The organism is Ruegeria sp. AN6, from assembly GCF_056540425.1.
The window spans coordinates 109202-197872 of the sequence record NZ_JBQFWR010000008.1; the positions used below are offsets into that span (position 1 = coordinate 109202).

At 56.5% G+C, this 88671-nt stretch carries 85 protein-coding genes, 1 tRNA gene and 2 pseudogenes (1 of these 88 running past the window's edge); 46 read left to right on the forward strand and 42 right to left on the reverse strand.

Annotated elements, in window-relative coordinates:
* Positions 1 to 294, reverse strand: partial view of a LabA-like NYN domain-containing protein gene (locus tag ACR0MQ_RS13960; protein WP_010437678.1) — the 5' portion only. It extends 282 nt beyond the left edge of the window; 294 of the gene's 576 nt are visible here — the first part of the coding sequence; it begins with the start codon at positions 292 to 294; the stop codon falls past the left edge of the window.
* Positions 295 to 419: 125 nt separating this feature from the next.
* Between ACR0MQ_RS13960 and folK the strand changes: the two genes are divergently transcribed.
* The 12 genes from folK (at position 420) to ACR0MQ_RS14020 (ending at position 9545) form a co-directional block, all read left to right on the forward strand.
* Positions 420 to 1001: a 2-amino-4-hydroxy-6-hydroxymethyldihydropteridine diphosphokinase gene (gene folK / locus ACR0MQ_RS13965; protein ID WP_480608932.1), complete on the forward strand. Its 582-nt coding sequence runs from the start codon at positions 420 to 422 to the stop codon at positions 999 to 1001.
* A 94-nt stretch (positions 1002 to 1095) separates the two neighbouring features.
* Positions 1096 to 1449: a DNA-directed RNA polymerase subunit omega gene (gene rpoZ, locus ACR0MQ_RS13970; RefSeq protein ID WP_010437681.1), complete on the forward strand. Its 354-nt coding sequence runs from the start codon at positions 1096 to 1098 to the stop codon at positions 1447 to 1449.
* Positions 1450 to 1475: 26 nt separating this feature from the next.
* Complete coding sequence (locus ACR0MQ_RS13975; protein WP_170771022.1) at positions 1476 to 3608, forward strand: RelA/SpoT family protein; 2133 nt, start codon at positions 1476 to 1478, stop codon at positions 3606 to 3608.
* Between the two features lie 16 nt (positions 3609 to 3624).
* A complete protein-coding gene (locus ACR0MQ_RS13980) occupies positions 3625 to 4323 on the forward strand; it encodes a DUF2062 domain-containing protein (RefSeq protein ID WP_170771021.1) in 699 nt (232 codons plus the stop codon).
* Positions 4316 to 5062, forward strand: coding sequence for a pyridoxine 5'-phosphate synthase (locus ACR0MQ_RS13985; protein WP_170771018.1), 747 nt, complete (start codon positions 4316 to 4318; stop codon positions 5060 to 5062). Before ACR0MQ_RS13980 ends, ACR0MQ_RS13985 begins: the two co-directional genes overlap by 8 nt.
* A complete protein-coding gene (locus ACR0MQ_RS13990; RefSeq protein ID WP_170771017.1) occupies positions 5059 to 5682 on the forward strand; it encodes a LysE family translocator in 624 nt (207 codons plus the stop codon). Before ACR0MQ_RS13985 ends, ACR0MQ_RS13990 begins: the two co-directional genes overlap by 4 nt.
* A 16-nt stretch (positions 5683 to 5698) precedes the next feature.
* Complete coding sequence (locus ACR0MQ_RS13995; RefSeq protein ID WP_170771015.1) at positions 5699 to 6025, forward strand: Dabb family protein; 327 nt, start codon at positions 5699 to 5701, stop codon at positions 6023 to 6025.
* A 16-nt stretch (positions 6026 to 6041) separates the two neighbouring features.
* Complete coding sequence (locus ACR0MQ_RS14000) at positions 6042 to 7019, forward strand: NADPH:quinone reductase (protein ID WP_480608832.1); 978 nt, start codon at positions 6042 to 6044, stop codon at positions 7017 to 7019.
* 1 nt (position 7020) lies between these two features.
* Complete coding sequence (gene acpS, locus ACR0MQ_RS14005; RefSeq protein WP_170771011.1) at positions 7021 to 7440, forward strand: holo-ACP synthase; 420 nt, start codon at positions 7021 to 7023, stop codon at positions 7438 to 7440.
* Between the two features lie 59 nt (positions 7441 to 7499).
* Positions 7500 to 8339, forward strand: a complete 840-nt coding sequence (gene lepB, locus ACR0MQ_RS14010) for a signal peptidase I (protein WP_170543061.1) — start codon at positions 7500 to 7502, stop codon at positions 8337 to 8339.
* Positions 8336 to 9013 (forward strand): ribonuclease III, encoded by a 678-nt coding sequence (gene rnc / locus ACR0MQ_RS14015; protein ID WP_170771009.1) that lies wholly within the window; start codon positions 8336 to 8338, stop codon positions 9011 to 9013. The genes lepB and rnc overlap by 4 nt, the downstream gene beginning before the upstream one ends.
* 19 nt (positions 9014 to 9032) lie before the next feature.
* Positions 9033 to 9545 (forward strand): GNAT family N-acetyltransferase, encoded by a 513-nt coding sequence (locus tag ACR0MQ_RS14020; RefSeq protein ID WP_170771007.1) that lies wholly within the window; start codon positions 9033 to 9035, stop codon positions 9543 to 9545.
* A 2-nt stretch (positions 9546 to 9547) separates the two neighbouring features.
* On the opposite strand, the gene ACR0MQ_RS14025 is transcribed toward ACR0MQ_RS14020, so the two are convergent.
* Positions 9548 to 10924 (reverse strand): multicopper oxidase family protein, encoded by a 1377-nt coding sequence (locus ACR0MQ_RS14025; protein WP_170771005.1) that lies wholly within the window; start codon positions 10922 to 10924, stop codon positions 9548 to 9550.
* 158 nt (positions 10925 to 11082) lie between these two features.
* On the opposite strand from ACR0MQ_RS14025, the gene era reads away from it, so the two are divergent.
* The 3 genes from era (at position 11083) to ACR0MQ_RS14040 (ending at position 12752) form a co-directional block, all read left to right on the forward strand.
* Positions 11083 to 11991: a GTPase Era gene (gene era, locus ACR0MQ_RS14030; protein ID WP_170771002.1), complete on the forward strand. Its 909-nt coding sequence runs from the start codon at positions 11083 to 11085 to the stop codon at positions 11989 to 11991.
* The gene (locus tag ACR0MQ_RS14035) at positions 11988 to 12317 is read left to right on the forward strand and encodes a DUF1491 family protein (RefSeq protein ID WP_010437702.1); all 330 of its coding nucleotides are present in this window, start codon (positions 11988 to 11990) and stop codon (positions 12315 to 12317) included. The genes era and ACR0MQ_RS14035 overlap by 4 nt, the downstream gene beginning before the upstream one ends.
* 111 nt (positions 12318 to 12428) lie before the next feature.
* Entirely contained in the window at positions 12429 to 12752 is a 324-nt protein-coding gene (locus ACR0MQ_RS14040) for a SemiSWEET transporter (RefSeq protein ID WP_170475855.1), read from the forward strand.
* A gap of 31 nt (positions 12753 to 12783) precedes the next feature.
* Here ACR0MQ_RS14040 and ACR0MQ_RS14045 read toward each other — a convergent pair whose 3' ends face one another.
* Complete coding sequence (locus ACR0MQ_RS14045; RefSeq protein ID WP_170771000.1) at positions 12784 to 13173, reverse strand: VOC family protein; 390 nt, start codon at positions 13171 to 13173, stop codon at positions 12784 to 12786.
* 163 nt (positions 13174 to 13336) lie between these two features.
* On the opposite strand from ACR0MQ_RS14045, the gene recO reads away from it, so the two are divergent.
* Positions 13337 to 14062 (forward strand): DNA repair protein RecO, encoded by a 726-nt coding sequence (recO, locus tag ACR0MQ_RS14050; protein ID WP_170770998.1) that lies wholly within the window; start codon positions 13337 to 13339, stop codon positions 14060 to 14062.
* Here the strand turns inward: recO and ACR0MQ_RS14055 are convergent.
* From ACR0MQ_RS14055 to ACR0MQ_RS14065, 3 genes are all read right to left on the reverse strand, one after another.
* A complete protein-coding gene (locus ACR0MQ_RS14055; RefSeq protein ID WP_170770996.1) occupies positions 14046 to 14435 on the reverse strand; it encodes an META domain-containing protein in 390 nt (129 codons plus the stop codon). The genes recO and ACR0MQ_RS14055 overlap by 17 nt on opposite strands.
* 12 nt (positions 14436 to 14447) lie before the next feature.
* Positions 14448 to 14993: a hypothetical protein gene (locus ACR0MQ_RS14060; RefSeq protein WP_170770994.1), complete on the reverse strand. Its 546-nt coding sequence runs from the start codon at positions 14991 to 14993 to the stop codon at positions 14448 to 14450.
* A 216-nt stretch (positions 14994 to 15209) separates the two neighbouring features.
* Entirely contained in the window at positions 15210 to 16901 is a 1692-nt protein-coding gene (locus ACR0MQ_RS14065; RefSeq protein WP_480608839.1) for an acyl-CoA dehydrogenase family protein, read from the reverse strand.
* 144 nt (positions 16902 to 17045) lie between these two features.
* On the opposite strand from ACR0MQ_RS14065, the gene ACR0MQ_RS14070 reads away from it, so the two are divergent.
* Positions 17046 to 17810, forward strand: coding sequence for a sulfite exporter TauE/SafE family protein (locus ACR0MQ_RS14070; protein WP_010437709.1), 765 nt, complete (start codon positions 17046 to 17048; stop codon positions 17808 to 17810).
* On the opposite strand, the gene ACR0MQ_RS14075 is transcribed toward ACR0MQ_RS14070, so the two are convergent.
* The 3 genes from ACR0MQ_RS14075 to ACR0MQ_RS14085 all read right to left on the reverse strand — a co-directional run bounded on the left by ACR0MQ_RS14075 (position 17807) and on the right by ACR0MQ_RS14085 (position 20594).
* Complete coding sequence (locus ACR0MQ_RS14075; protein ID WP_010437710.1) at positions 17807 to 18349, reverse strand: hypothetical protein; 543 nt, start codon at positions 18347 to 18349, stop codon at positions 17807 to 17809. The two genes, ACR0MQ_RS14070 and ACR0MQ_RS14075, sit on opposite strands and share 4 nt — an antisense overlap.
* Before the next feature lie 32 nt (positions 18350 to 18381).
* On the reverse strand, positions 18382 to 18672 hold the full coding sequence (locus ACR0MQ_RS14080; RefSeq protein WP_010437712.1) for a hypothetical protein: 291 nt from the start codon (positions 18670 to 18672) through the stop codon (positions 18382 to 18384).
* Positions 18673 to 18995: 323 nt separating this feature from the next.
* A complete protein-coding gene (locus tag ACR0MQ_RS14085) occupies positions 18996 to 20594 on the reverse strand; it encodes a phosphoenolpyruvate carboxykinase (protein WP_010437715.1) in 1599 nt (532 codons plus the stop codon).
* 344 nt (positions 20595 to 20938) lie between these two features.
* Here ACR0MQ_RS14085 and ACR0MQ_RS14090 point away from each other — a divergent pair, with 344 nt between their 5' ends.
* From ACR0MQ_RS14090 to ACR0MQ_RS14120, 7 genes are read left to right on the forward strand one after another with little or no spacing between them, the layout of a single operon-like run.
* Entirely contained in the window at positions 20939 to 21643 is a 705-nt protein-coding gene (locus ACR0MQ_RS14090) for a response regulator (RefSeq protein WP_170475869.1), read from the forward strand.
* A gap of 34 nt (positions 21644 to 21677) precedes the next feature.
* A complete protein-coding gene (locus tag ACR0MQ_RS14095; RefSeq protein WP_480608845.1) occupies positions 21678 to 23387 on the forward strand; it encodes an ATP-binding protein in 1710 nt (569 codons plus the stop codon).
* 3 nt (positions 23388 to 23390) lie between these two features.
* Positions 23391 to 23861: an HPr kinase/phosphatase C-terminal domain-containing protein gene (locus ACR0MQ_RS14100; protein WP_170770984.1), complete on the forward strand. Its 471-nt coding sequence runs from the start codon at positions 23391 to 23393 to the stop codon at positions 23859 to 23861.
* The gene (gene rapZ, locus ACR0MQ_RS14105) at positions 23858 to 24739 is read left to right on the forward strand and encodes an RNase adapter RapZ (RefSeq protein ID WP_480608847.1); all 882 of its coding nucleotides are present in this window, start codon (positions 23858 to 23860) and stop codon (positions 24737 to 24739) included. Before ACR0MQ_RS14100 ends, rapZ begins: the two co-directional genes overlap by 4 nt.
* Positions 24736 to 25128 (forward strand): PTS sugar transporter subunit IIA, encoded by a 393-nt coding sequence (locus tag ACR0MQ_RS14110; RefSeq protein WP_010437720.1) that lies wholly within the window; start codon positions 24736 to 24738, stop codon positions 25126 to 25128. The genes rapZ and ACR0MQ_RS14110 overlap by 4 nt, the downstream gene beginning before the upstream one ends.
* A 16-nt stretch (positions 25129 to 25144) precedes the next feature.
* The gene (locus tag ACR0MQ_RS14115) at positions 25145 to 25414 is read left to right on the forward strand and encodes an HPr family phosphocarrier protein (RefSeq protein WP_170776851.1); all 270 of its coding nucleotides are present in this window, start codon (positions 25145 to 25147) and stop codon (positions 25412 to 25414) included.
* Between the two features lie 42 nt (positions 25415 to 25456).
* Complete coding sequence (locus ACR0MQ_RS14120) at positions 25457 to 26347, forward strand: lysophospholipid acyltransferase family protein (RefSeq protein ID WP_170475877.1); 891 nt, start codon at positions 25457 to 25459, stop codon at positions 26345 to 26347.
* 79 nt (positions 26348 to 26426) lie between these two features.
* Here ACR0MQ_RS14120 and ACR0MQ_RS14125 read toward each other — a convergent pair whose 3' ends face one another.
* Positions 26427 to 27302, reverse strand: a complete 876-nt coding sequence (locus ACR0MQ_RS14125; protein WP_010437724.1) for a 3-hydroxybutyryl-CoA dehydrogenase — start codon at positions 27300 to 27302, stop codon at positions 26427 to 26429.
* 163 nt (positions 27303 to 27465) lie between these two features.
* Here ACR0MQ_RS14125 and ACR0MQ_RS14130 point away from each other — a divergent pair, with 163 nt between their 5' ends.
* Complete coding sequence (locus tag ACR0MQ_RS14130; protein ID WP_480608851.1) at positions 27466 to 28284, forward strand: DUF6473 family protein; 819 nt, start codon at positions 27466 to 27468, stop codon at positions 28282 to 28284.
* A 59-nt stretch (positions 28285 to 28343) separates the two neighbouring features.
* Here ACR0MQ_RS14130 and ACR0MQ_RS14135 read toward each other — a convergent pair whose 3' ends face one another.
* From ACR0MQ_RS14135 to ACR0MQ_RS14160, 6 genes are all read right to left on the reverse strand, one after another.
* Positions 28344 to 29273 carry an FAD-binding protein gene (locus ACR0MQ_RS14135; protein WP_170770980.1) on the reverse strand — a complete coding sequence of 310 codons (930 nt, stop codon included), beginning with the start codon at positions 29271 to 29273 and terminating at the stop codon, positions 28344 to 28346.
* Positions 29273 to 30031 carry an electron transfer flavoprotein subunit beta/FixA family protein gene (locus ACR0MQ_RS14140; protein WP_010437730.1) on the reverse strand — a complete coding sequence of 253 codons (759 nt, stop codon included), beginning with the start codon at positions 30029 to 30031 and terminating at the stop codon, positions 29273 to 29275. Before ACR0MQ_RS14140 ends, ACR0MQ_RS14135 begins: the two co-directional genes overlap by 1 nt.
* 184 nt (positions 30032 to 30215) lie before the next feature.
* A complete protein-coding gene (locus ACR0MQ_RS14145) occupies positions 30216 to 30788 on the reverse strand; it encodes a cob(I)yrinic acid a,c-diamide adenosyltransferase (RefSeq protein ID WP_170703668.1) in 573 nt (190 codons plus the stop codon).
* 3 nt (positions 30789 to 30791) lie between these two features.
* Positions 30792 to 30992, reverse strand: coding sequence for a twin transmembrane helix small protein (locus ACR0MQ_RS14150; RefSeq protein ID WP_010437734.1), 201 nt, complete (start codon positions 30990 to 30992; stop codon positions 30792 to 30794).
* Between the two features lie 80 nt (positions 30993 to 31072).
* The gene (locus ACR0MQ_RS14155; protein ID WP_480608855.1) at positions 31073 to 31900 is read right to left on the reverse strand and encodes an SDR family NAD(P)-dependent oxidoreductase; all 828 of its coding nucleotides are present in this window, start codon (positions 31898 to 31900) and stop codon (positions 31073 to 31075) included.
* Between the two features lie 70 nt (positions 31901 to 31970).
* Positions 31971 to 32588, reverse strand: a complete 618-nt coding sequence (locus ACR0MQ_RS14160) for an SH3 domain-containing protein (protein WP_480608858.1) — start codon at positions 32586 to 32588, stop codon at positions 31971 to 31973.
* 201 nt (positions 32589 to 32789) lie between these two features.
* Here ACR0MQ_RS14160 and parC point away from each other — a divergent pair, with 201 nt between their 5' ends.
* The 4 genes from parC to ACR0MQ_RS14180 all read left to right on the forward strand — a co-directional run bounded on the left by parC (position 32790) and on the right by ACR0MQ_RS14180 (position 38049).
* Positions 32790 to 35138: a DNA topoisomerase IV subunit A gene (parC, locus tag ACR0MQ_RS14165; RefSeq protein WP_480608861.1), complete on the forward strand. Its 2349-nt coding sequence runs from the start codon at positions 32790 to 32792 to the stop codon at positions 35136 to 35138.
* A 98-nt stretch (positions 35139 to 35236) separates the two neighbouring features.
* Positions 35237 to 35830 carry a hypothetical protein gene (locus ACR0MQ_RS14170; RefSeq protein WP_170475890.1) on the forward strand — a complete coding sequence of 198 codons (594 nt, stop codon included), beginning with the start codon at positions 35237 to 35239 and terminating at the stop codon, positions 35828 to 35830.
* Between the two features lie 114 nt (positions 35831 to 35944).
* Positions 35945 to 37120, forward strand: a complete 1176-nt coding sequence (gene tuf / locus ACR0MQ_RS14175) for an elongation factor Tu (protein ID WP_010441214.1) — start codon at positions 35945 to 35947, stop codon at positions 37118 to 37120.
* A gap of 8 nt (positions 37121 to 37128) precedes the next feature.
* Complete coding sequence (locus ACR0MQ_RS14180; protein WP_480608863.1) at positions 37129 to 38049, forward strand: hypothetical protein; 921 nt, start codon at positions 37129 to 37131, stop codon at positions 38047 to 38049.
* A 149-nt stretch (positions 38050 to 38198) separates the two neighbouring features.
* On the opposite strand, the gene ACR0MQ_RS14185 is transcribed toward ACR0MQ_RS14180, so the two are convergent.
* Positions 38199 to 38540 (reverse strand): RidA family protein, encoded by a 342-nt coding sequence (locus ACR0MQ_RS14185; protein WP_480608866.1) that lies wholly within the window; start codon positions 38538 to 38540, stop codon positions 38199 to 38201.
* A gap of 370 nt (positions 38541 to 38910) precedes the next feature.
* Here ACR0MQ_RS14185 and ACR0MQ_RS14190 point away from each other — a divergent pair, with 370 nt between their 5' ends.
* Positions 38911 to 39117 carry a hypothetical protein gene (locus tag ACR0MQ_RS14190; RefSeq protein ID WP_010443359.1) on the forward strand — a complete coding sequence of 69 codons (207 nt, stop codon included), beginning with the start codon at positions 38911 to 38913 and terminating at the stop codon, positions 39115 to 39117.
* A gap of 66 nt (positions 39118 to 39183) precedes the next feature.
* On the opposite strand, the gene ACR0MQ_RS14195 is transcribed toward ACR0MQ_RS14190, so the two are convergent.
* Positions 39184 to 39888: a lysophospholipid acyltransferase family protein gene (locus ACR0MQ_RS14195; RefSeq protein WP_319546499.1), complete on the reverse strand. Its 705-nt coding sequence runs from the start codon at positions 39886 to 39888 to the stop codon at positions 39184 to 39186.
* Between the two features lie 132 nt (positions 39889 to 40020).
* Here ACR0MQ_RS14195 and ACR0MQ_RS14200 point away from each other — a divergent pair.
* The 9 genes from ACR0MQ_RS14200 to ACR0MQ_RS14240 all read left to right on the forward strand — a co-directional run bounded on the left by ACR0MQ_RS14200 (position 40021) and on the right by ACR0MQ_RS14240 (position 53393).
* Positions 40021 to 40096: transfer RNA gene (locus ACR0MQ_RS14200), tRNA-Trp, on the forward strand.
* A 227-nt stretch (positions 40097 to 40323) separates the two neighbouring features.
* A complete protein-coding gene (locus ACR0MQ_RS14205; protein ID WP_480608869.1) occupies positions 40324 to 43629 on the forward strand; it encodes an adenylate/guanylate cyclase domain-containing protein in 3306 nt (1101 codons plus the stop codon).
* 123 nt (positions 43630 to 43752) lie between these two features.
* Positions 43753 to 45318, forward strand: a complete 1566-nt coding sequence (locus ACR0MQ_RS14210; RefSeq protein ID WP_480608872.1) for an FAD-binding oxidoreductase — start codon at positions 43753 to 43755, stop codon at positions 45316 to 45318.
* Positions 45319 to 45357: 39 nt separating this feature from the next.
* Positions 45358 to 47031, forward strand: a complete 1674-nt coding sequence (locus ACR0MQ_RS14215; protein ID WP_480608875.1) for a hypothetical protein — start codon at positions 45358 to 45360, stop codon at positions 47029 to 47031.
* Positions 47024 to 48784: a ferritin-like domain-containing protein gene (locus ACR0MQ_RS14220; RefSeq protein WP_480608878.1), complete on the forward strand. Its 1761-nt coding sequence runs from the start codon at positions 47024 to 47026 to the stop codon at positions 48782 to 48784. Before ACR0MQ_RS14215 ends, ACR0MQ_RS14220 begins: the two co-directional genes overlap by 8 nt.
* Positions 48781 to 50091 (forward strand): radical SAM/SPASM domain-containing protein, encoded by a 1311-nt coding sequence (locus ACR0MQ_RS14225; protein WP_170775210.1) that lies wholly within the window; start codon positions 48781 to 48783, stop codon positions 50089 to 50091. The genes ACR0MQ_RS14220 and ACR0MQ_RS14225 overlap by 4 nt, the downstream gene beginning before the upstream one ends.
* A gap of 4 nt (positions 50092 to 50095) precedes the next feature.
* Entirely contained in the window at positions 50096 to 51511 is a 1416-nt protein-coding gene (qhpG, locus tag ACR0MQ_RS14230) for a flavin-dependent monooxygenase QhpG (RefSeq protein WP_480608880.1), read from the forward strand.
* Positions 51512 to 51583: 72 nt separating this feature from the next.
* Complete coding sequence (gene lptF / locus ACR0MQ_RS14235; RefSeq protein WP_480608883.1) at positions 51584 to 52717, forward strand: LPS export ABC transporter permease LptF; 1134 nt, start codon at positions 51584 to 51586, stop codon at positions 52715 to 52717.
* Positions 52718 to 52802: 85 nt separating this feature from the next.
* Positions 52803 to 53393, forward strand: a complete 591-nt coding sequence (locus ACR0MQ_RS14240; protein WP_480608885.1) for an HD domain-containing protein — start codon at positions 52803 to 52805, stop codon at positions 53391 to 53393.
* On the opposite strand, the gene speB is transcribed toward ACR0MQ_RS14240, so the two are convergent.
* From speB to ACR0MQ_RS14290, 10 genes are all read right to left on the reverse strand, one after another.
* Positions 53390 to 54232: an agmatinase gene (speB, locus tag ACR0MQ_RS14245; RefSeq protein ID WP_480608888.1), complete on the reverse strand. Its 843-nt coding sequence runs from the start codon at positions 54230 to 54232 to the stop codon at positions 53390 to 53392. The two genes, ACR0MQ_RS14240 and speB, sit on opposite strands and share 4 nt — an antisense overlap.
* Complete coding sequence (gene nspC / locus ACR0MQ_RS14250) at positions 54229 to 55398, reverse strand: carboxynorspermidine decarboxylase (protein WP_480608891.1); 1170 nt, start codon at positions 55396 to 55398, stop codon at positions 54229 to 54231. Before nspC ends, speB begins: the two co-directional genes overlap by 4 nt.
* Before the next feature lie 106 nt (positions 55399 to 55504).
* Positions 55505 to 56716: a saccharopine dehydrogenase family protein gene (locus tag ACR0MQ_RS14255; protein WP_480608894.1), complete on the reverse strand. Its 1212-nt coding sequence runs from the start codon at positions 56714 to 56716 to the stop codon at positions 55505 to 55507.
* A gap of 14 nt (positions 56717 to 56730) precedes the next feature.
* The gene (speA, locus tag ACR0MQ_RS14260; protein ID WP_170775196.1) at positions 56731 to 58620 is read right to left on the reverse strand and encodes a biosynthetic arginine decarboxylase; all 1890 of its coding nucleotides are present in this window, start codon (positions 58618 to 58620) and stop codon (positions 56731 to 56733) included.
* A 102-nt stretch (positions 58621 to 58722) separates the two neighbouring features.
* Positions 58723 to 59808: a DUF1513 domain-containing protein gene (locus ACR0MQ_RS14265; protein ID WP_480608897.1), complete on the reverse strand. Its 1086-nt coding sequence runs from the start codon at positions 59806 to 59808 to the stop codon at positions 58723 to 58725.
* Between the two features lie 3 nt (positions 59809 to 59811).
* Positions 59812 to 60822 carry an imelysin family protein gene (locus ACR0MQ_RS14270; protein ID WP_170775192.1) on the reverse strand — a complete coding sequence of 337 codons (1011 nt, stop codon included), beginning with the start codon at positions 60820 to 60822 and terminating at the stop codon, positions 59812 to 59814.
* 3 nt (positions 60823 to 60825) lie between these two features.
* A complete protein-coding gene (locus ACR0MQ_RS14275; protein WP_480608899.1) occupies positions 60826 to 62373 on the reverse strand; it encodes a di-heme oxidoreductase family protein in 1548 nt (515 codons plus the stop codon).
* Positions 62333 to 62818 (reverse strand): bacterioferritin, encoded by a 486-nt coding sequence (gene bfr, locus ACR0MQ_RS14280; protein WP_010443342.1) that lies wholly within the window; start codon positions 62816 to 62818, stop codon positions 62333 to 62335. Before bfr ends, ACR0MQ_RS14275 begins: the two co-directional genes overlap by 41 nt.
* The gene (locus ACR0MQ_RS14285; protein WP_170476823.1) at positions 62766 to 63059 is read right to left on the reverse strand and encodes a (2Fe-2S)-binding protein; all 294 of its coding nucleotides are present in this window, start codon (positions 63057 to 63059) and stop codon (positions 62766 to 62768) included. Before ACR0MQ_RS14285 ends, bfr begins: the two co-directional genes overlap by 53 nt.
* A gap of 128 nt (positions 63060 to 63187) precedes the next feature.
* Positions 63188 to 64456 (reverse strand): imelysin family protein, encoded by a 1269-nt coding sequence (locus ACR0MQ_RS14290; RefSeq protein ID WP_480608902.1) that lies wholly within the window; start codon positions 64454 to 64456, stop codon positions 63188 to 63190.
* Between the two features lie 272 nt (positions 64457 to 64728).
* Between ACR0MQ_RS14290 and ACR0MQ_RS14295 the strand changes: the two genes are divergently transcribed.
* Positions 64729 to 65223: a ZrgA family zinc uptake protein gene (locus tag ACR0MQ_RS14295; RefSeq protein WP_480608934.1), complete on the forward strand. Its 495-nt coding sequence runs from the start codon at positions 64729 to 64731 to the stop codon at positions 65221 to 65223.
* Between the two features lie 6 nt (positions 65224 to 65229).
* Here ACR0MQ_RS14295 and ACR0MQ_RS14300 read toward each other — a convergent pair whose 3' ends face one another.
* The gene (locus ACR0MQ_RS14300; RefSeq protein ID WP_170775184.1) at positions 65230 to 66540 is read right to left on the reverse strand and encodes a GH1 family beta-glucosidase; all 1311 of its coding nucleotides are present in this window, start codon (positions 66538 to 66540) and stop codon (positions 65230 to 65232) included.
* A gap of 1 nt (position 66541) precedes the next feature.
* On the reverse strand, positions 66542 to 67573 hold the full coding sequence (locus ACR0MQ_RS14305) for a substrate-binding domain-containing protein (RefSeq protein WP_170476815.1): 1032 nt from the start codon (positions 67571 to 67573) through the stop codon (positions 66542 to 66544).
* 213 nt (positions 67574 to 67786) lie between these two features.
* On the opposite strand from ACR0MQ_RS14305, the gene ACR0MQ_RS14310 reads away from it, so the two are divergent.
* The 5 genes from ACR0MQ_RS14310 to ACR0MQ_RS14330 all read left to right on the forward strand — a co-directional run bounded on the left by ACR0MQ_RS14310 (position 67787) and on the right by ACR0MQ_RS14330 (position 74127).
* Positions 67787 to 69142 (forward strand): ABC transporter substrate-binding protein, encoded by a 1356-nt coding sequence (locus ACR0MQ_RS14310; protein WP_480608904.1) that lies wholly within the window; start codon positions 67787 to 67789, stop codon positions 69140 to 69142.
* A 65-nt stretch (positions 69143 to 69207) separates the two neighbouring features.
* Positions 69208 to 70215 (forward strand): carbohydrate ABC transporter permease, encoded by a 1008-nt coding sequence (locus tag ACR0MQ_RS14315; protein ID WP_480608907.1) that lies wholly within the window; start codon positions 69208 to 69210, stop codon positions 70213 to 70215.
* Positions 70216 to 70227: 12 nt separating this feature from the next.
* Positions 70228 to 71376, forward strand: coding sequence for a carbohydrate ABC transporter permease (locus tag ACR0MQ_RS14320; RefSeq protein WP_010443334.1), 1149 nt, complete (start codon positions 70228 to 70230; stop codon positions 71374 to 71376).
* Positions 71377 to 71385: 9 nt separating this feature from the next.
* Positions 71386 to 73041: an alpha-glucosidase gene (locus ACR0MQ_RS14325; protein WP_480608909.1), complete on the forward strand. Its 1656-nt coding sequence runs from the start codon at positions 71386 to 71388 to the stop codon at positions 73039 to 73041.
* Between the two features lie 3 nt (positions 73042 to 73044).
* Positions 73045 to 74127 (forward strand): ABC transporter ATP-binding protein, encoded by a 1083-nt coding sequence (locus ACR0MQ_RS14330; protein WP_480608912.1) that lies wholly within the window; start codon positions 73045 to 73047, stop codon positions 74125 to 74127.
* Positions 74128 to 74793: 666 nt separating this feature from the next.
* Here the strand turns inward: ACR0MQ_RS14330 and ACR0MQ_RS14335 are convergent.
* The 7 genes from ACR0MQ_RS14335 to ACR0MQ_RS14365 form a co-directional block, all read right to left on the reverse strand.
* Positions 74794 to 76305, reverse strand: a complete 1512-nt coding sequence (locus tag ACR0MQ_RS14335) for a mannitol dehydrogenase family protein (protein ID WP_480608914.1) — start codon at positions 76303 to 76305, stop codon at positions 74794 to 74796.
* A complete protein-coding gene (locus ACR0MQ_RS14340; RefSeq protein ID WP_170543170.1) occupies positions 76305 to 77078 on the reverse strand; it encodes an L-iditol 2-dehydrogenase in 774 nt (257 codons plus the stop codon). Before ACR0MQ_RS14340 ends, ACR0MQ_RS14335 begins: the two co-directional genes overlap by 1 nt.
* Positions 77075 to 78079 carry an ABC transporter ATP-binding protein gene (locus ACR0MQ_RS14345; RefSeq protein WP_480608918.1) on the reverse strand — a complete coding sequence of 335 codons (1005 nt, stop codon included), beginning with the start codon at positions 78077 to 78079 and terminating at the stop codon, positions 77075 to 77077. The genes ACR0MQ_RS14340 and ACR0MQ_RS14345 overlap by 4 nt, the downstream gene beginning before the upstream one ends.
* A gap of 12 nt (positions 78080 to 78091) precedes the next feature.
* Positions 78092 to 78922 (reverse strand): carbohydrate ABC transporter permease, encoded by an 831-nt coding sequence (locus ACR0MQ_RS14350; protein WP_010443328.1) that lies wholly within the window; start codon positions 78920 to 78922, stop codon positions 78092 to 78094.
* A gap of 12 nt (positions 78923 to 78934) precedes the next feature.
* On the reverse strand, positions 78935 to 79801 hold the full coding sequence (locus ACR0MQ_RS14355; protein ID WP_010443327.1) for a carbohydrate ABC transporter permease: 867 nt from the start codon (positions 79799 to 79801) through the stop codon (positions 78935 to 78937).
* 107 nt (positions 79802 to 79908) lie between these two features.
* The gene (locus ACR0MQ_RS14360; protein ID WP_480608920.1) at positions 79909 to 81213 is read right to left on the reverse strand and encodes an ABC transporter substrate-binding protein; all 1305 of its coding nucleotides are present in this window, start codon (positions 81211 to 81213) and stop codon (positions 79909 to 79911) included.
* A 94-nt stretch (positions 81214 to 81307) separates the two neighbouring features.
* The gene (locus ACR0MQ_RS14365; RefSeq protein WP_010443325.1) at positions 81308 to 82333 is read right to left on the reverse strand and encodes a LacI family DNA-binding transcriptional regulator; all 1026 of its coding nucleotides are present in this window, start codon (positions 82331 to 82333) and stop codon (positions 81308 to 81310) included.
* A gap of 121 nt (positions 82334 to 82454) precedes the next feature.
* On the opposite strand from ACR0MQ_RS14365, the pseudogene ACR0MQ_RS14370 reads away from it, so the two are divergent.
* A pseudogene (locus tag ACR0MQ_RS14370) lies at positions 82455 to 83227 on the forward strand (FGGY family carbohydrate kinase).
* Positions 83228 to 83914: 687 nt separating this feature from the next.
* Here the strand turns inward: ACR0MQ_RS14370 and ACR0MQ_RS14375 are convergent.
* From ACR0MQ_RS14375 to ACR0MQ_RS14395, 5 genes and pseudogenes are all read right to left on the reverse strand, one after another.
* On the reverse strand, positions 83915 to 84757 hold the full coding sequence (locus tag ACR0MQ_RS14375) for a fumarylacetoacetate hydrolase family protein (RefSeq protein ID WP_170775160.1): 843 nt from the start codon (positions 84755 to 84757) through the stop codon (positions 83915 to 83917).
* A gap of 18 nt (positions 84758 to 84775) precedes the next feature.
* Positions 84776 to 85531 (reverse strand): SDR family oxidoreductase, encoded by a 756-nt coding sequence (locus ACR0MQ_RS14380; RefSeq protein WP_170775157.1) that lies wholly within the window; start codon positions 85529 to 85531, stop codon positions 84776 to 84778.
* 8 nt (positions 85532 to 85539) lie between these two features.
* A complete protein-coding gene (locus tag ACR0MQ_RS14385; RefSeq protein WP_170775156.1) occupies positions 85540 to 87042 on the reverse strand; it encodes an aldehyde dehydrogenase (NADP(+)) in 1503 nt (500 codons plus the stop codon).
* A gap of 12 nt (positions 87043 to 87054) precedes the next feature.
* A pseudogene (locus tag ACR0MQ_RS14390) lies at positions 87055 to 87555 on the reverse strand (fumarylacetoacetate hydrolase family protein); the annotation flags it as partial.
* Between the two features lie 90 nt (positions 87556 to 87645).
* Positions 87646 to 88269, reverse strand: a complete 624-nt coding sequence (locus tag ACR0MQ_RS14395) for a hypothetical protein (RefSeq protein WP_480608925.1) — start codon at positions 88267 to 88269, stop codon at positions 87646 to 87648.
* Positions 88270 to 88671: the final 402 nt, after the last annotated feature.

Consider the following 88671-nt stretch of genomic DNA (forward strand, 5'->3'; position numbering starts at 1 on the left):
GATGTCCATGTTTCCTTTGACTTTCCGACGCCCCATGCTGTCGGTGTATTCTTTGGCCGGTTTGGTGACCATGGTGAAGCCGTTGTAATGCAGCCAGTCCACCAAAGGTCTAATCGGCGAATACTCGTCATTTTCCAGTAGCGCTGTGTAGTAGAAAGCTCTAAGCAGTTTGCCTCTGCGCATGAATTCTTGGCGCAGCAACTTGTAGTCGATGTCAAACCCCAGTGCTTTGGCGGCTGCATAAAGATTCGAGCCGTCGATGAACAGCGCTAGCCGTTCGTCCTTGTAAAACATAAAATGGTCCTTCCGGTATAAGCCACCGCACCGTGAGCTCCGTGAGTGAAAATGAATTGGTCAGTGCAATGGTGCCTCCAAAATAGGCCTTTTTGCCTACATCGCAAGCATTCTCTGTTCCGAATATGGGGTTAGAAGTGGACAAATCTTTGTCAAAAGCGGTCATTGCCCTTGGTGCAAATCTCAGTCTGAGAGGTAATGGGCCCAAGGTGACACTTGAGCAATCATTGGCCGCAATGGCCGAGGCTGGCTTGGTGATTCGCGGAAAAAGTCGGTTTTTTGCCACACCCTGCTTTCCTGCGGGGGCTGGGCCAGACTACGTTAATGCGGCGGTTTCGATTGAAACGGATCAGAGCCCGCACGAGGTTCTGGCGCTGCTGCACCGTATCGAACATGATTTCGAGCGCGCCCGCGAACAGCGTTGGGGGATGCGCACGCTGGACCTTGATCTGGTCTGTTGGGACGATTTGGTGCTACCGGATGATGTGGAATATCACCGCTGGCTGACCCTTCCGCATGAAGAACAGGCCATATCCGCACCGGAACACTTGATCCTGCCGCATCCACGTCTGCAGGACCGCGCATTTGTGTTGGTGCCGATGGCAGATGTTGCCCCCGATTGGCGCCATCCAGTACTGGACAAGACAGTCTCTCAGATGGTTGCCGCACTGCCACGCGAGGACGTGGCAGAGGTTAAGCCTCTGTGATCCTCGCATTTGCGGCATTTCCTGCTTGTCAAGGCGGGGATTCGCGCTTAGATAAACCCCTTCCTGCCACGGATTCATTTACGGAGAGCGCCCCATGGCCCGCGTTACGGTCGAAGATTGTGTAGACAAGGTCCCGAACCGGTTCGAACTGGTGATGCTTGCAGCCCACCGGGCGCGCGAGATTTCCGCCGGTGGCCCGATCACTGTTGATCGCGACAACGACAAGAACCCCGTTGTCTCGCTGCGCGAAATCGCCGATGAAACTCAAAGCGCTGATGAGCTGCGCGAGCGTCTGATCGAGGCCAACCAGACCCAGATCGAGGTGGATGAGCCTGAAGAAGATCAGATGGCGCTGCTGATGGGTGCGGAATCTGACAAGCCTGCGGATGACGACATGTCCGAAGAAAAGCTCCTGCGCGCTCTGATGGAGGCTCAGGGCCAGGGGTAATTCCCAGCGACAAAGGTGCGGACCGGATGATTTCAGCAGAAGACCTGATTGCGCTGGTCCGCAATTACAACCCCAAGACAAATGCCGAGCGCATCGAACGGGCCTATGAATTTGGCCTTCAGATGCATGAAGGGCAGTTCCGCCACTCTGGCGAGCCCTATTTCTCGCACCCTGTTGCCGTTGCCGCCATCCTGACCGAACAGCGTCTGGATGATGCGACCATCATAACGGCCCTGCTGCACGACACGATCGAAGACACCAAAGCCAGCTATGGCAAGGTTTCCGAGCTGTTCGGCGATGAGGTCGCCAAGCTGGTCGATGGCGTCACCAAGCTGACCAACCTGCAGCTTTCCAGCCGCGAGACCAAGCAGGCCGAAAACTTCCGCAAACTGTTCATGGCCATGTCCAAGGACCTGAGGGTCATTCTGGTCAAGCTCGCCGACCGTCTGCACAATATGCGCACCATCAAGGCGATGCGCCCCGAAAAGCAGGTGCAAAAAGCGCGCGAGACGATGGATATCTACGCACCGCTTGCGGGTCGCATGGGGATGCAATGGATGCGCGAGGAACTGGAAGATCTCGCCTTTCGTGTCCTGAATCCCGAAGGCCGCCAGTCGATCATCCGCCGCTTCATCACCTTGCAGCGTGAAACCGGCGACGTGATCCACCGCATCACCGGCGACATGCGGCACGAGCTGGAAAAAGCCGGGATCGAGGCCGAAGTCTTTGGCCGTGCCAAGAAACCCTATTCGATCTGGCGCAAGATGCAGGAGAAAGACCAAGGCTTCTCGCGCCTGTCCGACATCTATGGGTTCCGTATCATTACCGGGTCCGAGGAAGACTGCTATCGCACCCTCGGCGCGATCCACCAGCGCTGGCGCGCGGTGCCGGGTCGGTTCAAGGACTATATCAGCCAGCCGAAATCGAACGGTTATCGCTCGATCCACACGACTGTGTCCGGGCGCGACGGTAAACGGGTCGAGGTTCAGATCCGCACCCGCCAGATGCACGACGTTGCAGAAACCGGCGTGGCAGCGCACTGGTCCTATCGCGATGGTGTCCGGTCCGAAAACCCTTTTGCCGTGGACCCGGCAAAATGGATCGCAAACCTGACGGAACAGTTCGACAGCGAGGATGATCACGAAGACTTCCTCGAAGCGGTCAAGCTCGAAATGTATTCGGACCAGGTGTTCTGTTTCACCCCTAAGGGCGACGTGGTGAAACTGCCGCGCGGGGCAACACCGATCGATTTTGCTTATGCGATCCACACCCGTATCGGCCATGCCTGTGTTGGGGCCAAGGTGGATGGAATTCGTGTGCCGCTCTGGACCCGGCTCAAGAACGGACAATCGGTGGATATCATCACCGCCGATGGCCAGAGCCCACAGGTCACATGGCTTGAGATCGCCGTCACCGGCAAGGCCCGCACCTCGATCCGCCGCGCCTTGCGAGAGGTTGACCGGGAACGCTTCATCAAGCTGGGTAAAGAATTGGCCCGCGCCGGGTTTGAAAACGTCGGCCGCAAGGCCACCGACAAGGCATTGGATACCGCTGCAAAACACCTGCGATTGAAAGACCGACACGAATTGTTGGCCCGTCTGGGCAGCGCCGAACTGACCGCCCATGAGGTAGTCGAGGCTGTATATCCCGAGCTCACCAAGGATGATGGCGACGCGATTTCGCCCCGCCGCGCTGTGATCGGGCTTGAGCCCGGCCAGAAATTCGACCGTGCGCCTTGTTGCCAGCCATTGCCGGGTGAACGCATCGTTGGCATCACATATCGCGGCAGGGGCGTTGAGGTGCACGCCATCGATTGCGACCGTCTGACCGAGTTCGAAAATGAACCCGAGCGCTGGGTCGATCTGCACTGGCATGCGGGCACGCACCCGGCTGTCTATGGAGCGACGCTTGATCTGACTATCGGTAACGATGCCGGGGTACTGGGGCGTATTTGCACATTGATAGGAGAGAAAAAGGCCAATATTTCGAACCTCGAATTCGTCGACCGCAAACCTGATTTTTACCGTCTGATGATCAACGTCGAACTGCGCGATCTTGAACAACTGCATTCGCTGATGCTTATGCTTGAGGCAGAAAGCGATGTTGCCGCAGTCGAACGGTATCGGGAAAGCAAGAAAACTGCTGTCGCGGCTGGCTGAGAAGGGGTGATCACGAGTGGTTTTCAAGCGCCGAGATCGCCGCTCGCCTGTCCAAGTCGCGTCAGAGTTTGTCTATCCGCGCGGTGGTTGGACCCGTGCCTTTCACTATGTCAAACATCGGGTGCGCCGCCTGCCTGACACCCCTGAACGCATCGCGCGTGGCATCGGGGCAGGGGTGTTTGCCTCGTTTACACCATTTTATGGTTTGCATTTTCTCGTCGCCGCTGTGCTGGCTCGATTGCTCAATGGCAACATATTGGCTGCCCTCAGCGGAACATTCTTCGGCAATCCTCTGACCTATGTGCCGATCGGGGTGGTGAGCTTGCAAACCGGACATTTCCTGTTGGGTACCCGATATCGTGAGCACGACACGCACGGGTTGATGGGGAAATTCGCCGATGCGATGGGTGATCTCAAAGACAATTGCATTGCGATGTTCACCGGCCGCGAAGCTGACTGGCATGGGCTCAGCCGCTTCTATGACGATGTATTCTTTCCTTACATGGTTGGCGGTGTCATTCCGGGCGTTGTGGCTGGTGTGGTCTGCGGTTATCTCAGCCTGCCGCTGATCCGCACATACCAGCAGCGCCGCCGCTCCCGGATCAAAGCAAAGTTTGAACAAATCAAACGTTTGGCACAGGCAGAGGCTGACGTTTCAGTGACAAACCCACTAGGCTCGTCTTCAGGGACAATGAAGGATTCGAAAGATGTCTGACAACCGTTTGCGTCTGGGCGTGAATATCGACCACGTAGCCACTGTGCGGAATGCGCGCGGCGGGGCCTATCCCGACCCACTACGCGCCGCCCGGATCGCGGAAGAGGCCGGGGCCGATGGCATCACAGCACATCTGCGAGAAGATCGCCGCCACATCTCGGATGCCGATATCGACGGGTTGATGGATATCTTGTCGGTACCGCTGAACTTCGAGATGGCCGCGACGGACGAGATGCAGAAAATCGCCCTGCGCCATAAGCCACACGCTGTCTGCATCGTTCCCGAAAAGCGCGAGGAACGCACAACCGAAGGCGGGTTAGAAGTTGCGCGCGAGGAAAACAAGCTGGCCCATTTCATTGCCCCCTTGCGCGATGCTGGTTGCCGCGTGTCGATTTTCATCGCCGCAGATCAGCGCCAGATCGACGCCGCCCATCGCATCGGGGCCGAGGTGATCGAGCTGCACACCGGCGCCTATTGCGATTTCCATGCCGAGGGCAAACCGGACGAATCCGCGCGCGAGCTCGAAGCCCTGCGCGAAATGTCCGCCTATGCCCATTCACTAGGCCTTGAGGTCCACGCAGGCCACGGCCTGACCTATGAAACCGTGCAACCCGTCGCCGCCTTACCCGAAGTGCGTGAGCTGAATATCGGCCACTTCCTGATCGGCGAGTCCATCTTCCGCGGCCTTACACCAGCGGTCCACGAAATGCGCCGCCTGATGGACGAGGCGCGGGCATGATCACCCCTGGTTTTGTGGCGATCTGGATTGCCTGGCTGATGGCTGGAGGCTCTCCGGGCCCTGCCACGATGGGCATCGCGGGTACTGCGATGAATGAGGGCCGCACCGCCGGTCTGACCTTTGCGCTGGGTATCTGTGCGGGTTCTGCTGCGTGGGGGATTGCCGCAGCTTTGGGGTTGTCTGCGATCATGCTGGCCAATGTCTGGGTGTTTGAGGTGATCCGCTATATCGGCGTCGCTTATCTGGGCTGGCTGGCGTTCAAGGCCCTGCGCCGCGCGCTGTCCTCGGATGAGGTTGCTTTGGGAAACCCGGTCACCGGCACTCTGTCCACCATCTTCGCCAAAGGGGCGGCGATCCACTTGACCAATCCAAAGGCGATCCTGAGCTGGGGCTCGATCTACGCCATCGTCGCGCCCAACGATGCGAGCCTTGCTATGCTGCTGGGCTATTTCGCCATGCTCTATGCAGGGTCGCTGCTGATCTTCATCGGCTACGCTTTCCTGTTCTCCTCTGCACGCATGGTCAACGCCTATCGCCGCGCCCGCCGTTGGTTTGATTTCGCCTTCGCGGGCTTCTTTGGCGTCGCTAGCTACAAGATCCTCACGGTGCGCTTGTCATGACCTCTGGGGTGCAAGGATGATCCGACATTGCGTGATGCTGCGCCTCAGGCCCGATCATGACGCGGTAGAGCTTGCCGCCGTGATGGAGGGGCTGAGCGCGGTCGCAGACCGCTTGCCGGGCTGCGGGGGCTTCTTTCATGGCCCTAACCGCGACTTTGAGGCGAAATCTCCAAGCTATCCCTACGGCTTCACGCTGGATTTCGCGGCTGAGGTCGACCTGCGGCGTTATGCCAGTGACGAAACTCACCAGCAACTTGGCGCACGGCTTGTCGCGCTGTGTGTGGACGGGGCCGAGGGCGTCTTGGTGTTCGATCTGGAAATGCCTGACACGGTTGACCAATAGGAGACGAGGGACTGTCATGAAAGCAATCACCTATCGCAGATTTGGTGCGGCGGCGGATGTCCTTGAGTTGGTCGAGCTGCCCACGCCTGAGCCGGGCGCAGGCGACGTTCTGGTCCGTGTCCACGCCAGCGGCATCAACCCCTCAGATGTCAAGCTGCGCAGCGGCGCGCGTCCGGGCGCGGTGATGCAATACCCGCTGGTCGTCCCCCACTCGGACGGAGCCGGCGTGATAGAGGCCGTAGGCGAAGGGGTCGATCCCGCGCGCGTCGGCGAACGTGTCTGGATCTGGAACGGCCAATGGCAACGCGCCTTGGGCACCGGGGCCGAATACATCGCGCTGCCTGCCGATCAGGCTGTGTTTCTGCCCGACACCACCAGCTTTGCCGAAGGCGCCTGTTTCGGCATCCCCGCCATGACCGCGTGGTACGCGCTGTATCGTGATGGACCGATAACCAACCAGACCGTGCTAGTGACCGGCGGAGCTGGCACGGTCGGGCGCTACGCCTGCCAGATGGCAGCGCTGGGCGGCGCGCGCGTTATCACCACCGTCAGTTCAGATGAAAAAGCGGCCCACTCCGGCGCGGCAGAGTGGGTCAACTACCGCACGCAGGATGTGGTTGAGGTGGTGATGGACATGACCAGCGGTGCAGGCGTAGACCGCATCGTCGAGGTCGATTTCGCCGCCAACCAGCCCGCTTCCCTTTCGATGATCCGCCCCGGCGGCACCATCGCCAGCTATGCCTCGGCCTCACAAATGAAGCCGGAACTGGATTTCTACGGCTTCATGTTCAAGAACGTCCGCCTGCATATGCTGATCGTCTACCAACTCGACCCCGCCGCCCGCCGTCGCGGCGAAGCGCATTTAGGCCAGTGGTTGGAGCAAGGCGCACTGTCCCACGCCGTAGTCCCCGGTGGAGATCTCAGCGAGGCCGCAAAAGCACACGCTATGGTCGAGGCCGGTCAAAAGCTCGGTACTGTGGTGCTGGAGGTTTGACATGATCCTCGGAATCGGAACCGACCTCGCCAATATCGACCGTATCCAAGGCACACTCGACCGGTTCGGCGACCGGTTCCGCAACCGCGTTTTCACTGAGACCGAGCAGCGCAAGGCCGAACGCCGCGCTGACACCGCTGGAACCTATGCCAAGCGCTGGGCCGCGAAAGAGGCGTGCTCGAAAGCCTTGGGCACCGGTCTACGCATGGGCATCGCGTGGAAGGACATGGCGGTGACCAACCTGCGCACAGGCCAACCCGTCATGCATGTCACCGGCTGGGCCGCCGAGCGCCTGAAAGAACTAACCCCCGAAGGACACGAGGCGATCATTCACGTCACCCTGACCGATGATCACCCCTGGGCGCAGGCCTTTGTGGTGATCGAGGCTCGCCCGCTTCAAGAAGCGCCCGCGCAGCCTTGACTTGCCCCCACCTGACACGCATGTAGCACCCCAACCACGCATAGACTGGAGAGAGCAGTATGGCCGAGGAAGCCAAATCCGGAAACGCCGTTTGGGAGACGATCAAAACCATCGTCTACGCCCTGCTGATCGCGGGCGTTTTCCGCACCCTGTTCTTTCAACCGTTCTGGATTCCCTCCGGTTCGATGAAGCAGACGTTGCTGATCGGAGACTTCCTCTTCGTCAACAAGATGGCTTACGGATACTCCTACGCTTCCTGCCCCAGCCTGATCATCCCCAGCGTCGGTCTGAACATCGATGCCGAAGATATCTGTGGCTGGATGCAGGGCGATGAAAACACTCGCATTTTGGGCGGTGAGCCTGAGCGGGGTGATGTCATCGTCTTCCGCCATCCCATCACTGGCCGTGACTATATCAAACGCCTGATCGGCTTACCGGGCGACCGCATCCAAATTCGTCAGGGCCAGATCATTCTGAATGATACGCCGGTGCCTCAGCAACCTGACGGCGTGTTCACCGAGATCGCCGAACCGCAGGGCCCGCAAGGTCTGCGCCCGCGCTGTGAAAACGGCCCCGTGGGTATTGGTGGTTTGTGCGAAAAGTCTCGCCTGATCGAAACCCTGCCTAACGGCGTCTCCTATGATGTGCTGAATATCGGTAGTCAGGGTTCGGACAACACGGGCATCTACATTGTGCCTGAAGGCCACTATTTCTTCATGGGCGACAACCGCGACAACTCGGCAGACAGCCGCCTGCCGCAATCCGCGGGCGGCGTGGGTTTTGTACCTTTCGAAAACCTGATCGGACGCGCCGACCGGATCATGTTCTCGTCCGCAGGTCGCTCGATGCTGTTCTTCTGGACATGGCGCGGTGATCGCTTCTTCAAGGCGGTCAATTGAAGCTATCGGCCGAGATAAAGGCGTTCCAGAAACGCTTGGGGTATGAGTTTTCCGACCCCGAACTGTTGGTGCGCGCGCTGACCCACGGCTCAGTGTCTTCTGCCACGCGCCCCGACAACCAAAGGCTGGAATTTCTGGGCGACCGGGTGCTGGGTCTCGTCATGGCCACAGCACTGCTTGAGGCGGACAGAAAAGCCTCCGAAGGCCAGCTGGCCCCCCGGTTCAATGCGCTGGTGCGCAAAGAGGCCTGTGCTGATGTGGCCCGCCAGATCGATCTGGGGGCAGTCCTGAAATTGGGCCGGTCCGAGATGCTCTCCGGGGGCCGTCGCAAACAGGCCCTTCTGGGCGACGCGATGGAGGCGGTCATAGCTGCCATCTATCGCGACGCAGGGTTCGAGGCCGCCCGAGACGTGATCCTCGCCCTCTGGGGCGACCGCATCCACAAGGTCGAGGCTGACGCGCGCGACGCCAAAACCTCGTTGCAGGAATGGGCGCAGGCCCGCGGTCAGAAGCCGCCAGCTTACGTCGAAGTCAAACGCACTGGCCCCGACCACGCCCCGATCTTCACCATCGCCGCGCGACTGCAGGACGGGACCGAGGCACAAGCTACCGCTGGCTCCAAACGGCAGGCAGAACAGGCAGCGGCAAAGGCTCTGTTGGAACATTTGTCTTGATCCTCTGCGCGGCCAGATCATGAAGATCAGACCCGCCCAGAAAGCGGATGCTGCCAGCCTCGCGGCCCTGTCGATTGAGGTCTGGGTCGGAACCTACCTAAAGCGCGGCGTGAATTCCTTCTTTGCCGAATTCGCACTGTCCGAGTTCGCGACCGCGCGGTTCGAAGCCTTGTTGCAGGACGGCCAAGACCTTTTGATGGTCTCTGAAAACGAAGAGGGGATTGACGGATACATTCAGTTGGCGGAAAATCGCATTGCACCTGTGGACGGGCTTTCCGATCTTGAGATCGTGACGTTTTATGTGCAGCCCCGCCATCATGGTAAAGGCATCGGCTCATCGCTGCTGGACATCGCGATCAACTACACCCGTGAAAAAGGGCGCCGGTCAATTTGGCTGACGACCAATTCTGAGAACACGACCGCAATCGATTTCTATCTAGCCAAAGGGTTTGAACAAGTCGGTGTCACAGATTTCCGGATCGGGGACCAAGCTTACCCGAACCATGTACTGGTATTGAACACTTCGCCTTAAGATCAAACTACCCGAATAAATCCTGTCAGCCCGGTTTTCTGATGTTCGATCACATGGCAATGAAACGCCCAATCGCCCGGATTATCCGCGACCAACGCAATCTCGACCACCTCATCTTTCAGCAGCAACATCGTGTCGGTCATCAGTGGAGGCAGTTGGCGCAGGTTCGACTTGATTGGCACAAAGACCAGCCCATGCAGATGGATCGGATGCAGGTTGGGGGATTCATTACGCAGCCGCAGAACATAGCTTTTGCCCATCTCCAAAGTTGCCAAAGGTGCCACATCCTGCGCCGCATCTCCCGGCCATGGCTTGCGGTTGATTGACCAGAAATTATAGCCCAGCGAGCCACAAAAGCCGTTATTGGGCTCTCCGCCTTCCGGCGTCCATCCGAAAACAAACTCGTGCAGCTCGGCCTTGTTCAGATCGGGCCGTGCAACGGGGTTTTTGGCCAGCGGTTTCAGCTCACGCATATCTCGGGCCACAGACGCGCCAACTGCCTGCAACCCGACCATGGACCGCAGCGGCTGACCGGGCAGCTTCGCCATCAGGTTCACGGTCTGCCCTTCATCTTCGGGCATCTTCACCGCGAAATCGACACGCTGGCCTGGGCCAAGCAGTAACGGCTCCGCAACGCTGGGCAGAGGCACGTCTATATCCACCGGATGAGCGTCCCATGCGATAATTCGGGCGTCGGCAGTATCAAGGTTCAGTTTGTAGATCCGGGTCGTATCGGTGTTGACCACGCGCAACCGAACCAGACCTCCGGCGGGGTGATCATAAACCGGCGCTTGCAACCAATTTGCAGTATTAACATTGCCAAATGTCCCCGCCCGAGCCGCTCCGCGCGGCGTATATGCGGGCAGGAACGCGCCCGCCTCATCCAGCCGGAAATCGCGCAGGTTGATCACCTGCTCGCTGTCAAACCCCGGGTCCTCGGCCTCGGCGATCACCATGACCCCAGTCAACCCGTGCGCCATTTGCTCCATCGTCATACAATGAGGATGGTACCAGTACGTGCCCGCGTCCGGGGGTATGAATTCATAGTCGAAAAGTTCACCCTCACCCATCGGCATCTGGGTCAAATAGGGCACCCCGTCCATCCCGTTGGGAATACGCAAGCCATGCCAGTGCATCGCCGTGTAGTCGGGCAGGGTATTGCGTACCGGCAACCGCATCACCTCGCCCTGATTTCCATACAGAATGGGGGGAGGTGCGTCCGGCGACAGGCTGACCATCCCGTCCGTCACCTGATCACGTAGCGCAAAACTTGCGGGTTGGATCACCAACTCTTGCGGGTTTGACGCCAACGCGAACCCACCCAGTCCCAATGCACCTGCGGCAGCCCCGCTGCCCAATAGAAACTCCCGACGTTTCACATCTCGCCTCTCTGAAAGGATGATCGCCTGGCTGGGATTGGCGTGGCGCATTGCTTTGGTGCCACCCCTGTCGCATGACCGCAATGCGACAAATGCCTCTGGCCCGTCCGCACATTCTGCTATAGGGGTGCGCACTTGCAAACAGGATCGCAGGACACATGAGCACACGCGCCGGATTTATCGCCCTGATCGGAGAGCCCAACGCAGGCAAATCCACCCTTCTGAATCGCATGGTCGGGGCCAAGGTCTCGATCGTGACGCACAAGGTGCAGACCACCCGCGCACGCATTCGCGGCGTGGCGATGGAGGGTGATGCGCAACTGGTCTTTGTCGATACGCCGGGTTTGTTCAAACCGCGCCGACGCCTGGACCGCGCCATGGTCGCCGCCGCTTGGGGCGGGGCTGCGGATGCGGATGTGGTCGTGCTGATGGTCGAGGCGCATCGCGGCATCACCGAAGGGGTCGAACGCATCCTCGAAGGTCTGGAGGAGATCGGCCAAGGCCGCACCATCGCTCTCGCGATCAACAAGATCGACAAGGTGCCCTCCGAGAAGCTGTTGGCGCTCACCAGCGATCTGAACGCGCGCTATCCCTTCGCCGAGACCTTCATGATCTCGGCCGAGAAAGGCCATGGTGTCGTCGACCTGCGCAAATGGCTTGCGTCGGAACTGCCCAAAGGTCCGTGGCTCTACCCCGAAGATCAGATCGCTGATCTGCCCCTACGCATGATCGCCGCCGAGATGACGCGCGAAAAACTGACCCTGCGCCTGCATCAGGAACTGCCCTACCAGCTGACCGTCGAGACCGAGAACTGGGAAGAGCGCAAAGACGGTTCCGCCAAGATCGATCAGGTCATCTATGTCATGCGCGATGGTCATAAAGGCATCGTGCTGGGTAAACGCGGCGAAACCATCAAGGCTGTCAGTCAGGCCGCACGGGCGGAACTAGAAGAATTCCTCGACCGAAAGATCCACCTGTTCCTACAGGTGAAGGTCCGGCCCAACTGGCTGGAAGAATCCGAGCGTTATTCGGAAATGGGTCTGGATTTCAAAGACGGTAACGGATGACCCGACTGACGGCGGAATTCTGGGTGCATGCCTATCTGGCGCGGCTGCGATTTCAGGAAATACCAGCCTTTGTCGTGGCCCATGGTGACGACACCGCCGGCGCGGTGCTGATCAAGCTGAATACGCTTGACGGGCAGGCCACCGCATTTCAGCGAAGTTTTGATCTGATGAGCGGTGAGCGTAAATGGGTGGAACTCTCTTCCGGCCCCGAGGGCGAGGTGGACAACGCCATCACCCGCCAACGCAGTTTTGACCCTGATCTCTGGGTAATCGAGGTTGAAGACCGGCAAGGCAGGCACTTATTGGGTGAAGAAGGTTTGGACTAGCGCGCCCAGCAATTGATCTTGGATGCCCGGCTCAAAGCGACTATTTTGCTCTGAAACAGGCTGAACGAACGACCCGCCTATCGGGTGCCGCAGGAATAAGAGGGGAATTGAGTGGCTGAAACACTTGCCCAGAAACTGGAAAAGTCAAATCTCGGCCATTGGATGCAGCGGTTCGAGGGCTTTATGGTCTTCATCGGAGTGGTCGGCCCCTTCGCTACGTTGCCGCAACTGATCAAGCTTTATTTTACCCATTCCGAACACGCTACCGGCCAGTCGCTGCTCTCGTGGTCGCTTTATGCGGGGCTGTCGTTTTTGTGGTTCGCTTACGGGCTGGTGGTCGGCAAGCTGCCCATCTATGTGGGCAACGGCCTTTCCATGATCTTGAACCTGATGATGGTCATCGGCATCTTAATCCATGCTGGGGTCACATTCTAGCAACCCCGCCACGCAGTGAGCGACAATGCGATCAGTCTGCTTCACTAAAATAGACGAAGCTCATTTTGTTTCCATCCGGGTCGCGGGCATAGGCACCGTAGAAGTTCGGTCCATATTGCGGGCGCTCACCCGGATCGCCCTCGTTAGTACCGCCATTGGCAATAGCGGCGGCGTGCACCTCACGTACTTCCGCTTCGCTTTGACATAGCAGGCCAACCATGTTGCCGTTTCCGACAGTTGCAACCTCTTTGTCGAAGGGCGTTGCGACCCACATGCTGCCGCCACCGCGCAGCTCATAGCAAACTGCATGTGGCATGTATTCGGCGATTACTTTCCCACCTAACTGAGGAACAACCGCGTCGTAGTACCTGCGTGCTTTGGCAACATCATTTGAGCCGATCATGACATAGTTCAGAGACATTTCTTAAATCCCAGTAATAAGAACATATGGCGAACATTAGTCTCTGAGCCCACCTCACGCAACCGGTTTTTCCTACTGATCCGACCAGACTTATTTGTACCTTGAACCTGCAACGGCCATAAGATTTCCTGCAGGCATATCTGGTGACCTAACGAGGCCGAAATTGGACTGGCGTGATCACGGCATACTTCTGACCTCTCGCCGCCATGGTGAGACGGCGACCATTATCGAGGTTTTTACCGAAACTCATGGCCGCCATGCAGGTATTGTGCGTGGGGGCACTAGCCGCAAGATCGCGCCGATCTTGCAACCGGGGGCGCAGTTGGACGTACTTTGGCGTGCGCGGCTTGAAGAACATCTGGGCACTTTTCAGGTCGAACCCCTGCGTTCCCGTGCCGCCGCTGCATTTTCAGGTCGGTTGGCACTGGCCGGACTGAACGCGGTGGTGGCGTTATTGTCCTTCTGCCTTCCTGAGCGCGAGCCACACCCCTCGATTTATAAGCAAACCGAACAGTTGATGGATTTGTTGGGACAGGATGAGGTTTGGCCACTTGCTTATCTGCGCTGGGAACTGGCGCTGCTGGAAGAGTTGGGCTTTGGCCTCGATCTGTCGGCCTGTGCGGTGACCGGCGTGAGTGAGGGGCTGATTTATGTCTCGCCCAAAACCGGTCGCGCGGTCAGTGCAGCGGGGGCAGGGGAGTGGGCCGATAAGCTGCTGCCGTTACCTCCCTGCCTGCGCGGCGAAGGCGCGGCCCCGGATGCCGAGATTGTTAATGCCCTGCGCACAACAGGGTATTTTCTGGAAAACCATCTCGCCCCGTCTTTGGGCCACACCCCTTTGCCGGACGCACGAGCGCGGCTCGTGGGGCAGTTTACTCGACGGCTTTGAATACCATCTCGTGCCCGTCCTCGTTGCGTAGGATCAGCACATCGCCGGATACTTCGGATTGTGTCATCGCCATCAGTGCAGCGAAGTAAAACCCTTCGGCCTCAAGCCCGGCACAGGCTGCGCGGGTGGCAGCCAGATCGGCGATCTCGAACCAAGGGTAGGGGGCATTCAGCTTGCCCGAATAAGTGTTGCAGGGGGCATTGCCTTCGATACGCCCCTCTTCGGGAAAGCGCAGCAATGCGCTGGCTTCGAACGGCTCTCCGTCAATTTCCTGCAGTGCCCATGTCTGATCCGCCGCGCCATAGGCGGCAACGGTTTCATCCTCGTCGCATTGAAACAAGGCCAGAGGCAGAAGCAGGGCCAGACGTAACATTGCAATATCCTATCAGTAGGGGTTCACGCCGCTGATCAATTCTTCGCGCACTTCAAGACGGGGCCGCCAGTTGTACTTGGTATCCTTGCGCACGGGCGCCCAGAACAACACCCCGCTGTTGCGCCACGGGTCGAGGATGATGCCCTCGTCCATGGGATCACCCTTGGCGCTGATCAGGGCCGAATGATGAATGATCCGAAACGCCGTCGGCGGGGAGGTAACCCAGTGCAAATCCAGCGTACGGAAACTTTCTTGTTTCAGTCGCGTGGTCATGGCTTGCGCCCAGTCATTACATAGGCCCTTCTCACGAAACCCATTTATGACCTTTGCGTTGTGGATGATCGCCGGATCGGTGACGTTCCAGTCCTTCTTCAATTGGCTGGAATAGGCATAGGATATCTCGGCGGCGCGGCGGGCTTCGCGTGGATCAACCTCGGGACCAAGCTGCTGAATGGCCTGCGCCAGTTTGTCGGCGTCATTCGAGCCCGTCGTCGTCGGGGCCGAGACGCACCCGGCAAGGGTCAGGCAGGTGGCCAAAATTGAAATGATGATCTTCACGCTCGAGTCTCCTCTGGCCGACATAGGTGCCGGTTCCGTTCACCGCCCTTTAACTGATTCCGGCCCCCGATCCGAGGGGGAAGTTTTGCCCAGACGATCACAAAGCCGGGTAGTACAACTCGGAACATTTGCGCCTTGGCGCCTGTACAACACGGAAGATAAAGAAAACCCGGCACAAGGCCGGGTTAAGTTGGGGAAACCGCATCGAACCGGGCGTCAGCCCAGCAATCGACGCGCGATGACTTGCGCCTGTATTTCTGCGGCGCCTTCAAAGATATTTAGGATGCGCGCGTCACAAAGCACGCGGCTAATTTTATATTCCAGCGCGAAGCCGTTACCGCCATGGATCTGCAATCCATTATCCGCTGCGGCCCAAGCAACCCGAGCCCCCAGCAGCTTGGCCATTCCGGCCTCTAGATCGCAGCGCTGGCCGTGGTCTTTTTCCCATGCAGAGAAATAGGTGAGCTGCCGTGCGATCATGATCTCAACCGCCATCATCGCCAGCTTGCCCGAGACGCGGGGGAAGTTTATCAGCGCCTTGCCGAACTGCTTTCTATCTTGTGCGTATTGCATGGCGATGTCCAAAGCGCTCTGCGCGACGCCGATGGCGCGGGCGGCGGTCTGGATGCGGGCGCTCTCGAAGGTCTCCATCAACTGTTTGAAACCTTTGCCTTCTTCGCCACCTAACAGGTTCTCTCCCTTCACTTCAAAGCCGTCGAAGCCCAGCTCGTATTCTTTCATGCCACGATAGCCCAGCACTTCGATCTCGCCGCCTGTCATACCGGGTGTGGGGAAGGGGTTCTCATCGGTTCCGGGGGTCTTTTCAGCCAGAAACATGGACAGACCACGGTGATCGGAGCTATCAGGGTTGGTACGCGCCAGTAGGGTCATCACATGCGTGCGGGCGGCGTGGGTGATCCATGTTTTATTGCCTGTTATCTTATAGTTGCCATCTTCACCCTTAACGGCACGCGTGCGCAGGCTGCCCAGATCCGATCCTGTGTTGGGCTCAGTGAAAACGGCGGTCGGCAGGATCTCAGCACTGGCAAGTTTCGGCAGCCAGTTAGCTTTTTGCTCATCTGTGCCGCCCGCGATGATCAGTTCAGCCGCTATCTCGGACCGCGTGCCCAATGAGCCCACGCCGATATAACCGCGCGAAAGCTCTTCCGAGACCACGCACATCGACGCTTTGGACAGGCCGAAGCCGCCGAATTCCTCGGGGATGGTCAGGCCGAACACGCCCATTTCGGCCAGTTCTTCGATGATCTCAATTGGGATCAATTCGTCTTTCAGGTGCCATTCATGGGCGTTGGGCTCGACCTTTTCCTGCGCATAACGGCGGAACTGATCACGGATCATCTCCAACTCTTCGTCCAGACCCGAAGCGCCAAACATGGTTGCACCGGATTGATCCTGCATAAGCTCAACCAGACGCGTGCGCACGGCCTGAGAATTGGCCTGCGCCATCAGGGTTTGCACTTCATGGCACTGGAAACCGGACAAGGCGTCCCAGCCAAGACCAAGGTCCTGCAAACGCACTACCTCACCCTGATTCATCGGAATGCCACCCGCGATCTGATGCAGGTATTCGCCAAAGGCGATCTGGTGCAGCAACTGCTCCATCTCGCTGAACTTACCTTCAGCTTGAAGTGCCTCGGCCCAGCGTTGCATCTGCTGCAAAGATTGCCGGTAAGTTGCCAGCCATGCCAAACCATGAGCGGCTGTCTGATTTGCTACGATCAACGCGCCCGAGATGCGGTCCTCACTGGTGACCATGGCCCGCACCGATGCACGGGCCTTGTCGAACACAGTTTCGACCGCCGGTAAGGCCGCTGCAGTCAATGTCAGAAGATTAGGTAAAACCGCTTGCTGCATCATGTTCGTCAAGTCCTGTCCATCATGGGCCATGAATCACGTCCTTTACTGGGTCGTCTGGTCATATCATGCTGCACGTGCAGCGCAACAAAAATACACAAATAGCGCATAAAAAGTTCAATTATTACCATATCACTTTTGCAATGCAGAAAAATCTCGGCCTGATATGAAGGGCAGATGGATCTGTTTTCGCTCATTTCACCGCAGGAAATGTACCTGGCGTTGATCGTCGCTTTTGTGGCGGGGTGGGTCAAAGGCATGGTGGGATTTGCTATGCCAATGGTGCTGATATCCGGGCTGAGTATGATGCTGCCCCCCGAATTTGCGTTGGCAGGCCTCATCCTGCCGACCCTTGTTACTAATGGTGTACAGGCCTTGCGGGATGGCGTGGTCGCCGCAGCGGTATCGGTTCGTAAATTCCGTGTATTTCTGGCAGTTGGGTTAATCTGCCTGCTGGCGAGTGCTCAATTGATTAATATTTTGACACCTCAGGATTACCTACTGGTGCTCGGCGTGCCGATAACCTTCTTTGCGCTGATTCAGATACTTGGGCTCAGACTTACATTGAAGGCACCCTCCGTCGGGGTCGAGGCGGTGGTCGGCGCAGTAGCAGGGGCGGTCGGAGGCATCTCTGGCGTATGGGGGCCACCAACTGTGGCCTATCTGACGGCGTTGAATACACCAAAGAAAGATCAGATGCGTGTTCAGGGTGTAATTTATGGCCTAGGGGCGGTGGCCCTGGTGGTTGCGCATTTGGGCTCAGGTGTTCTGAGGGGTGAAACGGCATTGTTCTCTGCAATGCTGGTTCTTCCGGCCCTTGTAGGCATGCGAGGAGGTCTGTTCCTTCAGGACCGGATTGATCAGACCCAGTTTCGCAAACTTACACTGTTGGTTCTGTTGATCGCCGGATTGAATTTGCTCAGGCGCGGACTGTTGGGTTAACCACGCCTTTCAGCAAAACGGAACGCGAAATAGAGACCCAACATCAAAAAGAACAAGCCTGAGATGTCGCCAATCAGAAACGCGACATATTCGGCAGCTGTACTGCCAAAGGCCGTGTTGGTCAGGATTGAAACCAAAACCGAAGTGACAATCCCAACTCCCATCACGCAGGGCCAGCAGGGATTGCGATCAGAGCGTGGAAAAAGATCCCATCCTACCGCTTTGCACGCGTAAAATACGGCGGGCACGATTGTTACAGCTATGGCAATTGCCAGCAATCTGCTGGGCAGGAAAACGTCCCACCCGCCCACCATTGCAAAGACAACAAAGACGCCGGGCAAAAGTGCAAAAATTGCCCGCCACCCCAGTAACCATGCGGCCAGAACCCGCACGCCATGCGGCAGGAACAACAGGCTGGCGTGGCTGGGGTATGCGGGAAAAAATTCGTTCTGAAGCGGCATCAGAATCTCGAATGTAACGAGTGATGCGGCAACATAGGCCAAAGAGGCAAAGAAGGTGTCAGAGGCCCATCTGTTCACGGGATTAGCCGTTTTCAGATTTCAGGCAGCAATCACCTGGGTGCATGAACCAAATACCGTCCACGATTGGCGCTTCCGCTTTGCGAAAGATAGCCCTTTTGAACTAAAGACTTGAGGGCGCGGAAAAAGGTCGGACGAGAAACGCTTTTGACCAGCGTATGCTCGATCAGGCCGAAGGTGCGCACTTCGGTATTGCTTTTCGACAACTCTTCCGCGGCATAATAGATGTCGCGCTCAACCGGGGATAACTCTTCTAGCCCCAAGGTGCGTTCCATGCTCTGCATCAGTTTGCGCAGTTCGGTGAGTTTTGAAATTTCTGTCATAACTTGCCTATTATCTACTACCGTGTCAGATCGAGGCACGTCGAAAGGCTAGGACCTTTGAAACCATCTATCCGACACCATCCCCATGTGGAAGTAATCGCCACTTTCAAGTGCGGCCCGAAGCGTGTTGAGAGTGGAATCGCCCGGGTCGCCCAACTGTCCAATTTCAATGGTCGCCGCTGCCGAAAACATAGGTACCATCTCTTCATCGGTATATTGCGATAGCGCAAATGGCGCGTTCTCGCAATGAACTTGTTTGTTAGATTGGGCTGCCGCTGCGTAATCCAAAATGAAATGGGGGCGGCTAGAGCCCCCATTTCTAATCAGCCGATTGCAACGGCTTTGATATCTTCATCAATGAAGGGCAGATATTGTTCGAAATTTTCGGCAAACATCTGCACCAGCTTTTCCGCTTGCTTGTCGAACGCTTTCTGATCGTCCCAGGTGCGACGCGGGTCCAGAAGCACTTCGGGCACTCCCGGTACCGAGACAGGCACGTCAAATCCGAAATTGGCGTCTTTGCGGAACTCGGCGTCAGTCAGTGATCCTTCAAGTGCTGCCGTCAGCAGGGCGCGGGTGGCCTTGATCGGCATCCGACTGCCAACGCCATAGGCGCCGCCGGTCCAGCCTGTGTTGACCAACCAGCAGGTTGCACCGTGCTGGGCAATCTTATCGCGCAGCAGGTTGCCATAGGCTTCGGGGCGGCGCGGCATGAAGGGCGCGCCAAAGCAGGTAGAGAAGGTCGGCTGAGGCTCGGTGACGCCGCGCTCTGTCCCGGCCACCTTGGAGGTAAAGCCAGAAAGGAAGTGGTACATTGCCTGCGCAGGGGTCAGCCGAGCGATCGGTGGCAGAACACCGAACGCATCGCAGGTCAGCATGATGATGTTTTTGGGATGTCCACCTAGGGCGTTGCTGGAGGCGTTTGAAATGTACTCCAACGGATAAGCGCAGCGCATGTTTGCGGTCAAAGAATCGTCGTTGAAATCGAGCTCTTTGGTCTCAGGATCGAAGACCATGTTTTCGATCACGGTACCGAATTTTGAGGTGGTCGCGTAGATTTCCGGCTCGGCCTCGGCGTTCAGGTTGATCGTCTTGGCATAGCAACCGCCTTCGAAGTTGAAGGTGCCTCGATCCGACCAACCGTGTTCGTCATCGCCGATCAATGTGCGCGACGGGTCGGCGGAGAGGGTGGTTTTGCCGGTGCCGGACAGGCCGAAGAACACGGCGGTGTCGACCGGGTTGCCGACCGCATGGTTGGCCGAGCAGTGCATCGGCATCACGCCTTTTTCGGGCAGCATGTAGTTCAGTAGGGTGAAGACCGACTTCTTGTTCTCGCCAGCATATTCGGTGCCGCCGATCAGGATCAGCTTGCGATCGAAGTTCATCGCAATCACCGTCTCGCTGCGGCAGTTGTGCTTGGCCGGGTCGGCCTGAAAGCTGGGGCAGTTGATGACGGTGAAATCCGCAGTGAACTCATCCAGATCCTCACGATCCGGGCGGCGCAGCAGGTGGCGGATGAACAGATTGTGCCAAGCCAGCTCAGTGACCATACGCACATTGATTGAATAGCTGGGATCAGCTCCGCCCACGAGGTCCTGCACAAAGTAATCGCGGCCTTTCATATGGGCCAGCATATCCTCGTAAAGCGCATCAAACCCTTCCGGGCTCATCGCGGCATTGTTTTCCCACCAGATGCTGTCGGCGACGCTGTCTGTCTTGACGACGTGCTTGTCCTTTGGCGAGCGGCCAGTGAACTTGCCGGTGGTGACCAGAAATGCGCCGCCATTGCCAAGGGTGCCTTCGCCGCGCTTGAGCGCTTCTTCGATCAGCGCCGGTTCCATGAAGTTGTAATAGACATTGCCCAGACCCTCGATGCCCTGATCTTCGAGGCGGAATTGCGGGTTAACCCGTCCAGATGTCATGTGTGTCTTCTCCTGTGGCGGCGCGAGGGCCTTGGGCCGGGGGCGCCATTGGGGCGGATACCGGAAAAAGCCGGCGGTCAAGCGCCTCTTATCACGGTATTTTGGGACATGAACAGGAGGGTTGGTAGGAGTTAGCGCAACCAAGTTGAGGTTTAGCGCCATCACGATTTGTCTGCTGTAAATCAAGGCAGCTATTTGGGCGCAGCAAGGCAAATTTGCCGCATACCTGCCGCAAGAATGGCATGATTCGAGGTTACGAGTTGATTCGGTTGCTCAAAACCGCCAACAATGTCTTACAAAAAAGCGTATTATTGCGCGAGTGAGCAGGAATAGGGGTGAACCCGATGTCAAAGATTGCACTTGTGGATGACGACAGAAATATCCTGACGTCAGTATCCATGACCCTCGAAGCCGAAGGGTTTGAGGTCGAAACATATAATGATGGGCAGGCAGCGCTGGATGCGTTCAATAAGAAACTTCCGGATATGGCCGTTCTGGATATCAAGATGCCGCGGATGGACGGCATGGATCTGCTGCAGAGGCTCCGGCAGAAAACCCAGATGCCGGTTATCTTCCTGACCTCTAAAGATGATGAAATCGACGAGGTTCTGGGCCTTCGGATGGGCGCAGATGATTATGTGAAGAAACCGTTCTCGCAACGCCTTCTGGTCGAGCGCATCCGGGCGCTGCTGCGTCGTCAGGAAGCGGTAGAAGGGGATGCAACCAGCGCTGCGACCGGGGACACCAAGGTAATGGAACGCGGTGAGCTGCGGATGGACCCGCTGCGCCACGCGGTAAGCTGGAAAGGCAATGATGTCTCTCTGACTGTAACCGAATTCCTGTTGCTGCAGGCACTGGCACAACGTCCGGGATTTGTAAAAAGCCGTGATCAGTTGATGGATGTCGCTTATGATGATCAGGTCTATGTGGATGACAGGACCATCGACAGCCATATCAAACGCCTGCGCAAGAAGATGCGGGCCGCTGATCCGGATTTTTCGGCGATCGAAACGCTGTATGGTATCGGATATCGTTACAACGAAGAATAGGCGCGGCCGTTTGTGAAGAAGGCGAAGGGGTCTCGTGCGCGATACTGAACAAGCCAACCAAGAACGCGACGCGGATGTCGTATTGGGGGATGACTGGGTCATTCCCCAAGATTCCGAGTCTGCGGAACTGCAAGCCAAGCGATCGCGACGAAACCTTCTTACGTTGCGCTATTCGCCTCTGGCACGCAGGATCATTACGTTCAACCTGATCGCCCTGGTCATTCTGGTGGCGGGTTTGCTGTATCTGGACGACACGCGCAAAGAGCGTGTTCAGCAGACAGCGGTCGATTTGGTTGGGGATGCACAGCTCGTCAGCAACGTATTTGAAACTCAACTTCGACAACCTTCGGGAAATGGTTCCGCAACGCTGGACGTGCGAGATACCCTTTCCGGGCTTAGCCTTCCTGAGGGTGGTGAAGTTTTTGTATATGATAATACAGGAACTCTGATTGGTTGGACACGCGGGGTGTCGCCAGTTTCAGAACTGCCAAGCCTGCTGCAACAGGAAGCTGACACAGTCTCGGGCAGCACTTTGATCAGCGATGCGCTTAATGCGGTTTGGAATGGTTTGTCCGCCATTTTTAGCAGCAGGACAAATGTTGAAGCGCCAACACTAGCGCAACGTGTGCAACAATTGATCCCGCAGGCGTTGGATGGTCGCCTGCAAGTACAGGCCGTTCAGGACGACATGGGCAAGACGGTTATTGTGGCCGTGGCGCCAATTCTTGTCGAAGACGTACCGGTTGGTGCTGTCGCCATGGCAGGCCCTGCAGGTGAGATCGATGCGCTGGCCCGAAAAGAGCAAGAGCGCATCCTTCAGATGTTTGTCGTTGCATTGCTGGTCTCAATCGGTCTGAGCCTTGTTCTGGCCTCGACCATTGCGAACCCGCTGGCAGATCTGGCCGCCGCTGCCGAGATGGGCAAGGATCGGGGCGCGGGGGTAAATCCGGGCCGTATTCGGATCCCCGATCTCAGCGCCCGACCGGATGAGATTGGTCGCCTAAGCAAAGCTTTGCGCGGGATGGTCTCCGCGCTTTACAACCGCATCGACGCAAATGAACAGTTTGCGGCAGATGTTGCGCATGAAATCAAAAACCCTCTCGCCAGTTTGCAATCTGCCGTCGGAACCATGCGCATGGTTAAACGTGATGACCAGCGCGAAAAATTGCTGAGTGTTATCGAACATGACGTGCGGCGACTGGACCGTCTTGTCAGTGATATCTCGAACGCGTCCCGGCTGGATGCGGAGCTTGTAAAAGAAGAAGAGCAGCCCTTTGATCTGCTCAATCTACTTGGCAATATCAGCCAATTTCTGGGTGAAGACGCCCGTTCTAAGGGGATCGACTACATCACTGATTTTCCGGCAGGACCCATCGCCGTCAACGGGCTCGAGGCGCGATTGGCACAGGTTTTTGTCAATCTGATCACCAACGCGATTTCCTTCTGCGAAGACAATGACGCCATTCGCGTCTGGGTCCGCCGTCGCGACAATCGTGTGCTGGTTGTCGTTGAAGATACCGGCCCGGGCATCCCTGATCAGGCTCTGACCAAGATATTCAAACGCTTTTATTCTCAACGCCCCGAGGAGCATTTCGGCAACAACTCGGGCCTTGGTTTGGCGATTTCGAAACAGATCGTCGAGGCGCATGGTGGAGTAATCTGGGCCGAAAACATTCGCCCGACCGAAGCCGATATCGCCTCGGATCCGCTGGGCGCACGGTTTGTGGTCGGGCTTCCTGTCTAGACCATGAACGCGATCCCGCTCCAGGATATCGCAGATCAAAAGACGGCTTGCATTCACGCCACTTGCGTGGCGGTGCAACGTGCTGGGGTGTTGATCATCGGTGGTTCGGGTGCAGGAAAATCTGGGCTGGCATTGCAGATGATGGCGCTGGGTGCTCAGCTGGTTGGAGATGACCGGGTCGATATGTTTGTGCAGAACGATCAGGTTATGGCAAATGCAGGCGCGCCAATCAAAGGTTTGATTGAGGCGCGTGGCATTGGATTGCTACGGGCTGCTAGCGTGGGCCCCGTCCCGTTGGCTTATATCGTGGATCTGGATCAAACAGCTTCGGCGCGTTTGCCCGAGCCTTCTGACGTTTGCGTGCTGAGGCGAACTGTTCCCTTGCTTCGGGGCGCTGGGGTACCCAATTTGGCAGCAGGACTAATTCAACTTGTGAAAATGGGGCGCGTGGCCCCGGAATGGCCGAATTCATGACAGCACAAACGCGCGTCGTATTGGTTACGGGCCCCTCTGGGGCCGGGCGTTCGACCGCGATCCACGTACTGGAAGATCTTGGATTTGAAGCGATTGATAATCTACCAATGGGTTTGCTGGTTCGTCTGGTGGACAGCTCAGAGCCGACGCGCCCAATGGCCTTGGGTATCGATACGCGCAATCGTGATTTTTCGACCATCGGGTTCATCGAACTTGCCGCCAAACTGGGCAGGATGGAAGATGTCGAACTCACGATTCTCTATCTGGATTGCAGCGACGAAGTGCTGCTGCGCCGGTTCTCGGAAACACGCCGCCGCCACCCGGTCGCTGCGGATGCCAGTCCGGAAACGGGCATCCGACAGGAAAAAGAACTGCTGGCCCCCATTCGCGAGGTTGCCGATACGCTGATCGATACCCGAACGCTGAATGTTCACCAGTTGCGCGAGGAAGTCGAGCGCTGGTTCGCCCCTAAGGGGGGGCGTCATCTGGCGGTCTCGATCGAATCCTTCTCGTACAAACGGGGTTTGCCGCGTGGTTTGGATATGGTGTTTGATTGCAGGTTTTTGGCCAATCCCTATTGGCGGCCTGAACTGCGTGATGCCGATGGGCGAAATTCGGATGTGGCAGCCTATGTTCGGTCAGATCCGAACTTTGAGGCATTCTTTGATCGGGTTGTCGAACTGTTGATCGAATTGCTTCCAGCGTTCCGTGAAGAAGGTAAGGCGCACCTCTCGATCGCCTTCGGGTGCACCGGAGGGCAACATCGCTCGGTCGCTGTGGCCGAAGCGGTTGCAAAGGCCCTTGCGGAAGGGGGCCAGCAGGTGGCAATTAGGCACCGCGAAATGGAACGACGCGCATTGAATGTGAGGCCGAAGTGATCGGGATCGTAATTGTTGCACATGGCGGTTTGGCGCGCGAATATCTTGCGGCCACACAACATGTAGTTGGAAAACAGCCCGGGTTGGTGGCTATCCCGATCGAAGCTGATCATGATCGCGAGGCAAAACAAGCTGAGATATGTCGTGCTGCTGACAAGGTCGATATGGGCGATGGCGTTGTCGTTGTGACCGACCTGTATGGCGGCAGCCCCTCGAATCTCAGCTTACGTGCGTGTGCACCGCAGGATCGGCGAATCCTTTACGGAGCTAACCTACCGATGCTCATTAAACTGGCCAAAAGTCGCCATCTGCCGCTGGCCGAAGCCGTGCGTTTAGCACTGGAAGCTGGTCGAAAATACATCAATGCGCAAAATGTGACGCTGGATTGATACCGGATACAATCATATGACGACCAAGAGTTTGAAAATACTAAATGAAAAAGGCCTACATGCCCGCGCCTCAGCCAAGCTGGTTGAGGTGGTCGAAGGCTTTGACGCACGTGCCGAGGTGTCGCGCGACGGGCTTTCTGCCTCGGGTGACAGTATCATGGGCCTTTTGATGTTGGCAGCGTCGCGCGGAACTACTATTGACGTCGAGACGTCCGGCCCGGATGCTGAGGCGTTGGCAGAAGCGTTGGAAACCCTGGTGAACGACAAGTTCGGCGAAGGGTTCTGATAGCGTAACTGCGACGATATCAAGGACGGAAAGACCAGGCAATTGGCGGAAACCACGCACGAAACAAAGACCGGCCCAGTCGCAGATCAAGACACCGACCAGGGTGAAATCTACGACCGCAGAACGCTGACCTACGCCAACTCGTTTGACGATGCCTGGACGTCCACCGCCATTCGCGCGATCGAATGGTGTACCGGCAAGCTGACCATTCTGCGTATGGTCAACAAGTTCGAAAAGCAGAACGAACATTACCGGGGCCAGAAATTCTGGGGCGGTGCGCTCAAAATTATGGGCATCAACCTCACCACCCCCGCCGAACAGATCGCCCGTATCCCAAAAGAGGGTCCGGTTGTGGTTGTCGCCAACCACCCGCACGGCATGGTTGATGGCATGATCCTTGCCGAACTCATAGGTCAGGTTCGTAGTGATTATCGTATTCTGACCCGTTCGGTTCTGACCGGTTTGGATGAGGCAGCAACCTCGTTCATGATCCCGGTGCCGTTTCCGCACGACCCCGAAGCGCAGGCCAAGATGCTTGAAATGCGCAGCAAGACGATGAAGCACCTGGCCGATGGCGGCGTGGTCGCTCTGTTCCCTTCAGGTGTTGTGATGTCATCGGATGATTGGTTCGGCCCTGCGATCGAGCGGGAGTGGAACGTCTTTACTGCCAAGATGATCCGCCGCTCGGGCGCAAAAGTGGTGCCGATCTTCTTCCCCGGCAGCAACTCGCGTTGGTACCAGATCGCCAATCGGCTTTCGCCTATACTTCGCCAAGGTCTTTTGCTGCACGAAATTGTCCGCTCCTGCAACAAGCCGCAGTCTCCGGTTATAGGCGACCCGGTTTCAGATGAAGATATGGCGCTTTTGGAACGCGACCCACGTGGTTTCATGGCTTGGCTCCGCGATCACACGCTTGCCCTGGGCAAACACTGATCCGTCTCTTCATCTGGCCATAAATATCTCGGGAGTGAATCGAGCCGCAGGCTCAAGAGAGGGCTGGCTCTCTTATGCACTATCGCGTCGGAACCGGAACTTCACCGCGGTAATCGTAGAACCCTCGTTCGGTCTTGCGCCCCAGCCAACCAGCCTCGACATATTTCGTCAGCAGCGGGCATGGACGATACTTGGTATCAGCCAGACCATCGTGCAGTACATTCATGATCGCAAGACAGGTATCTAGGCCAATGAAATCCGCCAGTTCCAGCGGCCCCATAGGGTGATTGGCGCCCAGCTTCATGGATTGGTCGATGGACTGAACGCTGCCGACGCCTTCATAAAGCGTGTAGACCGCCTCATTGATCATCGGCATCAGGATCCGATTGACGATAAAGGCCGGAAAATCTTCGGCGCTGGCTGAGGTCTTTCCCAATCGGTCCACAACAGCCTTGCAGGCGTTGAACGTTGCCTCATCCGTGGCAATACCCCGGATCAATTCGACCAATTGCATCACTGGCACCGGGTTCATGAAATGAAACCCCATGAAGCGTTCAGGCCGATCCGTACGGCTGGCCAACCGGGTGATGGAAATCGACGATGTATTCGAGGTCAGTATTGTGTGAGGCTGCAAATGAGGCAGCAGATCCTCAAAGATCGCCTGCTTCACCGTTTCCCGCTCGGTTGCAGCTTCGATCACAAGGTCGGTCTGCCCCAGATCCGGTAGGTTTAGGGTCGTGGTGATCCGCCCCAAGGCGGCTTTTACCGCCTCGTCTGATATCTTGCCGCGCGACGCTTGCCGCACCAGATTAGTTTCGATTGTCGAGATTGCACCATCTAGGGCATCCTGGCTGATATCGTTCAGAAGAACATCATACTCTGCCAGCGCCATCACATGAGCGATCCCGTTGCCCATTTGTCCAGCGCCGATCACTCCGACTGATTTTACGTCCATATTCTGATGTCCTTGTTCGCAGGATACGGGCGACATTATCGGCACTTCGGCGCGGGCGGCAAGGGGATCGGCCCGATCAAATTCGCTTCAAATGCGCGCATTAGGATTTTCGCAAGACTTGCGGCGGCAAAATGGCAACTGGGTGAAAATTTGGGTGAGTGTGATGAGCTATCAATCAATCAACGCGGATGGTTCCGTTGAAACAACGTGCACCTATGGGGCCTCGAAATTGCTCTACCGAGGTCCGCAAAGAGCTTTGGAGAGGCCTTACGTGGCGCGCTTTGGGGGCGAGGAGACATTTGGTCGTTTTGTTGAGGCGCCGTATCCCTCAATACTCGAGCACCGCCTACAGCGCCGGTGTCTCAACTTTGGTAGTCTGTTTTGTGGCCTCGATTCGTTGACACGAGATGCCGGGCTGCTCGAACTCGCGAACCGGTCAGAGCTTTGTGTTTTGCAGTTGCCTGGGTTGCTGGGCCAGACCAACCGGTTCTATCGAGTTCATCCTCGTCGTAATGATCGTTTCGTTGCACCAACGTCGGAATTGGTGGGGTTGTATCCCGAGATGGACTTCACCAATGTTCACTTTGTTCGTCATCTGTTGAGCCGTTTGAAGGCGCATACAGATGCGCGCTTTGAGATGGTTGAGCAAGAGCTGCGCAAAGCTTGGGTTGAAAGGCTCGGTACTTTTCTGCGCAAAGTTAAGCCTCCGGTTATGTTGCTCGAATTGAGAGCAGATCATCACGCGCTGGGCTCGGTATCGGATGATCCGGTTACGTTGGATACATCGAGTGTCGAAGTGTTGGTGCCTCAAAGCGCAGGCCTCATTACTCTGCATGTGCAGGTATCAGGCGCATCCGATGAGCTTGAGGATATGTTATTTGGCACTCTGCAGCAGCCAATTGCTGAACATATGATCGGCCCTGCCACACATCGCAGAATCGCAGACGCTTTGACCCGTGCGATCAGAGACTTGGGTATTTAAAGAAAAGGCCCGCCAATGGCGGGCCTCATAGAAATTTCGAAGAAAATCTTCGCCTGGTTTCAGCCGAGTTTCTCGGTCAGCTCCGGCACGGCCTGGAACAGGTCGGCAACCAGTCCGAAATCGGCGACCTGGAAGATTGGCGCCTCTTCGTCCTTGTTGATCGCAACAATGACCTTGGAGTCCTTCATGCCAGCCAGGTGCTGAATCGCACCAGAAATACCGACGGCGACGTAAAGATCGGGGGCAACAACCTTACCGGTTTGACCCACCTGCCAGTCGTTCGGCGCATAGCCCGAGTCGACTGCTGCGCGCGACGCGCCAACAGCAGCGCCCAGCTTGTCCGCTAGCGCCTCGATCAGCTTGAAATCTTCTTCCGAGCCAACACCACGGCCGCCCGAAACTACGACGCCTGCCGAGGTCAGTTCCGGACGGTCGCTTTCAGCAACCTTATCCTCAACCCATTCGGAAAGACCTGGGTTATCGCCAACCGAGATGGTCTCGACAGAAGCCGCGCCGCCTTCGTTCGCAGCATCGAAGCTGGCGGTCCGGATGGTGACAACTTTCTTGGCGTCGTTCGATTTCACGGTCTGGATAGCGTTGCCCGCGTAGATCGGGCGCTCGAAGGTCGAACCGTCAACCACACCAGACGCATCCGAGATCACCATCACGTCCAGCAGGGCGGCAACGCGCGGCATGACGTTTTTGGCGTCGGTGGTGGCAGGTGCAACGATGTGCTCATAGCCATCAGCCAGCGACACGATCAGCGCTGCGGTCGATTCCGCCAGGCGATGGCCCAGCGAGGCATCTTCGGCGACCAGAACCTTAGAGACACCATCGATCTTGGCAGCAGCTTCACCAGCGGCAGCGGCCGAGCCACCTGCGGCCAGAACGGTGATTTCGCCCAGCGACTTGGTGGCTGCGACGGTTTTGGCGGTCGCGTCAAAGCTCAGTTCGCCGTTGTTGACTTCGGCAAGCAGAAGTACAGCCATTACACAGCCCCCGCTTCTTTGAGTTTCTCAACCAGCTCGTCGACCGAGCCCACGACGATACCAGCGGCGCGCGCCGGCGGCTCGTCGGTTTTGACGATTTCAAGACGCGGCGTGACGTCGACGCCGTAGTCGGCGGCGGTTTTCTCATCCAGCGGCTTTTTCTTCGCCTTCATGATGTTCGGCAGCGACGCATAGCGCGGCTCGTTCAGACGCAGGTCAACGGTGACGATGGTTGGCATCTTGACGCTGATAGTCTGCAGACCACCATCCACTTCGCGGGTGATCTTGGCGCTGTCGCCTTCGATATCCAGCTCGGATGCGAAAGTGCCTTGCGACCAGCCCAGCAGGGCCGACAGCATTTGGCCGGTGGCGTTCATGTCGTTGTCGATCGCCTGCTTGCCCGCCAGAACGATGCCCGGCTGCTCTTCCTCGACCACTTTGGCGAGTATTTTCGCCACGGCCAGAGGCTCGATGTCGGTGTGTACGTCATCAGCTGCAACAACCAGGATCGCACGGTCTGCACCCATGGCCAGGGCGGTCCGCAGAGTTTCCTGCGACTGTTTCACACCGATTGAAACGGCAACAACTTCGTCAGCCTTGCCCGCTTCTTTCAGGCGAATTGCCTCTTCCACTGCGATTTCGTCGAAGGGGTTCATCGACATTTTTACATTGGCGAGATCAACTCCGCTCCCGTCCGCCTTAACACGAACTTTCACGTTGTAGTCGATCACGCGCTTGACAGGCACAAGTACCTTCATTTTTGCGTATGCTCCTTACAAAAACGGCAAGCCGCGCAGCGACTCCACCAATGCTCTCGCGGTTTAGATAGCGGGTCGTGATGCGCTGCAACAGAGCAAAATCGTCACGTCATGCTTTCGAGACGTCGCGTTTTGTCATTTTTTCGACAAGAAACGAATTTTTATTTCTCCATGACGCTCGCGATCAGCGGTTCGCACCCGGAACCCAGAGCACATCATTGCGTCCGCCATTATTGGCGCAGCGCGCGGCGACAAAGAACCAGTCGCTAAGACGGTTGAGATATTTCACCGCCGTTTCATTGACCGGTTCCATATTTGTCAGCTCAACCGCCAGACGTTCTGCCCGGCGCGAGACCGTCCGACAGACATGCAGATGCGCCGCCAGACGTGAACCGCCCGGCAGGATGAAGCTGCGCAGCGGCTGGAGCGTTTCGTTCATCGCGTCGATCTCTGCCTCAAGCCGATCAATCTGGGCGGGGACGATGCGGAGAGGCGGGTAGTCGGCTTCGGCATCCTTGTCCATATCGGGGCGGCAGAAATCAGCCCCCAGATCAAACAGGTCGTTCTGGATGCGGGACAGGGCGGCTTCGACCTCTCCTTCAGCCTCGGTTCGGGCGACGCCGACAAAGGAATTCAATTCGTCCACTGTGCCATAGGCCGCGACACGCCCGGAGTATTTCGCGACGCGCTCACCATTGCCCAGGGCGGTTTTGCCGTCATCGCCTGTGCGCGTGTAAATCTTGTTGAGAACAACCATGCCTTAAACTCCCTGTCCGCGCAGGTAGACGTAGAGCACGATTAGCACCACTGCAATGAACTGAAACAGGATACGCAGGCGCATCATCTTGTTGCTTTTCATGGCTGCGTCTTTGCCGGGTTTTCCAAAGTTGGCAATGCCCATTACCAGCACGGCGACCACCGCCGCCATGGCCAGAAGCAATACGACCATCAACAGGTCCATAAGATCACCATCCTTGTTTGTTTTCGCGATGAACCCTCATCTAGCGTTGATAGAGGCAAAAGCGAACGGGTAATTTCGCCTCAGATGTCCGAGAGAATGCGGTCGATGGTTCGGGTCGGCAGAATGCGTCGCAGATATCCAGCGATGTAAGTCGGCGTTGTCACATAGTAGCGAGCGCGTGGGCGTTTGGATTCGACCGCATGAGCCAGTTTGACCGTAACGGCAGAAGCAGGCAGTTCGAACCTGTCGTTTCCGGATGATTCGTAGAGGCGTTTCAGCAACGAATCCTCGTATTTCTGGCGCAGGGCAGAGTTTTTCCAATCTATGAAGCGTTCGAACACCGGGATTGAGTTCACTCGGATTTTCGAGGTCACCGGACCCGGTTCGATCAGGATGACCTTGATATCAGTATCACGAAGCTCCAACCGCAAAGTGTCGGTCAGGCCTTCTATGGCATATTTGGTGGCAACATATGCGCCACGCCATGGAAACGCGACCAATCCCAGTACCGATGAATTCTGCACGATCCGTCCATGGCCCTGTGCCCGCATTACCGGAATCACCTGTCGGGTCAACTCGTGCCAGCCAAAAACATTGGTCTCGAAAATCAGGCGAAGCCCTTCGATCGGGACATCTTCGACCGCACCGGGAAGGCCGTGCGCGCCATTATTGAACAGTGCATCCAGCGTGCCTCCGGTTGTTTCAAGCACCTGGTTCAGACCGGATGTTATGCTGTCGGTGTCGGTATAGTCGATCAGCGGGCTGTCGAAACCTTGCGCCCGCAACCGATCACAGTCGCGCTGCTGCCGACAGGATGCAAAGACACGCCAGCCACGCGCGCGCATGCCGTGCGCCGCATCCAGTCCGATGCCCGAAGAGCACCCAGTAATAAGAATGGTCTTTTGCATGTCACTTCCGAAACTGAACCTCGCCCCCTTGGTATTGCGAGCTTCAGGTCAGGACAATGACCCAGTTGCGTCAGTTTGTTGGCTTCCGAACCAGTGATGCAGAAATCCAACCCACACTTTGCCCGGGAAGCAGTCTCAACCGCAGCCATCCCGTGCCTGAATCGCTTAGGACTTCAACCCGTTGGCCAATATTGGCCTTTGCTATGATGGGGTAGATTGTACCAGGTCCGTCGCGCATGTTTACGCGTGTGCCTGATATCTCCCGAATGTCCTTTTCGGGTTCGATAATCTGAGAGGTAGGCGTGATATCGTCCTGAACCTCGGTTTCAACCTGCACCAGCCCGGCGGCACCTTCCTCAAGCGAAGCGAGCGTGAAGCTGGCACCATCTCCGTCAAATGCGGAAAACCGAGGCAATGTATTGGCCGCGACTTGTGAAAGAACAACAGTTGTATCCTCCTCGGCCAAGGGTTCAGGTTCGGCTCGCGCGGCAACAGGGCGGGTTGCGACATTGGTCACAAGTTCTTCCGCACGCGGCGTTGGCGCAGAAGTGGGTTTGGGCTCAGGGGCCGTGGCAATGGGCACAGGTTGGCCGGCCCGTGTCCCGCGCGGCTCGAAATCAGGGCCTCCACTCATGACGTAGAAGCTCCAACCGAGCATGGCGAAAGTGATAACAATAACGCGCGTCATAGCGCACCCCCTGGCAATCGTAACATCAATATAAAGGCAGCAATCTTATTATTCGAAAGCATACCATAGAACCGGGTTTGAGTCGAAAGATGGGGGAAATCCGATACTTGCCTCCCCCTGTTGCAAAAAGCGCGACTTGTCCCCAGCAAAATATGCGCCGATTGCTTTACCCGCGCGCGCTTGCGTCGTATCACATCATGTATGAACGATACGATTGACGACCCCAATATGGAGGCCCCTGACAACGGGGGCGAGGTAGCCGAGCCGCTGCGCCGCGCAATTGGTGAGCGCTATCTGACCTACGCGCTTTCAACGATCATGCACCGGGCCCTGCCGGATGCACGGGATGGATTGAAGCCGGTTCATCGGCGAATCCTCTATGCAATGCGCGAGCTGCGACTCAGCGCGACGGGTGGTTTCCGTAAGTCTGCGAAAATCTCGGGCGACGTGATGGGTAACTATCACCCACACGGGGATGCTGCGATTTACGACGCGATGGCGCGTTTGGCGCAGGATTTCAACGTCCGTTATCCGCTGGTCGACGGGCAGGGGAATTTCGGCAATATCGACGGCGATAATCCGGCGGCCTCGCGATACACCGAGGCGCGGATGACCATAGTCGCAGAGGCATTGCTTGAGGGTCTGAACGAGGACGCTGTTGATTTCCGCGACAACTATGATGGCACGCTGACCGAGCCGGTCGTGTTGCCCGCGCAGTTCCCGAACTTGCTGGCCAATGGCGCAAGCGGTATCGCGGTTGGGATGGCGACGAATATCCCGCCGCATAATATCTCGGAGTTGTGCGACGCCTGTCTGCATCTGATCAAAACACCGGATGCGCGCGACGACACGTTGTTGAATTACGTCCCCGGTCCGGATTTCCCGACCGGTGGCGTGATCGTCGAGCCACCAGAAAATATCGCGCAGGCCTATCGCACCGGGCGTGGTTCCTTCCGTCTTCGCTGCAAGTTCGAAGTCGAAGATCTGGGCCGTGGTCAGTGGCAGATCGTTGTCACCGAGATTCCCTATCAGGTTCAGAAATCCAAGCTGATCGAAAAGATCGCCGAACTGATCCAGACCAAGAAAATCCCGATCCTCGCCGATGTGCGCGACGAATCTGCTGACGATATCCGCCTGATTCTTGAGCCGCGCTCAAAAAACGTGGACCCGGAGGTGCTGATGGGCATGCTCTACCGCAACTCGGACCTTGAGGTGCGGTTCAGCCTGAACATGAACGTGCTGATCGACGGCGTGACGCCCAAGGTCTGTTCGATGAAGGAGGTGCTGCGCGCCTTCCTCGATCACCGGCAAGAGGTGCTGATCCGTCGCTCGCGTCACCGTCTTGGCAAGATCGATCATCGTCTTGAGGTCTTGGAGGGCTTTATCGTCGCCTTCCTGAACCTCGACCGTGTGATCGACATTATCCGCTACGACGACGACCCCAAAGCCGCGCTGATGCGCGAGGATTGGGGAATCGAACATGTTCGCGCGACTGATGAGTCCGACTATGTCTCGCCCAAACCGGGTGAGGGCGAGTTGTCCGAAGTTCAGGTCGACGCAATCCTCAACATGCGCTTGCGCAGCTTGCGCCGTCTGGAAGAGATGGAACTGGTCCGCGAACGCGATGAGTTGATGCTGGAACGCGCAAACCTCGAAGACCTGCTGGCCGATCCCGCCTTGCAATGGGCCAAGATCGCCGAGCAGCTCAAAGAGACCAAGAAGACCTTCGGTAAAGACTACGAAGGTGGTGCGCGCCGGTCTCAATTTGCCGAGGCTGGGCAGGTCGAGGAAGTGCCGCTTGAGGCGATGATCGACAAGGAACCGATCACGGTCGTCTGTTCGCAGATGGGCTGGATACGCGCCATGACCGGCCACATCGATCTGAAGCGCGAATTGAAATTCAAGGACGGTGACGGCCCGCGGTTCATCTTCCACGCGGAAACAACGGACCGGTTGCTGGTCTTTGCCTCTAACGGCCGTTTCTACACTGTCAGCGCTGCCAACCTGCCCGGCGGTCGCGGCATGGGAGAGCCGCTCCGTCTGATGGTCGACCTGCCGAACGAGGCGCAGATCATCGATATCCTGATCCACAATCCAGGGCGCAAACTGCTGGTGGCTTCGGATGCGGGTAACGGCTTCATGGTGCCCGAAGATGATGTGCTGGCCCAAACCCGCAACGGCAAACAGGTGCTGAACGTCAAAGGCGACGAAACTGCCATGATCTGTAAGCCGGTCGCAGGCGATCACGTCGCTGTGGTGTCTCAGAACGGCAAGTTCCTGGTGTTCCCGACGGAAGAACTGCCCGAGATGACCCGGGGCAAAGGTGTGCGCCTGCAAAAGTACAATATGGCCCGTGGGCGACAGGGGACCTTGGAACTGGATGGCGGCTTGTCCGACGTGACGACTTTCAACTGGGACGACGGCTTGAAATGGTCCATGGGTGGCGACAAGACCCGGCATGAGGCGGATATGTCCCAATGGCTGGCTAAGCGCGCAGGTGTTGGAAAAAAAGCGCCCTATGGCTTCCCGCGCGACTATAAATTTTCGTGACCAGACCAACAGTTTGGTGAATTTCTGCCGATACCGCTTGGCACAAGTGGTATCGGTGCGCTACATCCAATAAAAACAGGCCTATCGAGACGAGAGACATGTTGCGCATCCTGACACTGATCACCGGGTTGGCCCTGATGGGCGCCTGTACCCAGACACAAGTTTACGAAGAGCCCGAGTCGCTGGGTGAATTCAAAATGCGCGTTAACTATGCCTTTGCTGACAAAGCTGTGCAGGGGCCGGTTTCGCGGGATGCTACACCCGATGAATGGACTGCTGCAATTCAGAATGCAGTAGATATTCGATTGGGCCGCTACGAAGGCGCTCAGGAATACGACATTGGCATCAGCCTTGAAGGCTACATGCTTGCCCCGCCCGGTATCCCGGTGATCTACAACCCCAAGAGCACGGCTATCGTTCTGGTGAATGTGTATGACGTAAAAAACAAAGAGTTTCTGGCCAAAGGCAAGCAGTTTCAGGTTTTGGAAGACACGACCGGAGGTAGCGCCCTCAAAGGGTCCGGTCACGAACGCACAAAAGAAGAGCAAATGAGCGGGCTTTCCCTGAAGGTTGCCGACCGGGTCGAAGAGTGGCTGGCCGAAGAACATAAAGACAATGGCTGGTTTGATCGCCGCCCCGACCTTATCCAGCCGCTGGAGACCGAGGTTGTGACGCAAAATCCGGCGTCCTGAGTGGCTTTTCCATCAGGATGTGCTTGATTTTCCCCCCTGAACCAAATATCTCGCGCGCGCAGATGTAACCGCGGGACCACGGGTCCCCCAAAATTGCAAAAGGGCGCCTGAGGAATGGCAAAGGAAAAGTTTGAGCGTAATAAGCCGCACGTCAACATTGGTACGATTGGCCACGTTGACCACGGCAAGACCACGCTGACCGCAGCAATCACCAAGTATTTCGGTGACTTCAAAGCGTATGACCAGATTGACGGCGCGCCGGAAGAAAAAGCACGTGGCATCACCATCTCGACCGCGCACGTGGAATACGAAACCGACAACCGCCACTATGCGCACGTCGACTGCCCCGGCCACGCCGACTACGTCAAGAACATGATCACCGGTGCTGCCCAGATGGACGGCGCGATCCTGGTTGTGAACGCAGCTGACGGCCCGATGCCGCAGACCCGCGAGCACATCCTGCTGGGCCGCCAGGTTGGCATCCCGAAGATGGTCGTGTTCATGAACAAAGTTGACCAGGTTGACGACGAAGAGCTGCTGGAACTGGTTGAGATGGAAGTTCGCGAACTGCTGTCCAGCTATGAATACCCCGGCGACGATATTCCGATCATCGCAGGTTCGGCTCTGGCCGCGATGGAAGGCAACAACCCGGAAATCGGCGAAGAGAAGATCAAGGAACTGATGGCGGCTGTTGATGACTACATTGACACCCCTGAGCGTGAAGTTGACAAGCCGTTCCTGATGCCGGTCGAAGACGTGTTCTCGATCTCGGGCCGTGGTACCGTTGTGACCGGTCGTGTTGAGCGTGGCGTGATCAATGTTGGCGACGAGATCGAAATCGTCGGCATCCGCGACACTCAGAAAACCACCTGTACTGGTGTTGAAATGTTCCGCAAGCTGCTGGACCGCGGTGAAGCGGGCGACAACATCGGCGCCCTGCTGCGCGGTATCGACCGTGACGGCGTTGAGCGTGGCCAGGTTCTGTGTAAGCCGGGTTCGGTGACACCGCACACCAAGTTCGAAGCCGAAGCCTACATCCTGACCAAGGAAGAAGGCGGTCGTCACACCCCGTTCTTCGCGAACTACCGTCCGCAGTTCTACTTCCGGACCACTGACGTGACCGGCACCGTGACCCTGGCGGCTGGCACCGAGATGGTTATGCCTGGCGACAACGTCGGCTTCACCGTCGAGCTGATCGCCCCGATCGCGATGGAAGACGGCCTGCGTTTCGCCATCCGCGAAGGCGGCCGCACCGTCGGCGCTGGCGTCGTGTCGAAAATCATCGAGTAAGGCTGTTCATGCCTGAGAAAACCACAAAAAAAATTGCGGTTTTCTTTAATGTTGAGCCTGGACCTCTTGAGGTCCAGGCTCATTTGTTAGTCAATTCCCTCAAGCTTTTCTGCGAAGACTATCATTCGCTGCACGCACATTGCCGGTCTGATCGAATTGATGAGTTGCAGCCGGAAACGAGAACAATGTTGGCGTCAAGCAATGTTGAACTCAGAGCGCTCGAAAATCCGTTTAGCGATGGCTATCCTGCGGGAAACAAGATAGCAGGGGCTGCTCTGGAAAGAGACGCTGATTTTTCTCTGTTTCTCGATACCGACACGTTTCTGACGCAAAATACATCGTTTGCCGAGATAGCTTATCCGCAGAAAGTATCGGTCTGCCCGGAAACGCGAAATGCTTGGACAAACCGCCCCCGTGTTTGGCGTCAGGTCTATGCGTTATTTGGACTGCCCAAACCTGAAGCAAAGGTTCAGTTGCCACTAGGACAGGTTTCACATCCATTCTTCAATGCCGGGATGGTACTCTTTCCAACTGGTTCATTCGGTGACTTGTGGTTGGATACCGCACAACAGATTGATAAGATGACAGGATTGAGGGGCCGCAGACCCTGGCTCGATCAGATTTCATTGCCAGTAGCAATTGCCCGTTATAGTCAGGACGCGTTGAATTCAGTTAGTCGTATCTGGAACGACACCCCGGATCTACCTGATGAGGGAACTCGGCTGCTGCACTACCATCGCCCCAGACGCTTGCGTGTGCGGGGGAGGATGCATCTGGCGGATCTCGTCTTTCAATCCAGCGGTTCAGAATTCGAAAGCTACGGCGATCTCATTCGGTATTATTCGGCCAAAGGCGTTGTCTCTGATGCGAAAGCTCTCTCGCATGTAAATCTCTCCACACCAATTCCAAAGCCGCGACCAAATTCCTGACTAAAGAAAAAAGGTGACCGCATTCTCGGCACCGACGCTGTTTTGGAAATCATCGGGTCAAGGGTGTAGGTCGGGCTCAAGTCCGGCACATCGTCGAAACTTAGAAGGCCACCCAAGAACAAGGGCGGCCCCTTTTGATTGCAGCGAATTTAGTCGCAGGCAGCGTCCACTATGAATTCTACCTTCAGTTCTGGGCGTGCCAGTTTGGCTTCACCACAAGCGCGTGCTGGGGCGTGGCCAGTTGGAACCCAAGCGTTCCAAACCTCGTTCAAACCAACGAAATCCTTCATATCAGCCAGCCATATCGTGACGCGCAGCATTTTTTCTCGTGACGATCCCGCCTGTACGAGCAGGGCATCTATTTTGTTGAGGCAAATCTGAACCTGCTCCTGAATCGTCTCACCCTCGGCAACTTGTCCAGTCAGATAGGCCACGCCGTTGTGCTTCACGATTTTCGAGGACCGTTCGCCGGTATCAATGCGTTCAATCATGGGCATTCTCGTTGTATTAGATTTGGTATGGTTGTTCTTGGTCACAAGATGCCTTGCTTGGCAAACAGAATTCTATTGAGTGGGTTTCAGCGAAATTGAATTAGGGGTGATCGAGTTTGGCGTGAACATATGTTCTGAAGAAGGACTCTGGATCATTGAAGATACACCAAACTCCTCGAATACATTGGGGATAATGAGGAGATTCTTCATCAATTAATTTTAGGCCCACAATGCCGAGATTAAGAGAAACACGAATGGGGCTTTTCTTAATCAGACGTTCACCCCAATCAAAGACTAAAAACCCACCTGTGAAATGCAGCGAGTGACGTGGAACGCGGAAGCGGCGAACCGCTGAGATCAGGGGGAAATCATGTTTAGTTTTGAATTCATCAACTATGGAACTCAAATCCTTCACAGCAAGGATCTGGAGGATATGCGAGACGCGGTTCTAGGCGGAAATGACCACGAAGTTGATTGCAATGTCAGTGATTTTTGTCGTGAGCGAAAACGGTTCGACATCAAGCTTGCTGACGTATCAGAAAGCGCACAACGGGTCAGTGCCAGATACAAATCATGACTCGCATGTATTGAGAATATTAGGGTGCGGGCTGATCCGTTTGGGCATTTTTGCGTTGGAGAGTTATCAAGTGCCTTTGGACCAAGGCTCCCGCCCCATCATGCGGTCGGCCTCGGCAGTGATGTCGTTCATATGCTGCTCGAGGCTTAACCGCAGTGTTTCTATTTGTTCTTCGGTTGCCTTTCGCGGAACTGGGTCGGTCCACTCGCGGCACAGGAACACGCCTTCGTTGCGCCAGGGGCGGGGCATCAGCAGACGATCCCAGGTTCCTGCTTCGCGCCCGTGCCTGGCGGAATAGGTGATCCCAAAGACACGTTTGCCCGACGTGCGCGCCCACACCAGCGGTACGGTTGAAGACACCCGTTCAGGACCTCGGGGGCCATCGGCGGCGATTCCAATTGAGATGCCCTGTTTCATTTTTCCGAGCACCTCGCGGGACAAGGCGACGTGGCGTTTGCGGCTGGACATCGCAATCGTGTCCATACCAAACAACTTCTGCACACGGCCCACCATACTGCCTGCGCGGGCAGCAGAGGTGATCGAGCAGATGCGGCCCTTGTCCAAGGGAAAGAAGTAAGGTGACTGAGCCAGACGCTGGTGCCAGAGAACCACGATGACGGGTTCGCCCTGTTCGGCCAGTTGATCTAGTTCTTCGTATCCTATGCGCCGCCAGTTTGTGTTGCGATTGACCATCCTGATATAGCTGGCAATTCGCCGCGCGACCCAGTTCAGAACGGCTTCGCTGTCGGCAATTTTCTTGCGGATGCTCAAGTCTGCGCTCCTTTTACTGGCCGAATCTTGTCTTAAACAACTGCGCCTGGGGTGCAACTTTTTTGTCGGAGGTAAAAACTAAAAAAGCCTCTTGAGTCCGCTGCGCCTCTGGCATATCTGATGGCCCAGCCTAGGGGTATAGCTCAGTTGGTAGAGCGACGGTCTCCAAAACCGTAGGTCGCGGGTTCGAACCCTGCTGCCCCTGCCACTCTCTCAAATCGATGATTTCGCTGGGGCAGACGAGTGCATTTGGCGCGTACGTCAGTCTCAATTCTCTTGACGTTTAGGACAAGAAAGAAAAAGCTTGAACTAGGCTTGCGGAGAGGCCATCAGGGTTGTCCGCCTAACGTGCTAAGGTCGCTCGACTTTTGTGCTGCTGGCAATAAGCCTGACCGGGTAGGGGAGCCCGGAGCCAATCTGGGGCAAATGGGGATAATGGCAGAGATCGACGTATTTCTTGAAGGGCTCGGGCTGACCAAGTACGCCCCTGTGTTTGCTGCCAACGAGGTCTCTCTGGCTGATCTTGTACATCTCTCTGAACACGACCTGATAGATATGGGGCTACCGTTGGGTCCGAGGCGCCGACTGACGGCAGCTTTGGGTCAGGCGCGCGAGGCGAATCCGGCACCTATTCATGGCCATGGGAAGATTGTGGCCGAGCGACGGCAACTGACTGTCATGTTTGTTGACCTCGTTGGATCGACTGCCCTGTCAGAACGTCTGGACCCGGAAGATCTGGGTGAGCTGCTGCGACGGTTCAAAGAAATCTGCTCAACCTCAGTAGCTCGGTTTGGTGGCCATGTTGCAAGCTTCATGGGCGATGGGGCGATGATCTATTTCGGTTACCCTCATGCGCTTGAAGATGCAGCGTCACGGGCTGTTCATGCCGGATTGGATATTCTGGGCGAGCTGGCCCGCATCGAAGGTCAGGAAAAACTGAGCGCACGGATCGGGGTGTCGACGGGTCTTGTCGTTGTGGGCGAGATACACGGCGAAGGGCTGAAAGAACATGACGTGGTTATGGGGCGCACGCCCAATCTAGCCGCTCGATTACAGGCGTTGGCCGAGCCAAATACCCTGATCATCAGCCCTTCGACCCGGCGATTGATTGGTAATGCATTTGAGTTAGAGGATCGGGGCTCATTCGCACTGAAAGGATTTTCGGAGCAGGTCCAGGCCTGGACAGTTACAGGACAGGCTCGGATCGAGCGTAGATTTGACATTATGCCGGATGCCGGGGCCGGGAGACTTGTCGGGCGACAGGTCGAGTTTCGTAAACTAATCGAAAAGTGGCGAGAGGCCTGTCAGGGTGCCGGTCAGTCTGTGTTGGTTTCTGGTGAGGCCGGAATTGGCAAATCACGTTTGATCGAGGGGTTAAGCCAAGAGCTGGAGGATCAAGGCGCACTTCGGCTCAACTTTCAGTGCTCACCATTTCACGCCAACTCGGCGCTTTATCCGATCATTCAGCATTTGGAGCGCGCAGCGGGGTTCACGCCAACCGACAGCGACGACGAGAAGCTCGGGAAGCTCTCGTACCTCCTGCGACATCATCCGCGCGCGCATATGCGCCTGATCGCCGATTTGTTGAGTGTCGAAGCGGACGCTTCATTAGGTCCGCTTGATCTGCCGCCACAGGCGAAACTTGAACAGACACTCGATGCAGTGACCGAGCAACTAGCAGCGTTGGCCCGTGAGAAACCTGTCTTACTGTTGTTTGAGGATGCCCATTGGGTCGATCCGACCACATTGTCGCTGACCGACCGAGTGATCGAGCGCATTCGGGATTTGCCGGTTTTGATTGTTATTACCGCTCGCCCCGGATTTGATCCAGGCTGGGGGCACCATAACAATACGTTGCACTTGCCGCTGAAGCGTCTGGAAAACCGGGACATTGCCGAGATCGTGGCGGAAGTGGCAGGAGGGAATTCTATTCCAGCCGAAGTCTGCGATCTGATCGCGGCCAAAACCGATGGCATTCCGCTTTTCGTTCAGGAAGTAACGCGCGGCCTGCTGGAATCCGGACAACTAAGACTGACCGACCAGGGTTATGCCTTGCGCGGTCCACTGCCAGCGCTTTCTGTGCCGAATACGCTCAAGGATTCTCTGATGGAGCGTTTGGACCGGCTGGGAACCGCCAAAGAGGTTGCACAAACTGGTGCTGTTTTTGGTCGACAGTTTTCAATCGCGTTGCTGGCCTCGGTCTCAATTTTGTCACCAACGGTCTTGGAGGCTGGGCTTGAACAGCTTTCCTCTGCCGGTATCATTTTGCAGGCTCCGGATGAGGCAGAAGATGAGTTCATCTTCCGCCACGCATTAATACGCGACATGGCTTATGACAGCTTGCTGCGCACGGAACGGCAGGTGCTGCACGACCGGGCGGCAGGTGCGCTGCTTGAAAACCAGCCGCAGCTTGCCCAGACTCAACCCGAGCTACTGGCGCAGCACTACACGTTAGCGCACCGTGCGGATGAGGCGGTGATGCATTGGCAAAGCGCCGGGCGGCGGGCGATTGAACGTTCGGCCCAAACCGAGGCATTGACGCATCTGTCAAAAGCTCTGGATCAACTGGCAGATCTTCCCAAAAGCAAAGATCGAGATCTGCAAGAGATTGATATTCAAATCCTGCGCGCCGGAGTGCTGCGGTCAACCAGCGGTATCTCAGGGGATGCCACAGGCGAAGCGTATGGGCGGTTGCGAGACCTCTGCCATCGAGCGGATGAGACCGACAGGCTGTTTCCGGTTCTTAACGGGCTGTATGCCTTCCATCTGGTGCGGGCTGAATATCGGTTGGCGCAAGATGTATCGTCGCAAATTCTTGTTCTGGCGGCGGAAAGCGGCAGGACTGAACACCGAATGGTGGGCCATCGCGCGATGGGTGCTGTGCAGTTGCATTTGGGTAATCTGCCTAAGGCAAAAACCCATCTCGAACAGGCCTGGTCGCTATATGATTTTGATAAACACAGTCAGTTGGCCTATGTCTATGGGACTGATCATGCCGCCATTACTTCGGCGTTCCTAGGGACGTGTTATTGCCTCATGGGGCGGCACCAAGAAGCCTTGCAGATTCAACGCACGGCTTTGGGCTGGGCGAAGGAATTAAAGCACGCCCACAGTGTAGCGCAGATATTGGTCTATATGTGTAAGGTTCATTTGCTGGCACGCGACATACCCGCGTTGCAGCAGGATGTCGAAGCGTTGTCCAAAGTTGCTGAAGAACATTCGCTGCCATTCATGGCCACCATCGCGCGATTGTGGGAAAGCTGGGCCAACGCGACCGAATCCTCGGATATTGCGCATATCGATGATCTGCGCCAAGCATCAGAGGACTGGTGGGCAGTCGGGGCCGGGAACTACAAATGTTTCTTCCCCTCTCTGATTGCCGAGCTTCTTATAAACGCGGGTGATCATAAAGCGGCTAAGCAAACATTGTCGCACGCGGCGCAAATGCTGGCTGAAACCGAAGAGAAATGGGCCGAAGCTGAACAGCTGCGAATCGAAGCCAGTTTTGTAGCCGGCACCGGGGGCGACCCAGAGCCTTTGCTGTTACGGTCGATCGAAACGGCGCGACGGCAAGGGGCACACTTGTACGAACTGCGTGCAGCGGTTGCGCTGACACGTTGGCGGCTGGACCATGGAAAGCCTGCGGGCGATGCACTTAACACCGCTTTGTCTCATTTCGAATCGAACGCTTATCTGGCGGATCTGGAAGAGGCGCGAGCGTTATTGGAAACGACCACTTGACCGACAGGGGCCATTGCTGCCAGCTTGGACAGCGGCAGATATGGGATGATACCGAAAATTCATAGTTGTGGCGTGGGGATATGCGTTTCCACGCTACCAATTCATTTGGTGTGAGGAGACCCTATGAAGAAGATCAGCAAAACGCTTCTGGCCAAGGATATTGTGGCGCAAAGCCGCACTGATCTGGCGCTGCAGCAATATCACTCGATCACGCCCGAGCAGATACGCGCGTTTGAAAAGAAACTGATCGGAACGGTCACTCTGCCCACCGACCCCGACTACAACAATGACCGGCAGGTCTGGAATCCGGCCTTTCAGGACTACCCCGAGATCATCGTCTATTGCGAGACCATTCAGGATGTGCGCGCCAGCCTTGCTTTCGCGCGTGAGCACGACTTGTGGGTTGTGGCACGGTCTGGTCGCCACAGCACGGCGGGGTATTCGGTCAACAACCAGATGGTGTTGGACACCAGCAAAATGCGGTATGTCACCGTCGACCCCAATGTGCCGATGGCTTATGTCGGTCCGGGTACGCCGTTCAAGATGCTGAACTCTGAGTTGAATTCCTATCACCTGCATGTGCCGGGCGGGGCCTGTCAGGATGTCTGTGTCGCCGGCTTCATGATGGGTGGCGGTTATGGCTTTACTTCTCGCCGCTACGGGATGGCCTGCGACAATGTCCTGGGCGTAACCGTGATGTTGTGGGATGGCAGCATAGTGATCGCGGACAAAAACACGAACCCCGACCTGTTCTGGGCCATCCGGGGCGGAACAGGTAACAACTTTGGTGTGTTGTTGGAGATCCGCTACCAGCTACACCCGCTGTATATGGTCTGGGGCTGCCATATCACATGGCCGCTGGACAAAGCCGCAAAGGCGTTGGAGTTCCTTCAGGCCAATTATATGAGTACCTGCGATGATGATCGGTTCGGAGCTTATATTTTCCTTGCTTTTCAGGGCGATGAGAAAGTGCTGCTGGTGTCGGCGCTTTATGATGGGACGGCCGAAGAGGGCAACGCATTTATCCAACCGTTGCTCAGCGAAGAAATCGGCGGGCAGATGGGCTCTGACGATCAGAACTACGGCACCTATCAGGACATCAATTCGTGGCTTTATGACGACAAGTACGACATCCCCGTTGTGCCTGATCAGGCGCGCGAGGACAAACAGGCCGGATATATCAAGCGCCAGCTCAGTGCGGCTGAGTGGCAGCGCGTCGTGGACTATCTCGACAGCACGCCCAATGACTATGGCGCGGTCGCTATCGAACCTTATGGCGGTGCGATCAACCGAATGCCGCTGGGCAAAGAGGGTAATGCCTTTATTCACCGTGATGTGTCGCTGAACTTTTATGTTGATGTGTTCTGGCTGTCGGAAGAGGAAAAAGAGGTGGTGGTACCCTGGCTCGACGGCTTCATGAAGCTGATGACCGAGGAAAGTTATTTCATCGACCGGGTCTATCAGAACTACCCCCGTCGGACGCAAAAGAACTATCGCTGGCAATATTGGGGCGAGTATTTCAGCTCGTTGCTGTTCGTGAAGCGGAAATTCGATCCGGACAATTTCTTCCACTATCAGCAGAGCATTTCACCGGTGCCCGACGAGGCGCCGTCCGACATCGTCCGCGACACATCGAAACCTATCTTTGATGATCCGAAGATCACATACCAAGACTATTCGAACCCCTGAAAGAGGGGGCAGCCAAGGCCAAACGGGGGAGGGCCCAGCATGGACACGATCCGAGAGATTTTCTTTCTGCCACCCATGGCGGTTGCTCGCCTGGGACCGGGTGAAACACCGCTGGAAAGCTATGAGTGGCAGCAGGACATGGATGCCCATGGCAACAACAAGACGGTCATCCGCTCGAACATAACCCTGCGCGAAGCCGAAGATGGCAGCGTTTCGGCCTATCTTCCCGACCCCGATATGATCCGCTTTCGCGACGAAGGCGGCGCGCTGCGCCCGGTTGCTCCGTTCTTTGAACTGTGGGCGCGGATGCATGACGCCGAGACGGGCGAGGAATATGAGACGCCGTTGACGCTGGATCTGCTCGACGATCAAGGCCTGTCGCTGCAAAACGTGCGCTATTCGGTGACCGTGGGAAACACCAAGGCAGAGCGTCGGACCGGTGATGCGGCCTGCGGATTTCGCGCTCGGGTCGAGATTGCGGGGCAGGATTTCGCCCCGAAACCCCTGCTGGCTTTTAGCCCCTACACCTCGGAACAGCAGCCGATGGTCTACGAGCACAACCCGATCCCGCTGGGCTCGATCCGTGCGATCCATCCGGTGCAGGGTTATGATGAGCCGGTTGAAGGTGAGTTCATCGACCGCAGCATCCTGCGTCTGCGGTTTATGCCCCCCAAAGGCGAGGTTTATGGCCCGCCCGATGCAGCCTACGGCCCGGCGACGCTGGCGGTTCCGGGATACCAGAACGACCCGCCGAAATCGGAATATGGCCGTATCCATGAAATCGTGCCCGAACAGAACCGCATCCTGAACCCCGACACCCCTTGGTCGAAATGGATCATGATGTCCGGCACCTCGGACGATCCCGAGCCGCATGACAGCTATGATGGCGCCCGCGTCGGCAATGACCAGTCCTGGGGTGTGGCCGATGACACCAGCGATGGTGTAATTGAGGCGACGCTGGCCGTACGCGGCGAGCGTCTGACCGCGCGCGCGACGATCATGACCGGCCCGCCTGATTTTGCGCCTGATGCGCGGCCGTTCTACAGTCTTGAGGACGATCTGGCCGATCGCGATCTGTCGCTGATTTCGGTCACAGAAGACAACTACACACAGGCCAAGGACGAGGTGGTTGATATCTTCCGCCGTGCCTTCGAGACTAACAGCCTGATCAACCTCGACGATATCCGGGCGCAAGGTCTGAAGGATAATGCCAAACTGCAGGCGAAAACCGGGATGCTGGCGACGCCCGGCCTGCCGTCAACTGATGCGAAATCCATGACGGAGGAGGATGCAAGGCCGCCGGACAAGATCGACGAACTGATCCGGCCGCAGCCGATCTCAGTTTTCTCGAACTCCGTGCCCAATGACCGGCTGCCCTATACGGTGGCGACGAAGTTTGTGCATGAGCAACTGATCGACGAGGCGAATCTGCTGGATTTCCTGCGCCGTCGCCCGGATTTCGTTAAAACGCTGCTGCGCCCGCCCTATGGCATCCTGACCGAGCTTGAGGCTGACCCGAACCCCGATCAGGCCCCGAACCCGGAGTTCCGCGATCCCCGGATCATCCGCGACTCGATGCATGACGCGCGGATGCCGCCTTATATGCGTGATTCCAACTATTACCCGCTGTCGCTGTCGCGCAGGCAGTATCATCTGGTGATCTCGTTCATCGAATATCTGGTTGCACAGGAATCGGAGGCTCAGAATGTCTGATCAACCCGGCCAAATCCGAGTCAAACCCCGCAACCTGACCGCCCGCGCGGCCTATAAGGTACCGGGCAACCCTGACAACACGCGACTGGATGGATCGGTGGGCAATTGCTTTCCCGGTCTGGAAATGGATGTACGCAACCTTGATCGGCGCTTTTTCCCCGGTCTGGTGTTCAACGCCGCGCGCGTGCCGCTGAACCCCGTGCCCGAGGCGCCGAAGAATTCACAAGGCTTCCATCTGGTCTTTGTCGATTATTTCTACGACCCGATGCTGCCTGACAACAGCCCCGAAGAATGGGTGCAGACCTTGCTGGAGGCCTACAGCGGCGACGTGGGCGCAAAGCTCAGCCAAGGGCGCTGGTTCCTGTCATGGGTCGAACAAAGCGGCAAGCGCATCACTTTCAAGGAGGAAGACGGCACGCCCTATGACGGGCTGATGATCTGGCGGTTTATCCGCAGTCTGGAACATGGCGATGACAAACCGGTCAGTATTGCTCTGGAGCGGCGCAATCACGAAGGCATCGTGGATACTGAGCAGGTGGTCCTGCACGGATTTCGGCGCCAGTATAGAACCGAGGCGGGGGTCTTCAGCGAAGCCTATGACCCCGGTGAATTGACGCAGAGCCTGTGCAATCCGTGGTCCCATGACTTCCGCGATTGCGGCTGCCACTACTGGCCCTCAAACCACCCCGATGTGGTGATGGCCGAGGTAGCTCATGACGACCAGCTGCCATCGGGCCAGTCGAAGAACCCGATCGAAGCCGAAACCTATCTGGATTGGCTGCGCTCGGACAAATCTCCATCCGGCAATGTGGCGGCGCTGAATACGGTGGAACAGAACCGCCCCTATCAGATCGACCACTATCAGGTAAATCAGATGTGGAGCGAGCTGCCCATCGTCGTCGAAGGCCGCGAAACGGGCGAGGTTTATGAGGTTGATCCCGAAATGCCGGGTGTTTGTCCCTACGAGACGCCTGAGGACATGATCAATGACCTCAAGACCCGTTTGGCCGCGATGGAGATGACGCTGAGCCTGCAATATCTCTATGCCTATTTCTCGTTGGCGGATCCCGAAACGGCGGACACCCAGAAATGGCCGACGCTGAAGGACGACCTGATCTTTGCTCGGCGTTCGGTGCTGGAGGTCGCGATTGGCGAGATGACCCATATGCGCTGGGCGAACCAGTTGCTGTGGGAGCTTGAGCCAGAAGCGTATGAACCGATCCTGACGCCGTCTGAAACCCTGCCGGCTGGCAAGGGCAAGACGCAGCCCCGCGCGCTGCGTCCTTTGACGGTCGAAGCGCTCGCGGATTTCATCGAGATCGAGCGCCCCGGCGGCTTTATCGACCGCGCTTATGCGCAATGTGTTGCAACGCTGGAGCAGGAGGACTTGTTCCCCGAACGCCGCCTCTATGCGCTGGCGGTGCGGATCGACACCGACGGGGACGAGCATTTCCTGCGCTTTAGCCAGATGAAGGATGTTCTGGCCAAGTATGATACCGGCGAAGGTACTCCTGCTTACTTGCGCCCGATTAAGGTCGGGACCGAAGAGCAGGCCAAAACAGCGTTGGAACTCTACGCTAAGGTCAAGGATGGGTTGGCCAATGCCTATACGCTTGAAGCGGATGGCAAATTCGAAGAGTCTCAGACCTTTATCCAGCAGGTGCGCGATGACATGAAGCTGTTCCGGGTCGAGGGCGAAGAGCTGGCGGCCCAAGGGATCGGCATTCCCTTCTGGACGGAGGGCAAGGCGTGATCGCACCCGCCGCACAGGTGCATTTCTTCGAAACAGGGAATGGAGATCACATGCTCGCCATTGATGGCTCGCGCGTCTTCGACGTCCCCGAGGGCACGGCGGGCCGGTTTGCGGCGATGAACACCGCGGGCCAAAGTGCTTTCCTCAGGTCCATGGGGTTGGATGGTACTCCATTCATCGACGATACACTGCCACAGGACCTGCCCGTGCGCTCGCTGTCACTGGCCGTGGCGCAGAAATGCAACCTGGCCTGCACCTATTGCTATGCGGCGGGTGGCGAATTTGGCGGCCCCGCGCGGAACATGGAGTGGGAGGTCGCCAAGGCCTCGGTTGATCGGTTGGTGGCCGAAGCCGAACCTGGTGTGCGGATCAACCTCGCCTATCTGGGTGGAGAACCTCTAATCAACCGTGATCTTGTGCATCGAACCACGGACTATGCTCTAAAACAGGCGCAGGCAAACGGATTGAGCGTTGGCTTTTCGATCACCACCAATGGAACCTTACTGCGACCCGAGGATGCCGCGTTTTTTGAGGCACATGGATTTGCGGTCACCATTAGTCTGGATGGCGTGGGCAAGATTCACGACAAACTGCGCCCAAATCGAGGAGGGCGGGGCAGTTTCGACATGATCCTGAAACGGGTCGAGCCGCTTCTGGCCGCACAGCACCGGATGCAGGTCGGTGCCCGGGTGACGGTCACGCCGCAGAATATGAACCTGCCAGAGACGCTGGAGCAGTTCGTGGGGATGGGTTTCCACTCGATCGGCTTCTCGCCAATGCTGGCCTCGCCCAACGGCCAGCATGAGCTAAACAGCAACGATCTGGATGAAATGCTGGCGCAGATGATCCGCTGTGGTGAAGTGTTCGAGGCGGCAGTGATCCAAGGACGGCGGTATCCGTTTTCAAACATGGCGGCGGCGATGCAGGAAATCCATCGCGGCACCCATCGGCCCTATGCCTGCGGGGCAGGGGGCGGATATTTCGGCGTCTCCGCCGATGGCGGCCTGTTTGCCTGCCATCGCTTTGTCGAGGACGAAGCCGGAGCCATGGGCGATGTCTATGATGGCCCCGACTTGCGACGCGAAAACTGGTTGGCGGACCGTCATGTGCACACCCAGTCACCCTGCAATACGTGCTGGGCGCGGTATCTATGTGGCGGTGGGTGTCATCACGAGGTCATCCACCGCGGACGCCCAGCTTGCGACTACATTCGCGGCTGGCTGCATTATTGCCTTCAGGCCTATGTCCGCTTGTCCGAAGCGAGGCCCGATTATTTTGGCGTGCCTACGCAGGCGGCCTCTGCCTGATAGGATGGTCATCAAGACTGAAATCTGCGTAATCGGTGGCGGCCCAGCAGGCAGCGCGGCGGCGCTGAGGCTAGCTCAACTGGGTCGCCGCGTCTGCCTGATCGAAAGACAAACCTTTCCGCGCCAGCATGTCGGAGAATCTCTGCCACCATCAATCTGGCCGATCCTGAACCTTCTGGGCGTCGAAGAAACCGTGGCGCAAGCCGGGTTTCTGCGCGCAAGCGGATCGATCCTGCATTGGGCCGGAACGTTTGAGCGTCGCGGTGCTGACGGCGATTACCCCGCTCTATTAGTGGATCGAGGCCAATTTGATGCGGTACTGCTGCGGGCCGCGCGGGCGGCGGGAGTTGAGATCATTCAGCCCGCACGGGCATACCGCCCGATGCGCGATAGATCAGGCTGGGCAATACCGGTCCGCACCGATACGGAAGCATTCCAGGTTCAGGCCCGAATCCTTCTGGATGCCGCAGGCCGGCAAGCCGGGCTGGGCCGCAGGTTTCGATCAGCCTCTCAGCCTTTATTGGCGCTCTATGCTTATTGGCAGGTTCCGCCAGGCTTCGGCCCACAAGCGCGGGTCGAAGCAGGCAAGTCGCACTGGTACTGGGGTGCGCTGTTGCCGGGTGGGGTGGTCAATGCAATGGTTTTTGTTGAACCCGAGAGCTGCACAGGGCTTTCACCTGCGGACCGGCGCGATCTTTACCTGAACCTGCTGGCGCAATCGACCTTGTTATCCCCATGTCTGGAACAGCGCCGGATCGGGCCAGTCCGGAGGGTGGACGCAACCAGCCGAACCGATGTAACACCTCCGGCGCGAGATCTTCTGCGGGTCGGGGAAGCCAGTTTCTCGGTCGACGCTTTGTCATCGCAAGGGGTGCAATTGGCCATGGGTCAGGCAGTGCAGGCCGCAGCAGTGATAAACACGCTGCTGGATACGCCCGAACACAGCGAACTGGCTTTGACCTTCTACGCAGACCGCCAGTTTGAGCGTGTACAGACCCACGCCGCGCTGTCGGCGGATTTCTATGCGAGGCAGCATGCAGTCAGTCCTTCGCCGTTCTGGGCCGAGCGGGCGCATCCGTTGGACTGGCTCAAATCGCCTCGAACCGACCCTAACCCAGAAATGTTGCGCAACGATCTGTCCCTGACCCTGTCTTCGAAAGCAAAGCTGGTTACGTCTGGGGTTCAGGTCGCCGCGCATATTGAGCCGGGACTTGTTTTGAAGCACCCAAATCTGCACCGCCCTGTCGCAAATCTCGAGGGGGCTTCGCTTGGCCTCCTGTTGCAGCGCTTATATTGGCCACAAAACGCGAGTAAGATCGTTGCATGTTGGTCAGATACACTCGATGCCGAACGAGCGGCTCGCATTCTGGACTGGCTTTGGCACCACCGCATACTGATCCCGGCAACTGATCGGGCTTAATCACGGTTCCCTCTGCCATCCGAATGGCATAAGCTTCGCCGCAACGCCAACCGCCAAGCAACAAGAGGTCGCATGTCGCGTTTTGATGGGTATTTCCTGCGGCAATTGCTGGTGCTGTTCGGCTTTTTCACACTGGTCCTTGTCGGTGTCTTCTGGATCACACGTTCGGTCAGTCTGTTTGACCGCGTGATCAGCGGCGGCCAGTCTGCAATGGTGTTTCTGGAATTCACCGCGCTAACCCTACCGACACTGATCCGGACGGTTATGCCGATGGCGGTGTTTGCTGCCGCTGTTTACGCGACCAACCGCTTGAGCCGGGAAAGTGAGATGACGGTGATGCTGGCGACCGGATCGAGCCCTTGGCGTCTGGCGCGCGCGGTTTTGATGTTCGGGCTGAGCGCTGGGTTGATAATGGCGGTCATCAGTGTGTTTCTTCGACCTGCATCGGTTGATCAGCTGGAAAAAAGACAGGATGAAGTCGCTGGTGATGTGACCGCTCAGCTACTGAATGAAGGCGAATTCCTGCACCCGGCAGACGGTGTAACCGTCTATATTGGCAGTATCGATCTGGACGGTACGCTGCGCGAGGTCTTTGTTTCGGACCGGCGAGAAACGATAAATCCCGTCAGCTATTCCAGCACCACAGCTTATCTGGTAAACCAGACCTCAGGCATTCATCTGGTTATGCTAGACGGGATTGCGCTGCGATTTGATGAGGCTGGCAACACGTTGTCATCAACGTTGTTCGAAGATGCATCCTACGACATTTCAGAGCTGACACTGAACTCGGAAATGGGCCACCGGAGCCTTGAGGCGATACCTACGATCGAGCTGATCTGGGATCGGGAAGCTGTTGCCGTGAAAGATTACCACAGCGTCGGTCATCTGGTTGATGAACTGCATCAGCGATTCTCATGGATCGCCATTTGTATTGCGGTTGCCTTGGTCGGCTATTCGGCGCTCATGCTCGGCAGTTTTTCGCGTTTTGGCTTGTGGCCCCAGATACTCGGAGCCTTCACGATTCTCGTATTGTTGGAAGGCGTAAGGGGGTTTGTTTCACCTATAGTGATCGGAGATCCACGTTTGTGGATTTTGCTTTACCTTCCGGCGATACTAGGCGTCGCATTGTCAGGCTTGTTCCTGACTATTGCCGGACGCCCCTTGTTCCGTAAGTCATCCGGCAACGGCGCCATTTCCTCTGTATGATACTTGGCGTTTGCCGCGTCGAATTCTTTTGCGTTGTTGATCGGTCTGTCTAATCTAGGCGCGAAAGCAGCCACAGGAGCGCGCGATGCTGGACAAAACCCACAAACCCACCTGGACCAGTTTTGAAGAGGCAACGAAGGCCGATTGGGATGCGGTCATGGAGTATGAAGAGGCCTATAACGCGGCTCTGCCAGATCGTATTCTCGATGCCATCCGATCGCTAGACGAAGACTGGACGCCTTATCCGGTGAATCGTTACCAACACAGCCTGCAAGCCGCGACACGCGCTTATGAGGATGGTGCCGATGAAGAGTTGGTTGTAGCAGCTTTGATCCATGACACGGGTGATATCCTGTCGCCTTATAATCACGGTGAGTTATCAGCTGCGATGATGAAGCCATATGTAAGCGAGAGAACCCATTGGATCCTCAAGCACCACTGTGTGTTCCAGGGATATTATTATAATCACCATCTCGGTGGTGACCGGAATGCGCGCGACAAGTATCGCGACAGCCCGTATTGGGAGGACTGCCGATATTTCTGCCACGAATACGATCAGAAAGCGTTTGACCCTGATTATCCGACAAAGCCGCTGGAGTTCTTTGAACCCATGCTACGCCGCGTCTTAAACAAGGGTGAAGGGCATTTGGAGTTGAACGAAACGTCTGAGGGTTAACAGGCGGCCATCAGTCGATAGACGATCTGAGCGGCGGTAAAGTCCCAGGCGGCATTGCCGTCTGGGGCCAACTCGACCACATCAAAACCCACACATTTCCGGCCCTTTAGGGCATGTTCCACCAGGCGCAGCGCCTGATAGTATCCCAGCCCTCCAGGTACGGGCGTGCCAGTCGCAGGCATTTGTGATGGATCCAGCCCGTCCACGTCAAAGCTGACATAAATCAGTTCGGGAAAATCCTCGGGCAGGTCGACCGAATGGATATTACCAGTCACCAATTCTTCGGCGTCCACATGGAAAATGCGGTTCTTCAGACGGCTCCGTGCTTCTTCGGTCGAGAATGCACGAACGCCGAATTGCGCCAGCCGGATGCCTTCTTCGGCCAAAAGGTGCATGACCGAGGCGTGGGAGTGCTTTTCCCCCAGATAGGCATTGCGCAGATCGGCATGGGCGTCGACCTGGACGATGCCGATGGGTTTGTTGAGCGCACGGGTGATACCCATCACTGCACCAAAACTGAGCGAATGTTCTCCGCCCAAGGTCACGGGCACTTTGCCCGCTCGGATGGCAGCTTCAGTGCGTTGGGCGAGGCGTTCCATGATTTCAGGCAGGGCGGCGTCGCAATCGATGGGTTTTTCGGTGAAAATGCCTTCTACGCAAGGTTCTGCGTGGCCGGTGATGCGCTCTAACTCGTTACTGGCCTCAATGATCGCCTCAGGCCCTTTTGCGGTGCCGGATCCGTAAGAGACCGTGCGCTCCAGAGGAACCGGGATCACGCGGAAGCGGGCGTCCTCGGTTCGCTCGGATGTGGTCAGTTCACTATCAAGAAAAATGCTCATGAAAGGCGGTCCTTAAAGTCGTCAAAGCCGAACTGTTTGATGATTTTCAGTTCGTCTGTTTCGCTGTTCCATAAGGCGATGGTGGGCAGGGGAACACCGTTGAAGGTGTTGGTCTTGACCATCGAGTAATGCGCCTGATCGAGGAAAGCAAAGCGCTGGCCGATCTCCAGAGGCTTGTCCCATGTGTAATCGCCAATCACATCGCCGGCCAGACAGGACGGACCGCCCAGACGGTAGGTATGGCCTGACGCGGCTTCGTCCATCAGGGCTGGGCGATACGGGGCTTCGATCACGTCGGGCATGTGGCAGGTGGCCGAAATATCGGTGATTGCGAGGTTCATGCCATTTGTTGGTAGGTCTAGGATTTCTCCGATCAGAATGCCCGCGTCCAACGCCACCGCCTCCCCGGGTTCAAGATAGACGTCGACGTTGTGTTTTGGGCGGATGGCTTTGATGAAGGCCACCAGCCCGTCGCGGTCATAGTCATCGCGGGTGATATGATGGCCGCCGCCGAAGTTCAGCCACTTGAGCTGGTCCGTGAAGGGGGCGAGTTTGGGTTCCACATCGTCCCAAGTTCGTTGCAGCGGCTCGAACCCCTCTTCGCAGAGTGTGTGCATGTGCAACCCATCGACGCCGGTCAGGGCGTCTGCGGTCAATTGGCTGACAGGCGTGCCGAGACGTGAGCAAGGCGCGCAGGGGTCGTATTTGGGAATCTCACCCTCGGAGTGCTCGGGGTTGATACGCAGGCCAACCTGTACGCCTGCTGCCTGGGCTTTGAAGAGGAAGCGATCCTTCTGAGCCGGAGAGTTAAAGATGATATGGTCGGACAGAGTGAGAATTTCATCTATGTCTGCGTCTTTGTACCCGGCGCAGAAGGTCGCGACCTCGCCGCCATATTCTTCACGACCCAAACGCGCCTCATAGATACCGCTCGCGCAGGTGCCGCCGAGGTATTTACGGACCAATGGGGAGAGCGAGAACATTGAAAACGCCTTGAGCGCGCTCAGGACATGCGCGCCTGAGCGGTTGCCGAGCTCGGAGAGGATGGTCAGGTTCCGTTCGACGGCTATTTCGTCGACCACAAAGCACGGCGAGGGAACCCGGCTGAGATCGAAGTTGCGGAAGGCTCCGGCGTCGCCGGCCTGCGTGGTCATCATGTCGGACATAACCGGCGTCTCCGTTGGGTAGACAGGCCGGGGGCTCTGCCCCCGTACCCCTGGGATATTTTTGGCCAGATGAAGCAGGACGGTCGCTCAGACCGATCCTGAGGGATCAGAACTCGACTGGGCCGTCGAGCTCGTGGACCTGCCACGGCAGGCCGTGTTCGTTCAGCATGTCCATGAAGTTGTCCGGGTCGAGCTGTTCCATGTTCCAGACGCCGGGCTGCACCCAGTTGCCTTTCAGCACTTGTGCGGCACCGATCATCGCGGGTACGCCGGTGGTGTAGCTGACGGCTTGGCTGCCGACCTCGGCATAGCATTCCTCGTGGTCGCAGATGTTGTAGATGTAATAGGTTTTCTCACCCGATCCGTCTTTGGCCTGGCCCGTGGCGATGTCACCGATGCAGGCTTTGCCTTTGGTTTCTGCACCCAGGTCACCGGGATCAGGCAGCAGAGTTTTCAGGAATTGGATCGGGATGATTTCCTTGCCGTCATGCATCACCGGATCAATGCGGGTCATGCCAACATTCTCCAGCACTTTGGCGTGGGTAATGTAGGCATCGCCGAAGGTCATCCAGAAGCGGGCGCGTTCGATTTCGGGGAAGTGGGTCGAGAGTGATTCCAGTTCCTCGTGATACATCAGGTACATGTTCTTGGGGCCGATGGCAGGAAAGTCGAACTCGACCTTATGGGTCATGGCGGGGGAATGTTTCCATTCGCCGTTCTCCCAGTGACGTACTTCGGCCAGCACTTCGCGCAGGTTGATTTCGGGGTTGAAGTTAGTGGCGAATTCCTGATCGTTCGAGCCGCCATTAGCGTCCAGCACATCGATCTGACGAATGGTGTCCAGCTTATGTTTCTTCAGCCAAGTGGCGAATACGCTGGTCACGCCCGGATCGAAGCCAGAGCCGAGGATCGCTGTCAGACCGGCCTCTTTGAACCGCTCCTGATAGGCCCATTGCCAGTGGTATTCGAACTTGGCCTCGTCCTCTGGCTCATAGTTCGCGGTGTCGAGATAGTGGATCCCGGCCTCAAGGCAGGCGTCCATTAGCACCAGATCCTGATAGGGCAGGGCGAGGTTCACAAGGATTTCTGCGCCGGTTTCCTTGATCAGCTTGACCGTGTCTTCGATCTTGTAAGCGTCCAGTTCGGCGGTCTTGATATCGACGCCCACACGCTCTTTCACCGCCTTTGCGATGGCGTCGCATTTCGATTTTGTGCGGCTGGCCAAGGTGATTTCGGTAAAAATGTCCGAATTCATCGCCATCTTGTGCACTGCAGCGTGAGATACGCCGCCCGCGCCGACAACCAGTGTTTTGCCCATGGTCTGTCTCCTTTTTATTCGTAATAGGTGTAGCCGTTGATCGAGTCGCGATAGGCGCTCATCAGGGTTTTGCGGTCCTTGGCTTTCAGAGTACCGGTCGAGATCGCCTCGTCCACCATTTTGCGGAAGGCGGCGACGCAATCCTGTGGGTCGAATTCCACGTAAGACAGGACTTGGCTGATCGTGTCGCCCTCTTGTTCGTGCAGCAGATCAAAGCCTCCGTCAGCACGCAGGTCGATGGTGACGACGTTGGTATCGCCGAATAAGTTGTGCAGATCGCCCAAGGTTTCCTGATAAGCGCCAACGAAGAATACACCCATGAAGTACTCATCATCTTCGGGCAGGGAATGCACCGGCAGACTGGGTGAGACACCGTCGGCCAGAATGAACCGGTCGATCTTGCCGTCGCTGTCGCAGGTGATGTCTGACAGAACGGCGCGGCGGTCAGGCGTTTGGTTCAGGCCTTGTAGTGGGACGATGGGGTGAAGTTGATCGATGGCCCAAACGTCAGGAAGGGATTGGAACAGTGAGAAGTTGCAGTGGTAGATATCGGCCACTTTCTCTAATTGGTCGTCCACATCCGACTCCAGATCATCATTTGCAGCCAGAGACTTGAGGCGTGCCATAAGCGACAGGTAGATCCGTTCAGCACGGGCCATCTGGCGCAGGTCGACATAACCTCGCCGGAAGAGCGCGCGCAGCTCGTTGCGGTAGAAGGTGGCGTCGTTCCAGCATTCCTGCAGCCGATCGCTGCTTAGATAGCCATGAACTGCAGCGAGATCCGAGACCATATGATGATCATCAGCTTCGACTTCGGGACCGGTCGGGGCGTCGTAAAGCGTACTCTCCAGAACATTAAAGACCAGCATCGAAGATGTGGCCACGACTGCCCGCCCGCTTTCAGTGATAAGCGTAGGATGATCGATTTCAGCTTCGTCCATGGCATAGGCCACAGTTTCGACCACGTTTGCGCAGTATTCTTCAACCGTGTAATTGATTGAATTTTCTGCGGCTTTCTTTTCGCCGGTATAGTCCACACCCATACCGCCGCCCAGGTCCAAATGAGTGAGCGGTACGCCTTCGCGCGTGAGTTCGGTATAGTAGCGGCACGCCTCGCCTACAGCGCGGCGCACGTCGTTGACGTCCTGTACCTGTGAGCCCAGATGTGAGTGCTGCAGCTTCAGGCAATGCAGCAGGCCGGCGTCGCGCAGCTTGTCCACTGTGGCAACCAATTGGTCGGTGTTCATCCCAAAGGCTGATCGGTCGCCCGAACTTTCTTCCCATTTACCGCTGATCTGATTGGTCAGCTTGACCCGTACGCCGATCAAGGGCTCGATGCCAAGCTCGTTATAGACCTGGATAACCGTGTCAGCCTCTTTTGGGCTTTCCAGAACTATGACCGTATTGAAACCGATCTTGCGGCTGAGGATCGCAAGCTGGATGAACTCGGCGTCCTTGACGCCATTGCAGACAATTAACGCTTCAGAGGCCAAGCGGTGGGCCAGCGCGACGACCAGTTCGGGTTTGGAACCGGCCTCAAGCCCATAGTTGTATTTCTTGCCGAACTCGACGATACGATCGACGACCTGAGCCTGCTGGTTCACCTTGATCGGGAAAACGCCGCGATATTGGCCTTTGTAGTCCACGCGCTTGATTGCGTCGCGGAAACTTTCATTCAAATGCGCGATCTCATGTTCCAGATAAGACGCCACACGTAGCACCATCGGCGCCTTGATACCCCGATCATCCAAATCACTGAGGATACCCGGCAGGCTAATCGCAGTGGCATCGGGAGCCATCGGATTACGTAGACCGATCTCGCCCTGATCTGTCACCTCAATGAGGCCTTTGCCCCATTTCTCAACCCCGTAGATGGAATGCGGTGCGATGGGCGGTTGTTTCAATCAGGTTTATCCTTGGAATCAGGGTGCAGGTTTCGCGCCTGCCAATACGGTAGCGGTTCGATTCGTCCAAGCATAAACTGCGAATCGGATTCTCGCTGCGTATTAATCGGTTGTTTGGATTGGGATCAAATGGTTGTCCCATTGGCAATCCTGCCGAGACGAGATTTTGGCGTGCGCGGCATTCAGAGACCCAAAGGCACCGGTACCGGTGGTGAATACCAAATCTTCTGCGCCAGCGCCTAATCCGCAGACGTCCTCAAGCGCGTAGGCATTCATAAAAGCACCACTCGTCACATCGAAGCGATGTAGCGCGTTGCCTCTGGGGCAGGTAATTGCAACTGAATGTCCATCGCTGGAGAACGCGATGCTGCCAGCATACCCCTGCAACTCGCTTTGCTGCCTTTCAGGGGCGGAAAGCAGGCGAGGGTTTTCGCTAAGTTTGTGCAAGCCCAACAAGGGTGGGTGCTTGGTCTGATTGCCCTGCCATTGCATCGCGAAACCCACAAGACCATCGCCACGCACAGCAAGATGACGGATTGAGTTTTTGTGCTGCGCGCCGGTTAGCTCCACTTTTGCCAATACCGAACCCGATAGGTCGACATAGGCGAGATTGGGCAACATTGTAGGCAAGTTAAGCTTCGTTCGGCCGGTATCGGGGTGGGTTTCGATACCGCCATTGGCGATAACTAGCATGTCACTGCCGGGCATCAGCCTTATGTCGTGGGGACCAACGCCGCCAGAGGCGAACTCTCCGAGCCGAGCAAAGCTGTTGGCGTCCCAAACGCCTATGACACCTTCTGCGGCTTCATATTTATTCTCGGTCGTGAAGAACCGCGTGCCATCGGACGAGAATGTGCCGTGCCCGTAGAAGTGGCGGCCCTTAGGGGCCTTCACCCATTTGATGACTTTGCCGCTTTTGCAATCGATCACAATGGCGAACGTGCCCGGACGGCGTGCGAAGGCGACGGCTTGCGCCTTGGACGGATGAGCAGCCGCAGCATGGCCTCGTGATGGCAGAGGGATCGAGAACAAGATGGCGCCTGCGTTGTCCAGCCCGGAAAGCCGATAGCTGCCATCGGGGAATAGCCCGGCGGCAAGACAAACAGGCGCGCCCACTGATGACCAGCCGGATGCGGGCGTCAGGCTGGCAGCGGCGAGACCTGCAAGGAAATTGCGCCGGTTGGTCAAAGCTCAGTCTCCGTCCAGTGAGTTGAACCCAGCACTGATGCCGAGCGTTGGACCAAGCTCGGTTGAGGCGATCTCGCGAATCTTGTGGATCGATTGTTGCAATGCTTCGACCCGGATGCGGCCCTGCGGTGTGTCGACCTTGGCAAAGGCGGGGTCATCCAGCGATTGAGCCCGATCAATTGCCTGTGCAAAGGCTGTATCAAGATCAGCTGCGATTTCGGGGTGGTCAAAGGACAGGCGGGCGGCCAGATCGCGTAGCGCGATCAATGATAGCTCCACATGGCGCAATGATCGCATTGACCGGCGCGCTTCGGCGCGGTTTGGACGAGGACGTTCGAATGTGCCCAAGGGGCGACCGAGCCGTGTATCAGCGGTGAATTCGAGGCCTGTTGTCAGCGCCCGGTACAGTTCCTGCATCGCCTCATCGCCCGTGCGATAGGGGCTGTCGTCACCCGGCTGGGTTAGATTTGGTGCGAAACTCTGCCAATCGGCGTTCATTCCATCTGCATTCCGATCAATGTCGGTGGCGATAGCGCGGATGAGCGCGCAGCGATAGGCGACGTTGCCTTGTTCGGCCATGGTTGGATCGTACAGCATTCGTTCAAGCGCCAGAAAACCGCGGCCGGCAATCGACGTTTCGGCATATGCGGCGGGCGACTCGACAGCTGTGTCTTCGTCTTTGATGTGCCGGGAAAGGGTTTTTGGTGTGAAACCTTTGGTGTCGGGCCAGAAGGCCATGGCAAAGGCCCGATCATCCGTCTCGGTTGGACCGAACCGCAAATGACTGGCTGAGATCCAGCTATCGAATGCTGCAGAATAGGCTGCACGCAGGGTATCCGATTGTGGCTCACAATCGGCCTGCACGGTGGTGGCCAAGGTGTCAGTCGCATCCGCCAATTGCGCAAAGCGCGGCAGGATATGTGTTTCAGTCACATCCATCAAAATCGGCGCGCGATCCTGCGCATAAGCGCCGAATGGGATCAATAAAGCGGTGAATAGGGTAAGGCTTCGCATCAACTATAGGCTCTCTAGAAATTGGATCAGCGCATCACGGTCAGACTTGGGCATTGATACAACCGTGTCGCGGGCGGTTTGGGCCTCTCCGCCATGCCATAAGACAGCCTCGAGCAGAGAGCGTGCCCGACCGTCGTGCAGGAATTGGGTGTGGCCCGAGACACGTTCTGTCAATCCAATCCCCCACAGCGGCGGAGTACGCCATTCACGGCCCGTGGCGCGGGCCTCGGGGCGGTTATCGGCCAGTCCTTCGCCCATGTCGTGCAGCAGCAGGTCAGTGTAGGGCCAGATCAATTGAAAACTGTGTTCGGGTCGATCGGGCATTCGATGGGTGACATAAGCAGGTGTGTGACAGGAGGCACAGCCAGATGTGTGGAACACTTCTTTGCCGCGCAATACCTGTGGATCATCAGTCTCACGCCGGGCGGGGACACCCAAATTGCGGCTGTAAAAAGCGACGAGATCCATGCCGATTTGGTCAATCTCAAACCCGCGCACATCAGTGTCACCGTGCGGGGCATCTATGCAGTTGGTCTGCAGCTCGGTGCAATCGCCGAAGGGGGCGGGGTAAAGCGGGCTAGAAATGCCGATATCACCCGCAAAGGCCGCCGATGATTGCTCCATCACGGTAGGCATTCCGGCTTTGTGGCCAAAGCGGCCCATCATCGGTTCGCCAAATTCTAACGACCACACGATGTTCGGTCGTCCCGATATCCCATCGCCATCTTCATCATCAGGATCGGCCCGTGCCAACAGGTCCTCAACCGGGATGGATTCGAGCAATCCCAAGCCGATCATCTGCGGCGCAACTCGGGGGCTGAGCATGGCGTCGGGATGCAATGGGCCATACCCCAAGTCGGCCGCATGGTAGGTCGGGCGGCGAAGCGAAGCAATTTCACCTTCGGACAGCTCGATTGGGACTTCTTCGTATGTGATGCTCAACCGATATTCTGCCGGATGGCCGGCCAGTGCGAAATCCTGCATCTGCCCGCCATAATTCGGGTCGGGCAAGGTGGCGATATAGTCCTCAATCTCGGCAGGAGCATCCTCTGGGTTGCCGGGGATTGAGACCCGTAGAAACATCGAGACGGCGTTGTCATCCGGTCCATTAGGTGTATGGCCGCGCCCATCCTTGATGTGGCACCGCTGGCACGAGCGGGCGTTATAAAGCGGGCCCAACCCATCTGAAGCCAGTGTTGAGGAGGGCGATGAGACCCAGATCTTCTTGAACAATCCATTGCCTACTTTGAAATCCAGTTCCTGTTCGAAACTGATGTTGGCGGAGGGCTGAGAAAACGCATCGGCATCGGTACGAACGCGTACAGTCGCCGCGCCAGCGGATAATTCTTCGAACCGCTGGGGTGCACTGAACTTTTCGGGTGAGGCTGTCACCGCAGCAATCCGCGCACGCTCTTCGTCTGTTCTGGGAATGAAGTTTAGATGTGGGTCCCGTAGCTCGGTCGCGAGGGAGGGGGTGGCCGACAGTGCGGCCACCGATGCCAGGGCGAGCCTACTCGCCCTCGTCCATGGTTGATGCGTTGAGTTGCGCATAGTTGGCTTCGCCAATCCTTTCATAGAGGTCGAGCTGCGTTTCGAGAAAGTCGATATGGTCCTCTTCATCGGACATCAATTTCTCAAACAGAGACATCGACACGTAGTCGCCGGCATCCCGGCAATACTCGCGCGCTTCCTTATAAAGAGCTCTTGCATCAATTTCGGCTGCCAGATCGCATTCAAGAGTTTCCTTGGGTGTCTGGCCGATCCGCAAGGGATCAAGTTTTTGCAGGTTGGGGTGACCTTCGAGAAAAATAATGCGTTCGATCAGTTTATCCGCGTGCTCCATCTCTTCGATGGATTCTTCGCGGCTTTTCTTGGCCATATGGCCAAGGCCCCAATCTTCCTGAAGCCTATAGTGCAACCAGTATTGGCTAACAGCCGTTAGTTCATGCCGCAGTGATTTGTTGAGATATTCGATAACCTTGGGATCGCCTTTCATGTGACTTCTCCTGTGATGCTCCGGACCGCAATGTTCGAAGCTGCATGGGGACTTCCAGATTATCGTCAGAACGCATTGTGTCTAGGAAAAGAGGCATGCATCCGCCGCAATCCGCTGATTTACCAAGGGCATGATAGATCTTGCCAGGGGTGATTATGGTCTGCGGGTCTGCGGTGCGCATCCAGCTGATCGCCGCGCGGATGTCGTGGTCTGAGATATTGGTACAGTGGCATACAATCATGGCGACTCAGCCTGATTTCGTTATTCTTAGTGAAATAGTAGGTTTTTTGTTTTGCGTCCAGTGTCAAGACGCCACACCCCTTTCGTAGAAAAGGCCGAGCGCAATTCCATCGCGCCCGGCCATAGCGTTTAGTGGAATACCGCGTCGGGATTGTCCAGACTGTCCGAACCTTCGAACTCGATCTGGTCAAGTTCCAGTAGGGTCACGATACGTTCGATGGTTTTGGTTTGGTCGATCAGTCCATTCACGCCACCCATGATCAGAGCTTCACCACCTTCGTTGCCGCGCTCCAGCATCTGGTCATAAGCAAATCCAGCCTCGGCGGTCGACTTGATGTTGCCCAAAGCTTTCATGGTGCTCGCGAGCTTGGCTTTCATCTCAGCATCCAACGACGGATCGGTTGCGACAACCAGATCGGACAACGATGCACCCGATACCGGAGTGCCATCGATACGGGTGTAGCTTCCCAGATACACGTTCTGGATGCCCAGACCATCGTAATAGTGGCTGTTATGGGTGTTGTCGGCAAAGCAATCATGCTCTTCTTCGGGATCGTTCAGCATGAGGCCCAAGCGCATGCGTTCACCCGCCTGTTCACCATAGGATAGTGAGCCCATGCCGGTTAGGATCGCGCTGACACCAGCAGTCTCGTCCGCAGCAAGAGCTGCGCGCGCTTCGCCACCTTCGGCCCACTGGGCGGTTATCCATTCCAGATCGCTGATCAGCAGATCGGTTGCGGCGCTCAGATACTGGGCCCGACGATCGCAATTACCGCCAGTGCAGCCGTCACCGTCTACATAGTCGGTATAAGGACGATTTCCTGCGCCAGCGCCATGGCCATTCAGGTCCTGACCCCACAGCAGGAATTCGATGGCGTGATAGCCGGTGGCGACGTTGGCCTCGATCCCGTCAGCCTCGTGCAACGTATCCGACAAAAGAGCAGGGGTGATTTCGCTTGCGTCGATGGTTTCACCAGACAATTCAAAGCTGGGGTTGGCGATGACGTTCAGCACGGCGAACTCGTTCTCATCGCTCGGGCCTCCGTACGACGCGTCCACATAGTCGATCAGGCCTTCGTCCAATGGCCAAGCATTCACTTTGCCTTCCCAGTCGTCGACGATAGCGTTGCCAAAGCGATAAACCTCGGTCTGCTGATAAGGCACACGCGCGGCGCCCCATGCAGCGCGTGCTGCGGTCAGCGTTGCGTCCGACGGATCGGCAAGCAGCGCATTAACGGCAGTCTGCAGCGTCTTTGCCGCAATCAGGCTGTCGTCATAATTTGCTTCCGCGATGTTGGCATAGGTGCTCAGAATATCTGCTTTAGACGGGGCGTCGGCGACAGCTGCACTTGCGATGCTCAACGTAAGGGCGCTGGTCGCAGTGAATAATTTGGTCATTTGGAATTCATTCCTTCTCAACGGGTTCGGTTCCCGCACAGTAACGGGGTGGACGCGGAAATATCTGAGTTAATTAGTCAACAAAGTCAACCTGACTTTTATTGTCGGATATAAAGTCTGAATTTGCCTCCCCATATCTGGTGGGGTTGAAATGCATGTAAGCCAATTGCGCAGGAGGGTAATTAGACTAAAATATCATGAGATTTGTTTGTTTAATGGTGTTTGAGATGAAATGCGCGGCAGTACTGTTAATGCTCTTGCCAACCATACCAATGGCTCAAAAGTTGGCTGCGGTCGAAGCGCATACCCACGGTGTTGGGCGAGTGGCAATATCAATGGATAGTAATGAGTTCACCGTGATTCTTGCGGCCCCGGGCATGGATGTTGTGGGCTTTGAGCACTCAGCAGAAAACGACGAAGAACGGGTAGAAGTTGCGGCCGCGATCTCGGATCTCTCAGAACCGTTGAGGTTGTTCAATTTGCCATCAGAAGCTGGATGCGAAACCGCCTCTGCGAATGTGGCCCTTGTTGGGGTTGGTTTTGGGCAAGTGGATGACAAAACCGAAAATCACACCAGGGAACACGCCGAATTTCAAGCGGACTATGTGTTGGAATGCGAGGAAATAGATTTGGTGACGTCGATCCGGTTCACCTATTTTGAATTATTTCCCGACGCTCAGAAACTGGACGTCAGTTTGATTTCGGTCGAAGGCGCCTTCAGCTATACAGTGTATCGCGATCAGCCGGTGCTGACCCTGCAGGCCTAGTGTGCGTTAGTTTTGCGTCAACGCGTTTTTCAAGGCAAAATATGATGCTTTGGGTGTTCTCTCCAACGTTTTGAAATCTACATCGACCAGTCCGAAGCGTTTTTCATACCCCAGCGCCCATTCGTAATTGTCCAGCAACGACCAGACAAAATATCCTTTGATCGGCACACCGTGATCCAAAGCCCGACGTACTTCAGCCAGATGTTGATCCAGATATTCAATTCGGTCTTCATCCTGTTGGCGCTCAGCGCTCGCCATACCGTTTTCAGTGACATATATCGATAGATCGCCCGTGTAATCGCGTGCGGTTCGGATCAGAAATCGCGAAAGCGCCGCAGGATCAATTTCCCACCCCATCTGTGTTTTGGGCAGCGGGCCTGGAACCTCTTTTAAAGCGGGCCAGGCCGAGTCAGAGTGTGTAATTAGCTTGCGCGTATAGAAATTCAGCCCACACCAATCGACCGGACTGCCGATGGTCTCAAAATCGTCCTGCCAACCTTTGGGTAGGTGCGGTGCTAAACCCTCCAGAACATTCTCGGGGTAGGATTTGTTAAAGACCCCGCTCAAGAAGAACCGGTTGTAGATCCCGTCATATAGGGCCGCCGCAGAATGTGCTTCGGTGCTATCATCGGCAGGCTCCGACCATTCCAGATTGAACACCGCACCCAGATTGGACATGCCCAATCCACGCATAACCTCGATTGCGCGACCATGGGCAAGCAAGACATGATGCATGGCACGGGCGGTGGCGCGGATATCGCGCAGGCCGGGGGCATGTTGGCCCTCGAAATGACTGAGCCAGCTTACACACCACGGCTCGTTGATCGATGCCACGCTGAACATGCGATCGCCGATACGGCCCATGATGATTTCTGTAAAATCAGCGAACCAATTTGCGATATCTCGGTTTCGCCAGCCGCCTAAGTCAGCAAGCGGCGAGGGGAGTTCCCAGTGATACAGCGTTGCGCAGGGTTTGATGCCACGTTCAAGTAGGGCGTCAACTAAACGATCATAGAAATCAAGGCCTTGTTGATTGAATGGCCCGCGTCCCTCGGGCAAGATTCGAGCCCAGCTGGTCGAGAAACGATAGCAGTCGAACCCAGCGTCCTGGATCAGATCCAAATCCTGTTCATATCGATTGTAGTGGTCGCAGGCCAAATCGCCGTTTTCAGCGTTTACGACGTTTCCCGGAGTGGCCGCGAAACTGTCCCAATGGGTCTTTCCTGCGCCACCCTGAGCATGACCCTCAATCTGGTAGGCCGACGTTGCAACGCCAAACTGAAAATCGACCGGAAAATCCGAGCGTTTGTGTTTCATTTCACATCCTTTGTGGTGCTGGACCGGTTGAGCTGCCAACAACAAGCTCGGCCTCTAACAGGCGCGTTTTGGGTGGGTCGTTGGGGGCGTTGATCCGTCCAATCAGCATTTCAGCAGCCAACTCTCCGGCATGTCTGACCGAGGACCGTGTGGCGGTGAATATCGGTACATCTATGCCGTTGCGCATGTAGGACAGTTCGTCATCGTGCGCGATGACTGAAATATCTCGCCCCATTTTCAGGCCGCGATTTTCCAGGGCCCTCCGGACACCAACGGCTGAGATGATTGACGAGGCCAGAATGGCCGTCGGCGGATCGTCCAGATCCAGCATGTCGCAGGCGGTTTGATGCCCGTAAATTTCTGTCATCTCGGCGCTGCGCAACAGCTCCGGCGCAATCTCAATTCCTGAGTGTTTTAACGCTGAGACGTATCCATTCCGACGGCGCTGAGCAAAGTCCATCTCTTCAAGACCGTTGATCAGTGCAATGCGCCGGTGGCCGAGATCGATTAAAAATTGTGTCGCCCTCTCGAATGAGCGCTGATTGTTCACGTCGATCCAGTCGTAAGGAACGTCGGCACCCGTAGAACGACCATGTACAATGAACGGCACTCCCATTTGCGACAGGACGGATATCCGCGGCTCGTTGACTTTGGGGCCTTGAAGCACGACGCCGTCCACGACCCCTCGGTTGAACAGGCTTCGATAGGAGTCTTCGACTGAGGTGTCAGGCGCGTGCGTGAACATCATATCATAGTTATTCTGTGCGTAAGTGCGCGCAGCACCTGCAACAAAATCACCAAATATCGGATTGACCATCTCGTGCTGAGAAGAGAACGGGATCACGTGCCCAATTACCATGGATCGCCCTGTCGCCAGTCCTTTGGCGCGGCTATTTGGGCGGTATCCGTGTTTAGTAGCGGCAGCCTGAACCCGGATACGCGTTTCCTCATTCACTTCGGGATAACCGTTCAGCGCTCGGCTGACGGTTGTCTGTGAAAGACCAAGAATCTCTGAGAGTTTCTTTAGGTTCATAGCATTCAAAGCGCTTTCAAGTTGCGGTCCTATTGTTTTGTTTGGAATTTCAGGTTCCGTCAACCCGTTTTGATATTTGAGCCTAATAACTCAATATTACGGCAACTATTTGCGAGATGTTGACAGACTCGGAATGTTAGCGGATAAAGTGATCTATCCAAAGCGCTTTGAAAACGAATCTTGTTTGCGCCGTAAAGTCTGGGAGGAAAATTCATGAAACGCTCGCTTTATGCAGGTGCGGCAGTGACCGCTCTGCTGGCAGGGACCGCGTGTGCCGAAGACTTGGCCTTCACACCTGGTGAAGGGCCGTTCAACTGGGATAGCTATAAAGCCTGGGCTGAAAGTGCGCCTGATCTGAGCGGTCAGACCGTCACTATCGCTGGTCCTTGGTTGACACCGGAAGATGGTTATTTCAACAACATGACTGCCTATTTCGAGGCGGCGACCGGCGCGGATGTGATCTACACTGGCTCTGACAGTTTCGAGCAGCAGATCGTTATCGATGCCGAAGCGGGTTCCGCCCCGAACATCGCCGTATTCCCTCAGCCCGGACTGGCGGCGATCATGGCCTCCAAAGGACAACTAACGCCTTTGGGTGAAGACATGGCCAGTTGGGTTGGCGACAACTATGCGGCCGGAAATTCATGGGTTGACCTGGGCACCTATAAAGATGCCGATGGCAATGACCAGATGTACGGCTTCTTCTACAACGTGAACGTCAAGTCTCTGGTTTGGTACAACCCGGAGAACTTCGAGGATGCCGGGTACGAAGTACCAACGACCATGGAGGAACTGAAAGCACTGACCGAACAGATCGTCGCTGACGGTGAGACACCTTGGTGCATTGGTCTAGGATCGGGTGCCGCCACGGGCTGGCCAGCGACTGACTGGGTGGAAGACATGATGCTGCGCACGCAGCCACCTGAAGTTTATGACCAGTGGGTGACAAATGAGATACCGTTTGATGATCCACGCGTGATCGCCGCAATCGAAGAATTTGGCTGGTTTGCACGCGATGACGCGAAGGTTTCTGGTGGGGCAGGGGCCGTGGCCTCGACTGACTTCCGCGACAGCCCCAAAGGCATGTTCTCATCGCCGCCGCAATGCTACATGCACCGTCAGGCCTCGTTCGTTCCGGCCTTTTTCCCCGAAGATGTTGAGTTCGGTCTCGATGCAGACTTCTTCTACATGCCGTCTTTCGCCGACAAAGACTTGGGTAACCCGGTTCTAGGCGGTGGTACGCTGATGGCCGTCAGTGATCCCTCGGATGCGACTAGCGCGTTCATGGAGTTCCTGAAGCAGCCAATCGCGCATGAGGTGATGATGGCGCAAACCGGTTTCCTGACCCCGCATAAAGGCGTGAACACCGAAGCCTACAAGGACGATACTCTGCGTGGTCTGGGTGACATTCTGTTGGGTGCGACGACCTTCCGCTTTGATGGATCTGACCTGATGCCGGGCGCCGTGGGTGCGGGTACATTCTGGACCGGGATGGTCGACTACACCGGAGGTAAATCTGCCGAAGATGTCACCAGCGAAATCCAGTCGTCCTGGGACGCACTCAAGTAAACCACTGAACCTTTGGGCAACCTATCATTCAGGTTGCCCGGAACCCTAGCAAGGGAGAGGACGCCATGAATCCGGCAATTCAGGGCCTGCTAACAATCGTAATCGGTGTGTCGGGATGCGTGGGCTATTTCTATCTGTCCAACCAGTTCTTGGATAAGGTCCTGTTTCCTGCGCGTGGTCCTAATGCGGGGCGTAATATCAACCGCGCGAACATGATCCGGCCCTGGTTGTTCCTGCTTCCCGCGATCCTCGCGCTTGGGGTCTATCTTGCCTATCCGGTGTTCGAAACACTGCGCCTTTCGCTGACCGATCGCGTAGCCGGTGGCGGATACGAATGGGCGGGTTTCGATAACTACTCCCAAATGCTCGCCGAGCCCAAATTCTGGGAGGCAATGCGCAACAACATGCTTTGGCTGATTGTTGTGCCTGCGATGTCCACTGGCTTTGGCCTGTTAGTCGCGCAGCTCACGGATCGCATTCGTTGGGGCAATGTCGCTAAGTCGCTGATCTTTATGCCGATGGCGATTTCCTTCGTGGGTGCCTCGGTGATCTGGAAATTGGTCTATGACGCGCGCCCACCCGATCAGGATCAGATCGGCGTTCTGAACGCGATCTATATCTTCTTTGGTGGAACCGAGACGCATACTTGGCTGACGCTTCCATTCTGGAACAATTTTTTCCTGATGATTGTGCTGGTCTGGATTCAAACCGGCTTTGCCATGGTCATCTTGTCTGCTGCCTTGCGCGGTATCCCGGAAGAGACCATTGAGGCCGCCATTTTGGACGGGGCCAACCCGTTTCAGATTTTCTTTAAGATCAAAGTGCCACAGATCAAGACCACGATCATGGTGGTTTGGACCACCATTACAATCGTTGTGCTCAAGGTCTTTGACATCGTCTTTGCCATGACCAATGGCCAGTGGGAGACGCAGGTTCTGGCCAATTACATGTACGACAAGATGTTCCGCGCCAATGACTGGGGCGTGGGGTCGGCATCCGCCATGGTGATCATGTTGCTGGTGACACCGATCCTGATCTGGAACGTGCGCAATGCGCGCAAAGAAATGCAGTAGGAGGTTGGGGATATGAGCGATATTGCAGGAACCCGCCCAGCCCTTAGATGGGTTGTACACGCCTCGGTTGTATTGCTGGTCGTACTTTGGGTATTCCCTACGCTGGGTTTGTTGATTTCGTCTTTCAGAACAGGGGATCAAATTGCCAGTAGCGGTTGGTGGCGGGCACTGTTCCCGTCTGAACAAAACCTGACTCTGCGTGCTGCTGCACCTGAAACGCAAGTTTTGCAGGATGGTCTCTATGTGATCGAAGGCAATATCTTCGATGGTGAACGGGCCTCGGACATTTCGCGATGGGGTGTGAATTCGCGCGCGATTGATGCCTTTGCTCCGGGTGAAAAAGCCGAGCTGCGTCGCGGCGGGACGATCACGGTTCAGGCCAATGGCGACTATCGCATGGAAAACACCGAAGAATTTTCGGGTAAGCGCGGCCCCCGGGTCTTTGTGACCACAACTCTGCCACCAGAATTCACCTTCGAGAACTATGCCCATGTTCTGTTCAACGCAAATAGTTCAGACAGTATGGGCAAGGCCTTCTTTAATACTCTGACGGTGACGATCCCGGCGACGATCATCCCGATCCTTGTTGCGGCTTTTGCGGCCTATGCGCTGGCCTGGATGGATTTCCCTGGGCGGGCACTTCTGATCGCTGCAGTGGTTGGACTCTTGGTGGTGCCATTGCAACTGGCGTTGATCCCGTTGCTGAAGCTGCATCTCAATATCGGCATAGGCAAAGGATATCTGGGTGTCTGGATGGCCCATACCGGGTTCGGGATGCCGCTGGCGATCTATCTGTTGCGGAACTACATGGCCGGGCTGCCGCGTGATCTGATCGAGAACGCGCGGGTCGATGGTGCGACTGAGTTTCAGATATTCACCAAGCTGATCCTGCCGCTTAGCTTCCCGGCACTGGCATCCTTTGCGATCTTCCAGTTCCTGTGGACATGGAACGATCTTCTGGTCGCCAAAGTGTTCCTGATCGATGCCAGCGGCCAGACAACGGTGATGACCAACCGCATCGTCGAGCTCTTGGGTACACGGGGTGGTAACTGGGAAATCTTGGCCACGGCGGCGTTTGTCTCAATCGCGGTGCCGTTGGCTGTCTTCTTTGCAATGCAGAAATATCTGGTTCGCGGCTTGCTGGCCGGTTCCGTAAAATAAGGGCGTGTGATGAACGTGCAGACCAACGTGACAGCATTTGAAGCAACCAAAGCGGCGTCAGACTGGTGGCGGGGCGGGGTGATCTATCAGATCTATCCGCGCAGCTTTCAGGACAGCAATGGCGACGGGATCGGAGACCTCAAGGGCATCACACAGCGGCTTGGCTATATCGCCTCACTGGGGGTTGATGCGATCTGGATATCGCCGTTCTTCAAATCTCCGATGAAGGATTTCGGTTATGACGTCAGCGACTACCGCGATGTCGATCCGATGTTCGGCACCATGGCGGATTTCAAAGAACTTTTGGATCAGGCTCATGCGCATGGTCTGAAGGTGATGATCGACCTCGTGCTTTCGCATACGTCGGATCAGCATCCATGGTTCAGTGAAAGCCGCGCCAGCCGCGAGAACCCGAAATCCGATTGGTATGTCTGGGCTGATCCCAAACCGGACGGGACACCTCCGAATAACTGGCTTTCGATCTTTGGCGGCTCGGCCTGGCAGTGGGATGCGCGGCGTCTGCAGTATTATCTGCACAACTTCCTCACGTCACAGCCCGATCTGAATTTCCATTGCAAAGATGTTCAGGATGCCCTGCTGGATGTCGCCCGGTTCTGGTTGGATTTGGGAGTTGATGGGTTTCGTCTGGACACGATCAACTTCTATTTCCACGATGCCCAGCTGCGCGACAATCCCGGCCTGCCGATGGATCAACGCAACGCGTCAATTGCCCCGATGGTGAACCCGTATAACCATCAGGACCACCTCTATTCCAAAAGCCAGCCCGAGAATATCGCCTTCCTAGAACGGCTGCGCGCCCTGACTGACGAATATGAAGGCCGCGCCTGTCTGGGTGAGGTCGGTGACGCACAGCGCGGGTTGGAGATCATGGGGGAATACACCAGTGGTGATAAGCGGATGCACATGTGCTATGCCTTCGAATTCCTTGAAAAGCGGGCTTTGACGGCAGCTTACGCAAAGCAGGTTTTTGACCAGCTTGAGGACAAGGCGGGTGATGCATGGCCCTGTTGGGCCTTCTCGAACCACGACGTGCAACGCCATGCTTCGCGTTGGGGTTTGGACGATGCAGCTGTCCGGCAGCACGCTGTTCTCATGATGTGCCTGCGTGGCTCGGCCTGCCTGTATCAGGGAGAGGAACTGGGTCTTCCCGAGGCGGATGTTGCGTTCGAGGATTTGCAAGACCCTTATGGCATCGAATTCTGGCCTGAATTCAAAGGCCGTGACGGATGTCGCACACCAATGGTCTGGGCCGCGCAGGACGAACAATCCGGGTTCAGCGCGGGTCGCCCCTGGTTGCCGGTCAGTGCCACTCAAGCTGAGCGGGCGGTGGACCGGTTGGAACAAGACCCGGCGTCGATGCTGCACCACTACCGCCATGCGATTGCTTTGCGCCATTCGCACTCGGCACTGATGTCCGGCAAGCAGACAGGGATGTCACAAATCGGTTCGGTCTTGACCTTCACCCGCGAGGATGAAGCAGAGCAGGTTTTCTGCGCCTTCAATCTGGGTGACGATCCGGTGGACGTGACACTGCCAGAAGGCGACTGGAAAGTAATCGGGGAGATGTTGGGCGGCGTTCGCGGGGAAGGCACGTTGATGCTGAACGCCGCTCAATTCTGTCTATTGGCTCGGGAAAAGAGGTAAACCATGTCGGAACTCAAGCTTACAGATGTGGCCAAATCCTATGGGCCGGTCGATGTTCTGAAACATATCGATCTCGAGATCGAGCAAGGCGAATTGATTGTCTTCGTCGGCCCATCAGGTTGCGGCAAGTCTACTCTGCTGCGGATGATCGCGGGCCTTGAAAAGATCACGGGCGGAACGCTTGAGATCGAAGGGCAGGTGGTCAATGACGTACCACCCGCACAGCGAGGCATCGCGATGGTGTTCCAGTCCTATGCGCTTTATCCGCATATGACGGTGCGCGAGAACATGGCCTTCGCGCTCAAGATCGCCAAGTTGCCCAGTGCCGAGGTTGATGCCGCAGTAGAACGTGCGGCGCAGATCTTGCAGCTTGAGCCCTTGCTAGATCGCCTGCCCAAGGCGTTGTCCGGCGGTCAGCGCCAACGCGTAGCCATCGGTCGTGCCATCGTTCGCGATCCGAAGGTCTATCTGTTTGACGAGCCGCTTTCGAACTTGGATGCCGCCCTACGTGTGGCCACGCGGATCGAGATCGCTCGGCTGAAAGAAGCGATGCCTGACAGCACGATGATCTACGTTACCCACGATCAGGTTGAGGCGATGACGCTCGCCAGCCGCATCGTCGTTCTGGCCAACAAAGGAATCGCACAGGTTGGTACTCCGCTGGAATTGTATGAGACGCCTGACAATGAATTCGTCGCGCAGTTCATTGGTTCGCCCGCAATGAACCTGTTGCCGGGCACTATCACCTCGACCGGAGAGACGACGACCGTAACACTGGACGACGGCGGTGTTGCGATTTCATCCATCCCGACAGAGGCAGTGGATGAAGGCAAACAGGTCAATATCGGCGTTCGGCCCGAAGATCTGGAGATGACTGAGGCCGGCGCGATCTACTCAGGTGTTGTGGATTTCGCCGAAGCTCTGGGTGAGGTTACATTGCTTTACTTTGCAGCGCCCGAGGGACGAGAGGCAGTGATCGCTAAACTGCCGGGAGTTCAGCGCAATCTGCGAGGGCAAAGCGTATCCGTCACTGCCCCTCCGGAAAAGGTGCACTTGTTCCACAACGGACAATCGATGCGTCGCTAACTGCACGCGGTCGGATGGGGCTTGGCCCAGTCAGGTAAGATTCAATTCGCCTGGCGTGATCGCGACTTAAGATTTGAGTTTGTCTGGTGCTTGAAACCTCGGTTCTCAGCGGCGCATCAAGTTGCCAATTCAACTCCGCGTCCTTACATGCTGGACCGAACGAGCACGATTTCTCTCTCCGGTGCCATTTCGACCGGCCGCTCGACGGATTCAAAGATCAGAGCTGTGATTAGATATTGACCGGACGTGTCAGCGCGCTTTCGCGCATTGGGGTGCGTTGCACTCTGATCTACAGTGACTGAGGACTGGTACACACTGCGTGTCAGGCACAGATTTTGCCCCTAGGTTTCATTGGTTTTCGTGAATTCGTGGCTGGAGTGGCAGGGTCTATTGTCAACATATTGAAATTTAAAAATATAAAGGAATTTTGCTCAATTGGCAGTGCTCGTAAGTCGGTTTGAGTCGAGTTTCGTGTCGCACATTTCTGCTTTTGATCACTTTGGTATTTGGTGCCTTGTCGGTCATTCGATGTTTTGCGGGATCGGAGGGAAGCAGGCTGTGGCTGTAACAGTATTTTTCGAACGCCGAGTGTCTGAGGCGGACATTGCCGTTCCATCCTAAAACAACAATGTGTGTCCGCGACCCATTGATCGAAGTAACGCGAAGTTAGTGCGACAATGAATTGGTCGCGACATACTCAGCTAATACTGCTCGGCTACCACGCTGCCAGATCTTGGTTAGCCACGAGGAAAAGGCGTTGGAAAATTGTGTGCCGCGGTCAAAGTCACCGCTGTACAGACTTTGTTCGAGCCACAGTCCTGGATCGGTTCTGGCAGCCAACGCGGTTTCACATAGATTTTCCCAAAGGGGATCATTCGGGGCGATTTCGGAACCGTCTTCACGAACCCCCGCACACATCCGGCACCAGAATGCTTCGGCCAGCGCAAGCCCGATTACTGAAGAGCCCGATGCAAGTGCATCACGTAGTGATGGCAGTAGAAATCCCGGATGCCGCGCCGATCCGTCGAACGCGACCCTGCGCGTTGTGTCATGAATCGCTGTGTTTGCAAATCGCCTCTCAACCAACTCAAGGTACTCTTTCGCTGTCGTTTCGGGGACAGCTTCGACATGAGGCAGAATCTCTTCGATCTGAACCGTTCTGAAGAATGCCAGGATGTCCGGATCCTGCATGCAGGATGAAATCGTCGGGACATTCAAAATTTCCCCAACGTTTGCGAGAAGCTGGTGGCCTCCGTTCAAAATGCGGAGTTTCATTGACTCATAGCTGTGAACATTCTGGGTCAGCGTTACCCCGACCTGCTCGAGGGGTGGTCGCCCGGCGCAGAATTCATCCTCGATCACCCATTGACGAAAGTTCTCGTGCGAGACAGGAGCGCGGTCATCCACACCAAGGATATGGCATTGCGATACCAACTCGTCAGTCGTTGCTGGCACGATGCAATCTACCATCGAGTTGGGAAACGCGCCGTTTTGATCAATCCAGTTGGCCAGACCAGGATCAGACATGCGCGCCAAGCCAACTACGCAGTTCCGCAGGATTGTGCCGTTGCCCTGAAGGTTGTCGCAGCTTAGCGCGGTGAAGGGTTTGAGGCCATTTGCTCGGCGCTGTTTGAGTGCCGCGACTATGGAGCCAAAGGCGGTTCGAGGCAGGTTGGGGTTTGCCGCATCGTAGCGAATATCTTGGTGATCGGTGTTAAGCGCACCGGTGTTGGTGATCAGATAGTACCCGCCTTCGGTAACTGTGAGAGAAACAATACGAATGGCAGGGTCGGCCATCTTCCGGATTAAGGCAACATTACCTGCCTCAATCGGTAAATAGTCAACCATCGGACCAATGACCTCGGCGGATGTCCTTGTGGGGTCTAGTTCAATCAACGTGGTCAGACAGTCCTGTGCCAGCAGACGCTCTCTCATCTCCGCATCGTAGTTTCGCATGCCGGCCCCGATGATCGCCCAATCATGGGCTTGGCCTTGCTGCATTAACTGGTGAATGTACCACGCTTGATGCGCACGGTGAAAATTACCAAGCCCGATATGGACGATGCCCGGCGTCAGGTCCGACCGCTGATAGGCAGGGTGCCTGACGTTAGCGGGCAGGTCTGCAAGGCTGTCGAGTCGCAGTCGCACCGGAGTTTTTGCATTCGCTGCAGGATCCATCAGCTCATCCAGTTTCCGCCGTCTACATTGTAGGTTTGTGCGACGATGTAATTGGCATCGTCAGAAGCCAGGAATACCGCCATCCCGGTCAGGTCATCTGCCCGGCCCATGCGACCATAAGGGACGGTTGCGGCGACTTCGCGTTTCTTTTGGCCGGGGGGTTTGCCTTCGTGTTTTGCGAAGAACGCATCTACGCCGTCCCAGTGTTCGCCATCGACGACACCGGGGGCAATCGCGTTCACGTTGATACCGTGAGATATCAGGTTCAGCCCCGCCGATTGAGTCAGAGAAATGATTGCCGCCTTGCTGGCGCAGTAGATAGCGACCAAAGGTTCACCTCTTCGCCCGGCCTGTGACGCCATATTGATGATCCGGCCTCTGGTCCCTTTTTCAATCATGTGGCGCGCGACGGCTTGCATGGTGAACAAGGTGCCAGCAACGTTGATGTCAAAAACGCGGTCATAATCCATGCGCTCGATCTCAACGATTGGTGCGGCGGTGAAGATGGCTGCGTTGTTTATCAAGATATCAATGAGACCGAAATGGGCAGCTGTTTTTGCCACCGCCTCATCTATGCTCTGCTGGTTGGTCACATCCATCTCGATAGCCAAAGCAGCCTCACCGATCTCAGAAGCTGCGTCTCTCGCGCGTTGGATGTCGATGTCTGCGATGGCAACACGTGCGCCCTCGGTGACGTAAGCTTTGGCAAAGGCCAATCCGATGCCTCGCGCAGCCCCGGTGATCAGGGCGGTTTTGCCAGCCAAGCGTGTCATTCGATCCGCAAGCCTTTCGCGTCGAACCGGTGGATTACGTCAGCCCGCGGTGTCATATGAATGCGATCCCCGTGGCGGAAGCCCACTTCGCCATCTGCACGGACTGTGATTGTCTCAGCAAGGCCGGTCTCGTGGACGTGAAAGAAGGTGTCCGAGCCAAGGTGCTCAGAGACGCTGACCACTCCGGACCATTCACCTCCGGTTTCGGAAACGGTGATGTGTTCAGGACGGATGCCAATGGTCTGGGCATCGTGTTTCGCGGCCTCTTCACCTTCAATGAAGTTCATCTTGGGCGAGCCGATGAACCCTGCAACAAACAGGTTGCGTGGCGTACGGTAAAGCTCCAGAGGGCTGCCGACCTGTTCGATCACACCGGCCTGAAGCACGACGATTTTATCGGCCATGGTCATTGCCTCAACCTGATCGTGGGTCACGTAGATCATCGTGGTCGCCAGGCGTTCGTGAAGTTCGCTGATCTCCAACCGCATGCCAACGCGCAAGGCTGCGTCGAGGTTCGAAAGGGGCTCGTCGAACAGGAATGCTGAGGGCTCACGAACAATGGCACGACCAATGGCGACACGCTGACGCTGCCCACCCGACAGCTGCCCCGGGCGACGATCCAGATAATCGCTCAGATTCAGGACGCTTGCCGCGCCCTCGACACGTTTGTCGATTTCGGCCTGATCCAGCTTGGCCATGCGCAGGGGAAAGGCGATGTTTTTGCGCACCGTCATATGCGGGTACAGAGCATAAGACTGGAACACCATGGCCAGACCACGTTTGGCGGGCGGCACGTCTGTTGCATCCGCGCCATCAATGTCGATGGAGCCCGACGTGATATCCTCCAGCCCTGCAATGAGCCGCAGCAGAGTGGACTTGCCGCAACCCGAGGGGCCGACGAAGACGGTGAATTCTCCGTCTCCTATGGTCAAGTCCAGCGGTGGAATGACCTCAACGTCGCCGAAGCTTTTGGTCACTGACTTGAGTTGAATACGTCCCATAAGTCGTCTTCCTTATTTCACAGCGCCGAAAGTCAGGCCACGGACAAGTTGTTTCTGGCTGAACCAGCCAAGAATGAGGATTGGTGCAATCGCCATGGTCGATGCCGCGCTGAGCTTGGCGAAGAACAGGCCTTCGGGGCTGGAATAGCTGGCGATGAAGGCGGTCAGCGGGGCCGCGTCAACGGCCGTCAGGTTGAGCGTCCAAAACGCCTCATTCCATGCAAGGATGAAGTTCAGCAAAACCGTCGAGGCGATGCCGGGCACGGCCATGGGCGTCAGCACATAGAGGATTTCCTCTTTCAGCGTGGCACCATCCATCCGGGCGGCTTCCAGAATCTCACCGGGAATTTCGCGGAAATAGGTGTAAAGCATCCAGACGATGATCGGCAGGTTGATCAGCATCAGCACCACGACCAGCCCCCCGCGCGTGTCCAGTAGACCCAACCGGATGAACAGCAGATAGATCGGGTAGAGAACACCCACTGCAGGTAGCATTTTGGTGGACAGCATCCATAGCAGGATGTCCTTGGTCCGCTTGGACGGGACGAAAGCCATCGCCCAGGCTGCGGGAACCGCGATGATCACGCCAAGAATGGTTGATCCACCTGCGATGATCACCGAATTCCACAGGAACCGCATGTAATCGGAACGTTCCTGTACGATGGCATAGTTCTCAAGCGTCCAATCGAAGTTCAGAAACAGCGGTGGGCTTGCGATGGCCTGCGCTTCGGTTTTGAAGCTGGTCAGGATCGTCCAGAGGATCGGGAAAAAGATCAGCAGACCAACGGCCCAGGCAAGGGCGGTGTTCAGCGATTTACGACGGGATGTGACGGCGCGGGCCATGGTCGTTCCTCCTCACGCGTCCAGATTTTTGCCGACGATGCGCATCAGAAAGATGGCGACGATGTTGGCAAGGATGATGGCGTAGACACCTCCGGCTGATCCAAGGCCGACATTCTGGCTTTCCAGCACGCGCTGGAAGATCAGGTAGGTGAGGGTGCGGGTGCCGAATGCACCGCCGGTGGTCACGAAGATCTCGGCGAAGATCGACAGAAGAAAGATCGTCTGGATCAGGATCACGATGGTTATCGCGCGGCTGAGGTGCGGCAGAACGATGTGATAGAACCGCTTCAGCACCGGGGCACCATCCATTTCGGCTGCTTCCAGCTGCTCACTGTCCAGCGACTGAATTGCGGTCAGCAGGATCAGCGTCGCGAACGGCAGCCACTGCCATGAGACGATCATGATGATCGACGTCATCGACGCCTCGGAGAGCCATGAGATTGGCTCGGCCCCGAAAAAGCGCCACAGATGGGCCAGCAAGCCATTGACTGGGTCCATGAACATATTCTTCCAGACCAGCGCAGAAACCGTCGGCATGACGAAGAAGGGTGCGATCACGAGGATGCGGACAACACCCTGACCCCACATGGGCTGGTCCAGCAGCATCGCCAGAAGGATGCCCAGCACCACTGTGATCACCAGCACACCGCCTACGATCACCAGCGTCGCCTGCACAGCGGGCCAGAAGGAGCTGGACGAGACGAACCGGACATAGTTGTCGAACCCGACCCAGCCCAGATCCCCACCGCGCAGCGGTAGGTATTTCTTGAAGGAAAAATACAGCGTCATCGTCAGCGGCACGAGCATCCAGCCAAGTAGCAGGACCACTGCAGGTGCCATCATCAGGCGAGCAACGGATCGGGAATGTTGAGTAGCCATAACGCAAACCCTCTCTGTTCAGGCGTAACCCAGCCTGCGAGAAAAACGCGAGTTGTGGAAGGGCGGAGCGGGGGGCAGACCTCTGCCCGCCCGCGGGGAGGGATGCCTCAGTAACCTGCGGCTTCCATTTCTTCTGCGGTGAAGGCCTGCGCTTTGGCCAGCGCTTCATCCACGGATTGCTGTCCGGCATAGACTGCCGAGAACTCCTGGCTTACCTGCGTGGCGATACCTGCAAATTCCGGGATTGCGACGAACTGGATGCCAACATAGGGCGTCGGTTGCGCGCAGCAGTTATCCGGGTCGGCTGCAAGGATCGAATCCAGCGTTTTCTGGGCGAACGGAACCTTCTGGTATTCGGGGTTCTCGTACAACGAGGTTCGCGCGCCAGGAGGCACATTGGCCCAGCCTTCGTTCTCGGCCACCAGTTCGATGTAATCCTTGGATGTGGCCCATTCGATGAACTGCTTGGCTGCATCTTCTTGCTGCGTGCCCGCAGGGATGGCCAGTGCCCATGCCCAGAGCCAATTGGCGCGCTTGTCGACACCTTCTGAGTTCGGTGCCAGTGCAAAGCCAACCTGATCTGCCACGGTCGAGTCGTCCGGGTTCGTCACGAAGGACGCTGCAACAGTAGCGTCGATCCACATGCCGCACTTGCCCTGTTGGAATAGTGACAGGTTTTCGTTGAAGCCGTTGGTTGCATACCCAGCAGGACCTGACTCGTTCATCATATCGACAAAGAAGGTCAGAGCCTCTTTCCACTGAGGCTGATCGAACTGAGGTTTCCAATCTTCATCGAACCAACGGGCACCAAAGGAATTCCCGGTCACTGTGATGAAGGCACCACCTTCGCCCCAACCAGCTTTACCGCGTAGGCAGATACCGTTGATGTCGTTGTCCCGGTCAGTCATCGCCGCAGCTGCTTCGCGGATGAACTGCCATGTAGGCGCGTCGGGCATCTCAAGCCCGGCCTTTTCCATCAGGTCGGTGCGATACATTACCATCGAGCTTTCGCCATAGAACGGGGCGGCATAGAGCGTGCCGTCATTGCTGAGCCCGTTGCGCATGGCAGGCAAGATGTCGTCCACATCATATTCAGCAGACAAACCATCCAGCGGCACCAGCCAGCCATTCGCGCCCCAGATCGGCGTTTCGTACATGCCGATGGTCATGATGTCGAACGTACCGCCCTTGGTGGTGATGTCGGTAGTTACGCGCTGACGCAGCACGTTTTCTTCTAACGTCACCCATTCGACGTCAATGCCGGTCGCCTCGGTGAATTTGTCGGTATAGCCCTGCATCCGGATCATATCGCCGTTGTTCACGGTCGCTATGGTGATGGATTGCGCGTGGGCTGCTGCCGTGGCGACGAATGTCAATGCAGTCGCCGCACGAAGTGCGTGTTTCAGATACATCCCTGTCCTCCCTGAGCTTGGATGTCGTGCAGGGAGCGTAGAGTGAAAGTTGTCGCGCAGTCAATAAAAACTTTACGCGCGTTAAAATTATGATTTACGCAGAGTCCCTTAAAACAAGTCGAGCGGGGAAAAGTGTCTCAGTTCGTGATTCAAATTTTCCACCGTTTTCAATAAGTTCGAATAAAGTTTCGACGCTTCGGCTGGCTACGTTGTCGTAGTCATGTGCGGCTGTCGTCAGAGAAGGGCACGTAAACTTTGCGAACGGATGATCGTCATTTGAGGCCACGCGCAGCGTGCAGCCCTCCTTCCGGCCGACCCGAATCCCCTGTTCATAGCAGGCCGCAAGAAAGCCAATAGCCAGCCGGTCATTGCTGCACAGAACGGAGTTCGTTTTCAATTCTCGCTCTTCAAGAACTTTCAGCGCGCCTCTGTGCCCAATCTCTTCGAAAGCCCATCCTTTCCCGTCGACTTTGATGATATGCGGCTCGAACCCGAGGCGCTCCATCATGGCGACATAGGCCTTCCTTCGTTTGTTGGCGTTTGGGTTCGCAGGTGTGCGCATTTCAAAGAATGATGGAGGCTCGCCCGTCCGGGTCATGTATTCAACTGTCTGAGACACAAAGCTGAAATTGTCCGATCCGATAAACGCGGCACCCAGCCCATCAAGGTTACTGTCAAACAGAACAGTCGGTACATTGACGCAGAACTTCTCAATCGCCGATCGGTCTGAAATCCGACCCAGGGGTGCCAACAAAACCCCGGCGGGCTTCATGGATTGCAGCCCATCCAGAATTTCGTTTTCCAGCTTTTGTTCTCCGTGGGCGCTAAAAAGGGAAGGGCGATAGCCTGCCGCAATACAGCTTTGCTCCAGATAGCGCGCGATTTCGGCAAAGAACGGATCGGCCAGATAGGGCACGACGATGCCGATATTCTTGGTCAGCTTCCGGTTCTGGTTCACAGCATAGATATTCGGGCGATAGTCAAACCGTTCGAGCGCCTCTTCGATACGCGCCCTTGTCGTTGGGCGAACGCTGTCGGGATCGTGGAAGTATTTGGATACCGTGGGCCGCGAGATGCCGCTGAGGGCCGCGAACTCTTCCATATTCTTAATCTTGGTCATGCAAGTCTGCCTGCGGATCATAGCCGTCTTGATCTTATCCTATTTTTACATATTCTTTACGCGCGACAAAAAATCAAGAGTCAGACAAGTTCCGGACGTTTGTGCAGTTCGACGGATAAAAATGTATCTCGGGATTGATATCGGAACGTCGGCGGTCAAGATTGTCTGCGCGGATACTGATCGTATTCTTGCGATATCTTCTGCAGGGATCGAGACGTCCTCGCCACAACCCGGTTGGTCAGAGCAGCACCCAGAACTTTGGTGGCAGGCGACGCGTGACGCGTTGAAGCAGCTTGCAGAGCAAATCCCACTGTCAGAGGCGAAGACCATCGATTTGTCCGGACAGATGCACGGTGCCGTTTTGCTGGACCGTACGCTGTGCCCAATCCGCCCGGCAATCCTGTGGAATGACAGCAGGGCCGCAATCGAATGCGATGAACTGCGCGTAGCGCTGCCGCAGATTGGTCATATCGCGGGTGTTCTTCCGTTGCCCGGTTTTACTGCCCCCAAAATTTCATGGCTGAAACAGAATGAACCCGGTCACTATGCCCAGCTTGCCCATATCCTGCTGCCCAAGGACTATATCGGTCCACGCCTGCATGGTGAACTGGCAACGATGCGTCCGATGCTGCGGGAACAATGTGGCTCGATCAGGCATCGCGCAACTGGCATATCGGGATCGCGGACGCCACTGGTGTAGCGCTCGACTGGCTGCCGCAAGTGTTTGACGGTCACAGTGTGGTTGGGACTGTGACGTCACAGGCTGCAGAAGCGACCGGGTTGAAGCCTGGCGTGCCCGTTGTGGCCGGAGGAGGGGATGCGGCGATCGGGGCGATATCTCTTGGTGCGACGGAACCGGGACGGGGCTTCGTCTCCCTTGGGACGTCGGAGTAGTTGATCGTGGCGGATCGTAAGTGCAAGCCCAACCCCGAACGCTATGTGCACGCTTTTCCAACTGGACAAGTCGCGATTCATACCGGACAGCACATGTAGGGAAAATGTGGCTGGGGTGGTAGGATTTTTGTCAACATATTGAAAATTAACAAAATAAAGGAAATGGGGTCAATGGGTAGTGTTCGGAAATTGGTTTGTGCCCAATACTGTGCCTCACTTTTCTGTTTTTTGACTTTTTGGTCGTTAGCGAGTTCGCTGGTCATACGACTGGCGCGGTATCGGGCGGAAAGCAGACGTTAGCTGCGTCTGCAAACAGTAGGAGCCGTCGAGGAGAAGCAGAAATTTAGTCTGTGCCATGGCAGCCAAATTAGTTGGACTAACAGAAGGACATGCATGGTCGAGATTTCGTGACATCCGTTAGACTGCAAGCAGGCGGGTCCTGTGCAGCGTCGACGCGCCGCTATATAGCTGCCGATGTCGTTGAGTATTCGTCGTTGATGGGCAGCGACGAAGCAAGGGTATTTCCGTTCTCTAAGCTCTGCGTTCAGAGATTTGGATCCCGCAATTGCAAGACATCGAGGGCGACTCGTCAAGTTGATGCGGGATGGTGCTCTTGTCGAATTTACTGCGGTTGTCGCTGCCGTAACCAGTGGCGTCGAGATACAGCGGGCAATGGCTGAGTTTCCACTATCCAGCGATGACATCCTGTCGCTGGACGCCCAGCCCCTCAATCCCCAGTTCCATTGTATCGCCTGGCTTAAGATAAGTCTGAGGTTCTTGCCCCATACCCACGCCAGGCGGTGTTCCTGTCGAAATCACGTCCCCGGGTTGCAGCGACATAAACTGCGACAGATGCGAAATGACAGTTGCCACACCAAAATGCATCGTTTTGGTTGAACCATCCTGATACCGATGCCCGTTCACCTCAAGATACATCGGCAGGTTTTGCGGGTCTGGCACCTCGTCTCTTGTCACCAGCCAGGGGCCGATCGGGCCAAACGTATCGGCGGACTTTCCCTTGACCCATTGGCCCGAGCGGTGAAGTTGAAAGTCACGCTCTGACAGGTCGTTTACTACGCAATATCCGGCGACGTGATCCATGGCTTCGGCCTCAGATACGTATTTGGCCTCTTTGCCTATGACAACGCCGAGCTCTACCTCCCAGTCGGTTTTGACCGACCCGCGCGGGATTTCGACCGTGTCGTTTGGACCGATGATGGCCGAGGTGGCTTTGAAGAAAATCACTGGCTCAGCAGGTAGGTCCATGCCGCTTTCCGCCGCGTGATCCGCATAGTTCAGGCCTATGCAGATGAATTTTCCGACATTGCCAACGCAAGGACCAATGCGTTGATCTCCATCTACCACTGGCAGGCTGTCCACATCTGTTGCCCGCAGTTTCTCAAGAACGGCGTCTCCAAGCGTGTCGCCCGAGATGTCATCGACAACACCGGAAAGGTCACGAACTGAGCCGTCCGACGACAAAATACCGGGTTTTTCAGCGCCCTTGGCGCCATAACGTAGCAGTTTCATTGTAAGGTTCCTTCCTGCTCAGATCGTCCAGCCGCCATCAATGGCAAAAGGCTGACCCGATGTGAATTTGCTTGCATCACTGGCCAAATACAGAGCCAGTTCTGCGATTTCTTCCGTTGTACCAATACGACCCATCGGTTGACGGGCAATGAAATCTGTCATTGCTCGTTCATAGTCACCAGTGGCGCGCAGCCTGTCATGCAAGCTGGGGCTATCGACGGTTCCGGGACAAATCGCGTTGCATCGGATGCCTTGAGTTACGAAATCGGCCGCGACGGATTTGGTCAGGCCAATGACCGCTGCCTTTGATGCGCAATATGCAAATCGGTTCGGCACGCCCTTCATGGATGATGCGACCGACGACATGTTGATGATTGATCCACCGCCTGCTTCCAGCATTCCTGGAAGGGTCAGGCGGATCAGTCTGAACATGGCTTTGACGTTGAGGCCGAAACTGAAGTCCCAGTCTTTTTCGCTGCACTCAAGGATTGAGCCTCCCGCAACATAGCCCGCACAGTTAAACAGAACGTCCAGTTTCGGCAGGTCGACCACAGCGGCGGTCACAGCCTCATTGTCTGTTACGTCCAGCTTGAGCGGCTCGATACCCGCGATACCGCCTAATTCTGCAAGCGAAACATCGTTGATGTCGCTGGCGATCACGCGTGCGCCTTCGGCTACAAACAATTCAGCGGTTGCTCGGCCAATGCCTTGCCCGGCAGCTGTGATCAGAGCGGTTTTGCCCGCAAGCCGGTTGGATGGTTCGAATGTCGTCATTGGTTGCCTCACAGTTTCTCGGGCAAAAGGTCGGTTGGAATGTCCTGATAGCAAACCGGCCGCAAGAAACGGCGGATCGACAATGTGCCCACGGATGTTGCGCCAAAGTTGGTTGAGGCGGGGTAGGGACCGCCGTGAACCATGCTGTCGCACACTTCAACGCCGGTCGGGAAACTGTTGGCCAGTAGGCGCCCCGCCTTTCGTTCAAGCAGCGGAAGCAGCGCCTGAGCCTCTGGTTTGTCGCCTGCGTTCAGATGCAGGGTACAGGTTAGCTGCCCTTCGATGGCCTGCGCGATCTGTTGCATCTGAGAGGTGTCTTTCACGCGCACGATAATGCCCAATGGTCCGAATACCTCTTCCTGCAGCTTGTGATCGGCCAGCCAGTCATCGCCGGAAACAGCGAACAGGTAAGGCGCGGCATCGCGCGTCTCGCAATTGGTGCCCATGATCTTGGAAACACCAGTTCCCGCGGCGACGCGCGAAACGCCGTCGCGATACGCGGCCGCAATTCCATCGGTCAGCATTGTCTGTTCGGCCACGGCGGATAGGCCGGTCTCGGCGGCCGTCTGAAACGCATCTGCATCGGGCCCGTCAATGATTACTGCAATGCCGGGATTGGTACAGAACTGGCCCGCGCCCATCGTCAGCGATCCTGACCAGCCCGCGCCAATCTCAGCCCCGCGCGCGGCTGCAGCTTGCGGCAAGATAAACATTGGATTGACCGAGCCCAGCTCGCCAAAGAACGGAATGGGTTCGTCCCGTTGCGCGCACAGGTCAAACAGGGCGCGCCCGCCCGCCAGGCTGCCGGTAAAGCCGACCGCCCGGATCAGCGGATGCTGAACCAGACGCGTGCCCACATCGCGTTTGCCGCCCTGAACAAGCGAAAACACTCCGGGATGAACCCCGGTTGCCTTGATGGCGTCGTCGATGGCCTGCGCCACGATCTCGCCCGTGCCGGGATGGGCGGAATGCCCTTTGACGACAACCGGGCATCCCGCGGCCAGTGCCGCCGCCGTATCGCCCCCCGCAACCGAGAAGGCCAACGGGAAGTTCGACGCGCCGAACACCGCAACAGGACCCAACGGGCGCTGGACCATACGCAAGTCGGGGCGAGGCAGGGGTGCGCGATCCGGCATGGCCGAGTCATGGCGCATGTCCAGATAATCACCCGCTTCGATGTGATCCGCGAAAAGACGCAGCTGGCCGACCGTACGGCCACGTTCCCCCTGCAGACGTGCCTCGGGCAAGCCGGTTTCCTGAGAGCCAATTTCGGTGATGGCATCCCCGCGCGCATCAATCTCATCCGCGATCTTGCGTAGAAGCGCTGCGCGTTCGGTACGAGAAGACCACCCGAAAGTGGCAAACGCCGCCTCGGCCGCTTCTACTGCGGTATCGACCAATGCCGCTGTCCCCACAGAAAAATCATGGCTTGGTCCATGCGCAGGTTCGGATGCAAAAGTCGCATCTGCGCCGACCCATTCGCCAGCGATCAGGTGTTTTCCAGTCAACATATTCGTTCTCTCTTACAGCAGGCCGCGATGGGCGAGGTTTCGCATCAGGTGTGACGCCCCAAAGGTCCATTCGGGGCATTCGGTCGACAGGCGCACGGTGTTTGTCAGCGCTCCAAGACGGGTGTTGGCGATGGTGACGACGTCGCCAAGCTTGTGCGTGAACCCGCCCCCCGGAGTATCTCGGTCCTGGGTTGGGGCGAACAGTGTGCCAAGGAACAGCATCAGCCCGTCAGGATATTGGTGGTGGCGTCCGATTGCCTGTTTCACAAGATCGGCAGGATCGCGGCTGATTTGGGACATGGATGAGCTGCCGTTCAGGACAAACCCATCCGGTCCGGTGACGGTCAGCGTCAGTTCAGCCTGACGCACTTCGTCCAGAGTGAACCCATCGTCGAACAACCGGATCATTGGCCCGATCGCGCAGGAAGCGTTGTTGTCCTTGGCTTTGCTCAGCAACAGAGCTGAACGTCCTTCGACATCGCGCAGGTTCACATCATTGCCCAGCGTTGCGCCGGTCGTGAGGTAGTTTGAATTCCGGGTGCTATGGAAAATGACATGTTACAGATTCTGACAATGCGTCGGTTTCGCGTTGGTTTTCGTGCCTCAATCAAAGCCTTGTCCGTGTGAAAGGCGTCTGACTTGCGCCGAGGTCTGTTGATCACGGCCGTAGATAAATGATAACAGCGGCTTTTTGGCTCGCTCAACAATTCCCCTACCAGCAGCAATGAGATCGATACAAAAAAAGTATTCGTTCCGTTCTGACTCGACGAGTTCGGCGAGATCCCCAACTCGCGAAAAGGAAGCACCGCCAGTTGACAAAAGAAAGCGGCGTTCATCCACTGGATTTACGATGCTACGGGCGATATCCATCGCATCATCGAACTGATGGCGAAGCTTCTCAACTTCAGAAGATTGCCCGACAAACTCACACGCGCCATCTCCCGAAGTTACTGCAAAAAACAATAGATCGTTTGAAAGACTTTCCAATAGGGGGCGGGCATCTGATGGTGCTACTCCGAGCCGGGAGAGAGCAAAAAGCAAATAAGCGTCCATGATTTCTTTGGTGTCGTGCTTTGCCCATCGCCCTCGCTCCTTTTCTGGCAGATAGCCTCTTTTTCTCCAGAGTCGGAGTAGCGACTGAGGTAGCCCGGTGATGTTGAGGACGTCTCTTGCTTCAAATGTGGAAGGCACAGTCTGCCAACCATCCCCCATTGCTGCTAAATGCATTTCCCACCTCCGATCACATCCCACCTCCGATCACATCCTGCACGACCTTAGCATGCCAAAAACGTATCGTCGATACGAAAATAGTTGCATTGATACTATTTGAGGATGTAGGTAGACGAAAATGCCGTGAATAGAGGAGGGAAAGTGAACCGACTGAGCCAAGAAAAGCGCGAAGGAATCGTTCACTCCCTGACCGAGTGCATGTCTCAGCGCGCCTGCGAGCGAATTTTCAAAGTCAGCAACAAGACGGTCGCAAAACTTGCGAATGATGTGGGCGATATGGCGATTGGTCACATTTCGCAAACCAAGGGGTTAGGTTCTGGACCCATTAATTTGGTTGCCGTCATCTCGGCTGCATGATTCAAGCCCCTGAGTTTCAGGGGTATAACATGAGTAATCTAT

Excerpts from the sequence above, each read along its gene's own strand:
- ACR0MQ_RS14145 (WP_170703668.1), bottom strand. The coding sequence starts at position 30,788 with ATGGTTGTTCTCAACAAGATTTACACGCGCACAGGCGATGACGGCAAA.
- ACR0MQ_RS14330 (WP_480608912.1), top strand. The coding sequence starts at position 73,045 with ATGTCGGAACTCAAGCTTACAGATGTGGCCAAATCCTATGGGCCGGTC.
- ACR0MQ_RS14335 (WP_480608914.1), bottom strand. The coding sequence starts at position 76,305 with ATGGATCCTGCAGCGAATGCAAAAACTCCGGTGCGACTGCGACTCGAC.
- ACR0MQ_RS14130 (WP_480608851.1), top strand. The coding sequence starts at position 27,466 with ATGAGCTATCAATCAATCAACGCGGATGGTTCCGTTGAAACAACGTGC.
- ACR0MQ_RS14360 (WP_480608920.1), bottom strand. The coding sequence starts at position 81,213 with ATGTATCTGAAACACGCACTTCGTGCGGCGACTGCATTGACATTCGTC.
- ACR0MQ_RS14215 (WP_480608875.1), top strand. The coding sequence starts at position 45,358 with ATGGACACGATCCGAGAGATTTTCTTTCTGCCACCCATGGCGGTTGCT.
- ACR0MQ_RS14290 (WP_480608902.1), bottom strand. The coding sequence starts at position 64,456 with ATGACCAAATTATTCACTGCGACCAGCGCCCTTACGTTGAGCATCGCA.
- acpS (WP_170771011.1), top strand. The coding sequence starts at position 7,021 with ATGATCCTCGGAATCGGAACCGACCTCGCCAATATCGACCGTATCCAA.
- ACR0MQ_RS14310 (WP_480608904.1), top strand. The coding sequence starts at position 67,787 with ATGAAACGCTCGCTTTATGCAGGTGCGGCAGTGACCGCTCTGCTGGCA.
- speB (WP_480608888.1), bottom strand. The coding sequence starts at position 54,232 with ATGAGCATTTTTCTTGATAGTGAACTGACCACATCCGAGCGAACCGAG.
- ACR0MQ_RS14135 (WP_170770980.1), bottom strand. The coding sequence starts at position 29,273 with ATGGCTGTACTTCTGCTTGCCGAAGTCAACAACGGCGAACTGAGCTTT.
- ACR0MQ_RS14315 (WP_480608907.1), top strand. The coding sequence starts at position 69,208 with ATGAATCCGGCAATTCAGGGCCTGCTAACAATCGTAATCGGTGTGTCG.
- folK (WP_480608932.1), top strand. The coding sequence starts at position 420 with ATGGGGTTAGAAGTGGACAAATCTTTGTCAAAAGCGGTCATTGCCCTT.
- ACR0MQ_RS14055 (WP_170770996.1), bottom strand. The coding sequence starts at position 14,435 with ATGTTACGTCTGGCCCTGCTTCTGCCTCTGGCCTTGTTTCAATGCGAC.
- ACR0MQ_RS14340 (WP_170543170.1), bottom strand. The coding sequence starts at position 77,078 with ATGACACGCTTGGCTGGCAAAACCGCCCTGATCACCGGGGCTGCGCGA.
- ACR0MQ_RS14375 (WP_170775160.1), bottom strand. The coding sequence starts at position 84,757 with ATGAAACTGCTACGTTATGGCGCCAAGGGCGCTGAAAAACCCGGTATT.
- bfr (WP_010443342.1), bottom strand. The coding sequence starts at position 62,818 with ATGAAAGGCGATCCCAAGGTTATCGAATATCTCAACAAATCACTGCGG.
- parC (WP_480608861.1), top strand. The coding sequence starts at position 32,790 with ATGAACGATACGATTGACGACCCCAATATGGAGGCCCCTGACAACGGG.
- ACR0MQ_RS14305 (WP_170476815.1), bottom strand. The coding sequence starts at position 67,573 with ATGAACCTAAAGAAACTCTCAGAGATTCTTGGTCTTTCACAGACAACC.
- ACR0MQ_RS14155 (WP_480608855.1), bottom strand. The coding sequence starts at position 31,900 with ATGCAAAAGACCATTCTTATTACTGGGTGCTCTTCGGGCATCGGACTG.
- ACR0MQ_RS14085 (WP_010437715.1), bottom strand. The coding sequence starts at position 20,594 with ATGACATCTGGACGGGTTAACCCGCAATTCCGCCTCGAAGATCAGGGC.
- ACR0MQ_RS14220 (WP_480608878.1), top strand. The coding sequence starts at position 47,024 with ATGTCTGATCAACCCGGCCAAATCCGAGTCAAACCCCGCAACCTGACC.
- ACR0MQ_RS14325 (WP_480608909.1), top strand. The coding sequence starts at position 71,386 with ATGAACGTGCAGACCAACGTGACAGCATTTGAAGCAACCAAAGCGGCG.
- ACR0MQ_RS14090 (WP_170475869.1), top strand. The coding sequence starts at position 20,939 with ATGTCAAAGATTGCACTTGTGGATGACGACAGAAATATCCTGACGTCA.
- ACR0MQ_RS14170 (WP_170475890.1), top strand. The coding sequence starts at position 35,237 with ATGTTGCGCATCCTGACACTGATCACCGGGTTGGCCCTGATGGGCGCC.
- ACR0MQ_RS14270 (WP_170775192.1), bottom strand. The coding sequence starts at position 60,822 with ATGCGAAGCCTTACCCTATTCACCGCTTTATTGATCCCATTCGGCGCT.
- ACR0MQ_RS14185 (WP_480608866.1), bottom strand. The coding sequence starts at position 38,540 with ATGATTGAACGCATTGATACCGGCGAACGGTCCTCGAAAATCGTGAAG.
- ACR0MQ_RS14190 (WP_010443359.1), top strand. The coding sequence starts at position 38,911 with ATGTTTAGTTTTGAATTCATCAACTATGGAACTCAAATCCTTCACAGC.
- ACR0MQ_RS14035 (WP_010437702.1), top strand. The coding sequence starts at position 11,988 with ATGACCCGACTGACGGCGGAATTCTGGGTGCATGCCTATCTGGCGCGG.
- ACR0MQ_RS14125 (WP_010437724.1), bottom strand. The coding sequence starts at position 27,302 with ATGGACGTAAAATCAGTCGGAGTGATCGGCGCTGGACAAATGGGCAAC.
- lepB (WP_170543061.1), top strand. The coding sequence starts at position 7,500 with ATGGCCGAGGAAGCCAAATCCGGAAACGCCGTTTGGGAGACGATCAAA.
- ACR0MQ_RS14100 (WP_170770984.1), top strand. The coding sequence starts at position 23,391 with ATGAACGCGATCCCGCTCCAGGATATCGCAGATCAAAAGACGGCTTGC.
- rapZ (WP_480608847.1), top strand. The coding sequence starts at position 23,858 with ATGACAGCACAAACGCGCGTCGTATTGGTTACGGGCCCCTCTGGGGCC.
- tuf (WP_010441214.1), top strand. The coding sequence starts at position 35,945 with ATGGCAAAGGAAAAGTTTGAGCGTAATAAGCCGCACGTCAACATTGGT.
- ACR0MQ_RS14365 (WP_010443325.1), bottom strand. The coding sequence starts at position 82,333 with ATGACCAAGATTAAGAATATGGAAGAGTTCGCGGCCCTCAGCGGCATC.
- ACR0MQ_RS14065 (WP_480608839.1), bottom strand. The coding sequence starts at position 16,901 with ATGGCCCATGATGGACAGGACTTGACGAACATGATGCAGCAAGCGGTT.
- ACR0MQ_RS14000 (WP_480608832.1), top strand. The coding sequence starts at position 6,042 with ATGAAAGCAATCACCTATCGCAGATTTGGTGCGGCGGCGGATGTCCTT.
- ACR0MQ_RS13990 (WP_170771017.1), top strand. The coding sequence starts at position 5,059 with ATGATCACCCCTGGTTTTGTGGCGATCTGGATTGCCTGGCTGATGGCT.
- era (WP_170771002.1), top strand. The coding sequence starts at position 11,083 with ATGAGCACACGCGCCGGATTTATCGCCCTGATCGGAGAGCCCAACGCA.
- ACR0MQ_RS14395 (WP_480608925.1), bottom strand. The coding sequence starts at position 88,269 with ATGCATTTAGCAGCAATGGGGGATGGTTGGCAGACTGTGCCTTCCACA.
- ACR0MQ_RS14240 (WP_480608885.1), top strand. The coding sequence starts at position 52,803 with ATGCTGGACAAAACCCACAAACCCACCTGGACCAGTTTTGAAGAGGCA.
- ACR0MQ_RS14350 (WP_010443328.1), bottom strand. The coding sequence starts at position 78,922 with ATGGCCCGCGCCGTCACATCCCGTCGTAAATCGCTGAACACCGCCCTT.
- rpoZ (WP_010437681.1), top strand. The coding sequence starts at position 1,096 with ATGGCCCGCGTTACGGTCGAAGATTGTGTAGACAAGGTCCCGAACCGG.
- ACR0MQ_RS14380 (WP_170775157.1), bottom strand. The coding sequence starts at position 85,531 with ATGACGACATTCGAACCATCCAACCGGCTTGCGGGCAAAACCGCTCTG.
- ACR0MQ_RS13975 (WP_170771022.1), top strand. The coding sequence starts at position 1,476 with ATGATTTCAGCAGAAGACCTGATTGCGCTGGTCCGCAATTACAACCCC.
- ACR0MQ_RS14160 (WP_480608858.1), bottom strand. The coding sequence starts at position 32,588 with ATGACGCGCGTTATTGTTATCACTTTCGCCATGCTCGGTTGGAGCTTC.
- ACR0MQ_RS13985 (WP_170771018.1), top strand. The coding sequence starts at position 4,316 with ATGTCTGACAACCGTTTGCGTCTGGGCGTGAATATCGACCACGTAGCC.
- ACR0MQ_RS14115 (WP_170776851.1), top strand. The coding sequence starts at position 25,145 with ATGACGACCAAGAGTTTGAAAATACTAAATGAAAAAGGCCTACATGCC.
- ACR0MQ_RS14285 (WP_170476823.1), bottom strand. The coding sequence starts at position 63,059 with ATGATTGTATGCCACTGTACCAATATCTCAGACCACGACATCCGCGCG.
- lptF (WP_480608883.1), top strand. The coding sequence starts at position 51,584 with ATGTCGCGTTTTGATGGGTATTTCCTGCGGCAATTGCTGGTGCTGTTC.
- ACR0MQ_RS14355 (WP_010443327.1), bottom strand. The coding sequence starts at position 79,801 with ATGGCTACTCAACATTCCCGATCCGTTGCTCGCCTGATGATGGCACCT.
- ACR0MQ_RS14300 (WP_170775184.1), bottom strand. The coding sequence starts at position 66,540 with ATGAAACACAAACGCTCGGATTTTCCGGTCGATTTTCAGTTTGGCGTT.
- ACR0MQ_RS14205 (WP_480608869.1), top strand. The coding sequence starts at position 40,324 with ATGGCAGAGATCGACGTATTTCTTGAAGGGCTCGGGCTGACCAAGTAC.
- ACR0MQ_RS14150 (WP_010437734.1), bottom strand. The coding sequence starts at position 30,992 with ATGGACCTGTTGATGGTCGTATTGCTTCTGGCCATGGCGGCGGTGGTC.
- ACR0MQ_RS14045 (WP_170771000.1), bottom strand. The coding sequence starts at position 13,173 with ATGTCTCTGAACTATGTCATGATCGGCTCAAATGATGTTGCCAAAGCA.
- ACR0MQ_RS14140 (WP_010437730.1), bottom strand. The coding sequence starts at position 30,031 with ATGAAGGTACTTGTGCCTGTCAAGCGCGTGATCGACTACAACGTGAAA.
- ACR0MQ_RS14295 (WP_480608934.1), top strand. The coding sequence starts at position 64,729 with ATGGCTCAAAAGTTGGCTGCGGTCGAAGCGCATACCCACGGTGTTGGG.
- ACR0MQ_RS14070 (WP_010437709.1), top strand. The coding sequence starts at position 17,046 with ATGGATCTGTTTTCGCTCATTTCACCGCAGGAAATGTACCTGGCGTTG.
- ACR0MQ_RS13995 (WP_170771015.1), top strand. The coding sequence starts at position 5,699 with ATGATCCGACATTGCGTGATGCTGCGCCTCAGGCCCGATCATGACGCG.
- ACR0MQ_RS14210 (WP_480608872.1), top strand. The coding sequence starts at position 43,753 with ATGAAGAAGATCAGCAAAACGCTTCTGGCCAAGGATATTGTGGCGCAA.
- ACR0MQ_RS14180 (WP_480608863.1), top strand. The coding sequence starts at position 37,129 with ATGCCTGAGAAAACCACAAAAAAAATTGCGGTTTTCTTTAATGTTGAG.
- ACR0MQ_RS14320 (WP_010443334.1), top strand. The coding sequence starts at position 70,228 with ATGAGCGATATTGCAGGAACCCGCCCAGCCCTTAGATGGGTTGTACAC.
- qhpG (WP_480608880.1), top strand. The coding sequence starts at position 50,096 with ATGGTCATCAAGACTGAAATCTGCGTAATCGGTGGCGGCCCAGCAGGC.
- ACR0MQ_RS14385 (WP_170775156.1), bottom strand. The coding sequence starts at position 87,042 with ATGTTGACTGGAAAACACCTGATCGCTGGCGAATGGGTCGGCGCAGAT.
- nspC (WP_480608891.1), bottom strand. The coding sequence starts at position 55,398 with ATGTCCGACATGATGACCACGCAGGCCGGCGACGCCGGAGCCTTCCGC.
- ACR0MQ_RS14080 (WP_010437712.1), bottom strand. The coding sequence starts at position 18,672 with ATGACAGAAATTTCAAAACTCACCGAACTGCGCAAACTGATGCAGAGC.
- ACR0MQ_RS14020 (WP_170771007.1), top strand. The coding sequence starts at position 9,033 with ATGAAGATCAGACCCGCCCAGAAAGCGGATGCTGCCAGCCTCGCGGCC.
- ACR0MQ_RS14255 (WP_480608894.1), bottom strand. The coding sequence starts at position 56,716 with ATGGGCAAAACACTGGTTGTCGGCGCGGGCGGCGTATCTCACGCTGCA.
- ACR0MQ_RS14345 (WP_480608918.1), bottom strand. The coding sequence starts at position 78,079 with ATGGGACGTATTCAACTCAAGTCAGTGACCAAAAGCTTCGGCGACGTT.
- ACR0MQ_RS14275 (WP_480608899.1), bottom strand. The coding sequence starts at position 62,373 with ATGCGCAACTCAACGCATCAACCATGGACGAGGGCGAGTAGGCTCGCC.